Source organism: Photobacterium sp. 1_MG-2023 (assembly GCF_030547945.1).
Taxonomy (GTDB): domain Bacteria; phylum Pseudomonadota; class Gammaproteobacteria; order Enterobacterales; family Vibrionaceae; genus Photobacterium.
Genome location: NZ_JAUORR010000018.1, coordinates 1 through 92,621, shown reverse-complemented (window position 1 = coordinate 92,621; position 92,621 = coordinate 1). Strand labels below are relative to the sequence as shown.

Here is a 92,621-nt window from a genome sequence, read left to right as displayed (position 1 = left end):
GAGCGGTAGTTCAGTTGGTTAGAATACCGGCCTGTCACGCCGGGGGTCGCGGGTTCGAGTCCCGTCCGCTCCGCCACTTCTTAGAAGCCCCAGTCGAAAGACTGGGGCTTTTTTCATATCAGAATTTCTGAAAAGAGCTACCCACTTGGTAGCGCAGGAAGAATCAAGGCTGACAAAGCCGCCTGCGCATTGAACGAAGGCGTGTCTTGCGATGCTCACGTACTCCAGTACGCTGCGCGTCTCAGTTCGATATCTGCATCGCATCACGCAAGATGACCGAAACAAAGCAGTGAAACGTAAGACTTTGTTGAAACGTTATTTTCCTGGGAAATGCAGGAATTTTCGATGTGAACGAGGCATTCAAAAGATCAACGAAGGAGCACATCAAGTATGTGACTGAGTGAAGAATGCAGAATAACGACGAACACATTGAAAAGAACCAGTTTCGGAGCGGTAGTTCAGTTGGTTAGAATACCGGCCTGTCACGCAAGGGGGCGCGGGTTCGAGTCCCGATCGTGTGCGACCTCAGCCGTCCGCCACTTCTTAGAAGCCTCAGACTAGGCGTCCCCGTCGAAAGATTGGGGCTTTTTTCATATCAGGACTTCTGAAAAGTACTGCGCATTGTAGCCGTGGGCTGGCATACGGCTCATCGATATCTTGTTGAATATTACTTCAACTGCTTGCTGTATCTGAGAAATACTGGACTGGGTATATCCGCCGAAAGGTCCATGTAAGCGTTGAAAAAGGACCGCAGAGTGGCTGCTCAGGTGCTTTCCTCCGCTCTTGATACAGCCTACCGAGTTGAAGACTACCAGACGCCTGAAGATAGATATTCGAAGATTGAGCTTGCTTCGTGGCTTATTGAGTCGTTGATGGTTGTGATGTAGGGGAACGATCAGAGGTTTCAAAATGCTCAGATGTTAGGAGGAAGCAGGCTAGGCCGTTCATGTTGGTTCCTTCATGTGATTACCCAGATAAGAAGTGAATTTACAGAGTTCGGGGGACAACATGCCACCAATCTTTGCTTTTCTATTGCTAGCTCCCCAGCAGAAAACGATTGAAGTCAGAAGTGGTTCATTTCTCCTGACTTTTGAAGTATCCGAATCTCGGAAAGAGACCGACTGACGTGAACCTGTGTTCTATACAATGTAATCGGCATCAGCGCTGTCATGAGTGACAATGAAATGTTTATTGAGTAACTCAATCAAGCTGGTTTTGTATTCGTCATGGCGTTGGTTGCCGAGCAGTTGCGCGATTTCCTGGCCGACAGGGGAAAGGCGATAATAAAGCAGGCTGAGACCGTACTTGGTTGGCTGCAGCTGGTATTGACTGCCCTGATAATAGAAGTGAAGTGCCAGGTCCCGTTGAAGCTGGCCGGACTCCAATTCAGTATTCAGGATCAATCCTAATTCCATCAACTCTAACAGATGTGAGTACGGAAGACTGAAGTAGCCAAGGTTGAGCTTGTCGATAGAAGGCTGTTTTAGCTGGCGAAATAGGCCAGTTTTGAATTTAACCCCAGTGAGTAGCTTTTTACTGTTATCTTGCCCGAAATGGCAACTCAGCATACAGGCACGGCGAAAAAGCTGTGCATCTCGCTGGGTCATTTGCTTGAGCGTGGTCATGGCCTTTAAAGAGATGGAGCCCGGAGAAATGACTTCCTGGCGCAGAATACGGCTCCAGAGTTTTTGCATGGGAGGGCTGTATATATCTTGTGTGATGGCAATGAAGTGATGCATCCAGTCTGGATCCGGTTCCCCGGCAGTTTCATCTAGGCAACTCTCGTACCCTAGTTTAAAGATGCGTTCCAGATTTTGCTGCTGGCGTTGCAGTTGTTTTTGCTGTCGGTTTTCGGTTCGTTCCTGAAGCGTTTTGTCATGATCGTCATCGATCTGGGCACCAACGGCATGGTGACGAGCGAGAGACTGAATGCGAAAACGGCTGCTTTTGACCGTGTTTTTAGTGCTGCTCTTTTTTTCAGTGGCCGACACGACCTCTACAGGTTGTGGATTGACCTGACTTTCAGTGCCCATTTGAATATCACTCCAAGCTACGATACCTATCGTTTTTACATTCGATTGGAATCTTTAGCAAGAGGCGTGACTTTTCTGTTAATTAATGGTTAAATTTGTTAATCGCCCGGTGTGATGAAGCTGTGCTATCAAGGAGGGGTTGATGACGAAAAAGTTTACAAAGCGTATTACAGATATTTTGTTGCTGCTTGGTTATGTGGTGATTCTGGCTTACCTTGCGTCCCATGTGTAAAGTAAGCCAGTCATTACTTTAGTTAGCCTGCATCGTCGTATTCTTCAATTTCTGTACCCAGAAGCATGTAGCCTGTTTCGGCCAAATCATGCTCAACTGTCTGCACCTTCAATTTTCCAACAACATAGACAACATCCCAGAGTTGCTGTACAGGAGCGCCTTTCGGAAACTTCACGTAAACAATCTGATTGGGTGGCGGTGGCGGTACATGAATACAAGCCCCGAAGTAAGGAACCAGCAAAAACTCGGTGATTGTGTTTTCATCTCCTTCTAAAGGAATGACGAAGCCGGGTATTTTCACTTCACTGCCGTCCAGCTCTGGACGAATCGATCCTATGCGCTTTTGCAAAGCGACCTGATTGCCTTCATGATTCATGAAAGGCATCCCTTGTTGATTGTATTGCTGGCGCTCTTTTTCCGGGATCAGATCAATCCAGTCCAGCGTTAGTGTTTCTTTTGCGCTGGCTACGAAGGGCAGCCAGCAACACAGCAGAATGAGAATAATCTTCATCATTTTTCCTTAAATTCGAATCGTCATACCATCGGCGAGAGATAGCCTGTACGCACGTAGTGCCGGGATCAGACTGGTGAACATCCCGGCAATTAAAATCATCCCCATCAGCATCCATTCATAAGCACTGGGGGCCTGAACTGGCAGATAGAGCCCAAATGTATCCAACAGCCAATTGTGACTCAGAAATAGGCCACCATAAAGTGTGAGCATCCCCACCAGAATGCCTGCCAGAGTGAGTGCAGTGGTTTCAACAAAGAGAAGACCTGCGATCCACCCCGGGCGCGCGCCAGTTGCGCGCAAAATTGCCATTTCTCTGCGCCTTTCATTCAGGCTGGTCAATAGGCTGGATAACATGCCCAGCAAGCCGGCAATCACAACAAACACTGAGACGACCATCAGTGCCTGTTCTGCCACAGACATCATACCCCATAGTTCATGCAGAGCGACTCCGGGCATGATGGCGCTTAATGGCTCATCAGGATAGGTGTTGATGTAACGCTGTAAGGCAAAGGTCTGAATTTTTGAATTCAAACCCAGCAGTGCGGCGGTGATCTGTTTGGGCGCAAAGGTTTGCTGACTCAGGTGCGTCGCATCTGGGGTGTGTCCTAGATTGGCACCGGATTCCCAGCCCACATGAATGGCTTCAATGGCCGCTAAGGAGACATGAACACTGCGATCCACTGGGGTACCCGTTGGGGCCAGAATACCTGTGATGGTAAAGGGCAGATTATCGTGGCGGGTGAAGCGCTTATCACTGATGCCATGAGCAATAATGATTTGATCGCCAAGTTGATACCCGAGCTTTCGGGCGACTTCTGCACCGATCACTGTTTCGAACAGGGACTGAAAGCTTTTTCCTTGTTTGAAGGCCAGATGCTGCTTTTGACCATACTGGTAATGCCGGAAGTAATCTTCATTGGTGCCAATGACCCGAAACCCACGGTGTGAATCTCCGAGAGAGATTGGGATCGCCCATTGAACCGATTTGTGTGCCTTTAAGGCCTGGAAACTCTGCCAATCAATGTTATTGGTGGCATTGCCGATGCGAAAAACGGAGTACAGCAGCAGATTGACCTGACCAGAGCGGGCACCCACGATGAGATCGGTTCCGGAAATCGTGTGTGCGAAACTGGCTTTGGCTTGCGTCCGTACTTTTTCAACGCCCAGCAGCAACGTTGTTGAAATCGCGATGGTCAGCACTGTCAGGATGGCTGTGGTTTTTCTGTTCCGCAGGCTTTGCCAGGCGAGCATAATCAAAGCTTTCATCCATCCTCTCCCTGCCTGTGGTTGAGTTCTTGAAGGTTCAGAATGCGATCAAATCCTTGAGTCAGGGTTGGATCATGACTGACGAAAAGCAGGCTGGCTCCGGCCTGTTCACATTCGTCCATCAGCAAATGGATAAAATGATTACGATTGTCGTGATCCAGCGCAGAGGTGGGTTCATCCGCGATCAGTAAAGCCGGACGGCCAATCAGAGCCCGTGCGGCTGCGACTCGCTGTTGCTGCCCGATACTGAGCTGAGTCACCTGACGGGACAGGCAGGAATCGGGCAACTGTAGTGACTTGAGAAGCCGCTTTGCTTCTTGTTCGGGAGCGGTTGTTTTCTGCTTTCGGAGCGGTGAAAAGTGGCAGGGCAGCAGTACATTGTCTATCACGGAAAGGTAAGGCAGCAGATTGAACTGCTGAAAGATATAGCCAATGTGGTCGGCCCGGCGTCGATCCCGTTGAGATGCAGATAAAGAGCTGAATGATTCACCTAACAGCCGGATATCCCCTTGTATGGGCTGGTGAATACCAGCCATCAGACTGAGTAAGGTCGATTTTCCACTGCCGCTTGGTCCTTGCAGGAAGACCTTTTCGCCCTGAGACAAGGAGAATGATGTGATGCTGATGAGGTCATCGGACTGATCCGGCCAGCGAAAACGGACCTGATCGAGTTGCATGATTGTCATGGTGCTCCCCAAAAAAGGGAGCCGAGCTCCCTTGTGTGTGCAGATTCTGGCTTAGAAACGAAATTCTGCCTGACTGGCAGTCAGCGTTGCTGCTTGCTGGCCTTTGTCAGTGATGGCTTGTAATTGAATTTTCTCTGTAGCCGGGAAATGAGAGAACCATTTCAGCGTTAGTGTGTTGAGCTTGTCGATGTTATCGCAGTGATAGGTGTACTGGAGACTGAATTCGCCGTGTTCAGCATGCTCATGTTGATCGTGGTCGTCATGGTCATGGTGCTCATGCGCGTGCTTATCATGATCGTGGTCGTCATGGTCATGGTGCTCATGCGCGTGATGATCATGATCGTGTTCATCATGATCGCTGTGCGCTTCATGCTCATGGTTTTCAGTGTGTTCTGAAAGAGTATGTGAAACCTGGTGTTCATGGAGCTGACAGCCCGCTGCGGTATTCAGAATGAGCAGATTTGCAGGGTGATTTAGTTTCAGAATGGCATCTTTCAGCACTTTTTGTTCTGCATCTGTCTCTGGTGGATGCTCAAATCCGATAACATCTGCAGCGGGTGCGGTGATCTCAAGGAGCAGATCGTCGCCATCCTGCGCCATATTCAGTTCAACTTGTCCATGAACGTGTGCTTCATGTTGGGTATAGGCCCAGGCCGGGGCGGCGCAGGTTGCAGCAGAAACCAGCAGCCAGGTGGCAGCGCGGAAATGTTGAGTTGGCATGTGTAACTCCCAAAAAAATAAAAATGTGAAGAAATAGAGGGTGATTATAGGGAGAACTCGGGTGGATCCCGGGCAGCCGAACGTGCGATGAGCCAGTCGGAAAACCGTTGAACAACGTGAAATACTTCGATGGAAGCTGTGTTGAATAATGGCAGGTTCAATCGGGCCGGAGGTACATCGCCGGAAACAATATGATGGCAGGGACAGTCTTGCTCTGCATGGTGCGGCTGAGTCAGTGCATCGAGTGTGTGAAGCACCTGAAGGGGGGATGCCAGAATGAACAGGCTGAAGACCAAGGTCAGAAGCCTTGTTTGCCATCTCTGGTTGAGCGGGTTACGCACCTTCAATCCCTGCCTCAGAAAAATAAAGGATGTAATGATATATCATTACATCCTTTCCGGGAAGCCCGATTGATTAAAGCAGAGCCTGAATTTTTGACATGGCTTGCTGGATTTCGCTCTGATTCAGTTGCCCGTCTTTGACAAAAACCACTTTGCCGGACTGATCCAGCACGATGATTGCAGAGCTTTCTTCTTTCAGTTCCCAGCGAGAACGTACTTGTCCTTTGGCATCAAGCACGATGGAAGACCAGGCAAATTCTTTTTTGCTGTCTTCTGCAGAGGATTTCACAAAGCCCCCCGTGCCCCAGATGGCATCATCCTGGTTAATGATGGTGGTGGTCTGGTACTGATCCTGAGGCAAGTTGGCCGCTTTGATCGCTTCAATCAAGGATGCATTGAGCTCTTTGGCTGAACTGCGTCCGGCAATGGCCTGGATCACGCGGACCTTACCGGTCAGCTGGCTGCTTTGCCAGGTCTGATACACGATATTGTCTCCTTGCAGGATCAACTCACCTTTATCGGACACGCTGGTGCTCGGCAGCGGTTGTCCAAGGGTCAGGTTATGGGCGCTGGTCTGAAAAGCCATGGCGGGTAAAAGGGTACAGAGTGCAATCAAAGATGACTTCATGTTCATTCGTTTTTTCCTTCTTGAGGGTTGTGCTGACTTATCATAGTTGAGTTTTTATTCACTGGTAGAACCAGTTCATTAACCTTGAAGTGAATCACTGTTTTCCCCGGTCTGATGAAGGATTTGTGATTTCTTGAAAATTGGATACGCAACCTGAACTTTTTTGTCCTACAGTTGGGCGTTGTTAAGGAAGCGCTTGCACAAGTTGAAGCAAAATAATGATGGCAAGCCTTTTGCATATTATTGACAACGAGAAAGCAACTTTCCTGTCTACTAAGGGTCAGAGGTTCAGTGAGTTGAGGGATATTATGCTGAAAATCTTTAAACAATATCGTCCGAACCAGATTGCACGTTATGTGAAGAACTACTTCCGTGGCCGCTTGTTCATCGTGGGTATCGGCGCATTTGAATTTGATGGCGGGCGATTGCTGCCGCCAGTGACACAGGATATCAAGGCACTGAATGTCTTATCTGAGGTCAATAAAGAAATCCAACTGATGACGGCGGCCAGTTACAGCTTTTAACAGGGCTACCATCAGAAAAGGCGCCAGCATAGGAATCATGCTGGCGCGATTGGGTGGTCTACTGTGGCGGCAGACACACGCCAGTGCCCCCTAAGCCGCAATATCCCTGAGGATTTTTTTCCAGATACTGCTGGTGATAATCTTCAGCAAAATAGAATGCCGGAGCGGGTTGAATGTCTGTCGTAATCACAGCGGTACGCTGATCGGCACGCATTGCAGACTGATACCTTTCTTTGCTGTTTTCTGCCAGTCCCTGCTGTGCATCGCTGGTGGTATAGATGACTGAACGGTATTGCGTTCCGATGTCATTCCCTTGTCGCATGCCCTGTGTTGGATCATGATTTTCCCAAAATTGGGCAAGCAATTGTTCCACAGAGATCTGAGCAGGGTCGAAGACAACCCGTACAACTTCAGTGTGGCCGGTTTGACCGGAACACACTTCCTGGTATGTCGGATTCGGTGTAAATCCACCACTGTAACCGACGGCGGTATTGATGACACCGGGCTGACGCCAGAGGAGACGCTCGGCGCCCCAGAAACATCCCATTCCCAGAATGACTTCTTCCATACCAGCCGGCACCGGAGCGTTCAGTGGCTGGCCGAAAATGGCATGCGGTTCGGATGGAATGAATTGCGCAGAACGACCCGGTAAAGCCGACTCTGCAGTGATCATCTGCTGTTTATCCATGGTGCAGTTTTCCTAATGTCTCGTCGAATAAGGCAAAAAGTAGAGGATTCACGGCTGACAATCAATAGAGATACAGCCTGTATATCAATAACAGACCGGCTTTTTGAAAAGATCTTCTTTTGCGGTCAAAAGGTTGGCAGTTTGCCCGGCAGTTGTCAGAATAAAGTATGCGCGCTATCTAATAAGACTCAATCAGTGAAGAACATAAAAGAATGATGAAATTGTTTCGGCGCTGTTTCTGGACAGTTGCTGTTTTTGTGGTACCAGTGCCCGTTTGGGCTGAGATGGACATTCAAATCAACGGATTGAGTGGCAGTTTGAAGAAAAACGTCAACATCTACGTTGCTGCCATTCCAAAAAGTGATTACAGCACTTCGCTGCGGTTCAGAAATCAGCTGGAAACGGAAATGCGCACCGCGCTGAAAGCGCTGGGGCGATATCAGCCTGTATTTACCTATAGTGTCGAAGAAGACGGCGATGACAGTACATTGACCGTGAATGTCGACGCCGGTCCGAAGACAAAAATTGCCCGCAGCGATATCCGGATTACGGGCGCTGCTGAAGACGATCTGGATTTCTTTGTGCTGAAGCGCGACAGCGACTTAGAGCTCGGCCGGACCCTGAATCATGGGAAGTATGATGCTTTTAAGTCGTCGCTGGAAAGCCTGGCACTGCGAAAAGGCTACTTTGATGCCGAGATGAAAGTCAGTCGCCTGGAGGTGGCTCCGGGCCGGAATGAGGCGTTCATTGAGATCGCGTTTGATTCCGGAAAACGTTACAAATACGGTGAGATTGATATTCAGGGCAGCCAGATTATTGACCGTAAAGTTCGTTCACTCTCTCCTTTTGAAGAAGGGGATTACTATTTGGTGTCTGAAGTGGGCGAGTATAACCAGCGTTTATCGCAGGTGGGTTGGTTCTCCTCAATCTTTGTCGGCGGTGATGTGGATGATCTGCAGGATGAAATTGTTCCTATTCGCGTCAATCTCAGGCCTGAAGTGAAAAATAAAATTGAAACCGGTATCGGCTACTCGACCGATGTCGGCCTGCGTCTGAAATTCAACTGGCGCAAACCCTGGATTAACAGTGCAGGTCATAGCCTGGATGTCCGGACAGAAATTTCAACGGTTCAACCCAAAGTCGAAGCCATCTATAAGATCCCGCTTGAGAATGTTCTGGAAGATTATTATCAGATCCTGGGCGCTATCCGGTATGTGGATAATCACAGCACCACCAGTACCGAGTACCATTTCGGGGTGGAGCGGCACTGGAATCTGGATGATGCCTGGGATGGTGTCGCCTCGGTTCGTTTACTTTATGAAGACTACAGCCAGGGGGCCTTTGAAGAAGGTTCTACTTTTATGGTGATTCCGGGGATTGGCGTAGACCGGACCCGATTGCGGGGCGGCAGCTGGCCAACCTGGGGCGATAAGCAGTTGCTGAAACTGGAATACTCCGATCCTGCGCTGGGATCAGATACCCGGCTGGCGAAATTGCGCGGGCGTAGTGCCTGGATTCGCTCCTATGGCGAGAATCATCGCGGTCTGGCCCGTCTGGATGCCGGGGCGGTCTGGGCTGAACGACTGGAAGATATTCCTCCCTCCATGCGTTTTTTCATCGGTGGGGACAACAGCCTGCGTGGATACAGCTATGAGTCGATCTCGCCACGTGACAGCGAAGGCCAGCAGGTGGGGGGCGAGTATATGCTTGCGTCCAGTCTGGAGTACCAGTATCGGCTGACCGGGAACTGGTGGGGGGCTGTGTTCTACGATTACGGCTCTTCCTGGAACGATACCCCGGACTGGCAGGCGGGTTCAGGCGTCGGGATTCGTTGGGCATCCCCTGTCGGGCCGATCCGGCTGGATTTCGCCTGGGGGCTCGACAAACCGGACGATCGTTTCCAACTCCACTTTGTTCTGGGGCCTGAATTATGATTTGGCTGAAAAGACTGGCCGTGGGCTTGCTGACTTTGCTGCTGCTACTGACACTGTTGTTGTGGGCATTCCTTTACTCGCATGCAGGGGTTCAGATTGTGTTATGGGGAGCGCAAAAGTTTGTGCCTGCGTTGTCGGTAAAAGACAGCTCCGGCGCATTATTGAAAGGCTTCACACTCAGCGGTGTCCGGTACAAAGATGATCTGATGTCGCTGAGTTCAGAGGCGGTGACCCTGAATATCAATGACGATTGCTTACCCGTGCCGGCTTTATGTATCCGGGAACTGAGTCTGAATGGTCTGAAATTCACCATGGCAGAGCTCCCGCCGCCATCAGAAGAGGAAGAAACGCCCTCCGAGCCGCTGACAGAAATTGCTCTGCCCATACCTGTCAGTCTGGACCGGCTGACGCTCAATGATATTGATCTTAATATTTTGGGCAATCAGGTGCGCTGGAAACGCTTCAGCTCTGCAGCAACCATGACCGGCAGTCATCTCACACTCAAGCCCACCGACTGGGAAGAGATTGTGCTGAATCTGGCCCCTCCGGCAGAACAGGAGATTCAGGAGCAGACGCAGGAACAGGCCGAAGATGTTGCAGAGGCTTATACGGAGAACAAACGTGAAGCCATCGTGCTCCCGGAAGTGGTGCTGCCACTGAAAGTGACGGTAGAGCGTTTTACTGTCAAAGATTTTCTGCTGGAAGGTAAAACACCGCAACAGGTGAACCAGCTGGAGCTGGTGGCCGAAGCGCAGGACAGTCAGGTGACACTGACCCGTTTGTGGCTGGATGTTCCTCAAGCCAGTCTGGATGCATCAGGTGAGGTAACGCTGAAAGGTGAGTACCCGCTCACTCTGAAGGCGAAGTCTGACATCGCGATGGCGCCTGTTCAGGGCCATCACCTGGCGCTGGATGCCAAGGGAACACTGGCACATCTGGGGCTGGATCTGGCTTTGACCGGGCGTCTGGATGCGGCACTTCAGGGCAAACTGTCCCCGCTCGACCCGGATTTACCTTTCGATTTCAAGTTAGTTAGTGAACACTTACAGTGGCCGCTGACGGATAAACCGGACTTTGTCGCCAAATCAACGGCCATCAACGCAAAAGGCAGTTTAGACGGCTTCAGCTTCGAGGCGCGCACGAAAGCCGATGGTGAGCCGATGCCAGCAGTGGATGCAAACCTGAAAGGGAAAGGCTCCCTGACGGATGTCAGCCTGGATGTATTCACACTCAATACCCTTGGCGGTCAGATCTCGGGCAATGCAAAAGCCGACTGGGCCAAATTAGTGAACTGGCAGGGAGAATTAAATCTGACTGATATTCAGCCGGGTTTGCAGTGGCCGGAAGCGGAAGGGCGGCTCAGTGGCCGGGTTCGCACGACCGGCGGCCTGACATCGCAGGGGGGATGGTCTGTGCAGGTGCCAGAGCTGAATATTGATGGTGAAGTGATTGGCCAGCCGTTTAACCTGACAGGCCAGGTGGATGCCGAGGATCGCACGGGTCAGGGGGCGCTGACGCTGGTCACGCAGGGGCTATCCTTGTCACATGGTCCGAATTCGCTGACAGCGAACGGCAGCCTGAAAGAAACCTGGGATCTGTCTGCCATCATCAAAGCGCCGAATCTGGCCCAGTCTGTGCCTGGACTGCGTGGCCGGGTGAATGGTGATCTGAAGCTGAGCGGCAAAATGGCCGAGCCGACCGTAGCAGTGAATCTGACCGGGCAGGCGTTAGGTTGGGCGGATCTGGCACAGCTCAAAAGTCTGAGCCTGAAAGGGCAGATCACGCCGCTGCCTGCGCTGAATGCAGACATCCGACTGATTGCCGAAGAAGGTAAGTATCAGGATGCAGCAACGCTGAAAAAGCTGGATCTGACTTTTCAGGGGACGGAGGCCAGCCACGCCCTTCGCCTGAACCTGAATGGGGAGCCGGTCAGTACAGCACTGACGGTCCGCGGCAGTCTCGACAGAGCACAAGGCTGGCAGGGGATCTTGCAGCAAGGCGAGCTGGAAACACCGATCGGGCCGTGGCGAATCAATCAGCCAACAGCCATTGCTTACAGCTTCAGTAAGCAAAGCGTTTCGGTTGCAGCTCATTGCTGGCGGCAGCAGGATGCAGCGGTTTGTCTCAGCCAGCCGCTCGATGCCGGCGCGAGTGGGCAGGCGGCGCTGGCGATCAATCAGTTTGGTTTTTCGATCCTGCAGCCTTTTCTGCCGCCGGAGCTGAAACTGGATGGGGAGTTAAATGCCACCGTGAATGCGGGCTGGTCACCGAATCAGCCGCCAGTGCTTCAAGCGCAGATTCGTTTACCTTCGGGCAGTGTGAAGCAGCAGGATGCGGCAGATACACCCGCGATGACGCTGGGGTGGGATCAGATCACACTGAATGCGGAGATGCGCAATGATATGCTCAATGCCGACTGGCTGGTGGCCGTGACAGACAATGGCGATTTATCGGGTCAGGCCCGGATTTCTCAGCTGAGTGGTGAGCAGCAAATCAATGCCAATGTAAAACTGGATGCTTTCCGGCTGGATTTCCTGCAGCCGCTGGTGGCGGATTATGACACCTTTGCCGGTCAGGTGGATACGAATCTGACGCTCTCCGGACCGGTGATGCAGCCTCGGGTGCAGGGGATATTGAAAGTCTCTCAGCTCAAAGCCATTGGGCGTAAAGTGCCTCTGGATCTGGAGCGGGGAGAAATTGTGGCGAACTTTAGCGGGTACACGGCTCAGTTACGAGGCGAACTGGATACACCAGACGGACAATTGCTCCTGCAAGGGGATGCAAATTGGGCTGACCTGGCGAACTGGAGCACGAATTTGCGGGTGAACGGACGAGAACTTGAGGTGAACGTTCCTCCGATGCTCGCGATGAAAGTCTCCCCGGATCTGCAAATCAGTGCAGCACCGCAACAGGCTGAAATCACCGGGACCGTCGCGATTCCGTGGGGGCGAATCACGGTGGATCGTTTACCTGAGTCGGCAGTACAGGTGTCTGATGATGAAATTCTGCTGACGGATGATCTCAAACCGATTGAAACCGAAGCGAAAGTGCCATTTGCCATCAAAACTGATGTCATGGTCCGGATTGGTCCTGATGTCCGCCTGTCGGCTTTCGGTCTGGATGCCGGACTGTCGGGGAATCTGAAGGTGAACCAGAAAGATAAAGCGCCGCTGGTTTACGGGGAAATCCGGGTTGATGACGGCACCTACCGTGCTTTCGGTCAGGAACTGGTGATCCGGAAAGGGGAAATTACCTTTAATGGTCCGGCGGATCAGCCTTATCTGTCTGTGGAAGCGATTCGGAATCCGAACAATATTGAAGATGATGTGACTGCCGGGATCCGGGTGACGGGACCAGCGGACGAGCCTCGGGTGGATATTTTCTCAAGTCCGGCGATGCCACAGCAAAATGCCCTGTCCTATGTACTGCGCGGCCGGGATCTGGACAGTGAGTCGCCTGAAGGCGGCGGTGCGATGACGACGGCGCTGATCAGTATGGGACTTGCGCGCAGCAGCCAGATGGTGGGGAGTGTCGGGGAAGCCTTCGGCGTGCAGGATCTGACGTTGGATACCGCCGGTGCCGGGGATGATTCTCAGGTCACCATCAGTGGATATGTCTATCCCGGGTTGCAGGTGAAATATGGCGTGGGTATCTTTAACCCAATCGGTGAGTTTACGATTCGCTATAAACTGATGAAGGATCTGTATCTGGAAGCGGTGTCCGGCCTCGATAGTGCCGTGGATTTACTCTACCAGTTCGAATTTAACTAAGAGGAAGTTGCTCAGGTGCACACACTGGTTTTTGTATATGGCAGTTTGCGGCGCGATCAGTCGAATCATCACTGGATGAAGGGGGCGATCTTTCGCGGGGCGTGCCGTTTGCCTGGGTTTGCGATCTATGATCTGGGCCCCTATCCGGCGGCTCTCAGGCAAGTGGCAACTGAGACCAGTGTGTTGGGTGAAGTCTTTGCCGTGGAAGCTGAGACATTCCGGGCACTGGACATTTTGGAAGGGCTTGGAGAGGAATATTGCCGGGAGCAGGTGATGACCCCATATGGAGAAGCCTGGATTTATCTGTACCTGCAGCCATTGGGACAGGCACTACGGATCCCGGAGGGAGACTGGGTACGCTGGCGAGACCGTGCGCCAGCACCTTCTGGTCACTGTCGCTGAGAAACAAAAACGCTCCCTCGGGAGCGTTTTTTAGGGGTCTTCATTCACGAAGCAGGATTATACCAATCGCAGTAAATCATTGGTCATCCTAGCTTGTTCAAATGCCCGATAACTGCGTTAGATTTTTTAATTGTAGAATAACTACTTATCTAAAAAATCCGCCTTGTTCTCAAACATTTTTCCGACGCTATTTCTGATCACTGACTTACTTTGATAGGTATTATTTTTCCTGAGCGCGTTTGAAAGATTCCAGAATTTCAGCTTTCGCAGCTTCAACGTCTGCCCAACCGTCAACTTTCACCCACTTACCGGATTCCAGCTCTTTGTAACGCTCGAAGAAGTGTGTGATCTGAGATTTCAGCAGCTCAGGCAGATCGTTCACATCTTTGATGTGATCATATTCTTTGCTCAGTTTGCTGTGCGGAACAGCAACAACTTTTGCATCTTCACCAGATTCGTCAGTCATTTTCAGCACGCCAACAGGGCGGCAGCGAATCACTGAACCTGGCTGCAGCGGGTAAGGGGTCGGAACCAGAACGTCAACCGGGTCACCGTCCAGAGACAGGGTGTTGTTTACGTAACCGTAGTTGCATGGGTAGAACATTGGTGCAGACATGAAACGGTCTACAAACAGTGCGCCAGAGTCTTTATCAACTTCGTATTTGATTGGATCCGCGTTCGCAGGGATCTCGATGACAACGTAGATGTCTTCTGGCAGTTCTTTACCTGCAGGGACGTTGTTCAGGCTCATGATAGATTCCTTCATTGTTTCAGATGATTTTGTCGCCGGGAATTATAACGAGTCGCTGTAAAAAAAACAGCTTCAAAGACACAGACTGTCCAGATGGAGAGGCGAGAACGAGATGAAATGCCCGGCAGAAAGCCGGGCATTGGAAAGGTTATTCAGCGTCCGGAAATTCTTTCAGGAAGCTTTCCACTTTGCGAACCATTTTGGTGGAACCGACAAAGAAAGGCACGCGCTGGTGCAGTTCGGTCGGTTTCAGCGCCATAATACGGTTTACACCGTCTGAGGCTTCACCGCCCGCCTGTTCAATCAGGAAGGCCATTGGGTTGCATTCATACAGCAGGCGCAGCTTACCGTTTGGATGTGTGGCTGTGCTTGGGTACAGATAAATACCGCCTTTCAGCAGGTTACGGTGGAAATCTGCCACCAGTGAGCCGATATACCGTGAAGTATACGGACGGTCATCTTCCGGCACATTTTCCTGGCAGTACTTGATGTACTTTTTCACACCCTGAGGGAAACGGATATAGTTGCCTTCGTTGATCGAGTAAATACGGCCGTCTTCAGGGATGGTCATATTTTCGTGAGACAGGCAGAACACACCCAGAGACGGGTCATAGGTAAAGCCATGCACGCCGCGGCCCGTGGTGTACACCAGCATGGTTGAAGAACCATAAATGATGTAACCGGCAGCCACCTGCATGTCACCCGGCTGCAGGAAATCTTCCATGGTCGCCGGGCCGCCCACAGGGGAAACGCGACGGTAAATGGAGAAGATCGTGCCGACGGAAACGTTTACGTCAATGTTCGAAGAACCATCCAGTGGGTCCATTAAAACAACGTACTTCGCTTCACGGTTCAGTTCTTTGTTGAAGACAACCAGTTCATCTTCTTCTTCACTTGCGACACCACAGACCTGGCCTCGGGCTTCCAGTGCTGCTTTGAACTTATCATTGGCATAGACGTCCAGTTTTTTCTGGGCTTCACCCTGAACGTTTTCGCTGCCGACGTCGCCGGTAATATCAACCAGACCTGCTTTATTGATTTCACGGTTGACGATTTTGGCCGCCAGTTTAATGGAACCCAACAGGGAAGACAGTTCACCGCTGGCATGGGGGAAGTCGTGCTGATTCTCGACAATGAACTCGCCAAGGGTTCTAATATCGGACATATACAATCCTTGCATCGTGTTGTCATGGGGGTAGAAATGTTAGGTACAATGCCTCTTTTCGGACAATTGAACTGTACCCTCGGCCATTGGCCAGTTATTGTTTGACTGCAATTGTATATAAAGATCTTTTTTATGGTAACGAAGTAACACTGAAGCGTGGTCGTAACCTATTTTTTGTTTGTGAGCCGACAGTTATGCATATCCATATTCTCGGAATCTGCGGCACTTTTATGGGTGGAGCCGCCATGCTGGCGAAGCAGCTTGGCCATAAAGTGACCGGTAGTGATGCCAACGTTTATCCGCCGATGAGCACCATGCTTGAATCGCAAGGGATTGAAATTATTCAGGGTTATGACCCGAGCCAACTGGATCCTGCGCCCGATCTGGTGGTGATTGGGAACGCCATGAGCCGCGGTAACCCTTGTGTCGAATATGTCCTGAATAAAAATCTGCGTTATACCTCCGGGCCGCAGTGGTTGCAGGAATTTTTGTTACACGACCGTTGGGTGCTGGCGGTGGCCGGTACGCATGGTAAGACCACGACGGCCAGTATGCTGGCATGGATTCTGGAAGACTGCGGTTATCAGCCTGGATTTTTAGTGGGTGGCGTGCTCGGAAACTTCGGAATTTCCGCACGGTTAGGGGAAAGTTGCTTTTTCGTCGTGGAAGCGGACGAATACGATAGTGCTTTTTTCGATAAACGTTCTAAGTTTGTTCATTATCGACCACGAACGCTGATTATGAACAATCTGGAGTTCGATCACGCAGATATTTTTTCGGATCTGGCCGCGATACAGCGTCAGTTCCATCATTTAGTCCGGACTGTGCCGGGAGAAGGCAAGATTCTGACACCGAAAGGCGTGCCTGCGATTGATGAGACGCTGGCCATGGGGTGCTGGAGTGAGCTGGAATACAGTGGTGAAGATGGCCACTGGCAGGCACGCAAAGCCACCGCAGACGGCAGTGAATTTGAGGTGCTATTTGAAGGCAGGGTTGCCGGAACCGTCCGCTGGGATTTGGTGGGCGATCATAATGTCAGTAATGCCCTGATGGCGATAGCCGCCGCCCGGCATGTGGGCGTGACTCCGGATCTGGCCTGTGAAGCACTGGCCCGTTTCGTCAATACCAAACGGCGTTTAGAGTACAAAGGTGAGCAGGGCGGCGTGACGGTTTACGATGATTTCGCCCATCACCCGACCGCCGTGCAACTGACACTGGGCGGATTGCGCGCCAAAGTTGGTGATTCGCGCATTCTGGCGGTGCTGGAGCCGCGCTCGAACACGATGAAGCTGGGGGTTCATAAAGCGGATCTGGCCCCGGCTCTGGCGGCTGCGGATGAAGTCTTCCTGTTCCAGCCGGACACCATTCCCTGGTCGGTTCAGGAGATCGCTGATTTGTGCGTGCAACCGGCAGTGTGTGAAGCCGATTTGGATGCACTGGTCCAGCGTATTGTTGCTCAGACGCGTCCCGGAGATAACATTCTGGTGATGAGTAACGGCGGATTTGGCGGGATTCACGACAAACTGCTGACCGCACTGGGAGAAGCAAATGCAGGATAAACGCATCACGCTGGCATGGACCGGCGCATCCGGCGCACCTTATGGCCTACGCTTGCTGGAATGCTTGCTGGCGGCGGATTATCAGGTCTATCTGCTGATTTCTTCTGCGGCAAGAGTGGTGCTGGCAACTGAGCATGGTCTGAAGTTACCGGCTGGGCCGGAAGCGGCACAAGCCGCACTGGCGGAGCACCTGAACTATCACGGCGATCAGCTGGTGGTTTGCGGTAAGGAAGACTGGTTCTCTCCGGTGGCATCCGGTTCTGCTGCGCCAAAGAAGATGGTGGTCTGTCCGTGCTCTGCCGGGACACTGGCATCCGTTGCACACGGCATGTCCGACAACCTGCTGGAACGGGCTGCTGACGTGGTGCTGAAAGAACGCGGACAATTGCTGATGGTGGTTCGCGAAACGCCGTTTTCGTCATTGCACCTTGAAAATATGCTCAAGCTGTCGAATCTGGGAGCGACCATCATGCCAGCGGCGCCTGGTTTTTATCACCAGCCGACCTCCATTGACGATCTGGTTGATTTCATGGTGGCGCGGATCCTGGATCATCTGGGAGTCGAACAGGGACTGGTGCCTCGCTGGGGGTACGACCACCGCAACTAAGCGTTAGCAGCCGGGCGGTTTCAGGACCAGGATCTGACCCGGTGCATTTTCCACGACTTTTGCGGCAACCGATCCCAGCATCAGCTTATCGACTTTGGTGCGCTGGTGGCTGGGCATAATGATCAAATCTGCTTTGACCTGACGGGCATGATCAACAATTGTGCTCCAGGGTTTCCCTTCCGAAACAGTCTCGACATGCTGAACCCCCTCAGGAATATGGGTTGTAGCAAACTCCCTCAGTTTCAGCTGGGTATCCTGCATCATTTTCCGGGCTGCATCTTTGGGAAAATAACTGGAGACCATGGCCATGTGGATACCGGGCAGCACGTTCAGTAAATGAATGATCCCACCGGAACGCTGTGCATGCCAGACGGCCAGCGCGACCGCTTGATCACAAAATCCATTCTCATTGAGATCGACGGGTACTAGAATGTGTTGATACATAGGCGTTTTACCTTGTCAGAAACCCACAGGCGTTGCTGCCTGTGGGTGAGCATGCATATTCTGACTCAAGTTTAGCCCTGATTGGCGTTTTGCGGGGGGTCAACTTTGCGTTGCGAATCCAGATTGGCTTTGCGGCGTTGATTCCAGCCCAGCAATGCCAGTAAGGCCAGTGTCGGCACGAAGACCCACTCTTTCATCGGGCGGGCTGCTGGCAGGCTGACCGTCACAATCTCCCAGCCAAAATCGATCCCGGCTTGCTCCGCAGGACTGCCGAATTCGACCAGCTCCACGATCATTTTATCGCCATCCTGTTTCAGCATCAGGCCAGTGGACGCGATCTTCTCATTGGGATCGACGGCAGCCGCATCAAAGGGCAGCAGCACATGCTTGGTGACTTCATCACCCAGCAGATCCATGCCGGTTGCCTGGACTTCAAGTGGCTCACCCACAGCCAGTTTATCGGCGGCATCCACAATCAGAGTGCCTGGCATTTCATGCTTCGGCGGGTAAACCATATCCCACCAGAATCCCGGCCGGAACAGCGAGAAGGTGATCAACAGCAGCAGGATGGCTTCCCACCATTTCACTTTGGTGAACCACCATCCTTGAGTTGCAGACGAGAACGTCAGCATTGCGATCACGGCGGAGGCCACCGTCAGAAGCAGGTGCCACCAGGTATCAATATCCATCAGCAGTAACTGGGTATTGAAGATGAACATGAAAGGTAGGATTGCCGTGCGAATGTCATAAGTGAAGCCCTGAATACCGGTACGGATCGGGTCACTTTTCGCAATCGCAGCTGCAGCAAAGGCCGCCAGACCAACCGGCGGTGTATCGTCTGCCAGAATCCCGAAATAGAACACGAACAGATGCACTGCCAGCAACGGAATGATCAGGCCGTTTTCTGCACCCAGAGTGACAATAACCGGTGCCATCAGGGTGGAAACGACGATGTAGTTGGCTGTCGTGGGCAGGCCCATGCCCAGGATCAGACTGATGACTGCGGTGAACAGCAACATCAGCATGATGTTCCCGCCGGAGATGAACTCGACAAAATCCGTCATGACCAGGCCGATCCCGGTGAGTGTGACCACACCAACGATGATCCCGGCAGCAGCAGTCGCCACCCCAATGCCGATCATGTTGCGTCCACCAGTGACCAGACTTTCCAGCAGATCATGCCAGCCTTGTTTTCCAGCTTCTGCCAATGTCTGCTCTTTAGTGAACAGCGCCAGCAGCGGTCGCTGGGTCAGCAGAATAAAAATCATGAACATCGTAGCCCAGAATGCAGACAGGCCCGGAGAAAAACGTTCTACAGTCAGACACCAGACCAGCACCACGATGGGCAGCAGGAAATATAATCCGGATTTGACTGTCGGGCCGGGATCCGGCACTTCGGTCAGTTCCTGATCCGGATCCTCTAGTAAATGATCCTGATAATTGGCTGCAATCCGGATCAGGGCGACATAGGCGATCAGGATCGCCACTGCAATGATCGGTGTGGCCGCAGCGCCAAAGACATCCTTTGTCCAGCCAATGCCGTAATACACAATGGCACTGAGAACAATAAGCCCGACAATGGTGCCGGTGAAAGAAAGCAGTTTCTGCGCCAGTGTTGGCTGGTAATGTCTTGGCAAGCCCGTCATGCCCGCCTTGCAGGCTTCCAGATGTACAATATACAGCAGCGCAATATAGGAAATCAGTGCCGGTAAGATGGCGGCTTTGATGACCTCGACATACGAGACCCCGACGTACTCCACCATCAGGAAAGCCGCAGCCCCCATGATCGGCGGTGTGAGTTGTCCGTTTGTGGATGCTGCCACTTCGACGGCCCCGGCTTTATAGCCCGGGAAACCGACACGTTTCATCAGCGGAATTGTGAATGTGCCCGTCGTCACTACGTTGGCGATGGACGATCCCGACACCAGGCCAGATAAACCCGATGCGACGACCGCCGCTTTGGCGGGGCCGCCACGCATATGGCCCAGCAGGGAGAATGCCACTTTAATAAAGTAAGCTCCGGCCCCGGCCCGTTCCAGCATGGCACCGAAGAGTACAAACAGGAATACGAACGCAGTGGAGACCCCCAAGGCGACGCCGAAGACCCCTTCTGTGGTGAGCCACAGATGCGACATGGCTTTGTTCAGACTGGCACCTTTATGTGCGATGACATCCGGCATGTGTGGGCCGGCGAAGGTGTAGAGCAGGAATACGGAGGCCACCACCATCAGCGGCGGACCCAGTGCACGTCTTGTCGCTTCGAGCAGCAGAATCATCCCGGTCACCGCAACCACCACATCCATGGTGGTTGGTGCCCCGGCTCGGCCAGATAAGGCCTCATAGAATAAAAAGATGTACGCAGCCGAGAAGCTGGCCAGCAAAGCGATCACCCAATCCTGGAGTGGAATTTTGTCTCGGGGTGAATGTTTCAGTGCCGGAAATGCCGTGAAGGCAAGAAAGATGGCAAATGCCAGGTGAATGGAGCGTGCTTCAGTATCGTTAAAGATACCGATGTCAAAAATAAAAGGCAGCGGTGAGGCGTACCACAGCTGGAATAAGGACCAGCACAAAGCAACAGTCCACAGGATTCTGCCTTGTAAACCGTCGGGATTGCGAGCGCCGGTATCCGCCTGTGCCACCATGTCCTGGACATCGTTATGGTCGGTTTTTGTCATGCTACTTCCTATATGATCAGGAGCGATCCGGAGTTATATCATTGAGGCTTATTATGAATTCTAGACAGGGTTAGTCTAAAGGTGTGTTCGTTTTTGTGCTTCGTCAGACAAAAAGTGCACCGTAAAAACGGTGCACTTGACTGAAATCAGCACAAAGAGGCTTATTTGATCAGGCCGACTTCTTTGTAGTATTTCTCTGCACCCGGATGCAGTGGAATCGAAATACCGGCTTTCACCATGTCTTCTTTTTTCAGGTTCGCGAAGCTTGGGTGCAGACGCGTAAAGACGTGGAAGTTTTCGAACACGGCTTTCACGACAGCATACACAGCATCGTCAGAGACTTTGGTTGAAGATACCAGTGTCGCAGCAACACCAAAGCTGTTGACGTCGTTATCTGTACCGCGGTACATGCCACCCGGTACGGTCGATTTCGCGTAGTAAGGGTTGTCTGCAACTAATTTATCGATGGCAGCACCTGTCGCAGGAACCAGTTTAGCGTCACATGAAGTGGTAGCTTCTTTGATGGATCCGTTCGGGTGACCAACCACGTAAACAAAGGCGTCGATCTTGTTATCACACAGCGCCTGAGAACGCTCAGAACCTTTCAGTTCTGCAGCCAGTTTAAAGTCATCTTTGTTCCAGCCCATCGCATTCATCACGACTTCCATGGTCGCGCGGTCGCCTGAACCCGGGTTACCGATGTTCACGCGTTTGCCTTTCAGGTCGTCGAGATTGTTAATGCCTGCATCGGTGCGGGCGATGATGTTAAAGGGTTCTGTATGCAGCGAGAAAACAGCGCGCATCTCTTTATAAGGACCCATTTCTTTAAATTCGCTGGTGCCGTTGTAGCCGTGATATTGCCAGTCGGATTGCACCACACCGAAATCCAGTTCCCCGGCACGCATGGTGTTCACGTTGTAGACTGAGCCACCGGTTGATTCGACGGAACAGCGAATGCCGTTGGTTTTACGCTCGTTGTTCACGAGCTTACAGATTGCGCCGCCTGTCGGGTAATACACCCCGGTGACTGAGCCTGTACCAATGGTGATGAATTCTTCTGCGTGCGCCAATCCGGACGCCATGACGGTCGCAGATAATGCGCTGACTTTCAGCAGTTTTGAAAATGCCATTGTGATCCCTTCCTGTTGTGTTCATTCTTATCAGCTGTGAGCGGCAATCCGGCTCGCAATGCTTTAAACAAATCAAAGAGATAATAGCAAACGTTTTGGAGGAGTTTAAAACTTTGTAAATGCCTTTTTGTCAAAAAGTAATGAGATTGCGACATCAGACAGGTTCAGAAGAGCATAAATATCCACTCTTGTTTGAAATCCGGCGCGGGCAGAACGGGGAAAATGAGCAGGGAATGAATGTTTGCCCTCTCTATGGTTCAGAGAGGGCAGCGTGCAGACTCAGGGTTACTTGCTGTAATCAAACAGCGAGCAGACCGAATCGAACAGCTCTTCTGAAGTGGTGTTCAGGGTCGGGGTGATAAAAATCGTATCATCACCAGCAACCACACCCAAAATGCCTTCAGCGCGGCCCAATGAATCCAGCAGACGGGCAATGACCTGCGCCGCACCTGGTCCGGTGTGGATCACCACCATGGCATGGTTATAGCCAACCTCCATCACCAGCTCCTTCAGCGGGCTGCTGATTGTCGGTACCCCCAGTTCAACGGGCAGGCAGTAAACCATTTCCATTTTGGCGTTGCGGGTCCGCACAGCGCCAAATTTTGTCAGCATCCGTGACACTTTCGATTGGTTAATATTATCGAAACCCTGCGCTTTCAGGGCGTCAACGATCTCGCCTTGAGAGCTGAATTTTTCTTCCTTGAGTATGGCTTTGAAGGCTTTTATCAAGCGTTCTTGTTTATCAGAGCTACGCATAAGTAAATTTCATGTACAGGGAGAGGGGCCATATTTTGTCACAACCTCTTAGTCAGTAGCAAACAGTGTTCATTCAAAGTTGGGACTAAGTTACTGTTATGAGTTTAGTCGATTGCATAATTATTGAGTAAATCACTTTTTTTGCATGAAGTTTACTGAATGTGTTGAAAGGAAAATGTGATGCCTGCCTGCGTAACATCGCAAAGCTGAGGGGGTATGATTGTTTTTTTTCGGGGCTTCCTATACCGTCTTGGTGCCCGAGAAAATGAAAAATATCCGATTCAGGGTGACAACATTGGGCCTACACCTGATGTCAGTGCGAAGGGTCTGTCTGTTGAACCCTGGGGGCTTTGCGCTTTTGGGATGACGAAAGATCAAGAGCCCCTCATATCTATCGTAAAGGAGAACGAAAATGAAAGTTGCTGTTATTGGTGCGGCTGGCGGTATCGGCCAGGCTCTGGCTCTGCTGCTGAAAAATGAACTGCCTGCCGGCTCTGACCTGGCACTTTATGATATTGCCCCTGTGACCCCAGGTGTTGCGGCTGATCTGAGCCACATCCCAACGCCAGTTTCAATCAAAGGTTATGCCGGTGAAGATCCAACACCAGCACTGGAAGGTGCCGATGTGGTGCTGATTTCTGCAGGCGTGGCGCGTAAGCCAGGTATGGATCGTGCCGATCTGTTTAACGTCAATGCCGGTATTGTGAAATCTCTGGCCGAGAAAATTGCCGTTGTTTGTCCGAAAGCGTGTATCGGCATCATCACCAACCCGGTAAACACCACTGTTGCCATTGCCGCTGACGTCCTGAAGAAAGCAGGTGTTTACGACAAGAACAAACTGTTCGGTGTGACCACACTGGATATCATCCGTTCTGAAACTTTCGTGGCTGAACTGAAAGGTCTGAACCCGCGTGAAGTGAAGGTGCCGGTTATCGGCGGCCACTCTGGCGTGACGATTCTGCCGCTGCTGTCGCAGGTTGAAGGCGTGACGTTCACAGAAGATGAAGTGAAAGCGCTGACGCCACGAATTCAGAACGCGGGCACCGAAGTGGTTGAAGCGAAAGCGGGCGGCGGTTCTGCAACCCTGTCTATGGGTCAGGCGGCTTGCCGTTTTGGTCTGTCACTGGTTCGTGCTCTGCAGGGCGAGCAGAATGTGATTGAGTGTGCCTACGTTGAAGGTAACGGCAAACATGCCCGTTTCTTTGCACAGCCGGTACGTCTGGGTAAGAACGGTGCGGAAGAAGTGCTGGATTACGGCTCACTGAGTGCGTTTGAGCAAGAAGCACTGGACAGCATGCTGACAACGCTGAAAGGCGACATCGAGCTGGGCGAAACCTTCGCTGCGAAGTAAAACTGTCTTGCATGATCCGGTTGATCAACCGGTATCGATCAACCGGTATCGATCAACAAAGCGGCCTCAGGCCGCTTTGTTTGTTTCAGGCTCCGGAATTCATCCGGTTGGTCTCAGTAATAATCGTTACAGCCGCCATGCAATTGCGGCTCGTCTTTTAATTCACTGCACTGAATATGGATCCGTTTGTGATCCTTCAGGTTTTCAATCAGGGCGGTATCATGATCCGGATCGACTTCGATCACTTCTGCGATCCCTTGCGGGTATTCAACCCACATGCCCTGTTTCACATCTTTGGTTTGCATGCTGACCTCCGACAAAGAAGATAAACGGGTTTCCCTGCTCTGATAACTATAGTGCAGGCAAAAATATCGCGCGCGGAAGCAGAAATGAGTGTGGAAGCAAGTCGCGGCCTGAAGAACATCAGGCCGCAAAAAAGGGGCATGACAAAAAGGAATTACTTGGTGCGGTTCACCGACAGGTGCGCCAGCGCAATCAATGCGGCTTTGTAGTCGCTCTCAGGCAGCACAGAAAGGGCTGCAATGGCTTTTTCTGCTTCTTCCTCAGCACGTTGCTGAGTGTAGGCCAGAGAGCCGTGCTCTTCCATACAGGCGAGAATCGGTTGCAGTTTGTCCAGACCGTTGCCTCGCTCAATGGCTTCACGGATCATTGCAGCCTGAACCGCATTTCCGTGTTGCATGGCGTGCAAGAGAGGCAGGGTCGGTTTCCCTTCCGCCAGATCATCCCCAACGTTTTTGCCCATTTCTTCGCCGTCTGCACTGTAATCCAGCACATCGTCAATCAGCTGGAAAGCTGTACCCAGATACCGGCCGTATTCCTGCAGTGCCAGCTCGACAGATTCGGATGCATCCGACAGGATCGCCGCGACCTGAGTGGCGGCTTCGAACAAACGTGCAGTTTTGGAATAGATGACCTGCATGTAACTGGCTTCGGTGGTGTCCGGATCGTTACAGTTCATCAGTTGCTGGACTTCACCTTCTGCGATCACATTGGTCGCCTCGCTCATAATGTCGAGGATCCGCAAGGATCTCAGGCTGGTCATCATCTGGAAAGAGCGGGTATAGATATAATCACCAACCAGCACACTGGCGGCATTTCCGAAAGCGGCATTGGCGGTGGCTTTCCCGCGGCGCATGTCTGATTCGTCCACCACATCGTCATGGAGCAAGGTGGCGGTATGAATGAACTCAATAAACGCCGCTGCCGTGATGTGTTTTTCGCCTTGGTAGCCAAGTGCCCGGGCGGCCAGAATCGCGAGAATAGGACGCAGGCGTTTACCACCGCTGCTGACGATATAAAATCCCAGTTGGTTGATCAGGGCGACTTCTGAGGTCAGTTGTGCCTGAATCTTTGCGTCAACCGCCGCCATATCATCGGCGGTGAGTGCTTGGATAGTTTTGAAATCCATGATACATCCAGCAAAATTGTAAGCCGTATCGGCGCAATCAAAATAGAAAGATGCAGGCATACTACACTAAAACCTTCTCAGCTTCCTAACCTCCAGTCATGCAAATTGAATGACTTTTTCTGCTGAGCAGGTTTTCGCCATTTTTCTTTAGCCAACGGCTTGCCAAGCAGCGCGATTTCCAGTAATATTCGCGCCCTATTGATGACAAGATTAAGCGCATACCCATTGCCCAAATTTTGCCGTGGCAAGTGGCCTATGCGGATAAGCGGAGTAAGACATGTACGCTGTTTTTCAAAGTGGTGGTAAGCAACACCGAGTGAGCGAAGGCCAGACCTTACGCTTGGAAAAACTGGACGTTGAAACTGGTGCGAACGTTGAATTCGACAAAGTTCTGCTGGTTGCTAACGGTGAAGAAGTAACAGTTGGTGCACCATTCGTTGCGGGTGGTAAAGTGACTGCTGAAGTTGTGACACACGGTCGTGGCGATAAAGTAAAAATCGTTAAGTTCCGTCGTCGTAAGCATTCTCGTAAGCAAATGGGCCACCGTCAGTGGTTCACTGAAGTCAAAATCACTGGCATCAGCGCTTAAGAATTAGGAGAGTTTAGAGATGGCACACAAAAAAGCTGGCGGTTCTACTCGTAACGGCCGTGATTCAGAAAGTAAACGCCTAGGTGTTAAGCGTTTCGGTGGCGAATCTGTTCTGGCAGGTAACATCATCGTTCGTCAACGTGGTACTAAGTTCCACGCTGGTACTAACGTAGGTTTGGGTAAAGACCACACTCTGTTCGCTCTGACTGATGGCAAAGTGAAGTTCGAAGTGAAAGGTCCACAAAACCGTAAATTCGTTTCTATCGAATCTGCTGAATAAGTTCAGTTTCGTGAAGAACGTGAAAGCCCTGCCAATTGGCGGGGCTTTTTGTTATGGAGCAGGGTGGCCTCATCCTCGCTGCCAGTGGGCAATGCCTTGCCCTGAGAATTATTCCGATTGGTATTACAATAAAGACAGTCAGGCGGCGTATGCCCGTGACTGACGACGTGAGCGCCAGAGTGCGGAGAATAAGATGAAATTTGTAGATGAAGCGGTAATCCGGGTGGATGCAGGTGACGGCGGTAACGGTACTGTCAGCTTCCGTCGCGAAAAGTATGTCCCGAAAGGCGGCCCTGATGGCGGCGATGGTGGTGACGGCGGCGATGTGTATCTGCTGGCGGACGAGAACCTGAATACACTGATCGATTACCGTTTCGAACGTTTTCATGCGGCGGAGCGCGGTGAAAATGGCCGTGGCGGCAACTGTACCGGTAAGCGCGGGAACGACCGTGTTCTGTCTGTACCGGTGGGAACCCGAGCGGTGGATGAAGAGACCGGTGAGGTGATTGCCGACCTGACCAAACACGGCATGAAAATCATGGTGGCCAAAGGTGGTTTCCATGGTCTGGGCAACACCCGCTTTAAATCGTCCGTAAACCGGGCACCACGCCAGAAAACCATGGGCACCAAGGGTGAGATTCGTCATCTGCGCCTTGAGCTGCTGCTGTTGGCTGACGTAGGGATGCTGGGCTTGCCGAATGCGGGTAAATCGACCTTCATTCGTGCGGTTTCTGCAGCGAAGCCAAAAGTTGCGGATTATCCGTTTACCACACTGGTCCCAAGCCTGGGTGTGGTACGTGTGGATAGCGAGCGTAGCTTTGTGGTGGCCGACATTCCGGGCCTGATCGAAGGGGCTGCTGACGGTGCTGGTCTGGGGATCCGCTTCCTGAAGCACCTGGAGCGTTGCCGCGTGCTGCTGCACATGATCGATCTACTGCCGGCGGACGGCTCGGATCCGGTTGAGAATGCCTTTACGATCCTCAATGAGCTGGAGCAGTACAGCGAGAAGCTGGTGAACAAGCCGCGTTGGATCCTCTTTAACAAGGTGGATCTGCTGCCGGAAGAAGAAGCGCAGGAAAAGATCCAGGAAGTGCTGGAAGCGCTGGCATGGGAAGACAAGTATTTCTGTATCTCTGCCCTGAACCGGACCGGCATCAAGCCGCTGACTTATGAGCTGATGGATCTGATTGCTTCCATTCCTCAAATCGTCGAGGAAGAGGAAGAAGTCGAAGAGACCAAGAAAGTCGACTTCAAGTGGGATGACTACCACGAGCAGCAGCTGAAGAAAAATGCCAAGCAAGACGATGACGATGATGACGACGACTGGGATGACTGGAATGAAGACGACTATGATGTCGAAATCATTTACAAGCCATAACGGCCGTTGATCTGAAAACCGCTCTCAGGAGCGGTTTTTTTGTGCCCCATCAAATTGAATTTTCTCTGAGCAGCGATAATGCACAGCAAGCACGGAAGCAGAGGGAGTCAGGATGCAGCCAGTCACACTGAAAATGGAACGGGATATCGCCCGGATTGTCGCACAGGTCGGCCAGCGGTTATTACAGCATGGCGCGGAATCTGCGGTCGTGGTGGATGTCAGTCAACGTGTGGGGCTGGCACTGGGTGTGCACGAGGTCAATATTGCGCTGACCGCGAATGCCATTGTGGTGACCGTCCATGTTGAAGGGCATTGTCTGACGACCACACGCCGCTGCCGGGATCACGGGATCAATATGGCGGTGGTGATCCGGATCCACCACCTGTGCATCATGGCGGAAAAAGGGCTGCTGGATCCGGATAGCATGGCAAAACGTCTGGCGGCGATCCAGCCTCAGCGTTATCCGCCGCTGGGAGTGATTCTGATGATCGGTCTGTCCTGCGCCGCATTTTGCCTGCTGGCGGGGGGCGACTGGATCCTGGCGCTGATCACCTTGATTGCCGCCTCTGCTGCCATGGCCTTGCGACTCTGGATGGCGCATCATCACTTTAACCCACTGCTGACTTTTGCTGCTGCTGCGTTTGTGGCGACCGCGGTATCGGCATCTGCTCCTTTATTTGCGCTGGGGAATGAGCCCTTTCTGGCCATGGCCTCGTCCGTGCTGTTACTGGTGCCCGGTTTTCCACTGATTAATGCTGTGGCTGATATGGTATCCGGTTTTGTGAATCTGGGGATTTCCCGCTGGGTGATGGCCAGCTTACTGACGCTGTCGACCAGCCTCGGCATTGTTGCGGCAATGAATCTGCTGAACGTCTGGGGGTGGCTGTCATGACTGGACTGCAATGGCTTTTTGCACTGCCTGCAGATATGGTTCTGGCTGCGATTCCGGCCGTCGGGTTTGCCATGGTATTTAACGTGCCTGTGAGGGTATTGAAATACTGCGCCATGGCGGGGGCACTGGGTCACGGTTGCCGGTTCGTGCTGATGCACCACGGGATGCCGATTGAATGGGCGAGTTTCTTCGCAGCTTTGCTGGTGGGTACAACCGGTATCATCTGGTCGCGCAGATTGCTGGCACCGCCGCATGTGTTCACTGTGGCGGCGGTGATCCCCATGGTGCCCGGCGTTTATGCGTTTAAAACCATGATTGCCCTGGTGGATCTGAATCAGCATGGTTTCTCCCCCGAGATCTGGCAACGCATGGCGGAAAACGGGATCACTGCAGCCTTTACTGTGGCAGCCCTTGCAATTGGACTGGCAATGCCCGGCCTAATGTTTTATCGTCGCCGACCAGTGATTTAAAAGGAGTGAGACGCGTGAAAATCAGTATGGTCGCCGCGATGGCAAAGCACAGAGTGATTGGCAAAGATAACGCGATGCCCTGGCATTTACCGGCTGACTTCGCCTGGTTTAAAAAAGTGACGCTGGGGAAACCCATTGTGATGGGACGCAAAACGTTTGAGTCCATCGGTCGTCCTTTGCCGGGTCGTCATAATATCGTGATCACCCGCAACCCGGATTATCGTGCGGAAGGGGTAACGGTGGTGACTGATCTTCACGCTGCCCAAGTGGCGGCAGGCGCGGTTGAAGAGTTGATGATCATTGGCGGTGGCAGTGTGTATGCTGAATGCCTGCCGATGGCCGATGCGCTGTATCTGACGTTGATTGATTTGACGGTTGAGGGTGATACCTGTTTTCCAGATTGGGGGCAGGGCTGGAAGCAGGTTTACAGCGAGCACTATGCGGCAGACGAAAAAAACGCGCATGACATGGAATTTATCGTACTCGAGCGTGAGTAACCCTGCTGCATGCGATTTGGCCCGTGTGTGAACACGGGCCGATGTGAATTATCCGGCCATGGGGGCCAGCGCCAATGAAGCTCCCAGCAGCATCAGAATACTGCCGATGGTTCGGTTGATCATGCCCTGGCGACTGAGCATGGCGGTTCTGAGGGATGCCTGAGAAAAGAACATCGCCACCAGGCTGAACCAGACCCCATGTGCGCCCGCCATAAAGAGTCCATAAGCCAGCTGGACCCATACCGGGGTGTCCGGATTGACCATTTGCGTAAACGTGCTGAGCACAAAGAGGGTGGTTTTCGGATTGAGCGCATTGGTCATCAATCCCTGTCTGAATGCAGCAAAACCTGAAGGGTTCAGTGGCGTGTCTTCAGCGGCCGCTAAGTGGGTTCTGCTGCGCAGCGTACTGAACCCGATATAGATCAGATACACCGCCCCGAGATACTGGATGGCCGCAAACAAAACCGGGGAGGTGGCGATAAGGATACCGACCCCGAGCATGGTGTAGCCGACATGAATCAACACGCCGGCAGCGATACCCAGAGCGGCCAGCAATCCCGCTTTCCGGCCACACAGATAACTGCTCCGGGTGACCATGGCAAAATCAGCACCAGGGCTGATCACGGCCAGCACAGTAATCATGACAACGGCAAAAACTTCGGTCATTTCAGATTTCCTTTACAAATATTCAAGTTATTGTTCAGTTGATTTCGTCATATTGTTCTGTAAATTCTGTACATTGAATATTGATAACTTCTCAATGAATACTTGCGGAAAACTCAACGATCATGAAATTACCTTCACTCAATGCCCTGCGTGTCTTTGAAGCTGCTGCGCGGCATCAAAGTCTGGTGAAAGCTGCGGATGAATTGTGCGTGACGCAATCTGCAGTCAGCCGGCAGATGACACAGTTGGAAGGGACGCTGGGATTGCAATTGTTTGAGCGGAGAAACCGGGGCATTTTTCTGACGCCACAGGGCGAGCAGTTGCAGGCTGGTTGTCAGGAAATGTTTGATATTCTCAAGCAAACGCTGAAAGCGCTGAAAGCACCGGACACCCGGTCTCCATTAGTGGTTTCTTGCGAACCGACGATCATGATGAAGTGGCTGATCCCACGTCTGGCGGACTTCCAGTCCCGGCACCCAGAGATAGAGCTGCACCTGAGCGCATCCGGTGGGCCGATTGATTTCTTGCACAGCCAGGCCGATATTGCAATCCGCCGGGACGATTTCAGCTGGAGTCCGAACTATCACGCCGCCATCATTGCTCCTGAGCTCACCGGCCCGGTGATGCTGACTGAACAGTGGGAGCAGCGTGCATCCGACACCGAGCCGGTGACACGGCTGCATAGCCAAACCCGGCCCAGTGCCTGGCAGGTTTGGCAGCAGCGCTCACATCAGATTGTCCCTGTCCGGGATGAGATCTGGTTTGAACATTTCTACATTATGCTTGAGGCGGTCTACGCCGGCAGCGGCTGTGGTCTGGGGTCAGTTTACATGGTGGGCAGTGATATCAAAAACCGACAGTTGGCCGCCCCGTTCGGATTTACGCCGGACGGCTCGTCTTATTGTCTGCTCTCACCGAATGCGATCGAGGGCGATGAGCGGGTTGTGGCTTTGCTGGACTGGCTGCGTCGGGCTTTTCAGGAAACGGCAGCGGGTGTGATGGCTTCATTGCCCGCTCGCCCTTAGTGGTCAACTGAGTTGGTGAGTCGGGTCTGTTCAAAACGTTGCTGGTCTTCCCAGCGCAGCATGGTGAGCTGATGGCCCCAGACACAGCCGGTGTCCAGTCCGATCGCCTTGTCATCCTGATAGCCCATCAGTGAGGCCCAGTGACCGAAAATAATGGTTTTACCCAGCGGTTGTGTGCGGGGAAACTGAAACCAGGGCAGCAGGTGATCTGTGCCTGGCTCGCCCGGAGGCAGTTTGCAATGCATCTCCAGCCGACCATCGGGATACAGGTAGCGCATCCGGGTTAGCGCATTGATGGTGAAGCGCAATCTGTCCAGCCCGGGCAGCGCAGGATCCCACAGGTCAGGTTCATTGCCGTACATATTGCTCAGCAGCCATTGCTGGTGCTCGCTTTGCAGCATGGCTTCGACATCGCGCGCGCAGCGTCGGGCATCGTCGAGCTGCCATTGCGGGGGGATACCGGCATGGACCATGACAACCGGGTGTGTGGGATGTTCGGCCAGCAGAGGCTGGCGGCTGAGCCAGTCAAGCAATGCATCGCTGTCGCTGGCTTGCAAAATCTGATCAATCTGATCTTTTTGCTTGGCTTTGCCGATGCCTCGGGCCACAGCCAGTAAGTGCAAATCGTGATTACCCAGCACGCTGGTGGCACTGCTGCCCAGCGATTTCACCAGACGCAGGGTCGAGAGAGAATCCGGCCCGCGGGCGACGAGATCGCCCGCCAGCCAGAGCTCATCTTCTTTTTCGCTGAACCCGACGTGCGCCAGTAAGGCGCACAGTTCACGGTAACAGCCCTGAATATCACCGACCAGATAAGTCGCCATGCATGCCCTGTGATTAATGCAGAATATTGGGAATTGCGAGGCGGAAAGGTAAGATTTCTGCCTGAAACTCGTTGCCATCTTCGTCGATCATGACGTAATGGCCTTCCATCACTCCCAGTGGGGTTTCGATGATGGTCCCGCTGGTATAGGTATATTCATCGTTGGCAGCAATGGTGGGCTGCTCACCGACGACCCCTTCACCTTCTACGACCAGTTTCTTGCCATTGGCATCTGTGATCAGCCAGCGACGACGCAGTAATTGCGCATTGCCCTGGCCCAGATTGCAGATAGTAATGGTGTAAGAAAAGACGTAGCGATCTTGTTCTGGTTCCGACTGGTCATCAATATAGTGAGTGATGACGCGGCATTTGATGGTTGGATTTGATTTCTTGTTCACCTTGCAGCTTCCTTTCGAAACGACTTTACCCTATTGCAAAAAGGCCGGACATGGGGTCCGGCACACGCTGTTTAGTGGGTTGGGTTGGCATCCAGCCAGTTCGCCATGGCCACAAACTGTTCCAGAGTCAGGTTTTCCGGACGAGCGCCCGGATTGATCCCCAGATGTTCCAGCGTTTCTGCATCCATCAGAGACTTATAGCAGTTCCGGATGGTTTTACGGCGCTGGTTAAATCCTTCGCGCGTCACGCGATCCAGCCATTTCAGGTTAGTACACGGATGCGGCAAGGTCTCATATGGTGTTAACCGAACCACGGCAGAATCGACTTTGGGGGCTGGTTTAAACGCACTTGGCGGCACTTCCAGTACCGGCATGACTCTGCAATAGTACTGAGCCATCACGGTCAGACGACCATAAGCTTTGCTGCCCGGACCTGCGGCCAAACGGTTCACCACTTCTTTTTGCAGCATGAAGTGCATGTCTTCTACATGTTCATGGAAAGTGAACAGGTGGAACATCAGCGGTGTGGAAACGTTGTAAGGCAGGTTTCCGAAAATCCGCAGCTTGTTGTTTTCTTTGATCAACTGCGTGAAGTCGAAGCGCATAGCATCGCCTTCATGAATCGTTAGCTTGCTGGCCAGAACCGGATGGTGGCGCAGACGCTCAGCCAGATCACGGTCAAGCTCGACCACGGTAAATTTATCGACCTGTTTGCCAACAGGCTCAGTCAGAGCACCCAGGCCCGGACCGATTTCTACCAGATTCTGGCCTGGTTTCGGATTAATCGCGGCGACGATGTTGTCGATGATGTACTCGTCGTGCAAGAAGTTCTGGCCAAAGCGCTTACGGGCGCGGTGGCCCAGATGGACCTGATCACTGCTCATTGTTGTTTGTCTACCATTTCGATGGCGTGGGTCAGCGCTGTCCTGAGGCTCCCAGTATCCGCCTGTCCGGTACCTGCGAGTTCCAGTGCAGTACCATGATCTACTGAAGTTCTGATAAAAGGCAGCCCCAGCGTAATGTTGACGGCATTGCCAAAACCTTTGAATTTCAGGACAGGTAAGCCCTGATCGTGGTACATCGCCAGTACTGCATCAGCTTCGGCCAGGTACTTGCCCTGGAAAATTGTATCGGCTGGCAACGGGCCAACCAGATGCATGCCGTCCTCTTCTCTGAGGACATTGAGTGCCGGGGTGATCACATCGATCTCTTCCCGGCCCAGGTGACCGTCTTCCCCGGCATGGGGATTCAGACCACAGACGTAAATTTTCGGCGTCTTGATGCCGAATTTGCTTTTCAGATCTGCGTGCAAGACACGAAGGACCTGATGAATTCTGTCCTGGGTGATGGCCTTGGCCACATACGCCAGTGGGATATGCGTGGTGACCAGCGCCACCCGTAATCCTTCGGTTGCCAGCATCATCACAACCTGATTCGATTGCGCCTGCTGGGCAAAAAATTCGGTGTGGCCACTGAAGGACACACCTGCCTGATTGATAATGCCTTTGTGTACCGGTCCGGTGACCAGCGCTGCAAATTCGCCATCCATATTGCCTTCGGCGGCACGGCGCAATGTTTCCAGCACGTAGTGGCCATTGCGTTCGTTCAGCTGGCCCGGTACAACCGGCGCATCCAGCGGGCGATCGGCGACGAGCAGGGTGCCCGGCCGGTGCGGCACAGCCGGACGGCTGGCATCATAACGGATGACTTCCAGTGGGACATCCAACGCGGCTGCACGTTCTGCCATGAGCTCGGCACTGGCACAAACGACCAGCTCGTGCGGCCAGACTTCCTGTGCCAGCGTCACCACGAGATCCGGGCCTATTCCCGCCGGTTCCCCCGGCGTGACGGCAATACGTTTAACCTTGTTCATCATCATATCCTGGTTGTTCAATATAGGCGCCGGCCCGCAATTCCTGCAGCCACGCCTGAGCTTCTTCATTAAACTTCCGGCTGAAGAGGATCCGGTAGGCACGGTTTTTTACCGCGGCATCGGTGCGATCCACCTGACGGCGATCCAGCACTTCAACAATATGCCAGCCGTGGACCGTCTTAAACGGTTCACTGAGGGTGCCTTCCGGCAGGGATTCGACCTGCGCTTTGAATTCAGGGACATAAATGTCAGGGGTTTGCCAGCCCAGGTCACCGCCATTGACGGCAGAACCCGGATCAGCACTCAGTGCCTGTGCGGCATCGGCAAAATTGCGACGACCGGCCAGGACATCCTGGCGAACCTGCTCCAGCTCTTTTTTCGCTCCTTCATCACTGAGGATGACGGAGGTTTTCAGCAGGATGTGGCGGGCTTTCACTTCCGTGACGGAGATAGTCTCCAGACCCTTCACATCATTGATTTTGAGAATGTGGTAACCCACACCACTGCGGAATGGCCCTATGATAGCACCTTTCCCCTGCCCATGGATCTGATCGGCGAAAATCGTCGGCATTTCTTCCGGGCTCATCCAGCCCCAGGCTCCACCCTGCAAGGCTTTCGGGCCGTTGGAGGCGCTGTAAGCCAGATTGGCAAAATCAGTACCCGGTTGATTGAGCTGGGTGACCAGATCGCGGGCTTTGCCTTCTGCGCGCTGACGGTCAGTCTGACTGGCGCCTTCGTCCAGACGGATCAGAATATGGCTGACATTGTACTGCACCCCTTCCTGTTGCTGCTGGTTCAGCTGCGTCGCGAGGTTGTCGACTTCCTGTGGCAGTATATTGATCCGGCGGCGAACCATGATGGTGCGGGCTTCACTGGCGGTCAGATCCCGGCGGATCTGCTCGCGAAACATAGGATAGCTGATGCCATTGCTGGCCAGTTCCTGCTGTAGCTGTGCCAGAGACATATTTCGCTCAGCGGCGATCTGAGCGATCGCCTGATCCAGACGGTTATCATCAATGCGGATCCCGAACTGTTCTGCCTGCTGTAGCTGCAGGGTTTCCATGATGAGCTTTTCCATCACCTGATTGATCAGAACACTGTCATCCGGCAATGACTGGCCCTGCTGGGCGGCATTGAGATGGACGGTTTTCAGCATGGCATCCACATCGCTTTGCAGAATCACGCTTTCGTTCACAATGGTGACGACTTTATCCAGAGGCTGAATGGCCGCCAGAGAGCTGGTGGTCAGGCCTAACAGGGACAGGCCAACAAGAAAAGACTTCCACATTTTCATATCCGTATCCAGGCGCATCATGCGCAGTTGGTGAGGACGGGCCATGGCCCGTCCTGTTTAGTTATTCAGGTAGAATGGACGACCATAACCGATGGCATTGCCACTGGCGCTGGAAGCGCCGACCGCCGGTGCGCCAGCCAGACCCAGCAGCGAGAACGAGATACTGAAGTTCTGCTCGTACTCAACCGGTTGTGTGTTCACATTGCTGCGCGCCACCATGTATTCGTTGTAACCCAGCGTAATCATCCAGCAGTCCGAGCGGTAGTTGAGGGAGATCTGTCCTTCCACCATCTGATTTTCCGTGAGGTCATGGTAGTAATCCCCCCGGATGCTCAGACCCGCATGGATCGGGAAACCGGTCGAGAAGCCGACCTGAGAAATCCCTTCCTGTGTGTAATTATCGATCTGATTATTATCCGGCAGACTCTGCTGAATATACTCTTTCGAGACATAGCGATAGTTGAGCTGGCTAAACAGGCCGCCTTCCCGGTATTCCATCGCCGCGTTGGCAAACTGCATGTCTTTTTCGCTGGCGTCATACTGCAGACTGCCATGGAAGAATAACCAGTCGTTATAGTTGAAGTCTGACTCAAAGGCGGATGCCGAATAGTTCGGTTGGGATTCGCCTTCTTCCTGCAGATTACGACCGGAATCATTGAGATAAAAGATCTGACCAAATGACAGGTTGAAACGCTCTTTTAAATCGTTGTCGAAGAACCGGGTACTGGCCCCGACGGTAAACTGGTTGGCTGCGGCAATCCGGTCCACGCTGGAATAGCGGCGTTCGCGGAACAGGCCATAGTAATCGGTCTGCAAAATCGTGGTGTCATAAGCGCCGTAAATATCGCTCTGATCGACATCTTTCACATACAGATACTGAAGTTGTGGCTCCAGGCTCTGGGTGTAGTCGCTGCCAAACAGATCGGTATCCCGCTCAAAGTACAGGCCGGTCAGCATGCGCAGGCTGGGCACGGTTCGGGTCGCGGTTTCATCCAGATCTTCCAGGCCGACTACGGTTGGGTCGAATTCCTGATTGTAATAGGTGTACATCAGCTTGGCTTCTGTGGTCATCGACCACCACGGTGTCGCATAGGGAAGCGTCAGCGACGGCTCCAGGTGAACCCGGTCTGCCGATGGCTTACTCGGATCATCATTTTCAAAGCGGCTGATATGGCTCAGCAAACCAAAGTCCAGACCATAACCCAGCTCTGGCTCGTAGTAGTTGAATTCAAGCTGCGGCATCAGGCGATAGTTGGAAGAGACCCCGGGTGTCAGCGGCTGGAAGTTCCGGACCCGCAGGGTTGAATCCCAATTGTAATCCCGGTAGGAGACTTCGCCGGTTTGCAGCAGGTTGTTGTCTTCACGACGGCCGATGTCAGAATCAACATCCGAGAAATAGGTTACGTCGCTGACTTTGCTGTAATCAACATGGAAAATCCAGTTCTCATCATAAGTACCGCTGTGGGACCAGTTGAAGGCCCAGCGCGGATCGTTGTCGCTGGCTGCACTGTCGTCTGGCAGATATTCGCCTTTCAGGCCGCCCTGACCAAATTCGGTCAGATAGCGGAAATGGCTTTTGAGCTGCACCCCGCGGTTACTCATGTACTTCGGTGTCAGGGTCAGATCGTAATTTGGCGCGATGTTCCAGTAGAACGGGGTTTCCAGTTCGAAACCATCGCGGGAGCCGTAGCTGACGGTCGGATACAGAAAGCCGGTCAGGCGCTCATCGCCGACAGGCACCCGCAGGTAAGGCATGTAAAATACCGGCACATCGAGGACTTCGAAGCGGGCGTTGTACAAATCGGCAAACGGTGAATCGGCTTCGCGCTCAATACTGGTGGCGGTGAATTGCCAGCTTTTGTCGCCGGGCGGACAGGTGGTATAGGTGCCGTTCCGCAACCGGTAGTAGGTCATGCCTTCTTTTTCGATTTTGGTCGCTTCACCACGGCCGGCTTCGCAGGTCAGGCTGTAGACGGCGTTGTTGATCTCGGCATCATCGGTATCCAGGTTGTTGTGCATGTTATCGGCATACACTTCGATGGTGCCATCATGGAAGTAAACATTGCCTTCGGCGCTGACGGTATTCTTGCGCTGGTTCATGGTGGCAATATCGGCGGCAACCGTGCGGTTGGATTGTCGAATCACGACATCGCCGGAGTATGTGACGCTCTCTCCGCTTGATGCTTCGGCCTGATCGGCGGAGATACGGATTGGGGCGTTGTTCGGGTCCCCTTCGCTGGGATCCGGTGTCAGGCACATGCCTCGAACCAGAGCCAGTTCATCCTCGGCCGTCGGGCTGGTTTCCTTCTCAATGAGGGCATCATTGGCGAATGCTGACGGGCCATATAAAGCAATGCTGATCATGGTCGCCAATAAACTGCGGGAAGTGAAAGACATTGAGATTTAAATTCCTGTGTTCATGATATAGCGCAAAGTGACCCAACGGGGGTTGAACTATTTTGTCCGGGCCACGACGCAACCAGACAAAAACTCAACAACCTCAGGTATCCGGCCCGAGCCAGAAGTCCCCAGATAAAGGTTGCTATGATAAAGCAATTTCTGCTCCACAGCATCACAATGGATGGGTGACAGGTCTGTGACCGGATAAAATCATTATTATTTTTTCTGCTATGATGCCGCGAGACATTTGTCAGACTGAGGCTGCCTTTATGGCTAGAGATCATGTCGACAGTCCACTCTTTTCATAAGATTAGACGGCATTCGCGGGCACAATTTAGCAAATTACCAGAGAGTATAACATGCAGGTGTTGGGCAAGATTCTAGGTGCATTTTTTGGTTTCCTCCTTGGTGGACCTATTGGTTTGTTATTAGGCATCTTTTTAGGCCATAAGTTCGATCAGGCCCGTCGCAATGCTAATCAGGACGGTGGCTTTGGGCGTTTTTCAGGCGGGCAGACGGATCATCAGTCCCGTCAGGCCGAGTTCTTTCATGCCGGATTTTCGGTCATGGGCCATATGGCGAAAGCCAAAGGCCGGGTGACGCAGGAAGAGATCCGCGTGGCCAGCGCCATCATGGACAGAATGCAGCTGCATGGTGAAGCCCGCCGTCTGGCACAGGATGCATTCCGCGAGGGGAAAGCGGAAGATTTTCCATTGCAGGATGTGCTGGGCCGGGTTCGGCACAGTACACAGGGGCGCCTGGATTTGCTGCAATTCTTCCTGGAGCTGCAAATACAGGCAGCTTTTGCAGATGGCAGCCTGCATCCGAAAGAACGCCAATTGCTCTTTGTGATTGGCCGGGGACTGGGATTTTCCGATCAGCAACTGGAACGACGTCTGCACATGCAGGAGGCGGCGTTTCGTTTTCAGCAGGGCGGTGGTTTCTACCGCCAGCAATCCCAGCAGCAGGGTGGGCCTCGTCAGGCACCCCGCCGGGATCAACTGGCTGATGCCTACGAATTACTGGGCGTTGCACAGGACGCCAGTGCGAAAGACCTGAAACGATCTTACCGCAAACTGATGAACGAACATCACCCGGACAAGCTGGCGGCCAAAGGTCTGCCGCCGGAGATGATGGAGCTGGCCAAACAGAAAGCCCAGGAACTGACGGCTGCTTATGAGCTGATCAAAAAAGAAAAGGGCTACAAATAAACCGCGTCTCAGACGCGGTTGCGTGGTTTACCTGCGACAAAGGCTTCCAGGTTCTCTATCAGCTGGTTTGCCAGTGCCTGAATGGCTGAATCAGCGCCCCAGGCCACATGGGGTGTGAGTAACAGGTTGGGCAGATCAGCGTTGGCCAGTAACGGGTTTGAATTGTCTGCGGGTTCAGCGGTAAACACATCCACACCGGCGCCGCCCAACGGGCCGGTTTTGAGCGCTGCCACTAAGTCTGCTTCATGAACTAATCCGCCCCGGCCTGTATTGATCAGCAGGCTGCCGGGTTTCATCTGGGCCAGTTCCGTGGCCGCAATCAAATTTGTCGTCGCCTCTGTGAGCGGACAGTGCAGGGTGATCGCATCGGCAGTCTGAAGCACCTGCTCAAACGGCAGATAGCCATCACGGCAGACGGCTGCGCCTTTGCGTTCTGCAAAGATCACCCTGATACCCAGTGCGGAAGCCAGTGTTCCGACCGCCTGTCCCAGACTGCCACTGCCGATAATGCCCAGCGTACTGCCTGCCACATCACCAATCGGGTGAGTGAAGAAGCAGAACAGTTTCTTGTCCTGCCAGACGCCCGCCTGAATATCCTGATGATAGGCAAAGAGATTTCTTTTCAGAGCGAACAGCATGGCGATGACATGCTCGGGTACTGAGCCAGTGGCATAACCCCGGATGTTACTGACGACGATGCCATGCGCGCGACAATAATCTAAATCCACATTATTAGTACCGGTTGCGGCGATCGCCACCATTTTCAACTGGGGCAATTGACGCAAAATACCGGCATCCAGTACCACTTTATTGGTGACTGCGATATGGGCGTCCTTGAGTCGTGTAACGACCTGATCCGGCGTGGTTGCGGGGTAATCCTGCCACTGGTGTTCAAAGGCAGGACGGGGGAGTTGGATCTGGCTGGGAATGGTATCCCGATCCAGAAAAACAATGTGTTGCATCACGCTGACTCCTTGCTGCATGCGATCTGTTTTCGGTCAGAAGACAGACAGTAAACACCAGCCTCGGCATGGCTGCAAGCCGGGAAACAGAGCGACACGCTGGCCGCTCTGCTGAAGGGGAGCACTTAAAGCATGAGCAGGAAAATCACAGCCAGTGCGGACATGAAGGCGGCGAACCCATAGCAGATCACTTTGCCAGCCAGACCGGTGTGAAATTTCAGATCGTGCAACCCGTGGTGAACCCGGTGCATGGCATGCCACATGGGTAACGCCAGCGTCAGAAACAGAAAACCGGCGCCGACCCAACGGGTGGCAAAGGCCAGCACGCGATCATAACTGAAATGTTCGGCATCAATGATCCCCAACGGCATCAGAAGACCCAGCACCAGAATGGTGACCGGGGTGACCATGGCAAACCAGGTGCCCCCGGCACCAAACAGGCCCCACCAGATGGGTTCTTCTGAGCGTTTTGGATTGAGATCGACCGGATGAGATGTCTTCACGTTTCGCTCCTTATACGAACCACAGTACAACCAGAGAAATCACAGCGGTGGCTGTCCACTGCGCGCCAATGACCCATTTTTTATCCAGTACTTTGCCCCCAAGGCGGATGGGCATCACTTGCGGCATCATCTTGAAGAAGGTGAAGGCATGCAGCAGACTGCCCGCCAGCGTGACGAGATTGATGGCGATAATCACCGGATGGGACATCAGCGCCAGCCAGCCTTGCCAGGCCGCCGGCCCCCGGACCAGCGCACCAAGGCCGCAGGCCAGCAAGACGGTAAAGCACACCAGCGGCACAACGGTCGCCTCACGCAGCATATAGAAACGGTAGAACGGGTGATGCAGCCACCAGTCCCGTTCCATCGGGCGGATATAGGGTTTGCGATGACTCATGTTCAGACCTCCACGGAGTTGCGTGAGCCGTCCGGCTTGAGCATGGCAATCACGAAGTCCTTGGCGGATTCGATTTTGCCCTGATTGACGGCTGCCGCCGGATCGACATGTTTCGGACAGACTTCGGAGCAGTAGCCGACAAAAGTACAGCCCCAGGCACCGTTTTCGCTATTGATCAGCTTCATACGTTCAGCGTTGCCAAAATCCCGGTTGTCCAGGTTATAACGATGCGCCAGAGTCAGCGCTGCCGGGCCGATGAAGGCCGGGTTCAGGCCAAACTGTGGGCAGGCGGCATAGCACAGGCCGCAGTTGATACAGCCGGCAAACTGTTTGTAGAGGTCCATCTGCGCCGGAGTTTGCAGGTTGGTGCCGTCTTCCGGCTGACGAGGGTTCCCGATGAGGTAGGGCTTGATGGCTTCCAGGCGTTCAATGAAGGGCGTCATGTCGACCACCAGATCTTTTTCAATCGGGAAATTCGCCAGTGGCTCAATGGTGACGCCGTCCGGATAATCCCGCAGAAAACATTTACAGGCCAGTTTCGGCACGCCATTGACCATGACGCCGCAGGAGCCACAGATCGCCATCCGGCAGGAGCAGCGGTAGCTCAGGTCTTTATCCAGATAGTCTTTGACATAGTTGAGGGCATCCAGCACCGACATGGTGGCATCGAAAGGCACCTCATAAGACTGGAAATGAGGCGTGTCATCCTGCTCCGGTTGATAGCGCAGAATGTTCACCGTTTGAATTCCGGTCGCTGACATCAGTGGTGCTCCTCTGATTGAGACGCCTGCACGGCGGCGGCATGCTCGGCAGCTTCGCCGTACAGTCGTGCTTTTGGCTGGGATTTGGTAATCGTGACCTCGCTGTAATCAATGCGGGGTGCACCGTCAGGATGAAAGAAAGCCAGCGAATGTTTGAGGAAGTGGGTGTCATCCCGCTCCGTACAACCTTCATCCAGTCGCTGGTGGGCCCCGCGGGATTCGCGGCGCTGGAGCGCGGAATGCACCATGGCTTCGGCCACATCCAGGCTGTAACCGATCTCCAGAGCATAGAGCAGATCGGTGTTGAAGACTTTGCCTTGATCCTGAATCCGGATCCGTGTGTAGCGATCTTTCAGCTTGGCCAGTGTGTCGATGGTCTGCTGCATGAGATCGGCCTGACGGTAGATACCGCAGCCGGCTTCCATCGCCAGCCCCATTTCCTTGCGGATTTCTGCCCAGTTTTCATCCCCTTCCTGAGCCATCAGCGACTGGATCCGGGCATCGGCCGCCTTGATCTGTTGCGTGATGGCCGCATCATGCCAGCCCGTAAATTCCCCGGCCCGTTTCACGGCCTGTTCTCCGGCAACCCGCCCGAACACGACAAACTCAGCCAGAGAATTGGACCCTAACCGATTGGCACCGTGCAGGCCGATGGAAGCACATTCCCCGACAGCAAACAGACCAGTAATGCGGGTTTCACAGCGAGCGTCGGTTTCAATGCCCCCCATGGTGTAGTGCACCGTCGGACGGATCGGAATGGGCTCACTGGCCGGGTCGACATTCACATAGGCTTTCGCCAGTTCACAGATAAACGGCAGCCGCTCGTTGAGATAGTCTTCGCCCAGATGACGCAGATCCAGATGCACCACATCGCCCAGCGGATGATCAATCGTGTTGCCCTTTTGCTGTTCGTGCCAGAAGGCCTGTGAGACTTTGTCGCGCGGGCCGAGCTCCATATATTTATTTTTTGGCTGGCCGACCGGCGTTTCCGGTCCCATGCCATAGTCCTGAAGATAACGGTAACCGTGTCTGTTGACGATGATGCCGCCTTCGCCACGGCAGCCTTCGGTCATCAGAATACCGGTGCCGGGTAGTCCGGTCGGGTGATACTGCACGAATTCCATATCCCGCAGTGGCACGCCGTGGCGATAAGCCATCGCCATGCCGTCGCCGGTGACGATGCCACCATTGGTATTGCAGTGATATACCCGGCCAGCGCCTCCGGTCGCCAGTACCACGGCTTTGGCCTTGATGGCGATCAATTCGCCTTCCGACATGTGAATGGCGATCAGGCCCTGCGCTTTGCCGTCGTCAACCAGCAAATCCAGTACAAAGAACTCGTCGAACCGCTTGATCTGAGGGTATTTCATCGAGGTCTGGAACAGGGTATGCAGCATGTGAAAGCCGGTTTTATCGGCGGCAAACCAGGTCCGTTCGACTTTCATGCCGCCGAACCGGCGGACGTTCACCTCGCCGTTGTCTTTCCGGCTCCAGGGGCAGCCCCAGAGTTCCATCTGAATCATTTCGCGGGTGGCGTGATTGACAAAGTATTCCACAACATCCTGTTCGCACAGCCAGTCGCCACCACTCACGGTATCGTGGAAGTGGTTGTCCAGGCTGTCTTCTTCCTTGATCACTGCAGCAGAGCCTCCTTCTGCGGCAACCGTGTGGGAGCGCATCGGATAGACTTTGGAAATCAGGGCGATCTCCAGTTCAGGGTTCGCTTCAGCAGCGGCAATGGCGGTGCGTAATCCGGCGCCGCCAGCACCGATGACGGCGATATCAGTGGTCAGGACTTGCACGGTGATCCTCCTGTAGGGCCTGCGGGGTGTGCGGGCATTCCTCGTGATTCGGCTCTTGCGGGAACCGGGATGACACGAGTGTAGAAGAGGCGTATCCGGTAAATATTGATGTATTCGGGCTTTTATGCCGATTTCAGACCTGAGCCATCAGGCGAAGGTCATCGTGCGACGGAGTTAACGTTTCAGAGGGAGAGTGGAAGAGGGACAGAAGACAGAGTCACTTCGCGAATGAGAGTGACTCCGATCCGGTCTCAGAGGCTGCGCTCAGGCGCGTCCGGGAAAAAGTCACAGGGGGCGAACAGATGACGCGGTTCATGGGTGTACGGATGGAAAAAGCTCAGCTCAGCCGCATGCAGTTGCAGGCGTGGGGCCATTGCTTTGGCTGCTTCGTGCGCATAAAACCCGTCTCCCAGAATCGGATGACCCAGCGCGAGCATGTGGACCCGCAACTGATGGGAGCGGCCCGTCACCGGACGCAACCGGACCAGACTGCTCTGTCCGTTGCTTTCCAGCACCTCATAGTGAGTGACCGAGGGTTTGCCGTCTTCAAAACAGACCTTCTGCATCGGCCGGTTCGGCCAGTCGCAGATAAGCGGCAGATCAACGGTGCCTTGCTGAGGTTCCGGTGTACCCCAGACCCGCGCGTAATACACTTTTTCGGTCTGGCGATCGCGAAACTGGGCTTTCAGATGACGTTCTGCATCTTTGTTGAGTGACAGTATGATCAGCCCGGATGTTGCCATGTCCAGCCGATGGACAATCTGTGCCTTGGGATATTCGGCCAGCACCCGGTTCATCACACTGTCGGCATGCGCCGGATCCCGTCCCGGATTGGACAGCAGGCCGGAAGGCTTATTGACAGCAATAATATCGCGGTCGACATACAGGACGTCGAGCCAGGGATCCGTTGGCGGGTGATAGGCCAGTGGCGGTAAGGGATTCATGCTCAGTTTTCTCAGGTTGAACGCAGAAGCGGCGGGCGCGATAGTATCACAGGGCAGCCGGGAGATCCCACTGCCCTGTGAGGTGGTCAGACGGGCTGCGATCAGTTGTGGCTGACCGCAATCAGACGCAGCGAGTCCAGCTGGATCTGAGCTTTGCTGATGTAACCGGTCAGGTCCTGAATCTGGCTTTGCAGCAGTTCCAGCTCATCGTCACGGATGTTCGGATTCACAGATTTCAGCGCCTGCAGTCGGGCCAGCTCTGCACCCAGCGTGCTCTCCATGTCCTGCTGAGCGGCCTGTCGGACCTTGTCCAGCTCGCTTTCCACCATCTGATCACCGGCAGCAATCAGAGCATGAATTTCTTTCTGGACCGAGTTCACCAGCTTGCTGCCCAGGTGACGGTTCACCGGGCTCAGTTGACGGTTGAAACCTTCAAAGGCAACCTGAGCGGACAGGTTGTTCCCTTTGCCATCCAGCAGGATGCGGATCGGCGTGTGCGGCAGGAAGCGGCCAATGCCGGACTGCTTCGGTGCCTGAGCATCCACCACGTAAACCAGTTCCAGCAGCAGGGTTCCTGCCGGAAGCGCTTTGTTTTTCAGCAGAGAAACGGCTGTGGTGCCGACGCCTTCGGACAGCAGCAGATCGATGCCGCCTTGAATCATCGGGTGCTCCCAGCTGATGAAATGCATGTCTTCCCGGGACAGCGCAGTTTCGCGGTCAAACGTAATGGTGCAGCCGTCGTGGGGCAGTCCCGGATAGCTGGAGACCATCATGTGTTCCGAAGGTGTGATCACCAGGGCGTTTTCTCCGCGGTCATCCTGGTTCAGGCCGACGGTATCAAACAGGCCCAGCGCGAAGGTGACCAGATTGGTATCCCCGTCTTTGGACGCAATGTTTTCTGCCAGCGCCCGGGCTGCATCACCGCCGTTGGAATGGATTTCCAGCAACCGGTCACGGCCCTGTTCCATCTTGCTGCGCAGTTCAGAATGCAGGCGGGCACTGTCGGTGATCAGTTCATCCAGCGCTTCCGGACTGTGATTCTCACTTGCCAGCAGGCTGAACAACTGCGGCTGAACAGCTTCGTAAACAGCACGGCCCGTCGGACAGGTTTCTTCGAACGCGTTCAAACCTTCGTTGTACCAGTGTGCCAGCAGGGCCTGCGAGGTGCCTTGCAGATGCGGGACGTGAATTTCGATATCCCGCTGCTGACCGATCCGGTCCAGACGGCCAATCCGCTGCTCCAGCAGATCCGGGTTGTTTGGCAGATCGAACATCACCAGCTGGTTGGCAAACTGGAAGTTGCGGCCTTCTGATCCGATTTCAGAACACAGCAGCACCTGCGCGCCGTCTTCGATTTGTGCAAAATAGGCGGCCGCTTTGTCCCGTTCCAGAATCGACATGCCTTCGTGGAACACCGTGGCGCGGATGCCTTCTTTTTCACGCAGCGCCTGTTCCAGATTCAGCGCCGTTTGTGCGCGGGAACAGATCACCAGTACTTTTTCGTTGCGGTTGGCTTTGAGGAAGTCCAGCAGCCAGCTCACGCGCGGATCGAAGTTCCACCAGGTCGCGGCGCTGCCTTCAAATTCCTGATAGATATCTTCTGGATAGAGCAGTTTCAGGACTTTTTCTTCTTCGCTGACTTTGCCCATCATCATCCCGGCTACACGCATCGCCGTGCTGTACTGGCTTGGCATGGCCAGCGGATACAGGTTCAGATGGCGCGCAGGGAAACCCTGAACCGCAGAACGGGTATTTCGGAACAGCACACGACCGGTACCGTGACGGTCCATCAGGCTGTCGATCAGCTCCTGTCGGGCCGCGGCCTGCTCGTTTGCTTCGCTGTCGCCGGTCAGTGTGTCCAGCAGCGGTGCAATATCTTGTTCCGGCAGCAGGCGGATCAGGGTGTCACGGGCAGCGTCATCCAAGTGTTTTCCGGCCAGCAGCTCAGACACGGCATCAGCCACGGGGGCGTACTGACGTTCTTCTTCCAGAAAGGCGTCGTAGTCGTAGAAACGATCCGGGTCGAGCAGGCGCAGGCGGGCAAAGTGGCTCTGATGGCCCAGCTGATCCGGGGTTGCGGTCAGCAGCAGGCAGCCCGGCGTGGTTTCGGCCAGTGCTTCGACGACCTGATACTCGCGGCTCGGTTTGTCTTCATCCCACACCAGATGGTGCGCTTCATCAACGACCAGCAAATCCCATTCGGCTTCCAGCGCCTGATCAAAACGGCGCTTGCTTTTGCGCAGGAAATCCAGAGAACACAGCACATACTGGGCTGTATCAAAGGGGTTGGCGGCATCAGCAATGGCTTCCACACAGCGTTCTTCGTCAAAGATAGAGAAGTGCAGGTTGAATCGGCGCATCATCTCGACCAGCCACTGGTGCTGCAAAGTTTCCGGGACCAGGATCAGAATGCGTTCCGCACGGCCGGACAGCACCTGCTGATGGATGATCATCCCGGCTTCAATGGTTTTCCCCAGGCCAACTTCATCGGCCAGCAGCACACGCGGTGCAAAACGGCGACCCACTTCATGGGCAATGAACAGCTGATGCGGGATCAGACCGGCACGCATCCCGCACAGGCCCCGCAACGGACTTTTATGCTGTTCATGCTGATTTGTCAGGGCACGGTAACGCAGGGCGAAGCGATCCATCCGGTCAATCTGACCGGCAAAGAGTTTGTCCTGAGGTTTGTTAAAGCGAATCTGATTGCTCAGGAAGATCTCGCGCAGTGCTACGTTTTCTTCCCCGGTGTCCGAGCGGGTTCCGAAATAGGTCAGCACCCCTTGCTGCTCTTCCACTTGCTCGACCTTGAGCGACCAGCCTTCCTGACTTTCAGCCAGATCGCCGGTGTTGAACATGACGCGGGTAACCGGTGCATCATGGCGCGCATAAACGCGATTCTCTTCGCTTGCTGCAAACATCAGGGTAACGGTACGCGCATCAAGCGCGACCACGGTTCCTAACCCTAAATCACTTTCCGTGTCACTGATCCAGCGTTGACCCAAAGCAAATGGCATAGTGGAGAAAACCTTCTAAATATTTGAAATTTTGGAGAATGTTTATCCGGCGGCGGTATTGTTATCGACTACACTGAAATTAAGTGTAAGCCAGAAATGGCGCCGGAAAAAAGGGGGCTAATGGTACTGCATGATGGGAGCCAGGTCACGGGCTAAGTGATGGGCTGAGACAGTGAGAAAATTGTCACAATATTTTCATTTTTTGCGGTCATTAATGAAAAGCGGGTTTACGCTTAATAATGATAGCCGATGGCAATGGCTATCTCAGATGAACAAGGAGACGTCTATGGACGATGCCGCTAGGAAAGTCTTTGTACTTGATACCAACATCCTGTTACATGAACCCCTCGCCATCTACTCCTTCAAAGAGCACGACGTAGTCATACCGATGACAGTTCTGGAAGAACTGGACCGAATCAAAGACAGCAAACGGGATGTTGCCCGTGATGCCCGGGTTGCCATCCGAGCATTGGAAGCCATCTTTCACGATGCGACACCAGAGCAAATCTCTGCCGGGATCCCACTGCCGACCGAAGGTGACCACAAAGGACGTATCGCCATTTTCGCGGATTACGAAATTCACGAAACGGTCCATGCCTTTGCGGATAAAGCCGGTGACAACCGGATCCTCAATGGGGTGCTCTACCTGCAAAACCATTATGCGCCACGGAAAGTGGTGCTGATCACCAAAGACATCAACATGCGGTTGCGTGCCAAAGGCGCCGGGGTGCTGTATGTCGATGACTATCGTTCCGACCAGCTGATTGACGATGTCAGTCTGCTGACCAAAGGGTTCCACCGTTATCCGGGCAGCTTCTGGGAACGCGTGGGGGAATGTCACTCGGAAAAGCGTGGCCGTTCTACAATCCATACGCTGCCACAGGAACTGTTTGATACACCATTCGTGAATCAGTATCTGATTGATGAAGATACCGATTTTGCTGCGCGGATTCAGGATCTGGACGGTGAAAACGTCACCCTGAAAGATCTGGGACACGAGCGGCTGATGCACCGTCAGGCCTGGGGGATTCATCCGAAGAATATCTATCAGGGCATGGCGATGGATGCTTTGCTCGATCCGGACATTGATCTGGTGATCCTGACCGGTCCTGCGGGTTGCGGTAAAACGATTCTGGCGATGGCTGCCGCGCTGGAACAGGTGATCGAAAAAGGCATGTACGACAAGATCATTGTCACCCGGAATACGCCGGACATTGCCGAGTCCATCGGTTTCCTGCCGGGGACGGAAGAAGAGAAAATGATGCCCTGGCTGGCTGCCGTGACAGACACCATGGAGGCACTGCATAAGCACGATGTCTGCACGGACGGTTCGATGAAATATATCTTCGAGAAAGCCAATATTCAGTTTAAATCCATCAACTTCATGCGCGGCCGCTCGATCCAGAATGCCTTTGTGTTGCTGGATGAGTGTCAGAACCTGACCGCGTCGCAAATCAAGACCATCATCACCCGTTGTGGTGAAGGCACCAAGCTGATCTGTTCCGGGAACCTGGCGCAGATCGACTCCACTTACCTGTCGCCTGTCACATCAGGCCTAACCTATATCGTCGAGCGATTTAAAAATTTCGAGGGCAGCGCCAATATTTATCTCAATGGCGTGGTTCGCAGTCGTCTGGCAGAATTTGCCGAAGAGAATCTGTAACACCAGAACGGGACTCAGCGTCCCAGATACTGCTTCAATCTTTCATTCGATGCCTCACCCAGCACCTGCCGGGTGGGGCCACACACCTCAATCCGCCCCTCATCGACAAAAGCACAGTGATCGGCAATTTTGACGGCATCCTCCGGACTGTGGGTGATCATCAGCACGGTGATCCCATCTTCTCTGGCCAGACTGGCGACCTGAGTCAGCATGTCCTGCCGCAGCGCCGGATCCAGCGCAGAAAAAGGTTCATCCAGCAGCAGCAGCGGCCGGTGGCGCACCAGACAACGTGCCAGCGCCACCCGTTGTTTCTGGCCGCCGGACAGTTGTTCCGGCAGGCGGGTCAGGTACTGAGCAATGCCCACCCGCTCCGCGGCAGCTGTCACCTGTGCTTTGTCTGTCGGGCTGAGCTTTAACCCCGGATGGATCCCCAACGCAATGTTATCGAACACACTCAGGTGCGGGAACAGGTTGTGATCCTGAAACAGGATCGACAAAGGACGATCCGCAGGCGACTGCTGGTGGATTGGCTGGCCGTTGATGTGCAGCGTGCCGCTGTCGGGTTTCAGAAACCCCGCGATCATCGCCAGCAGTGTACTTTTTCCGGCACCGCTCGGGCCGATCACCGCCAGAATCTCGCCCTGGCTGACTTCGAGATCAAAGCACAGGGTCATGGGTTCCTGATTGCCGTGGCGATAGCAATGGCTGAGTTGGGAGAGAGACAGCATCGGAGACATTCTGATTAATCCGTAGAAGAGGTGGTCGCGGCTCGTGAAAGCAGCAGGTTTTCGACCAGGGTGAAAATCCCCAGACTGAGCAGAAGCAGCAGCAGGGCAGCCACGGCTGCCGCATCCATCTGATAGCTGTCCATCAGCTGGAACAGATACAGCGGCAGGGTCTGAAAGTCCTGGCTGCCGAAAAGAGCAATCGCGCCGAGATCACCCAGTGATAACACAAAGCTGATCGCCATGGCCTGAGCAACCGGCTTGCGCAGTGCCCGCCATTCGACCAGATATAACCGCGACAGCCCGCGCATGCCCAGACTCTGACACAGCGGATTGTACTGCTGGGCCAGATGCAGCATGGGCTGGCTGAGGGTTTTGATCACATAGGGCAGGGCCATCAGCGCATTGACGGCGACCACCACCCAGAAAGCCGAGGCGAAGACATCGGTGAATTCGCGCAGCAGCAGAAACAGCCCGGTACTGATCACCAGTCCCGGCGTCACCAGAATAATGGTGCCGATCAGTTCCAGTCCGTCGGCAGACCAGCGGTAGCGCTGCAAGCGCCAGAAGCGGCTGGCACAGAGAATCGCAATGCCGCTGACCAGGGCCAGCACACACGCCAGTGCTGCGATCTGCAACGAGTGAGTCACGGCCTGCCACAGTGCGGGGGTTGCCAGCAATTGCGGTAACTGGCTGTTCAGACCGGCCCCCAGGACGGCCAGCATCGGTGGCAGCACCAGCAGCAGCACCAGACCAATCCACAGGGAGTCCCAGATGCGGGCCGCCCGGCTGTCGAGATAATTCGGGTGGCCTTGCTGAACCCGGCCACTCAGGGTTGCCAGCGGTCGGGCAAAGCGCTGGCTGAAGAGAACCAGTGCGCAGCACAGCAGCATTTGCCACAGCGCCAGCATAGCCCCGGCAGCCAGATCGAAGTCGTAGCGCAACGCCTGATAAATGGCCAGTTCGATGGTGGTTGCTTTCGGACCGCCCCCCAGCGACATAATCACCGCGAAACTGGTGAAGCACAGCATAAAGACCAGCCCTGCCACCTGCGGCAACTGCTGGCGCAACCGGGGCCAGGCAACCAGCCGGAACAGCGGCCAGCCTTTCATTCCCAGATGCGCAGCAAGCTGATGCTGCTCCGCCGGAATGCCTTCCAGACTTTGCAGGAGTAACCGGCAGGCCAGCGGCAGATTCAGAAAGACGTGCGCCAGCAAAATCCCGTTCAGACCATAAATACTGAACGGGAGTTTCATCTCCAGCCCGGCCAATCCTTGTGCCAGCAGGCCGCTGTTGCCGTAAATCGCCAGCAAGCCAAATACAGCCACCAGTACCGGCAGCACCACGGTCATCGCGAACAGTCGCAATAGCAGGGACCGGCCCGGAAACCGCCGCCGCGACAGGGCATAAGCCACTGGGATGGCAGGGATGAGGCTCAGCAGAGTCGAGAGCAGTGCTTGTTTGAAGCTGAACGCGGTGACATGGCGCAGATAGGGATCCTGCCAGAGGGCCAGTGGGTGTAATTCCGTGGCTTGTCCGAGCAGGGCGCTGAGCGCCCCGCCGACGAGAAGCAGAATCAGCCCGGCACTCATCACGCCGGGCAGGCTGGAACGGGAGAGTAACAAGAGAAAACCTATACGATTACTGTGTCAGTGCGGTTTGCCATTCGCGGACCCAGGCTTTGCGTTCTTTGGCGACTTCATCTGCGCTGAACTCCAGTGCTTTGGCCGGACGCGTCAGCGTGCTGAAACCTTCCGGCAGGGCTTCATCGGTCACCGGATACATCCAGTTGCCTGTCGGGATCACGGACTGGAATCCAGGCGTCAGAATAAAGTTCAGGAACTGATCGGCCAGCGCGTTGTTTTGGGTGTTTTTCAGCTTGGCTGCGACTTCAACCTGCATATAGTGTCCTTCGCTGAAATTGGCAGCTTTATACTTGCCTTCATTCTCGGCAATCAGATGATACGCCGGTGAAGTGGTATACGAGAGCACCAGATCCGTCTCACCATTGAGGAACATGTTATAGGCCTCAGACCAGCCTTTGGTGACGGTGACGGTTTTCTTCGCCAGTTGTTGCCAGGCTTGGGTCGCCTGATCACCATAAACGGATTTCACCCACAGCATCAGACCCTGACCCGGCGTAGAGGTGCGTGGATCCTGATAAATCAGGTTCAGATCGTCGCGTGTCACCAGCTCTTTCAGGCTGCTGGGGGGATTTTTCAGTTTTTCGCTGTCGTAGATGAAGGCGAAATAACCGTAATCAAAAGGGACAAAGGTATCGTCTTTCCAGCCACCCGGAATGGTCACGGCTGAAGTATCTGTGGTGCTGGTGGCCAGCAGACCGGTTTTCTTAGCCTCGGTCATCAGGTTGTTGTCCAGACCCAGCAGAACATCTGCTTTGGTCCCTTTGCCTTCCAGGCGAACTCGGTTGAGGATGGAGACGCCATCATCCAGCGCGACAAACTGCAGGTCGCAACCACATTCTTTTTCGAATGCTTTTTCAATGGCCGGTCCTGGTCCCCAGTCGGCAGTAAACGAACTGTAGGTATACACGGTTAAGGTGGGTTGTGCGGCGGCCGCTGAAGTTGCCGCAACCATGAAAGGTAAAGCTGTAATGAGGTGTTTCACAAAGCGCTCCTGAGTCCTGACGGGCAGGGAATTCCAATTTCTTCAAGAAGGCGCGGCGTCGAGTGAGCGGTGTGTCCCGGAAAGGCCCGGCAAGATGCAAAGCGGTGCTTTCCGTTTCTCAATTCCTACGCCAGCATGACCTGGTTCAGGTTCGATGGGTCCCGTGTATTCTCCTGTGACGGGTGAACAACACGATCTCAGTCGGATGACTCCCCATGAGAACGGCTCTCATTGTAAACGGGGCTGCGCACCTTTGCCAGCCACAATGCTGCGTCTGGCCAAAGCTTTGACCCAAGGTCAGACAAAGTATCTTGCGGGATCAGCGAGCTTCGTTGAGCCGCCAGTCGTAGTCATAGACGGGTTTGTTCAGGGTGACGGGCTGTTCACGATACTGGTTCAGGTGCTGCTGTAAGTCTGGCAGGGCGCCGAAGTCAGACTGATACCAGTCATAAATCGAGGATAATCGGACTTTGCCGCCGGATTCCTGAACACCTTTAGGGCTGTTGATGAAGCGCGTGGCAGCGGCTTCGAGCTGCGCGTTGAGATTGCTGGCGTTCATTGCTTCCGGTTGCAGATCCGGACACCCCAGACTGGCACAGTTCACAACATAATGAATGCGTTTGTCCTGCCAGATCGGCCGCAGAATTCTGTGTTCGATATCGTTCAGCGACAGTTGCTTCCCATCAATGGTGATCAGCTTTTCATCCCAGGGACCGAAGCTGAGAAATCCGCCCAGTTTGGTGATTGAACTGATCGGATAGTTGTCCAGAATCACCTTCACCGTCAGTGCGTTGTAGAGGTTGACCCAGTAAGCAAACTGCTCATTTCGGTTCAGCTGGCGTGGATCTTGCGCCGTCAGGGTGTCCAGATAATCGTTCAGCACGACTTTATCGGCTGTTGTCACGGCGGCATAACGGAAACGGGTTTGCTGCGGTGCCACAACCAGATAATGATCCAGCAGGTGTTGCCATGCGGCATGATCAACTGTCGTTGTACTCCGGGTTTGAGTGGCTTGCCAGAATGGCCAGAGATCAGCCTTGGGGGCGGCGAAAGCCGGGAAACTCAGGCTGAGAAAACTCAGTAAGAGGAATGTGGGAACAGATAGCTTGCGAAGAAGCATGGGAACACCTATGTCTGTGAGCGATACCCAACAGACCGTGATGCGCACGGATTCTTTCTGATATCTGGGGGTAAAAAAACACCCTGCCGAAGCAGGGTGCCAGAGTCAATCAGAAAGATGGGCGATCAGGCCAGAAATGCCGGGATCTTGCTTTCATAATCTGCGATTTTATCTTCGTGCTGCAATGTCAGCCCGATGTTGTCCAGACCGTTCAGCAGGCAGTGGCGGCGGAACGCGTCGATTTCAAACGAATACGATTTGCCATTGGCGGTGACCGTCATGGTTTCCAGATCGACTGTGATCTCCGCGCCTTCATTGGCTTCGACATACTGGAACAGTTCATCGACTTCAGCTTCGGTCAGGCGAACCGGGACCATCTGGTTGTTGATCGAGTTGCCGTAGAAAATGTCGGCAAAGCTCGGCGCGATCATGACTTTAATCCCGTAATCTGCCAGCGACCACGGGGCGTGCTCACGAGAGGACCCGCAGCCGAAGTTTTCACGGGCCAGCAAAATGCTTGCCCCCTGATAACGCGGGTCGTTCAGCACGAATTCCGGATTCGGCTGCTCACCGGCATCGTCCAGAAATCGCCAGTCATGAAACAAATGTTTACCAAACCCAATCCGGTTTACTTTCTGTAAAAACTGTTTCGGAATGATGGCGTCGGTGTCGACGTTTGCGGCATCCAGCGGCACCACCAGTCCGGTATGTTGTTTGATTCCTGCCATGGTTTTCTTCCTTCTCTGTTAGGCGGTGGCGACGGTTTTTGGATCCAGCTCGCGGATATCCACGAAGTGACCTGCACAGGCGGCAGCAGCTGCCATGGCTGGGCTGACCAGATGAGTCCGGCCATCACGGCCCTGACGACCTTCAAAGTTCCGGTTACTGGTGGACGCGCAGCGCTCCCCGGGACCCAAGCGGTCGTTGTTCATGGCCAGACACATGGAGCAACCCGGCAGACGCCATTCAAAACCGGCTTCGATGAAGATTTTATCCAACCCTTCTTTTTCCGCCTGCGCTTTCACCTGTTCAGAACCCGGGACGACCAGCGCCTGAACATTGGCTGCAACTTTGCGCCCTTTCGCGACGGCGGCCGCGGCCCGCATATCTTCGATGCGAGAGTTGGTACAGGAACCAATGAAAACTTTATCAACCGGAAAATCAGCCAGCTTTTTCCCGGCTTCCAGACCCATATATGCCAGCGCTTTGGATGCAGAAGCACGCTCGACCGGATCGCTGAAGCTTTCCGGTGCCGGAATCGGTGCATCGACAGCAATCACTTGTCCCGGGTTGGTGCCCCAGGTGACTTGAGGTTTGATGCTTTGTGCATCCAGCGTCACCACTTTGTCGAACTGGGCATCCGGATCTGATTTCAGGGTTTGCCAGTAGGCCACGGCGGCGTCGAAATCGGCACCGGTCGGGGCAAATTTGCGGTCCTTGATGTAATCAAAGGTAGTTTGATCCGGCGCGATCAGACCCGCTTTGGCACCCAGCTCAATCGCCATGTTACAGACTGTCATCCGGCCTTCCATCGTCAGATCAGTGATGGCTTCACCACAGAATTCGACCACATAGCCGGTACCGCCGGCTGCCGTGGTTTCGCCAATGATGGCCAGAATAATGTCTTTTGCCGTGATCCCCGGAGCGACCTGGCCTTTGACCTCAATTTTCATGGTTTTGGCGCGGGCTTGTTTCAGGGTCTGAGTGGCCAGCACATGTTCCACTTCTGAGGTGCCGATGCCGAATGCCAGCGATCCGAATGCACCGTGGGTGGCGGTATGAGAGTCACCGCAGACAATGGTCATGCCCGGCAACGTGATCCCCAGTTCAGGCCCCATCACGTGGACGATGCCCTGATATTTGTGGTTCAGATCGTACAGAGTGACGCCGAATTCTTCGCAGTTTTTTGCCAGAGTTTCCATCTGGATCCGTGCCATTTCGCCGGACGCTTTGATGTCTTTGGTTTGGGTGGACACGTTGTGATCCATGGTGGCAAAGGTCTTGCCGGTCTGGCGGACTTTGCGGCCTTTTTCACGCAGGCCGTCAAACGCCTGTGGTGAGGTAACTTCATGGACCAGATGACGATCGATATACAGGATCGGGTTTTCACCTTCAGCGGCCACAACCACGTGGGCATCATAAACTTTTTCGTATAGCGTTTTGGCTGATGTTGTTGTGTTTGACATTGCTCGTTTGCTCCTCGTGGTTCAGCTTACGCCTGACGGATATAGGCTGCGATCTTGTCGCCCATGGCATCGGTCGACAGGGCCGGACGGCTGCCCGCCAGATCTGCCGTCAGTTCCCCGGCCTCCAGTGCCTGAGAGACGGCTTGCTCAATGGCGCGTGCCGCTTCTTCTTCACCCAGGCTGTAGCGCAGCATTAGCGCCGCCGACAGAATCTGTGCCACCGGATTGGCGATGTTTTTACCTGCGATATCCGGGGCAGAACCACCGGCAGGTTCGTACATACCGAATTTGTCCTGATTCAGACTGGCAGAAGGCAGCATGCCCATGGAACCGGTGATCATGGCGCATTCGTCTGAAATAATGTCGCCGAAAATATTGGAGCACAGCATCACATCGAACTGGGACGGATCTTTGATCAGCTGCATGGTCGCGTTGTCGATGTACATATGGCTCAGTTCGACATCCGGGTAATCTTTGGCGATCTGCTCGACCACTTCGCGCCATAAAATGGAGCTTTGCAGCACATTGGCTTTGTCGATAGAGCAGACTTTTTTGCGACGCAGGCGGGCAGACTCAAACGCGATGCGGGCAATGCGTTCAATCTCGTAGCGGTGATAGACTTCGGTGTCGAAGGCTTTTTCCATCGCCCCTTCGCCTTCCCGGCCTTTTGGCTGACCGAAATAAATGCCGCCCGTCAGCTCACGGACGACCACGATATCAAAGCCGCGCTCAGAAATGTCGGCACGTAAGGGCGAGAAAGTTTCCAGGCCGCTGTGGATCTGGGCCGGACGCAGGTTACAGAACAGCTGGAAATGTTTGCGCAGTGGCAGCAGTGCTCCGCGTTCCGGCTGGTCATTGGCTGGCAGGTGTTCCCACTTCGGGCCGCCAACCGAGCCGAACAGCACGGCATCGGCGGCTTCACAGCCTTTCAGGGTATGCGCTGGCAGCGGGGAACCGTGATTGTCGATGGCAATGCCACCGACATCAAATTCTTCACGGGCCAGTGTGAAACCGAACTTTTCCTCGATCGCGTTCAGGACTTTGTGCGCCTGTTGCATCACTTCCGGGCCAATCCCGTCGCCGGGTAACACAGCAATTTGATAGCTTTGACCTGCCATGGTTATACAGTCTCCATTTTAGCTTTTTGTTTAATTTCTTCGATTTGTTCGGCGCGGTGGATGCTGTTGATCACATGCAGCAACGCCTGACCAGAGGCTTCCACAATGTCGGTTGCCAGACCGGTGCCGTGATATTTACGGCCTTTATAGTTGGCAATGATATCGGCCTGACCCAGACCGTCTTCCCCTTCACCCTTGGCCGTCAGTTCGAATTTCTCCAGCACGATCTCATAGCTGGTTAAACGGTAAATACACTGGTACAGCGCATCAACCGGGCCGTTTCCGACCGCCGCTTCGCATTTTTCTTCTTCACCGCACTGCAGCTTGATACTGGTGGTGGCCACGACGCTGCCAGACTGGACGCTCAAGTAGTTCAGCTTGTAGAAATCGTCTTCTTCGCGCAGGTTGGCGAAGTACATCAGGGCTTCCAGATCGTAATCAAATACCTGACCCTTGCGGTCGGCCAGTTTCAGGAAGTCGGCGTACAGGGTGTCCAGATTGTAGTCGCCTTCGGTGTAGCCCATGGTGTCCATGTGGCTCTTCACGGCAGCACGGCCGGAGCGGCTGGTCAGATTCAGCGCCTGATTTTTCAGACCGATCGACTCAGGCGTCATGATTTCGTAGGTGTTTTTGTTCTTCAGCATGCCATCCTGATGAATTCCGGAGGAATGGCTGAAAGCATTGGCACCGACAATGGCTTTGTTGGACTGAATCGGCATGTTGCATAACTGGCTGACCAGACGGCTGGTGCGGGAAATTTCTTCATGCTTGATTTGGGTGCTGACGCCCAGGAATTCGGCGCGGGTTTTGATGATCATGGCGATCTCTTCCAGCGCACAGTTACCCGCGCGTTCACCAATGCCGTTGATGGTGCCTTCAATCTGGCGGGCACCGGCCTGGACGGCTGACATGGAGTTGGCGACCGACATGCCCAGATCGTCGTGGCAGTGAACAGAAATCACGGCTTTATCAATGTTCGGCACCCGATTAAACAGCTGGGTGATAATCCCGCCAAACTCGTTGGGCAGGGTATAGCCCACGGTATCCGGGATGTTGACTGTGGTGGCACCGGCTTTGATCGCGGCTTCAACCATGCGGCACAGGTTATCAATCGGGGTCCGGCCTGCATCTTCACAGGAAAATTCCACATCATCCGTGTACTGACGGGCACGTTTGACGGCGGCCACACCCATTTCGATAACATCATCGTAGCTACGGCGCAGTTTGTCCTGAACATGAATGGTGGAGGTGGAGATGAAGGTATGAATTCGGAAGGCTTCGGCAACTTTTAACGATTCGGCGGCGACATCAATGTCGTTCGCGACGGCACGGGACAAGGCACAGATACGGCTGTTCTTGATGTGCCGGGCAATGGTCTGCACCGATTCAAAATCGCCCGGCGAAGAGACCGGGAAGCCTGCTTCGATCACATCCACGCCCAGACGCTCCAGCGCGTATGCAATTTGCAGTTTTTCTTTCACCGTTAAACTGGCGGATAACGCTTGTTCGCCGTCACGTAACGTGGTGTCGAAGATGATGACCTGATCGTTGTTCATGATTGCTTCCTTTTCTGGCCTGCCTGTCTTTGATTATGGCTTGGTCGCGTCCTGTTCGCCGGGCCTTTGATACGAAAAACCCGCGCCAGGCGCGGGTTTGTCTGAAACTTTAGCGGTGAATTTCACCCATCAGCTACCCACGCGACGATTCACGAGAAGGAGTAGGCTGAGAAGGAGGGTGATTTGTGTTTGCATTTTAAGTATCCGCTGTGTTGTTGACCAAAGGAATATCAGATTGTGCAGACAAGCGTCAAGCCTTTCTTGAATCTTTATTCATTCAAGGGTCTGGACCGATGAGTTTCAAGCGGTGTTTTCGGTCTGAAATTGGGGGGGGGCGAGCCACACCTCAGGCCATTGTCATTATCCTTCCTCAAAATCGTCACCCGGATGTCATATCTGCTTCCTAATGTGATGACATAGGTTCAAAGGAGAATTGTGCGATGACAGTGACTGTATTGGCACCCATTCAGCGTTTTGATTATGCCTTTTCCAGTGTGTGCTTGTGTCACCGCTTCAATCAGCCGGTCGCAACGCTCAGCCGTCTGGTGTCCCGGTCCGGTGACGGGCCGTTGTATGTGATATTCGGCTTGCTGGCATGGGCGTTTGACCGCCAGCAGGGCGGGCTGGTTCTGGCCATTGGCCTGCTGGCTTTTTTGCTGGAATTGCCCATCTACCTGTTGCTGAAAAATACCTTCAAACGCAACCGCCCGGCACAGTTGCCCAGTTTTATCAAACCTTCTGACAAATACAGCTTGCCATCCGGCCATACAGCGGCGGCTTTTCTGATGGCCTCCCTGATATCCACGTTTTACCCGGCAGCGGCCTGGCTGGTCTGGCCCTGGGCTATCCTTATCGGATTCTCCCGCGTGCTGCTGGGGGTGCATTTTATTACGGACATTGTGGCTGGCGCTTTGCTGGGCATGATGTGTTTTGATGTCGTCAAGGGGGCGATATGAGGATACTTTACGGCGTTCAGGGGACGGGCAATGGCCACATCTCCCGGGCGCGGGAAATGGCCCGGGCGTTTACACAACTGGGTGTCAGTGTTGATTTTCACTTCTCTGGCCGATCGGCCGATCACTATTTTGATATGGATTGTTTTGGGGATTACCGTACCTCGACCGGCCTGACTTTTGTCACGGAGCAGGGCAAGGTCAATCAGTGGAAAACCTTTCGCGAGAATTCACTGAGGGATGTCTGGCGCGAAGTGAAGTCTCTGGATCTCAGTGGATATGATCTGGTGCTGAATGATTTTGAGCCGGTTTCAGCCTGGGCCGCAAGGCGTCAGGGGGTCCGGTCACTGGGACTGAGCCACCAGAGTGCATTTTTATTTGATGTGCCCAAAGCGGGGGAAGGCTGGCTGGATCGTAAATTGATCCGCTACTTCGCGCCAACCGATCAGCAGTTGGGGCTGCACTGGTATCACTTCGGCGCTCCCATTCTGCCGCCCATCGTGCCTCAGCCGCAGGCACCGCAGAAGACAGATGGTTCAGTGCTGGTTTATCTGCCTTTCGAAGATTTACAGCAGGTGCTGGCCCTGCTGAACCGGTTTTCCGAGTTCAGTTTCTATTGCTATCACCCGTCGGTAAAAACGGATTATCAGCAAGAGAACGTCAATGTTCGTGCTCTGAGCCGAAGCAGTTTTCACCAGCGGCTGGCCATGTGCGATGGCGTGATTGCCAATGGTGGTTTCGAGCTGCCATCTGAGGCGATTGCGCTGGGGAAAAAACTGCTGCTGAAACCGCTGCAGGGGCAATATGAACAGATGAGTAATGTGGCGACGCTGGAACTGATGGGTCTGGCCGCCGGCATGCATGCGCTGGATACCGCGGCCTTACGAAACTGGCTGGCCAGTCATTCACCGGGTCAGGTCGTCTGGCCGGATGTCGCTCTGGCTGTGGCCGAGTGGCTGTTGGCCGGTGAGCCTCAGTCGCCGGAAGCCTTGTGCCAGTCCTTGTGGGCTCCCATCAGCTTTCCTGAACCTGTGCTGGAAACGATCAGAGATCTGGATATGAATGCCCGATCATCCGGGTTGAAATCATTAATCACTAGCACTTATTGATCCTGCCTCTGTGCCTGACTGTTCTGTGGAGTCAGGCCCCTTATTTTCTGTAACTCATTGATTTATATGTTTACTAATGCTGTTTTATATCCTTTTATATGTTTTTAGAAGGGGTTTATCTGCTTGTTTTCCTTTGGACAATCGTTCAATATTAGTTTTTTTCATACCCTTAGGGCCAGGTTGATGTCTTCTACGGTATTGGTGTCATCAATCTTTTCAATGATACTGAATATCCCCAGTTTTCTAATGGGTATGTTAGGGCATATCGCCCTTTGACGCTGGGAGCTCGGCTCTCTGAATGATTCGAAGAAGAGGTCAGAAATGGCGCGTAGAGGAATGTCTTTCCAAGCAGCAGAAAATATCTCCATGGGTTCAAGTCTGCGGAATATTGATTTAAACCTGCTGACAGTTTTTGATGCGGTGATGCAAGAACAGAACATCACACGCGCAGCACATAATCTGGGAATGTCTCAGCCAGCGGTGAGTAATGCCGTTGCCCGGTTGAAGACGACATTCGACGATGAGTTGTTTGTCCGCCATGGACGGGGGATCCAGCCAACGGTTCGGGCCAAGCAATTATTTGGACCGATCAGACAGGCGTTGCAGTTAGTTAAAAATGAACTCCCTTCGGCCACTTTCCTGCCGGAAACATCAAACCGGATGTTCCGACTGGCGGTGTGCAGTCCATTGGATATGCGGTTTGCGCCAAATATCCTGCGTCAGTTGAGTCAGGTCGCGCCCAAAGCACAGGTGGCTCTGGAAGCGGGCATTGACAGTGATGCAGCCGAAAAGCTGCGGTATCAGGATCTGGATTTTGTGATTGATTACCTGCGATTTGACGAACCGGGTTTTTCATCCACCGAAATCTTTAAAGACGAGCTGGTGGTGGTTGCGGCGGGTAATCATCCGCGGATTCAGGGCAACCTCAGTGCAGATGTGTTTGCGGAAGAAAAACACGCCTCTCTCAAACCTGTGCCGGGTGCACGCGGTTTTGCGGAAGCCGTTTATGCGCAATCGCCCAACTGTCAGGTGGCTTATCAGGGCAGCAGTCTGAGTAACATGATGTATGTGGTCGGTCAGTCTGATCTGATTGCTGTGATGCCGAAATGGCTGGCTGAATCGATGGTAGAGAACCTGTCTTTACAGCTGCTGACACTGCCTTTTGAAGGGAAAACGATCAGCGGTTATCTGAGCTGGCATGATTCGTCGCAAAAAGACAAAGGTCATCAGTGGCTGCGTGAGCAGGTGCTGGCGATTTGTGAAGCAGAGATTTGTGAAAATCAATAGGGGGGTGATCCCGCCCCCGCTGACCTGCAGAAATCGGCTATTTTCTCTCTGCCTTTCAGGGATGAAAACGGCCGTTTCTTTTTTCTGCTCCCCCCGATTTTCTCCTGATTTTGCAAGCAGATAGGGGTGTCAGAATTTCCACGTAAAGCCCGGAAGTGTGAGCGCCACCCGGCATTCTGTTGCAAAGGCTGTGCGCTTTGGTTGCCTTTTTTCGCTCCTTCAGTAGACTTGCCGCTTCTTCAGCGCACATCTGTACGCTCATTACATGGCAGAGCAGTTTATGTCACAACTCAAGTATCACATTGTCCATCGCATTCAACAGCAAATTGCCCGTTTGGGCGAACAAACCGCGCTTCGCTATTCACAGGACGGCAAGTGGCAGGATCTCAGCTGGCAGTCGCTGGGCGATCAGGTACGTCAGCTGGCTCTGGCCATGCTGGCTCAGGGGATTGATGTACAGGACAAAGTCGGGATTTTTGCACCCAACATGGTGCGCTGGACCATCGCCGATCTGGCCTCGCTGTTTTTGCGGGGGGTCACGGTGCCGATTTATCCCACCAGTACGCCACAGCAGGCGGGTTATATCATCAACAATGCGGATATAAAAATTCTGTTTGTCGGCCAGCCCGCCCAGCTGGATGCGGCGCTTGAAGTTGCCGATGAAAGTCCGCAACTGGCGCACATTGTACTGCTGGAGGGCAACTGCGATGCTGTGGAAGATGCACGGGTTTGCAGTTACGCGCAATTTTTGGCCCAGGCAGCGCAGGCGGATGAATCCGAACTGGCGCAGCGTTTGGCCGACTGCCGGATGGATGATCTGCTGACCCTGATTTACACCTCGGGCACCACGGGCACGCCTAAAGGGGTGATGCTGGATTACGCCAACTTCGCCGCGCAGCTTGAAGGCCATGATCAGCGTCTGGCGCTGGCAGAAGGGGATACCTCCCTTTGTTTCCTGCCGTTATCACATGTGTTTGAGCGGGCCTGGACGTTTTACGTGTTACACCGCGGCGGCGTGAATTGCTATCTGACCGACACCAACGCCGTGCGTGAGGCGCTGGTCGAAGTGCGGCCTAATGTGATGTCTGCCGTGCCCAGAGTGTACGAGAAAATTTATGGCGCGGTGCATACCAAGGTAGCGAAAGCCCCGATTCACCGCCGGGCGCTGTTTCACAGCGCGATTGCGATCGGAAACCGTATGGCGAAGTGCCGTCAGCAGCAGCAACGTCCTTCAGCCTTGCTGAAACTGGCCCACCGGGTCGCCGATCAACTCGTTTTGTCGAAACTGCGCGATGTGCTCGGCGGGCAGATCAAATTCATGCCGTGCGGCGGGGCTAAACTGGATGCAGGCATCGGTCGTTTTTTCCATGCAATCGGCATCAATGTGAAGCTGGGTTACGGCATGACGGAAACCACCGCGACGGTGTCCTGCTGGGATGATACAGCTTTCAATGCCGACTCCATCGGGACTCTGATGCCGGGCGCGGAAGTGAAAATTGGCGAGAACAATGAAATTCTGGTGCGTGGTCCCATGGTGATGCGGGGATATTACAAGCTGCCGGAAGAGACGGCCGCGAACTTCACTCAGGATGGCTTCCTCAAAACCGGGGATGCCGGTGAATTTGATGCACAGGGGAATCTGTATATCACCGACCGCATCAAAGAGCTGATGAAAACCTCAGGCGGTAAATATATCGCGCCTCAGGTCATTGAAGGCGCCATCGGGAAAGACAATCTGATTGAGCAGATCGCCGTAGTCGCAGATACCAGAAAATTTGTCTCTGCACTGGTGGTTCCTTGTTTTGAAACGCTGGAAAATCACGCCCGTGAGCTGAATATTCAGTACCGGAACCGCTTGGAGCTTCTGAAAAACAGTCAGATGCTGGCGTTTGTAGAGAAGCGGATTGCGGAGCTGCAAAAAGACTTGGCCAAGTTTGAGCAGGTGAAGAAATTTACCCTGCTGCCCAAAGCGTTTTCGATGGATGAAGGTGAGCTGACCCCAACCCAGAAATTGCGCCGGAAGGTGATTCTGGAGCGTTACCACAAACAAATCGAAGACATGTATACCGAGAGTCAGCGCAAAGAGCCACCACAACACTAACCCCTTCCTTTTTCGGACAGTGGCCGTCTTGGTCACTGTCTGATTCCCTATTTTTCTGTCACTTTTACAAGATTTTTTACTGATTCACTGTCCCAAATGAAGGTTTTCTTCGTGAGATATGTGGATCTGTTGGGTTCATTTTAGTCCATTCCACTATTGATATGCTTGTTGTTGGCGAATCATAGGGTGATTTCGCTTCCGTACAGAAAATAACCACGAAGTGCCTGTGGGGAATAGACGTCAGCGGTGTAAACAGGCTATTTTGGCTGTGGGTACTACGGATGGGAACATCCACCGTAGCCGCATAGTACGAAAAACACTGGATTTCTTTAGGCTAAAGATAAGCCCTAACTATGTTATACCCGTCTGTATCGCTGAGTTTTGCTGGTCCTGTTCTCCCTGCTGCAGCCGGTCTGGCTGCGAATCTTCGGACAGACCCGTTCGGTCATCTGACGTAACCCGGTATGACTGTCACCTTGCTGCTCCGGCAGGGAAAGACGGCCCCAACTCGTCATGGATGTCCGGCAAAGCGGAATCAGAGCCACGGATACAGGCGCAGGTATACGCGACCTGGAGGCAAGAATATGGAAATGTTGTCCGGCGCTGACATGATCGTTCGCTCGATGATCGATCAAGGCGTGAAACATATCTTCGGTTACCCTGGCGGTTCTGTTCTGGATATTTACGATGCGCTGCATGAAAAGAGCGACATCGAGCACGTGCTGGTGCGCCATGAGCAGGCAGCCGTTCACATGGCAGATGGTTACGCACGTGCCACCGGCGAAGTCGGCGTAGTACTGGTGACCTCGGGTCCCGGTGCGACCAACGCCATCACCGGTATTGCAACGGCGTACATGGATTCAATTCCAATGGTGGTCCTGTCCGGTCAGGTGATGAGCGATCTGATTGGCAACGATGCCTTTCAGGAGTGCGACATGGTGGGGATCTCCCGTCCGGTCGTGAAACACAGCTTCCTGGTACAGCGCACCGAAGATATCCCCACAATTATCAAAAAAGCATTCTACATTGCTGCCAGTGGCCGTCCCGGTCCGGTGGTGGTTGATATTCCGAAAGACATGCTGAACCCGGCGAAAACATATCCCTACAAGTACCCGGAAGCCATCAGTATGCGTTCCTATAACCCGACACTGCAGGGGCATAAAGGCCAGATCAAGCGCGGGGTGAAAGCCTTGCTGTCTGCGAAGAAACCTGTGCTTTATGTCGGTGGCGGCGCCATTATGTCGGGCTGTGAAGCACAGATCCTGAAACTGGCAGAAAGCCTCAAAATTCCTGTGGTCAGCACCCTGATGGGGCTGGGCGCTTTCCCCGGCACACACCGCAACAGTGTCGGCATGCTGGGGATGCACGGCACTTACGAAGCCAATATGACGATGCACAACTCCGATCTGATCTTCGGGATTGGTGTGCGCTTTGATGACCGGACCACCAATAATCTGGAAAAATACTGTCCGGATGCCACGGTCATGCATATCGATATCGATCCATCTTCGATTTCCAAAACCGTGAAAGCTGATATCCCGATTGTCGGCTCGGCCGATGCTGTGCTGAACAGCATGCTGAAGCTGATTGAAGAGCAGCAGGACACCAATGATCAGGCCGCCATGGATGAATGGTGGAGCGAGATCGAATCCTGGCGTGCCCGTAAATGCCTGAGCTATAAAACGGATCAAGAGCGGATCAAGCCACAACAGGTGATTGAATTACTGCACAAACTGACCAACGGTGACGCCTATGTCGCCTCCGATGTCGGTCAACACCAGATGTTTGCCGCATTGTATTACCCGTTTGATAAACCACGCCGCTGGCTGAATTCCGGCGGTCTGGGCACCATGGGTTTTGGTTTGCCAGCTGCGATGGGCGCTAAATTTGCCCTGCCGGATGCAGAAGTTTTGTGTGTCACGGGGGACGGCAGTATCCAAATGAACATTCAGGAGCTGTCGACCGCGTTGCAGTACGATATCCCGGTTAAAATTATTAACCTGAACAACCGTTTCCTGGGCATGGTGAAACAATGGCAGGATATGATTTATCAGGGACGCCACTCTCACTCTTACATGGACTCTGTGCCAGATTTTGCTGCAATTGCAGAAGCTTATGGCCATGTCGGGATCCGAGTTTCAGATCCGGCGAAGCTGGAAAGTGAGCTGGCGCGCGCTTTAGCGATGAAAGATAAGTTAGTCTTTGTTGATATCAGCGTGGATGAAACAGAGCACGTTTACCCAATGTTGATCCGTGGCGGATCCATGAGTGAAATGTGGCTGAGTAAAACGGAGAGAACCTAATGCGCAGAATTGTATCAGTATTATTAGAAAATGAACCCGGTGCACTTTCACGCGTGGTGGGGTTGTTCTCCCAGCGTGGTTACAACATTGAATCGCTGACGGTCGCTCCAACAGATGATCCGACCCTGTCTCGTCTGAATATCACCACCAGCGTAGAAGATGCCGCGCTGGAGCAGATCGAGAAACATCTGCACAAACTGATCGATATTCTGAAAGTCAGCAATGTCACGGATTCCGAGCATGTTGAGCGGGAGCTGATGCTGGTGAAAGTGAAAGCCAGTGGTTACGCGCGTGCCGAAGTGAAGCGCACTTCTGATATTTTCCGTGGCCAGATTGTGGATGTCACCAGCCAGATTTATACCGTTCAGCTGGCCGGCACCAGTGAAAAGCTGGATGCTTTCCTGGATGCGGTGAGCGAATCGACTGAGATTATTGAAGTTGCCCGCAGCGGTGTCGTCGGGATTGCCCGTGGTGAACGGGCTTTAAAAGCCTGACCTGAATCGTTTACCTTTCTATGAACGCCCGTCCGGCTCTGCCGGCGGGTTTTTTTATGCCTGAAATTCGGGTCTGCTGGCCGTTCCAAACGAGATTAGACTAAAGTCTAATAGGTGAGCTGAATCAGACTTGAGTCTTCCCTGAATATGGATTTTTTCAGCTCCGGCAAGGTTTCAAGATATTCGACGAAAGTTGAACTGTCTGCTGAAGCGGAGGCGTGAATTCATGCTGAATACCGTGTTAGTCCGGTGCACAGTGTTGCTGGTGTGTTATCTCGGCTTTCATGCCAGTGCCATCTATTTTCTTTTGGCGGTGTTGCTGCTGAACACTCATCATAAGGAATTCTTTGGCTGGTGACTGTCGGATAAAACACGCGATGCAGCCCATAAAAAAACGGGAGCCGAAGCTCCCGTTTTCTGTTTGGATACTGTTGTCGCTTACAGGACGTGAACCGAAGCTGTGTTGGTGGTACCCGATGGGACCAGCGCACCGGAAACCATCACGACGATGTCGCCTTTGCTGCCCAGACCGGATTCGATCGCCAGAGCTTTACCACGCGCATAGAACGCATCGGTGCTTTCAATCGCTTCGACAACCACAGGAGTCACGCCTTTGGTCAGGCACAGCTGAGCCGCAGTTTTCGGGTTGGTGGTTACCGCCAGAATGTTTGCTGTCGGGAAGTATTTCCGTACTGAACGGGCAGATTTACCTGCTTCAGTTGCGACCACGATCAGCGGCGCATTCAGCTTCTCAGAAGTGTCCACTGCACCTTTACATACTGCTTCGGTGATACGCAGGCGAGGGCTGTCCAGACGAGCGCTCAGAGAAGCACGCATCGCTGCATCAGTGCGGTCACAGATCTGTGCCATGATGGTCACAGCTTCAATTGGGTATTTACCCTTCGCAGATTCACCAGACAGCATCACGGCGTCAGTGCCGTCCATGATGGCGTTGGCAACGTCGCCAGCTTCTGCACGGGTCGGACGCGGGTTCTTGATCATGGAATCCAGCATCTGCGTTGCAGTGATAACGACTTTACGGGCACGGTTACATTTCTCGATCATCATCTTCTGCGCGAAGATCACTTCTTCAACCGGGATTTCTACACCCAGATCACCACGGGCAACCATGATGCCGTCAGATGCTTCCAGAATGGCGTCAAAGTTGTCGACACCTTCCTGGTTTTCAATTTTAGAGATGATCTGGATCTTCTCGCCGCCGTTTGCATTCAGCAGTTCGCGGATTTCCTGAACGTCTTCTGCTTTACGGATGAAAGATGCTGCAACAAAATCAACGCCTTGCTCACAACCAAATTTCAGGTCCGCTTTGTCTTTTTCCGCCAGCGCTGGCAGGTTCACAGAAACGCCTGGCAGGTTAACGCCTTTGTTTTCGCCCAGATCACCGTTGTTCAGCACGCGGCATTTGACTTCGGTGTCTGTGGTAGCCAGCACTTCCATTTCGATCAGACCATCGTCGACCAGAATGGTGTTGCCGACAGTCAGATCGTTTGCAAAACCCGGGTAAGTCACGGCGACACGGTCTTTATTACCGACCACTGTGGTATCCGTGGTGAAGGTAAATTCCTGACCTGCAGTCAGGGTCACGTCTGCACCGCCTTCCAGCTTGATTGTCCGGATTTCAGGACCTTTGGTGTCCAGCAGAATCGCAACAGGCTTGCCGGATTGTGCCATGACTTCACGAACGTTCTGGATACGCTGGCCGTGCTCAGCGAAGTCGCCGTGCGAGAAGTTCAGACGCATGACGTTCATGCCTGCATTCACCAGTTTGGTCAGCATTTCAACCGATTCTGTCTTAGGACCAATCGTGCAGACGATTTTGGTTTTTTTCATCGAGAGTATTCTCCGGAGAACTTGAAGGAAACTTTAGGCGCTTTATACCGCAAAAGATGATGTTTATGATGTTGAATCATAGCTACAAAACGAGATCATGATCGTGTTTTGATGAACAATGTCCTCACGGTATTCGTCAGCCATACAAATTTGTTGGGCAACATTACTTGCTTTATGAAAACAGTTGCTTTGCTTTCATAAAGCAGGTGATATGAATGCGCGATCCGGCTGAATCGTCAGCATCTGGGAGATGGAGATTCGCTGCCAGTGCCACAAAGTGGCTGATGAAACAAGGTCGTAAGTATAGCAGAGTTTCTTTCCCTTTCCAGCGTGTGAGATGGCTCAACCTTTTGTACAGCACAGAGTTCCATCATTCTGATTCTCCTGAGAAAGCCTTTTCCGGTAAGGCATTTCATCTGTTATCAGAATGATTGGCTCGTGTTGCCAGTCATAAAAAGTTTTTTATCAAATAACCGATTTTGTTGAAAACAGGTTCCCGTTTGATGACAGGCGACCAATTTTGCCTGTTTCTTTCGGTTTCAGCCCTGTTCCCGCGCAAAAATATGTCGAAAAGTGCAGGCTTCTGTACACCAATGGTTGAATATTATTTCTCTATATTGATAATCATTATCATTAGGATTCTCATTTATTTAGTTGTTTGTTAATAAGTAGCAGGAGCGCCAGACGATGACAGCGGCAGACCAGACGAATATGAAGCAGGTGGGTCAACTCTATCAGCAACATCAAAGCTGGTTATCGGTCTTTATTCAGCGTCGTTTGGGTTGTCCTGAGACCTCGGCCGATCTGGTTCACGATACTTATCTCCGGCTGCTCAACCGTGGCCGTTTACCAGAACCCGGCGAATCCCGGCGGTATCTGACCCATATTGCCAAGGGGCTGGTGATCGATCTCTATCGTCGTCGCCGTGTGGAAGCGGCTTATCTGGAATATATGCAACAGCAGCCACAAGAGTTTGGCGTCTCGCCCGAAGCACGTTTGCAAATGGTTGAAGCCCTGATTGAGGTGGATCGCTTATTACGTCACTTGCCAGACAAAGTGCGTCAGGCACTGCTGATGCGTCAGATCGACAACATGAGCTATAAGCAAATTGCCGCTGAACTGGGCGTTTCTGTGTCCTCCGTGGAGAAATATATCGCGAAAGCGTTGCAGGCCTGTTTACTCGCCAGCATGGAGACAAGCTTTTGACACCACATCGTCTCTCGGGGGAAGTCATTCGTCAGGCATCCAGCTGGATGGCGCGGCTGTGGGCGGATGATGTGAGTGAGGCTGATAAAAAGGCGTTTGATGCCTGGCGCTTGGATCATCCCGATAATGAATCGGCCTGGCAGCAGTTGAACCAACTTCAGACACAATTTTCCGCTTTACCCCAGCACGCTGCCAGTCGTCGGATCCTGATGACCCGCCGTGGACTCAGCCGACGCCGTTTGCTTTCAGTCATTGCTGGGGTTGGCTTGCTAACGGGCGGTTGGACGCTTGACGGCCAGCAGTCCCTGCCGCCCGGGCACCGATACGCAACGGCAGTGGGTGAAATCCGGTCACTGACGCTGAACGATGGCACGGCGCTGGTGCTGAATACGGACACCGAAATTTATGTGGATATCACACCGCAGGCCCGCCAGCTCACGTTGACGCAGGGGGAAGTGATGGTCACCACCGGACATCACCAGACACCGTTTCATTTCAGCAGTGCTCAGGGACAGGTGACGCCGCTCGGCACCCGGTACACGGTTCGCCAGTTGGATGACAGTACGGTCGTCAAAGTCCAGGAAGGTCAGGTCCGGCTGGCACCGCGCGAATCTGCGCAAGCGCTGGTGCTCGCAGCCGGAGAGTGGGCGGATTTTTCGGCGACCGCTGTCGGTGCCGTTCAACCCTTGCCGCAGTATGACGCCAGTTGGGTCTCGCGTCGGCTGGTGGCGCAACAGATGCCACTGACAGTGCTGTTGGATGAACTCTCCCGCTATCGTCAGGGGATGCTGAGCATCGATCCCGCACTGGCCAGCCTGTCCGTGACCGGTGTGTTTGATCTGAATCAGATCGACCAGGTGCTTCGGCAACTGGAACAAATCCTGCCGATTCAGGTGCGCTTCTTTACCCGGTACTGGGTGTCTGTGGTTCCTGCACCAGCCGCTTAATTTTGTGAACACTGTAGCGAAATTGTCATCTGTGCACCGCTGGGTTTACGGGTTTCTCCCGCGCGTGCGGTGTACGAAGGCAAGAACAAAAAATTTGAGAAGGAAATCACAGTGCATCACAAGGTTCAGCCCAATTTTATTGCGTTGCTGCTCAAGGCTCATTTGGGTCTGGCAGTGACCCTGTTTCCCGGCGTCGTTTTCGCCGAGTCCACAGAACAACAATATGATATTCCCGTTGGCGATCTCGACGCCGCATTGACGCAGTTTGCGTTGCAGTCAAATCTGACCCTGCATCTCGACGCCCGCTTATCGCAGGGGCTGCGAAGCGAGGGTCTGCATGGCAGCTTCACGCCGGATCATGCGCTTGAATTGCTGCTGGTCAGTACCGGACTGAATGCCACCCCGCAGACAGACGGCTCATATCAGATTGCTTCGAATGAAAACGCCATGACTCTGGATACCATCAGTGTCTCTTATGGGGAGTCCGGCGGGCTGACCCGTGATGAAGTGGGTGAGTTTGCGGTCTACGACGAAGACGTCTCGACGGTTTATTCCGGCAAAGATGAAATTGAGCGATACAAAGGCAAAGATGCCGCAGATATGTTCAAAGGGATGCTCAATGTATACAGCGGTGATGCCCGAAATGGTGGCGGGGTTGATCCCAGTATTCGCGGGGTTCAGGGACCGGGCCGGGTGCCATTGTCGATTGACGGAACCGAGCAGGATCTGACGGTCTGGCGCGGTTACCGCGGGGTGTCAAACCGGAACTATATCGATCCTAATCTGGTCGGCGGGATTCAGGTGCTCAAAGGCCCGTCACTCACACCGAATGTGCATTCATCGGTTGGTGGTGCTGTGGTGGTCAATACGATTTCTGCGTCAGATATTCTGAAGGAAGGCGAAACCTTTGGCGGTGAAATCGTGATGGAAGGCAGTAACAATGCCATCGCGCCCCGAGATCCTGTCTTGCTGACCGGGCAGGATTACCGCAATGTCCCCGGCTTTCCGCAGGATAATCCGGAGTATCCGTATGGCGACCCGTCGCTGTGGAAAGTGATGAGCAACGATAAGGAGCACAATCCGTTCGCCGGTGAAGATTATGCTTACCGGCTGGCGCTGGCGGCGAAAAAAGAGAATTATGAGTTACTCGCCGCCTATGCCTATCGCAATAAAGGGAATTATTTCAGCGGCACCCGGAATGCGGATTTTTACAATCATCCCAATGAGTCTGAATTTTTGATGACCCGGATTAACCCGCGTTCACTCGCCAGGCGTCAGAAACCTGGGTATGAAGTGCCCAATACCTCCAGTGAGCTGGAATCTTATCTGCTGAAAGCCAAGTTCAATCTGGCGGATCAACAAACGCTGGAATTTGGTGCCCGCTATACCGATGCCCGTTACGGGGAAATCATGGCCAGCCGTTCCGGCAACATCGGCAGCAATGGCGAAATGGCTCAGTGGCCGTTGAGCCATGTTGAATCTCAGGCTTACAATATCCGTTATGCCTGGCAGCCGGACAATCCCTATATCCACCTCACCTCGAACCTGTGGACCACTTATACCGTCAGTGATACCAACACCGCCGGTGGTTTTCCCAACTATGCCAATCGTGTCGATGTGGCAGAGCCGGAGCCAGGTGCAAGCTCTATCCTGCGCAACACAGCTGCGACCCATGCCAAAGACAGCCGGATCGGCTTCGATCTCAGTAATCAGATGTGGCTGACGGATACGCTGGGACTGACGCTGGCCGGGCGCTACCAGTACCACAAATTACGTTCCGATGATGAATACCGCGGCACTATTGATGGCTGGCGGCACTGGCCGCGGGAAGGCCGACGTCAGGAGTATGAAGGCCAGTTCAACTTTCAGTGGCAACCGGTCGATTTTCTGCGTTTCACCGCAGGTGCCAGTTACAAGAACTACTGGGCGATTGATGACTTTCTGTCGGATAGGATCGCGGCGGGCGACAGCCGTTTTACCCAAGAGCATTCTGCCGACAAAGGGATGTTGCTGGCTTATAAAACAGTGGAGAAATACACCCCGGAAGAGATTGAACAGAAAGTGGCTGGGGTGGCAAAGGAAATTGAGACCACGAATTTCGTCAACAGTATTTTCGGCAAGCCGCCACTGACGCCGGAAGAAGAGGCGGCAATGTATGCGGAAGCCCGGCAGCCCACTTATGAAGTCGAACACCAGGATAATGAATGGCTGCATGATGGCAAAGGGCGTTACAGCCGCAGTAATAACCCCTGTGTCATTGCCCGGCAGGAGAAAGACAACTACATCGAAGGCTCCTGCAGAAGTCATGGTGCGCCTGTGGCGGCGTACGACAAGCAAATCTCAGGTGGCAAAAAGAAAGGCAGTGCCTGGGTGCCGGCCCTGTCCGCCACTGTCATGTTCACCGATACCAGCCGGATGTATTACCGTTACACCGAAGCGGTTCGCTTCCCCAGCATGTTTGAAAGTACCTTGGGTTTTTCTGCCAATGAGAACCCGTACAGCGGTTTAAAGCCGGAGCATGCTTACAACCATGAAGTCGCCTTTGTTCAGAATTTTGACCAGGCCGATCTGAAACTGACCTATTTCCATCACCAGACCAAGGATGTGATTGAGCGCTCCGGCAACTTGCTGCGTTTTTATAACATTGATCAGCAAACGCTGGAGGGACTGGAGTTTCAGAGTCGTTATGACAACGGCGGCTTCTTCTCTGATCTCAGCCTCTCTTACATGCTCAACAATGAGGTCTGTGATGAGAGCCTGGCTATCCTGGCCGACTTTAACGGCTCCGTTGCTGATTGTGTCCATGCCGGGTTTGAAGGCGGCTATCTGACGGATCAGGCGATCCCGGAATATTCGGTCAACCTGAATATTGGCGGGCGTTTCTTCAATCGCCGGATGGAAACCGGTCTGCGCACGATCTATATCCCGGGCAGTAAAAATGAAGAAGAGCTGGCACGGGATGATGCGCTGACCTTTGATGCCTATGCCCAGTATCGCTTCAATGAGACGCTGGCACTGGAAGTGATCGGCACCAACCTCACAGATCTCTATTACATCGATCCTTTAGTGCGCTCCAGCGTGCCTGCCCCGGGGCGGACGGTGAAAGTGAAGCTGCAGGTCAATTTCTGATCATAAAAAATTGCGATTCCATTTACGGGTTTGGGCGTGTGGTTCGGTATAGCAAATGAAGGCAATCACATGTTGCCTTTCAGAGCCAACTCAAACTTCAATAAGGATATGTAAAAATGAAAAAAGTTGTTATGACGATTGCTGTACTTTCTGCCTGCATCAGCGGCGCTGCCCAAGCCAATTTTGTCGGAACTCAGAGTTACAACACCCATGTTGAGGTGGGTGAATCCAATGTCAACGGAGGGCCGCACGTCGCAGGCCGTGCCGGTATCGGTGCTGCTTCTCTGGGTTCGACGACGCAGAAAGTCGATTTTCAGGCCCTGAAAAATTACAGCAGCGTTCAGAACGGCGTCAATGTGCTGAGCGGCGGCCATTCCGGCATGGGCCAGTTCAACTTTGCCAAAGTGGGGGCCGGTGATGTGTGGTTCGGTGAGTGGGCCAGCGATATCAGCAGCGATACCGATCGGACGGTTTATTATGTCGGCGATACCACGGGCACCACACTGCCGACCAGCGGCACAGCAACTTATGCGGTGAAAGGGGTGAATAAGTTCTCCGGCAGCAACGATCTGAACGGTACCTTTACGGCGAATTTCACCAGCAATACCCTGAGCGGATCGATTGCCAACAGCCAGTATACCCTGGGTGTGAACGCGTCAATCAACAGTGCCACCGCTGCCTTTAACGGCACAGCCACAGTGGGCCCTGTCAGTGGTATCGCCAAAGGTCATTTCTTCGGCAACAATGCTGCAGCGCTGGCCGGTATCGCACAGTTTTCCGGCAATGCCAAAGCGCTGGATACTGCCTTTGGCGGCACCAAGCAGTGATCATCAGATGACGGGTCGCTTCCGATCCGACTGAGCGCAACAGGAGCAGTATGCACTGCTCCTGTTTTTTTGTTGTATCGCCATCAGGTTTTAGCATGTTGATGATGTATCCGGGTCGTCTGCGGTCCTGCGCCGCTCTGGCCATTCTCTATTTTTTATTTTTTACGCCGATTGCCCACGCCGATCAGGACACCAACCTGCGTCTGGAGCAGAGCACAGCTTTGCAGGCCAGAGAAAAAGAACAACGCCTGCTGGAGGCTGAACAGGCCAGGGAAGATGCCGAAGCACTGGTGATCGACGGGCAGGTGTATCAGGTGGATGACAATCTCAATGCGCTGGGTCAGGCGATTTATCTGTCGCTCAAAGCCCGGCGATGGATCGCGGCCCGTGGCTTTCTGACCCGCTATCTGGCGCTGCCCGGTCATGACATGATGCTGGTGCACTATGCCCGGGGTGCGCTGGCGCGAGCCGACGGGGATCTGGTGCAGGCAGAGCAGTCTTACCGGGCGCTTTTGCAGCAACAGTCGGATTTTCTGCCGGGTCAGCTCGAACTGGCGCGGGTGTTGTTCGAAAATCATAAAAACCGGGATGCGCTGAAGCTGTTTGAGCAGATCCGGGCCTCGCTGCCGATCCAAGATCCCAAAGCACAAGGTGTACTCAACACCGTCGACGCTTTTACGCAGGCGCTGGTTTACCGGGATAGCTGGCAGGGGGCTGTTTCCTTCGGACCCGGTTACAACAATAACCTGAACCTTTCTTCAGAAAGTTACACCTGCTTACTGCTGATGCCGAACGGTGAATGTCTGGTGGAGCGCAAAACCCCGACAGCCGAATCGGCATACGGCACCACGTTTGAAGCCAGCCTCAACAAACGTATTTCTCTGAGTGGCCATCATGGCATCAGTTTTCTGGGACTGGCCTATGGCGATAATTACATTCACAACAGCCAGTACAACGAGTATACCCTGCTGACTTATCTGGGTTATAGCTATTACACGGCGGATTACCAGTGGCTGGCAGCACCGTTGTTTGAATACCGGACACAGGGAAATGACGCTTTGTATCAGGCCTGGGGCGGCAAGTTGAGCGGGCTGTACCTCTATTCGGCAGCCACGGCTTTTAAGCTGGAGGCTGAAGCGAAAGATCTGCGATTTTTGCCCGACGGTCTGGATTTTCAGTCGGGCTGGCAGTACGCCGGTTATGCCACGTTCTGGCATCAGTTCCCCGGCCAATGGCTGTTGTTTGGCGGGCTGGACTGGACGGACAAACGCACCGATGAAGCGGTGTACGCCTATCAGATGGCTGGTGTCCGTCTCGGTGTTCAGCGCGCTTGGGCGATGGGGATTGAGACCTCACTTTTCACCTCGTTCCGCCAGCGGGAATATCAGGCTTACAGTCCATTGCTGGCAGCAACGCGAAAGGATGATGAGCAGAGTTACACTCTGGAAACCCGTTTGACCGGGCTGAGTTTCTGGGACCTGACGCCGATTCTGACATTGGCGCACAGCCGGGTGCACAGCAATGTGAACTGGTTGTACAGCTACGAGCAAAGCGAGGTGAGCCTCAAAATCGAAAAGCGTTTCTGACCCCATCCACCCCATGCTGAAAAAAATTCGTGATTGGATTACGGATTTGGTGTGCTCGTTCGGTATCTCTCATAGGAGCGTTTTTCCGGGCGTGTTTTGTCACGTCTGATGAACTGGAAAAAATCAGAGTGGAAAGGGATATGAATCAGAGATTTGGATGGATCGCAGGACCGATGCGTCTCCGGATAGCCGTGATGATTTTCGCGGGCATGGTGTGGTCTTGTCAGAGTGTTGCACAGGCGGAAACCGTGCCGACTGCTGCACAGAGCTCAGATACTGCGGGGCCAGTATCTGAGGAAGCCCGGACGTTGGATGCGCCTGCGGACCTGCCGGGGAGCGAAGCGGCGCTATCAGAAAAGCAATCACCACAAAGGATACCGTCAGAAGCCGTGCAGCCTGACATGGCCCATCCGGCACAGACCCATGCGGACATGGATTTGTCTCCCATGGGGATGTATCAGGCAGCGGACTGGGTGGTGAAATCTGTGATGATTCTGTTGCTGGTGGCGTCTGTGCTGACCTGGGCGATGGGCGTTGCGAAGCAGTTACAGATTGTCACGGCGAACCGCCATGCGCGCCGGATCCTGCGGACGCTGGTTGCTGCAGACACGCTGGAAGCCGGGGCGGACCACACGCAAACCGGCAAAGGGATGGGCATGGCGCTGCTCCATGCCGCCCGGCATGAACTGGTCTTGTCTGGTCACGGGGCGGCCAGTGATCATGGGATTAAGGAACGGGTTCAGGCCCGGCTGGATCGGGTGCAGGCTTCGGCCGGACGCCAGATGAATCAGGGAACGGGGATCCTGGCGACCGTCGGTTCCGTGGCCCCGTTTGTCGGACTCTTTGGCACGGTGTGGGGCATCATGAATGCGTTTATCGGGATTGCCGAGACCAAAACCACCAATCTGGCTGTGGTTGCCCCCGGGATTGCCGAAGCCTTACTGGCGACGGCCATTGGCTTAGTGGCCGCGATCCCGGCTGTGGTGATTTACAACCATTTCACCCGTGTCATTCAGGGTTATAAAGCGCTGCTGGCGGATATTTCCGTCGCCATTCTGGTGCTGATCAGCCGGGATCTGGATCGCCAATCTTCCGCGGATGTACAGACGGCTGCACCGCAGCCGATGCAGAAAGCGGGGTGAATGATGGCGTTTCAAACCCCGCAAGACAGCGACGAGCTGGTTGAAAACCATGACATTAATGTCACCCCATTCATTGATGTCATGCTGGTGTTGCTGATTATTTTCATGGTGGCGGCGCCGTTGTCGACCGTGAGTGTACCGGTGGATCTGCCCAGCGCGGCCGCAGCGCCGCAACCCATGCCAGACAAACCTTTTTACCTGACCATTCAGAAAGATATGACGCTGACCCTGGGCGAGGAGACAACCGTCCCCTTGGCTGCACTGGCGGATGCGATGGCCGCGACGCTGCCGGACAAGCAACAGCGTATTTATCTGCGCGCGGATCAGTCGCTGACTTACGCGCAGCTGATGCAGGTCATGAATGCCCTCGGGCAGGCCGGATATCTCCACATTGCGCTGATTGGCCTTGAACAACTGAAAGGACAGACTTCATGAGTGATCTGGCCGGATACGACAGCGGTCAGTCCAGAGGGGACGCCAGCCGTCGATGGGTGCTGACGGGCATTGCTGCCAGCCTGTTGCTCCATGGCGGTGCGATGGCAGTGTACGGGTGGAAACCTTCTGTTTCTGTGTCACCAGCGGCACCGGCTGCTGCGCCTGTGGTGGTGTCGCTGGTGATGCCACTGGCCTCGCCAGAAGAGGATGCGAGTGAATTGCCGCCTGCGAAGCAGAAATCACAGCAGACACCTGCAAAGCCGGTTGAAATGGCATCACAGCCGGACGCGCCGCACAGCAAACCCGTTGCCAAATCCCCCCGTCAGGACCCTGTCGCGTTGCCTGTTGCAGCATCGGCATCACCGTTTCGTGCGCAAGCGGAGCCGACAGACACGGCTCTGGCCAATCCCACCGAGAAATCTGTTCAGGAATCTGTTCAGGAAACTGTTCAGGAACCTGTTCAGGAAACTGTTCAGGAAGCGCATGACTCCAAGCCGCCGGAAAAATTAACCGGGCAAACTCAGGTGGCATCCTTGAAACAGCAAGTGAAGCCGGTTCCTGAACCGTTACCGGAAACGATGCAAGACCCAGTGCCAGAATCAGCGGCGAGTGCAAAGATGGCTTCTGCTGCGCAGGCCGCCAGTGCGCCGAAAGGTGTGAAAGCGCCAGAAAAGGCCGAGACAATTGCCGCGCCCATGCAAGGCCAACTGAATCCGCAGGGGGCGCAGCAAAAGCTGACCTGGCAACGTTTGTTGCATGCGCATCTGGAGCAACATAAACAATTTCCCCGTCAGGCCAGGCGATTTGGCCGTCAGGGCGTCCCGGTCGTGGCTTTCACGATGGATCGGCAGGGTCATGTGCTGTCGGTGACACTGGTGAAATCCAGCGGAACCCGTGTGTTAGATAATGAAGCGCAGGCCATGGTACGCAGGGCAGAGCCACTGCCGCTGCCACCGGACAGTCTGGCAGGAGAGCGCCTGACTCTGACCGTCCCGGTGAGTTTCCGGCGTCCGGGCTAATTCGTCCAAGAGCATATACATTCAGGCGTGGCTGGCGCCCAACCCCTTACAGCCAGCTGCTCTCGCAGTAAACGAGGTGTGCTTTCGGCTCCGCCGGGAGGGCAACAGCATTGCCCTGTAAAGCCAGCTGGTATTGTTGCTGGCGCTGCGAGTCTTCAGGCTGCCATTGCTCGGGAAAGTCGGCCTGAAACTGGGCCAGCGTGGTTAGCGCCCGCTCGGGATGCCCCAGTTCATACTGGGCCCGCGCCGTGTAAATGGCTTCCAGCCGTGTGATTGGTCGGCTGGTTCCTACTGCGAGGGCCGCGGCATAATCCCCCTGTTCTAAATGAATACGCATTCTACTGTAGCGGACATAGCTCTGGGTCAGCGGCAGATTGAGTTCTTTCGCCATGCGTCCAGCCCGTTCCAGATGTTGTATCGCCAGTGCTGTCTGGTGCTGATCGGTCGCGATCCAGCCCTGAAATAAGGCAATATTGGCCTGTAACAGGGGGGAAACGCCTTCTTTTTTCAACAGTGCCGTAAATGCCTGATCCGCCCGCACCAGATGATGCGACTGCTGCGGATGTTTCCCCAACCATTGCAAATCGAGCCCCTGATCCATGGCTGCAAAGGCCAGGTAAAATTCACTGTCGAGGAACAACCGCTGCGCGCCAAGCTGTTCCGCCAGAGTTCTGGCTTCTGCAAAATAACCTTCAGCCGCCTCGCCCTGATGGGTCTGCATCAGATAAAACCCCTGATAGATCAACGCGAGGGCGAGCTCATATGGCTGGCCGAGTTCACGATACAGGGCAATCGCATCACTGAGGGACGATTCACGGATGGGCGGCTCGATCTGATCATTCTGGGCAATTGCCAGCAAGGTGGCCGCCTGTCGCGGCCGATCATTGAGCTGGCGGTAAAAATTCAGTGCCTTGAATAGGCGCACCTGATTGGCTGCCAAATCATTGCCGGGGCTTCTTTCCAGACCCACACTGGCCGGGCGACCCAGATAAAATTGCTGATCGGCATCCTGTCGCAGCGCCTGTCCGGTGCCCAGCAGGGCAATCAGCTGTTCGGTCAAACGCTGGTGGCGATGCCAGTCCATCTCATTCCATGCCATCTGAGCCTGTAACTGATACGCCTGAATCAGCAGTTGCGACGCATTGGCCTGCGTTGCGGCCCGGACGGCTTCGGCGGCCAGCGCAGCAGCGTCCGGCGCGCCACGGCGGTAACTCAGCTCACCGAGCCAGTAATGCTGTGCGGCAGACAGGGCCGGGTCTTTGTGGCGCTGCGTGTCTGGCAGAGACTCCAGCCGATGTGATGCCTGTTGCCATTGGCCCAGCAGCACCTCCGTGCCTGCCAGTTGGATCTGCGTCCACAGATTATCCGGTTCCAGAATGTGGGCCGCTTCAAAATATTTCCGGGCTGCCTGTGCGCCTTGAGTCTGTAGCAATGAGCGCCCCTGTGCCAGCGTTTGCACCGCGATGGCCGGGGAGGACTGCGGTTTCTCCTGAGGCTGGCCGGGCTGGAGCAGTCGCTGGAGCTGGTGGCTGACCGAATGCATGGCCGCGGCCAGCTGCGGATAGGTCATGCTGCCCTGCTGCGTCCGGCCATCGGCATAAATGACCTGAAAGGTCAGCAATTGCTGTTGATTGTGCAACCGGACACTTGAAAACAGGGCGGCTTCATAACCCCGTTGCCGGAGCAGTGTCCGGATCTGTGCCGGCAGGGCTGGCCAGCTCAGTTCCGCATCCAAGAGCCAGGCTTTGGCGAGTGCCGGCGGGATCACTGTGAGGGTATTGCGCTGATTGAGCTGTACCGACAGCATGTCGGCCAGCCCGAGCTGCACCCAGTCGAATTCCGCTTTTCCGGTGTCATTGATCATCGGAAAGACCACCAGCCCGGTATTGTGCCGGGCGGTTTCCTGCTGCGCGTCAGGTGCGGGCAAAGGCCAGGGATGGTGAACCAGCCAGAAACCGGCGACGAACAGCAGCGCAGCAACAAGGCCTGAAAGCAGGAGCGGTCTGGCAAAGCGTCGGGGGGGCGTGACAGGCGGCGTCGGCTGTTTTTCTGCGGGCGGTCGCGCGGGTGGTTGCGTGACTGGCTCCTGTGGCTCCAGCGCATGAACCGGGCAGATCCACTGATAGCCCCGCTGCGGAAAAGTGCGGATAAAGTGCGGATTCTGGGCATTGTCGCCCAGCGCTTTTCTGAGTTCACGAATGCTTTGTGTCAGGGAGTTTTCCCGGTATTCACTGTGATCCCACAGTGCCTCCAGCAGGGTGTCTTTGGCGAGCACCTGATCCGGATGGGTCAGTAAATACGTCAGGAGCAGGGACACTTTATGGCGCAGATAGGTTTCGGTCTGACCCGTCGGCGTCTGGTGAAGCAGTTGGCCGGTGTCGGCGTCAAACGTAAATGCAGCAAACTGATAGCTGGCCATAAAGTGTCCGGTTGCGTCTGAAATTCTGAAGCTTCATTGTACGGACAACCCGTCTGAAATCAATCAGATAAAGCGATTAAGCTTGGGTTTTAACTCGTTGATTTCAGATGCTTTATCTTGATTTGATGTCGATTTTACCGCCATTTTAGGTCGATTTGAGAACGCATTTTCAATTGTCCGATATAACGGTTGCATCTTTCACGACAACGGATGTGACCTTTGATGGAAACTGCAATTCAGGCTGCGCTTTTTAGCCAGCAATTCGGGCTGTGGATTGTTGGCGCAGTCTTCCTGGCGGGGCTGTTGACCAGCCTGACTCCCTGTGTGTACCCCATGTTGCCGATCACTGTTTCTGTGGTCGGCAGTCAGGCCCGTGGCCGCAGACAGTCCTTTTTACTCTCCCTCAGTTATGTGGTGGGTCTGGCGGTGGTGTATGCCCTGCTGGGCGTACTGGCGGCGACCACAGGCCAATTGTTTGGCGTGGTGGCTACGCATCCGCTCACGCTGCTGCTGATGGGCGCATTCTGCTTTGCGATGGCGGCCTGGATGCTGGGGTGGCTTCGCTTGCCCGGTCTGTCGCTCAACCTGCCCCTGCCGCGGCTGGTTCGTCATCCGGTGCTCGGTACGTTTCTGGCCGGTGCCTGTTCGGGGCTGGTGATGGCGCCCTGTACCTCGCCGGTTCTGGGCATGCTGCTGATGTACGTGGCGTCTGCCGGAAATGCGTACTGGGCTGCTTTGCTGATGTTTGTGTTCGCGCTGGGCATGAGTGCCCTGCTGGTGCTGGCGGGCACCTTCAGCGGATTACTGACCTCACTGCCACGATCCGGTCAGTGGATGAATCGGGTGAAAGGGCTGATGGCTCTGATCATGGCCGGGGCCGGAACCTTCTTTTTCTTTCAGCTCATATCAATGGAGATCATATGAAAACTTCTGTTTTGTTTCACAAAGGCTGGCAAGCCATGGTCATGGCTTTGGCATTGTCGCTGCCTGCCGTGCAAGCCGCAGAGACGGCGCAAACGGCACCCTTGTTTACGGCAACAACGGTGTCGGGGCAGGCATTTAACCTGGCGGATTATCTGGGCAAGCAGCCGGTATATCTCAAATTCTGGGCGACCTGGTGCAGCTTCTGCAAGGCGGAGATGCCGCATCTGAATGCCATTGACGAGCGGTTTGGCGACAAGATCAAGGTGATTTCGGTCAATGTGGGCTTCAATGATTCGGTGGCCCATATTCAGCAGTTTTTTCATCAGGAAGGGTATGAGATTTCCACCATTTTTGATGCCAATGGGGTGATTACCCAGAAGTATCAGGTCGTGGGCACACCGCACCATATTCTGATCGATAAGGACGGCAACATTGCCTACCGCACTTTTCTGGCGACGGATCAGCTGGATCAGATCATTGAGCAATGGGCTCAGCAGTGAAGTGTTCTACGAATGGAAATGAGAGGATGAACGCATGAAACGAGTCAATTTTTTATACACTTTCTCTGTGCTGGCGTGCCTGCTGAACCCGGCCGTTGCTCAGGCTGAATCGAGTGTGGCTTTGCTGGAACAGCAGCAAACGATCGCGGGCAAGCCGATCGCGCTGTCTGATCAGACCCGGACTCATCTGGTGTTTCTGGATATCTGGACCAGTTATGCCGGTGAGGGGGCAGAAACCTTTGTCGCTCAGTTACCGGCATCATTCCGGCAATCCACTCAGCAGATCTGGATCCAGCCGGAGTTTAATGTGACGCGCGCGCAACTGCAGGAATTTCAGAGTTATTACCCGCAAGTCGCACCGCTGGTGCTGGATCCTCAGCAAACGCTGCTCAAGCAGTTCGGCTTCTGGCAAACCCCGGCACATGTGCTGATTGAGCACGGCAAAGTGGTGTTTTCGGGCGGGAATGAGGCCTTGCTGGCTTATCTGAACCCAGAAAAAAAGGCTGAAGCGCCCCCGAAACGGGATGCAGAAACCGATGCCTGGAAAGTCGTCCGGCCACCAGCGGAATCTGAAAGTATGACGCGTCAGCCAGCGAAAAAGCCTGCACCATATGTGGTGCCGCAGGTCGGTGCTGAGGCGCCCCGGTTTGAGCGCCAGACCCTCTCTGATCAGACGGTGTCGCTGAAGGAATTATTGCAACAGAGCAAAGGCAAGCAACCCGTCTCTCTGGTCTTTGTGGATGCCCTGTGCCCGATGCCGCACTTCCCCGGATGTGAGGCAAAACTGGCGGCCTGGCAGGATCAGGTGGCCACGGATCCTTCCCGTCAGTGGGTGGGCGTGATCAGTGGCTATTATATTGATGCTGGGATTGCCGCGGGTTTTGCGGAAAAATTTGGTCTGACGGCGCCGCTGATCTTTGATACGGACAATGCGCTGTACAAAGCCTATGGCGTCCATGCCACGCCGTATCAGATTGATGTCGGGCCGCAAGGCCGGATCCAGTATCGCGGCGATCAGCTGCGCTGATACCGGTGGGATTGTTCGTTATAGCTGGCGATGAAACAGCGTGGCCAAACGGGCAATCAGCGGGTCGATGGCATCGGACGCCACATTGCCAAAGCCGAGCACCGCACCTTGCCAGTCTCTGGTGCGGTGTGCCGGGTGCTCGTAGTCACTCATGGGTCGCAGCACGATCCCGGCGGCTTCTGCCTGCTGCGCCCAGTCATCTTCACTGATCCCGCCCTGCCACCTGAGCGTGATGTGCAGTCCGGCTGGCTGGCTGATCACGTCAACCTGATCCCCGAAAAAGCGGCTGATGGCATCCAGCATCAAGCGGTGTTTGTCTTTGTAAAGCCGACGCATTTTGCGGATATGGCGCAGCAAATCGCCTTCCTGAATAAAATCGGCCAGTGCGGCCTGCGTGTGTGCTTGGGTGTCGCCGGTCAGCGCATCTTTGATCATCAGACACCGCTCAACCAGCGATTCCGGCACCACCAGATAGCCCAGCCGCAGGCTGTTGAACATGACCTTGCTGAACGAGCCGACATAGAGGATCTGATCATCACAGCCCATCTGACCGGCCAGCCCCTGCAGACTGGTATAAGGCCGGTGGGCAAACTGAAATTCGCTGTCGTAGTCATCTTCGATGATCCAGTGTTTACCCTGAACTGCCCAGTCAATCAGCTTCAGCCGCTGCTCTGTGTTCAGGGTTGTGCCCATCGGGTATTGATTACTGGGGGTGAGATAGAGCGCCTCAGCCTCACTGTTCAGGACGGAGTGAACGTCCAGCCCCTGATATGGTTCTATGCTGAGCGCTTGTAACTGATAACCTTGCCAATCGATGATCTTGCGCATCTGCTTATAGCCGGGCTGCTCCATCAGGATTCGGTCATCCCGCCTGAGTGTTGCCAGCAGTGCCAGTGACAGCGCCTGCTGCGCTCCGGCAGTAATAATGATCCGGTCGGGATTGCAGTGCACCGATCGACTGGTCGCCAGATAATCCGACAGCGCCTGACGCAGCACAGCTAACCCCTGAAGATCCTGATTTCCCATCAGAGACTGCCGACCAGCGTGGCGCTGCAACAAGCTTTGCCATTTGGCTGCGGGAAAGGCGGCCAGATCCGGCACACCGGGTGCAAAAGGGGCGTTCAGAGCCAAGGCTTGCGCGGCGGCTGGCGGCTTGCGGTCGGCCCGCGGCGGTTGCGCCGTCAGATAGTGTTCCGGCAGATCAACCGACACGTAAAACCCCGAGCCCACCCGGCTTTCGATGTAGCCCTCGGCGACCAGTTGTTCATAGGCCGCCGTGACAGTATTGCGGCTCAGGGATAACTCATCAGCCAGTTTGCGCGTTGACGGCAATTTCCCGCCCATTGGCCACAAACTGCCGACAATTTTGTCGCGGATCGCGTGAAAGAGCCGCTCCTGGTGCGTACCCGAACCGCCAGTGAGCGACAGATCGCCGGTTTCTATCAGTGTTGGAGACAACAAAGCCAAGTTCAGTCCACCTCTTTATGCCCATTGATGATCAGAGTTTGACCTCTTGGCGCCATATTACGACATATCAAAACACATAAATGAAGCCAACACCGATTTCCGCTTCGTAATTATTTCGGGAGATTGGGCTGTCGCTCACGTCACTCCCATAGACTTCATAAAGCGCCTCACCGAAGACCTGCCAGTTCTCGTTCAAGTAATTCCGGTAGTTCACATTCACACCCGTTGATCTGTACCCGCTATCCACATCGGTTTCCGGAAGGCCTGAATTGATGGATTGCTGTGTGTTGATACCAAAGTCCCGGTTGGCGAGCTTACCATCGTGGAAAGTGACCACAGCGCCTAATTCCCAGCCAGTACCGTTAGGCTGGCAAGCCAGACAAGTGCCTGCGCCGAAAATCCCGAGGGTACCAATTTCTCCTGTTAATACGCGACCATCTAAAAAGTAACGCCAGTCTTCTGCAAGGGCATAGCGCGTTTCCAGCAGCAATGTGCCCCCAGAATCCGATTCGCCTAACCCATCCAGCCGGCCATCTTCTGAATCACCTTCTTCACGGCCTTCCTCGTAACCTAAAGCCGTTTGAACCAACCAGTTATCCTTCACCAAAGTTCGCCAGCCAATGGCCAGACCGGACCAGTAAAAAAGATGGTCGCCAGTTCGCCACTGCACTCCCACAGCCGGCTCGACCTCAAGCTCAAACTCGTCTGAGCCCTCATAAGCCGACTCATATTCAATGCTGAGCCCAAGCCCAACCCCCCAACCATCACCATCTGTAAAATCGTCGAGTGAGGGAAGCGGAGCGAGAGGAGTTCTTGTTTCTGCCGCATTGACCGAACCAAAACAGGATAGCGCGCCAAGCAATGCGACAACTTGAAGGGGGATTTTTTTCATAGTGTCTTGTCCTGTAAAGCCGATGGCGTTGATACGACGAACATTTCGCTCTGATAGGAAGATAGCTCAGTTTGCGCCATGCAGCATGACTCGTCCTTGTGACGTGACCATATTCTGAAGATTTTCACAGGTCTAACTGGTCCAGTCATTTTGATAAAACTGGCTCTGAAAATCATACCGGTTTGCCGGTACATTTGCAGAATCATGTGAGACGCAATGACAGCAGGGACAGTGATGCTATCGACAAGTAAGAGAACAGAAATCAAAAAAGGGGCCCACAAGGCGGTGTTCGAACAGGAAAAACTGTATCAGATCATTGATGAATGCCTGGTGGCGCATGTGGCGATTCAGGAAGCGCAAGGGCCTGTGGTGATCCCGATGCTGGCGTGGCGGGTGGGGGATTTTGTTTATATTCACGGCGCCAACAACAGCCGTTTGCTGCGCACACTCAAGCAGGCGGCGCAAACCTGTTTAACCTTTACGCTGTTCGATGGCTGGGTGCTGGCGCGGTCGGCGTTCAATCACAGTGCGCATTACCGTTCGGCTGTGGTGTTCGGCCAGTTTGAGGTGATAGAGGACAAGGCTGAAAAAGATCAGGTGCTGAACCATTTTGTCGAGCAGATTGCCCCCGGAAGAACGCAGGCTATCCGGCTGAGCAACCCAAAAGAGCTGGCGGCGACCACTGTACTGCGGATGCCGCTGAATGAAGCTTCGGTGAAAATCAGCAATAAAGAGGTGGGCGACGATCCGGCTGATCTGGATTTGCCGGTGTGGGCCGGATTTATTCCGTACCGGACTGTGGTTGGCCCGCTGAAGGCCACGGCGGGCTTACACGCGTCGATCCCGACACCCGACTACAGTGCCGCTTACGGAGCACGCTGGGAAAACTAAGGGAAGGCGCCCTCTCAGTGAGAGGGCGGCTTTGATTACTCTTTTGCCTGCTGCTGCTCGTCGTTTTCTTCTTCTTCCATGTTCCACGGCAGGATGCCGGGCGAGACGTGCAGAAAATGCAGGTAGTTTTCAAACTGATCCAGAATGTCGGAAATAATATCCTGCTGTTCATAGCCGTAAACATCATAAGCCCGGCCGCCGCGGCGCAGGAAGACTTCTGCCCGGTAATAATGCTCCGGATCTTCCGGATCATGATCGGTTTCCGGGAAGGCAAAATCAGGCAGCAGGTAGCCTCTCAGTCTGACTTCGTACAGAAATTCCAGCTTCCCTTCCTGATACACCTCAAACTTGGCCCGGCCTTGCTCGTCATCATAAATGACTTCGGCCACCCAGCCTTGCTGCTCAAGCTCCTGCTCTACTTTCTGCATGCTTGGGTAGACTGTCTTCTGAATAAAACCGGAGACTTCTTCGCGTCCGGGGAAGTCGACAATGTTGGCCAGACGTTTTTTCCAGTAGCCCGGTCCGGTTTTTCCGCCGCTCTGGCGCGATCGGGATTGCACGTGCTGCTCCAGACTCTGACTGTGATGGCTTTCAATCACCAGTGCCCGCCACATGCCGACGGCCGCGATCAGCATGATGATGGCGAAGGGCAGGGCACTGACAATGGACGCCGTTTGCAGGGCACTGAGGCCACCGGCCAGCAAGAGCACAGCCGCGACCAGCCCTTCCATGGATGCCCAGAAGACCCGTTGCCACGCGGGGGTATGGGCAACGCCGCCGGAAGCCAGCGAGTCGATCACCAGTGAACCGGAGTCTGACGAGGTCACAAAGAAGGTGATGATCAGCAGAACGGTAATAAAGGAAACGATCGAGGTCAGGGGTAACTGTTCCAGTAACTTGAACAGTGCAATCGCCTGATCGTTCTGCACTTCCTCAATCAGCTGGGTGTAGCCCTCGACCATGATCATATGGAGCGCGGTATCGCCGAATACAGAGAACCACAGGAAAGTGAAGATAGTCGGCACCACCATCACCCCGACCACAAACTGGCGGATGGTGCGGCCGCGGCTGATTTTCGCCACGAAGAGCCCGACAAAAGGGGCCCAGGCTATGGTCCAGCCGAAGATAAACAGGGTCCAGTTCCCAATCCAGTCGCTGGCCGTATACGCCTGAAGGTTAAAGGTCCGTTCGACAATATTGCTCAGGTAACTGCCGGTATTCTGCATGAAAGTATTGAGAATGAAGACGGTTGGCCCGACGGCGAACACAAACAGCATGAGCGATATTGCCAGCACCATATTCAGGATCGACAGACGCTTGACCCCTTTATCCATCCCGGCAACCACAGAGAATATTGCCAGTGCGGTGATCACCACAATCGCAATGATTTGCACTGTGGTATTGACCGGTATCGACGGCCAGAGGTAATTGAGCCCGGCATTGATCTGCGCCACCGAAAGCCCCAGTGTGGTGGCAATCCCGAACAGGGTGCCCAGGATGGCAAAGATATCCACGGTATGGCCAATCGGGCCGTGGATTTTTTCGCCGATGAGCGGATACAGGGTCGAGCGCATGGATAACGGCAGGCCGTGACGAAAGGCGAAATAGGCCAGCGTCAGCCCGACCAGGCCGTAAATGGCCCAGATGTGAAATCCCCAGTGGAAAAACGCAATCTGCATCGCCTGCCGGGCGGCATCCACTGTCATGGCCGGGCCATCAGGCGGCGAGGCATAGTGTAGCACAGGTTCGGCCACGCCAAAGAACAGCAGGGCGATCCCGTAACCTGCGGAAAACAGCATGGCGAACCAGGCCGGAAAACTGTACTCCGGCTCGGCGTGGTCGGGCCCGAGTTTGATTTCTCCCCATTTGGTCAGCGCCACTGTGACGATAAAAAACAGAAAGATCGCGACCGATAACATATAGAACCAGCCGAAACTCTGGGTCACGTAGCTCAGGGTTTCTGAGAAAACTTTCCCGGCGAGAGTCGGGTTACTGATGGTGCCGATGACCATCAGTAAAATGACGGCCACGGCGGGAATGAAAACAGGGATCAGGATTGTTGAATGGCGCTGCGGTTTTTCTTCTGTCGGGGTTTCTGCTGACATAGTTTCACTCCACGATTCAAACCTTGTCCCCAAGTATGGCATACGTGACGGTTTGCATCTGAGTGATGCTAAAGGCACAAGTGTCGTCTGGCACTTGTGCGGAATCTTACGGCCGGTTCACCAGATGAAAGCCCGGGCTTTGGCGGTGCTGTTCCAGTTTTTCCTTTCCTCATCCGTTCGATGCCCTTGTCCCTGATTTAACTCATTCGTCAAAACATCCGCCTTATTCATGAGCGTTTCGTTTATTTTGGCTGCTGAGAGAAGGTCGAATGCAAGACAATAACATGGCAAATAATGAATTTCTTTGGTCGAAAATCAGAAGCTTACTGGGCGTGACGATCGCGACCATCGGCTGCTTTTTCTTCTGCATCCAGGCTTATCAGAATTTTGCTGCCTCTTTTCAATTTACGACGACCACGACGGCCTACACTTATGTCGCGATGTCGCTGGGTTCGGCATTGATTGCAATTCCTTTCTTCCTGTATGCCGTGAAATCACTGCTGTCATTTTTGGGAAAACGCTAGTCGCCGGACAAAATCTTCACATCATCGAAGCCAGTTCACTGTCTCAGATTGAACTGGCTTTTCTGCAATCTCTCCCTCTCATCTGACAGACATGCGTCCCTGCGGGCGTTCTGTCTTCACTTGTGATGACGTTTTGAAAATTCGAGACTTTGGTTGTGTTTCTACCATTGGGGCGCTGTGTCATGACCGGATTTTCCCCGGACCATACGGTGAATCCAGCGGTCGACTTTGGGGAGAACTAAATTCCCCAAAAGTATTTATTTCGGGGTAAATAGTCTCGAATGCGATGTAACACATGTTTTGAAAAATTTTGTTGTCGCTATTTTATGCACTTATCGAATTCCTTATCTACGCTTTTGATTGCTCGTTTCAAATGTTCACATTTTTGTCATAACGCTGTTTATTGGCGCATAAGAACACAACAAAAGATGGAAAGATGATATGAATAAAAAGCATTTGGCAATTGCAGTGGCAGCTGCATTCTATGGATCTCAGGCAGTCGCAGTCGAGTTGTACAATGAAGGGGACACCACCTTCTCCGTTGGTGGTCATGTTTCTGTCGGCTTAGGCGGTTCTGAGGAAGGTGAAACTGAAGTACAGCAAGTCTCTCCGCGCATCAACGTGAATGCGACGCAGGATATCGGGAATGGTTATACCGCAGATGCGAAAGGCGAATGGGCCCTGAATTATCTGGAAGGGGGCGAAGAAACCTTCACCACGCGTTTGGGTTACATTGGGGTCACGCATAATACTTACGGCCGCACTGTCGTTGGTACCCAATGGTCGCCATACTACGACGGCGCAGGCATTGCCGATTTGCCTATCGCCTTTGCGAACGATTTCCTGTACGACGATCAAGGCCCGCTGGGCACTGCCCGTGCCGAGCGGATGATCTCTTATTTCAATGCGCTCAACCTGAATGAAGCCGGTGAATTGATTTTTGGCTTGGGCTGGCAGGGAACGACGACCGGAGAAACCTGGAATGGCGTGGATACTGAATATGATGACCGTTTCCAGCTTCTGTTGCATTACGACATCATGGGCTTTGGTCTGAACTATGCGTTCAGCTCAGGTGATTTTCAAGCAGGCGCACTAGACGAAACGGCACAATCGAATATGTTCAGTGCCAATTACGGTGACTACGGTGATGGCTTGTACGTGGCGCTTGTGTATGCCATGAACGAATACATGAACCAGGGCCTGGAAGAATCGGTTGCGATTGAAGCGCTGCTGGCGTACGCACTTCCGAATAGTCTGAACCTGAGTGTGAACTACGAATCAGTTGAGGACGACAAGAATAACAACACCATTTTCAGTCAGTCGGCGCTGCAGGCGGAATATAACTTTACGTCAAGCTTCGTTGGATTTGCGGGTTATCAGTTTGATCTCGGCAACGATATCAATGTCCCTGAAGATGATAAGTGGATTTTCGGTATGCGTTACTACCTGTAACGTGTTCGGTAAACCCATCCAAGACAGCGCCGCGGGGAGACCTGCGGCGCTTTTTTTTGTCAGATCAAATGGCATCCAGAGGCCGTTTGTGATTGACTGCGCCACGATACGAAGCAACAGACTTGCTGACAGCCGCCCGGCCTTGGGACTTCTCTGCATCCCGGTACTTTTCTCAGCATGATACAGACCCCTTTTATGTGTCAGATGATTCTGAACGCGTGGCGTCTTGCTGAGGGAGAATATTGGTTTCTGGTCCTTCCTGCTGCTCTAATACCAATCGCAGTCAATCATTGGTCATCCTAGTTTGTTCAATGGTTCGATAACTGCGTTAGATTTTTTGATTGTAGAATCAGGACTTATCTTAAAAACCTGCCTTTTTTCAAACATTTCCCTGCGCTACTTTTGATCATTGACTTACTTTGATTGGTATCAATGATTGTTCTTGCGTATTGCACCGGCATAAAAAAACCCGACGATGACGTCGGGTTTCGTATTTTCAGAAGGTCTGACTTACGCCAGCAGCTCTTTCGCGGTGCTGACCACGTTTTCAGTGGTGAAGCCGAACAGCTTGAACAGTTCGCCAGCCGGTGCAGATTCACCGAAGCTGGTCATGCCGATGATGCGGCCGTCAAAACCAACGTACTTGTACCAGAAATCTGCGATACCCGCTTCAATGGCGATACGGGCAGTCACATCTGATGGCAGCACAGATTCGCGGTAAGCCGCGTCTTGCTTGTCGAATGCATCGGTTGATGGCATGGACACCACACGAACCTGCTTGCCCTCGGCACTCAGTTCAGCCGCTGCGTTCACCGCCAGTTCCACTTCAGAACCGGTGGCAATCAGGATCAGCTCAGGCTTGCCTGCGCAGTCTTTCAGGATGTAACCACCCTTGGCGATATCTGCAACCTGCGCGTCGTTACGTTCCTGCTGAGCCAGGTTCTGACGCGAGAAGATCAGCGCGGTTGGCGCATCTTTCCGCTCGATGGCCAGTTTCCAGGCCACGGCAGACTCAACCTGATCACAGGGACGCCAGGTGCTCATGTTCGGGGTCAGACGCAGCGAAGCCATTTGCTCAACTGGCTGGTGCGTTGGACCGTCTTCACCCAGACCGATGGAATCATGGGTGTACACCTGGATGTTCTGCACTTTCATCAGCGCAGCCATTCGCATCGCGTTCCGGGCATATTCCATGAACATCAGGAAAGTAGCGCCGTAAGGCACGAAACCGCCGTGCAGGGCGATACCGTT

The 92,621-nt window shown here is 53.8% G+C and carries 80 protein-coding genes and 1 riboswitch; of the genes, 36 read left to right on the top strand and 44 right to left on the bottom strand.

Annotated elements, in window-relative coordinates:
- Window positions 1-1,139: 1,139 nt before the first annotated feature.
- The 7 genes from Q4579_RS15690 to Q4579_RS15660 all read right to left on the bottom strand — a co-directional run bounded on the left by Q4579_RS15690 (window position 1,140) and on the right by Q4579_RS15660 (window position 6,420).
- On the bottom strand, window positions 1,140-2,033 hold the full coding sequence (locus Q4579_RS15690; protein ID WP_303565501.1) for a TIGR03899 family protein: 894 nt from the start codon (window positions 2,031-2,033) through the stop codon (window positions 1,140-1,142).
- A gap of 254 nt (window positions 2,034-2,287) precedes the next feature.
- Window positions 2,288-2,779: a DUF3299 domain-containing protein gene (locus Q4579_RS15685; protein WP_303565500.1), complete on the bottom strand. Its 492-nt coding sequence runs from the start codon at window positions 2,777-2,779 to the stop codon at window positions 2,288-2,290.
- Between the two features lie 6 nt (window positions 2,780-2,785).
- Window positions 2,786-4,045 (bottom strand): ABC transporter permease, encoded by a 1,260-nt coding sequence (locus Q4579_RS15680; protein ID WP_303565498.1) that lies wholly within the window; start codon window positions 4,043-4,045, stop codon window positions 2,786-2,788.
- On the bottom strand, window positions 4,042-4,731 hold the full coding sequence (locus tag Q4579_RS15675) for an ABC transporter ATP-binding protein (protein WP_303565496.1): 690 nt from the start codon (window positions 4,729-4,731) through the stop codon (window positions 4,042-4,044). The genes Q4579_RS15680 and Q4579_RS15675 overlap by 4 nt, the downstream gene beginning before the upstream one ends.
- 51 nt (window positions 4,732-4,782) lie before the next feature.
- Window positions 4,783-5,451, bottom strand: a complete 669-nt coding sequence (locus Q4579_RS15670; protein WP_303565494.1) for a DUF2796 domain-containing protein — start codon at window positions 5,449-5,451, stop codon at window positions 4,783-4,785.
- A 44-nt stretch (window positions 5,452-5,495) separates the two neighbouring features.
- Complete coding sequence (locus Q4579_RS15665; RefSeq protein WP_303565493.1) at window positions 5,496-5,792, bottom strand: hypothetical protein; 297 nt, start codon at window positions 5,790-5,792, stop codon at window positions 5,496-5,498.
- Window positions 5,793-5,865: 73 nt separating this feature from the next.
- Complete coding sequence (locus Q4579_RS15660; RefSeq protein WP_303565510.1) at window positions 5,866-6,420, bottom strand: YtfJ family protein; 555 nt, start codon at window positions 6,418-6,420, stop codon at window positions 5,866-5,868.
- Between the two features lie 308 nt (window positions 6,421-6,728).
- Between Q4579_RS15660 and Q4579_RS15655 the strand changes: the two genes are divergently transcribed.
- Complete coding sequence (locus tag Q4579_RS15655) at window positions 6,729-6,944, top strand: DUF1107 domain-containing protein (protein WP_211646975.1); 216 nt, start codon at window positions 6,729-6,731, stop codon at window positions 6,942-6,944.
- 58 nt (window positions 6,945-7,002) lie between these two features.
- Here Q4579_RS15655 and msrA read toward each other — a convergent pair whose 3' ends face one another.
- Entirely contained in the window at window positions 7,003-7,632 is a 630-nt protein-coding gene (msrA, locus tag Q4579_RS15650; protein ID WP_303565490.1) for a peptide-methionine (S)-S-oxide reductase MsrA, read from the bottom strand.
- Window positions 7,633-7,847: 215 nt separating this feature from the next.
- On the opposite strand from msrA, the gene Q4579_RS15645 reads away from it, so the two are divergent.
- The 3 genes from Q4579_RS15645 to Q4579_RS15635 are packed head-to-tail and all read left to right on the top strand — an operon-like array spanning window position 7,848 to window position 13,738.
- The gene (locus Q4579_RS15645) at window positions 7,848-9,566 is read left to right on the top strand and encodes an autotransporter assembly complex family protein (protein WP_303565508.1); all 1,719 of its coding nucleotides are present in this window, start codon (window positions 7,848-7,850) and stop codon (window positions 9,564-9,566) included.
- Entirely contained in the window at window positions 9,563-13,336 is a 3,774-nt protein-coding gene (locus Q4579_RS15640; protein ID WP_303565488.1) for a translocation/assembly module TamB domain-containing protein, read from the top strand. The genes Q4579_RS15645 and Q4579_RS15640 overlap by 4 nt, the downstream gene beginning before the upstream one ends.
- Window positions 13,337-13,351: 15 nt before the next feature.
- Window positions 13,352-13,738 (top strand): gamma-glutamylcyclotransferase, encoded by a 387-nt coding sequence (locus tag Q4579_RS15635; protein WP_303565486.1) that lies wholly within the window; start codon window positions 13,352-13,354, stop codon window positions 13,736-13,738.
- A gap of 220 nt (window positions 13,739-13,958) precedes the next feature.
- Here the strand turns inward: Q4579_RS15635 and ppa are convergent, their stop codons facing one another.
- Both ppa and fbp read right to left on the bottom strand, forming a co-directional pair.
- Window positions 13,959-14,489: an inorganic diphosphatase gene (gene ppa / locus Q4579_RS15630; RefSeq protein ID WP_211646978.1), complete on the bottom strand. Its 531-nt coding sequence runs from the start codon at window positions 14,487-14,489 to the stop codon at window positions 13,959-13,961.
- A 148-nt stretch (window positions 14,490-14,637) separates the two neighbouring features.
- Window positions 14,638-15,654, bottom strand: coding sequence for a class 1 fructose-bisphosphatase (fbp, locus tag Q4579_RS15625; RefSeq protein WP_211646979.1), 1,017 nt, complete (start codon window positions 15,652-15,654; stop codon window positions 14,638-14,640).
- Between the two features lie 194 nt (window positions 15,655-15,848).
- Between fbp and mpl the strand changes: the two genes are divergently transcribed.
- Together mpl and Q4579_RS15615 are read left to right on the top strand one after the other, a co-directional pair.
- Entirely contained in the window at window positions 15,849-17,213 is a 1,365-nt protein-coding gene (mpl, locus tag Q4579_RS15620) for a UDP-N-acetylmuramate:L-alanyl-gamma-D-glutamyl-meso-diaminopimelate ligase (protein ID WP_303565484.1), read from the top strand.
- Window positions 17,203-17,820: a flavin prenyltransferase UbiX gene (locus Q4579_RS15615; protein WP_303565483.1), complete on the top strand. Its 618-nt coding sequence runs from the start codon at window positions 17,203-17,205 to the stop codon at window positions 17,818-17,820. The genes mpl and Q4579_RS15615 overlap by 11 nt, the downstream gene beginning before the upstream one ends.
- Window positions 17,821-17,823: 3 nt before the next feature.
- Here the strand turns inward: Q4579_RS15615 and Q4579_RS15610 are convergent, their stop codons facing one another.
- From Q4579_RS15610 to argR, 4 genes are all read right to left on the bottom strand, one after another.
- Entirely contained in the window at window positions 17,824-18,264 is a 441-nt protein-coding gene (locus Q4579_RS15610) for a universal stress protein (protein WP_303565481.1), read from the bottom strand.
- 71 nt (window positions 18,265-18,335) lie between these two features.
- Window positions 18,336-20,939: a TRAP transporter permease gene (locus Q4579_RS15605; protein ID WP_303565480.1), complete on the bottom strand. Its 2,604-nt coding sequence runs from the start codon at window positions 20,937-20,939 to the stop codon at window positions 18,336-18,338.
- 161 nt (window positions 20,940-21,100) lie between these two features.
- A complete protein-coding gene (locus Q4579_RS15600; RefSeq protein ID WP_303565478.1) occupies window positions 21,101-22,069 on the bottom strand; it encodes a TAXI family TRAP transporter solute-binding subunit in 969 nt (322 codons plus the stop codon).
- A 285-nt stretch (window positions 22,070-22,354) separates the two neighbouring features.
- Complete coding sequence (gene argR, locus Q4579_RS15595) at window positions 22,355-22,825, bottom strand: transcriptional regulator ArgR (protein WP_211646985.1); 471 nt, start codon at window positions 22,823-22,825, stop codon at window positions 22,355-22,357.
- Window positions 22,826-23,237: 412 nt separating this feature from the next.
- Between argR and mdh the strand changes: the two genes are divergently transcribed.
- On the top strand, window positions 23,238-24,176 hold the full coding sequence (mdh, locus tag Q4579_RS15590) for a malate dehydrogenase (protein WP_303565477.1): 939 nt from the start codon (window positions 23,238-23,240) through the stop codon (window positions 24,174-24,176).
- 113 nt (window positions 24,177-24,289) lie between these two features.
- Here the strand turns inward: mdh and Q4579_RS15585 are convergent, their stop codons facing one another.
- Together Q4579_RS15585 and ispB are read right to left on the bottom strand one after the other, a co-directional pair.
- Window positions 24,290-24,481: a hypothetical protein gene (locus Q4579_RS15585; RefSeq protein WP_303565476.1), complete on the bottom strand. Its 192-nt coding sequence runs from the start codon at window positions 24,479-24,481 to the stop codon at window positions 24,290-24,292.
- Window positions 24,482-24,633: 152 nt separating this feature from the next.
- Complete coding sequence (gene ispB / locus Q4579_RS15580; protein WP_303565475.1) at window positions 24,634-25,605, bottom strand: octaprenyl diphosphate synthase; 972 nt, start codon at window positions 25,603-25,605, stop codon at window positions 24,634-24,636.
- Window positions 25,606-25,882: 277 nt separating this feature from the next.
- Here ispB and rplU point away from each other — a divergent pair, with 277 nt between their 5' ends.
- From rplU to folA, 6 genes are all read left to right on the top strand, one after another.
- Window positions 25,883-26,194 carry a 50S ribosomal protein L21 gene (gene rplU / locus Q4579_RS15575; protein WP_027251813.1) on the top strand — a complete coding sequence of 104 codons (312 nt, stop codon included), beginning with the start codon at window positions 25,883-25,885 and terminating at the stop codon, window positions 26,192-26,194.
- Window positions 26,195-26,213: 19 nt separating this feature from the next.
- Complete coding sequence (gene rpmA, locus Q4579_RS15570; RefSeq protein ID WP_211646988.1) at window positions 26,214-26,474, top strand: 50S ribosomal protein L27; 261 nt, start codon at window positions 26,214-26,216, stop codon at window positions 26,472-26,474.
- Between the two features lie 193 nt (window positions 26,475-26,667).
- Window positions 26,668-27,852 (top strand): Obg family GTPase CgtA, encoded by a 1,185-nt coding sequence (gene cgtA, locus Q4579_RS15565; protein ID WP_211646989.1) that lies wholly within the window; start codon window positions 26,668-26,670, stop codon window positions 27,850-27,852.
- Between the two features lie 112 nt (window positions 27,853-27,964).
- Window positions 27,965-28,744, top strand: a complete 780-nt coding sequence (locus Q4579_RS15560) for a threonine/serine exporter family protein (protein WP_303565474.1) — start codon at window positions 27,965-27,967, stop codon at window positions 28,742-28,744.
- Complete coding sequence (locus Q4579_RS15555) at window positions 28,741-29,214, top strand: threonine/serine exporter family protein (protein WP_303565473.1); 474 nt, start codon at window positions 28,741-28,743, stop codon at window positions 29,212-29,214. The genes Q4579_RS15560 and Q4579_RS15555 overlap by 4 nt, the downstream gene beginning before the upstream one ends.
- Window positions 29,215-29,228: 14 nt before the next feature.
- Window positions 29,229-29,711: a type 3 dihydrofolate reductase gene (folA, locus tag Q4579_RS15550; RefSeq protein ID WP_303565472.1), complete on the top strand. Its 483-nt coding sequence runs from the start codon at window positions 29,229-29,231 to the stop codon at window positions 29,709-29,711.
- Between the two features lie 48 nt (window positions 29,712-29,759).
- On the opposite strand, the gene Q4579_RS15545 is transcribed toward folA, so the two are convergent.
- The gene (locus Q4579_RS15545; RefSeq protein WP_303565470.1) at window positions 29,760-30,377 is read right to left on the bottom strand and encodes a LysE family transporter; all 618 of its coding nucleotides are present in this window, start codon (window positions 30,375-30,377) and stop codon (window positions 29,760-29,762) included.
- 122 nt (window positions 30,378-30,499) lie between these two features.
- Here Q4579_RS15545 and Q4579_RS15540 point away from each other — a divergent pair, with 122 nt between their 5' ends.
- Window positions 30,500-31,402, top strand: coding sequence for a LysR family transcriptional regulator (locus Q4579_RS15540; protein ID WP_303565468.1), 903 nt, complete (start codon window positions 30,500-30,502; stop codon window positions 31,400-31,402).
- Here the strand turns inward: Q4579_RS15540 and Q4579_RS15535 are convergent.
- The 6 genes from Q4579_RS15535 to lptD all read right to left on the bottom strand — a co-directional run bounded on the left by Q4579_RS15535 (window position 31,399) and on the right by lptD (window position 38,187).
- The gene (locus Q4579_RS15535) at window positions 31,399-32,226 is read right to left on the bottom strand and encodes a symmetrical bis(5'-nucleosyl)-tetraphosphatase (protein WP_303565467.1); all 828 of its coding nucleotides are present in this window, start codon (window positions 32,224-32,226) and stop codon (window positions 31,399-31,401) included. The two genes, Q4579_RS15540 and Q4579_RS15535, sit on opposite strands and share 4 nt — an antisense overlap.
- Before the next feature lie 13 nt (window positions 32,227-32,239).
- A complete protein-coding gene (gene apaG, locus Q4579_RS15530) occupies window positions 32,240-32,623 on the bottom strand; it encodes a Co2+/Mg2+ efflux protein ApaG (RefSeq protein ID WP_303565466.1) in 384 nt (127 codons plus the stop codon).
- Between the two features lie 71 nt (window positions 32,624-32,694).
- Window positions 32,695-33,507, bottom strand: coding sequence for a 16S rRNA (adenine(1518)-N(6)/adenine(1519)-N(6))-dimethyltransferase RsmA (gene rsmA, locus Q4579_RS15525; RefSeq protein WP_303565465.1), 813 nt, complete (start codon window positions 33,505-33,507; stop codon window positions 32,695-32,697).
- Window positions 33,504-34,496, bottom strand: a complete 993-nt coding sequence (pdxA, locus tag Q4579_RS15520; RefSeq protein WP_303565464.1) for a 4-hydroxythreonine-4-phosphate dehydrogenase PdxA — start codon at window positions 34,494-34,496, stop codon at window positions 33,504-33,506. Before pdxA ends, rsmA begins: the two co-directional genes overlap by 4 nt.
- Window positions 34,483-35,790, bottom strand: a complete 1,308-nt coding sequence (surA, locus tag Q4579_RS15515) for a peptidylprolyl isomerase SurA (protein WP_303565507.1) — start codon at window positions 35,788-35,790, stop codon at window positions 34,483-34,485. Before surA ends, pdxA begins: the two co-directional genes overlap by 14 nt.
- A gap of 57 nt (window positions 35,791-35,847) precedes the next feature.
- Entirely contained in the window at window positions 35,848-38,187 is a 2,340-nt protein-coding gene (gene lptD, locus Q4579_RS15510) for an LPS assembly protein LptD (RefSeq protein ID WP_303565463.1), read from the bottom strand.
- 362 nt (window positions 38,188-38,549) lie between these two features.
- On the opposite strand from lptD, the gene djlA reads away from it, so the two are divergent.
- Window positions 38,550-39,401, top strand: coding sequence for a co-chaperone DjlA (gene djlA, locus Q4579_RS15505; RefSeq protein WP_303565461.1), 852 nt, complete (start codon window positions 38,550-38,552; stop codon window positions 39,399-39,401).
- An 8-nt stretch (window positions 39,402-39,409) separates the two neighbouring features.
- On the opposite strand, the gene Q4579_RS15500 is transcribed toward djlA, so the two are convergent.
- The 7 genes from Q4579_RS15500 to rapA form a co-directional block, all read right to left on the bottom strand.
- A complete protein-coding gene (locus tag Q4579_RS15500) occupies window positions 39,410-40,363 on the bottom strand; it encodes a D-2-hydroxyacid dehydrogenase (RefSeq protein WP_303565460.1) in 954 nt (317 codons plus the stop codon).
- Between the two features lie 125 nt (window positions 40,364-40,488).
- On the bottom strand, window positions 40,489-40,866 hold the full coding sequence (gene frdD / locus Q4579_RS15495; RefSeq protein ID WP_303565459.1) for a fumarate reductase subunit FrdD: 378 nt from the start codon (window positions 40,864-40,866) through the stop codon (window positions 40,489-40,491).
- A gap of 10 nt (window positions 40,867-40,876) precedes the next feature.
- The gene (gene frdC, locus Q4579_RS15490) at window positions 40,877-41,260 is read right to left on the bottom strand and encodes a fumarate reductase subunit FrdC (RefSeq protein WP_303565457.1); all 384 of its coding nucleotides are present in this window, start codon (window positions 41,258-41,260) and stop codon (window positions 40,877-40,879) included.
- Window positions 41,261-41,262: 2 nt separating this feature from the next.
- A complete protein-coding gene (locus Q4579_RS15485; RefSeq protein WP_303565456.1) occupies window positions 41,263-42,021 on the bottom strand; it encodes a succinate dehydrogenase/fumarate reductase iron-sulfur subunit in 759 nt (252 codons plus the stop codon).
- On the bottom strand, window positions 42,021-43,823 hold the full coding sequence (frdA, locus tag Q4579_RS15480) for a fumarate reductase (quinol) flavoprotein subunit (protein WP_303565454.1): 1,803 nt from the start codon (window positions 43,821-43,823) through the stop codon (window positions 42,021-42,023). The genes Q4579_RS15485 and frdA overlap by 1 nt, the downstream gene beginning before the upstream one ends.
- A gap of 251 nt (window positions 43,824-44,074) precedes the next feature.
- Window positions 44,075-44,767 carry a bifunctional tRNA pseudouridine(32) synthase/23S rRNA pseudouridine(746) synthase RluA gene (gene rluA, locus Q4579_RS15475; RefSeq protein ID WP_303565452.1) on the bottom strand — a complete coding sequence of 231 codons (693 nt, stop codon included), beginning with the start codon at window positions 44,765-44,767 and terminating at the stop codon, window positions 44,075-44,077.
- A gap of 101 nt (window positions 44,768-44,868) precedes the next feature.
- Window positions 44,869-47,784 (bottom strand): RNA polymerase-associated protein RapA, encoded by a 2,916-nt coding sequence (gene rapA / locus Q4579_RS15470; protein WP_303565451.1) that lies wholly within the window; start codon window positions 47,782-47,784, stop codon window positions 44,869-44,871.
- Window positions 47,785-48,070: 286 nt separating this feature from the next.
- Here rapA and Q4579_RS15465 point away from each other — a divergent pair, with 286 nt between their 5' ends.
- On the top strand, window positions 48,071-49,447 hold the full coding sequence (locus tag Q4579_RS15465) for a PhoH family protein (protein ID WP_303565450.1): 1,377 nt from the start codon (window positions 48,071-48,073) through the stop codon (window positions 49,445-49,447).
- Between the two features lie 14 nt (window positions 49,448-49,461).
- Here Q4579_RS15465 and thiQ read toward each other — a convergent pair whose 3' ends face one another.
- From thiQ to leuA, 8 genes are all read right to left on the bottom strand, one after another.
- Window positions 49,462-50,175 (bottom strand): thiamine ABC transporter ATP-binding protein, encoded by a 714-nt coding sequence (thiQ, locus tag Q4579_RS15460; RefSeq protein WP_303565506.1) that lies wholly within the window; start codon window positions 50,173-50,175, stop codon window positions 49,462-49,464.
- 14 nt (window positions 50,176-50,189) lie between these two features.
- Window positions 50,190-51,776, bottom strand: a complete 1,587-nt coding sequence (thiP, locus tag Q4579_RS15455; RefSeq protein WP_303565505.1) for a thiamine/thiamine pyrophosphate ABC transporter permease ThiP — start codon at window positions 51,774-51,776, stop codon at window positions 50,190-50,192.
- 37 nt (window positions 51,777-51,813) lie between these two features.
- Entirely contained in the window at window positions 51,814-52,770 is a 957-nt protein-coding gene (gene thiB, locus Q4579_RS15450; protein WP_303565503.1) for a thiamine ABC transporter substrate binding subunit, read from the bottom strand.
- Window positions 52,771-52,904: 134 nt separating this feature from the next.
- Window positions 52,905-53,026: riboswitch (TPP riboswitch) on the bottom strand.
- A gap of 93 nt (window positions 53,027-53,119) precedes the next feature.
- Window positions 53,120-53,920, bottom strand: a complete 801-nt coding sequence (locus tag Q4579_RS15445; protein WP_303565448.1) for a DUF547 domain-containing protein — start codon at window positions 53,918-53,920, stop codon at window positions 53,120-53,122.
- Between the two features lie 125 nt (window positions 53,921-54,045).
- Window positions 54,046-54,648: a 3-isopropylmalate dehydratase small subunit gene (gene leuD, locus Q4579_RS15440; RefSeq protein WP_303565447.1), complete on the bottom strand. Its 603-nt coding sequence runs from the start codon at window positions 54,646-54,648 to the stop codon at window positions 54,046-54,048.
- A gap of 18 nt (window positions 54,649-54,666) precedes the next feature.
- A complete protein-coding gene (gene leuC, locus Q4579_RS15435; protein ID WP_303565446.1) occupies window positions 54,667-56,106 on the bottom strand; it encodes a 3-isopropylmalate dehydratase large subunit in 1,440 nt (479 codons plus the stop codon).
- 26 nt (window positions 56,107-56,132) lie between these two features.
- On the bottom strand, window positions 56,133-57,224 hold the full coding sequence (gene leuB / locus Q4579_RS15430; protein WP_303565445.1) for a 3-isopropylmalate dehydrogenase: 1,092 nt from the start codon (window positions 57,222-57,224) through the stop codon (window positions 56,133-56,135).
- Window positions 57,225-57,226: 2 nt separating this feature from the next.
- Window positions 57,227-58,780, bottom strand: a complete 1,554-nt coding sequence (leuA, locus tag Q4579_RS15425; RefSeq protein ID WP_303565444.1) for a 2-isopropylmalate synthase — start codon at window positions 58,778-58,780, stop codon at window positions 57,227-57,229.
- A 440-nt stretch (window positions 58,781-59,220) separates the two neighbouring features.
- Here leuA and Q4579_RS15420 point away from each other — a divergent pair, with 440 nt between their 5' ends.
- The 6 genes from Q4579_RS15420 to ilvN all read left to right on the top strand — a co-directional run bounded on the left by Q4579_RS15420 (window position 59,221) and on the right by ilvN (window position 67,027).
- Window positions 59,221-59,736, top strand: a complete 516-nt coding sequence (locus Q4579_RS15420) for a phosphatase PAP2 family protein (RefSeq protein ID WP_303565442.1) — start codon at window positions 59,221-59,223, stop codon at window positions 59,734-59,736.
- Window positions 59,733-60,842, top strand: a complete 1,110-nt coding sequence (locus Q4579_RS15415) for an MJ1255/VC2487 family glycosyltransferase (RefSeq protein ID WP_303565440.1) — start codon at window positions 59,733-59,735, stop codon at window positions 60,840-60,842. Before Q4579_RS15420 ends, Q4579_RS15415 begins: the two co-directional genes overlap by 4 nt.
- Before the next feature lie 321 nt (window positions 60,843-61,163).
- Window positions 61,164-62,129 carry a transcriptional regulator LeuO gene (gene leuO, locus Q4579_RS15410; RefSeq protein ID WP_303565439.1) on the top strand — a complete coding sequence of 322 codons (966 nt, stop codon included), beginning with the start codon at window positions 61,164-61,166 and terminating at the stop codon, window positions 62,127-62,129.
- Window positions 62,130-62,409: 280 nt separating this feature from the next.
- The gene (locus Q4579_RS15405) at window positions 62,410-64,230 is read left to right on the top strand and encodes a long-chain fatty acid--CoA ligase (RefSeq protein WP_303565438.1); all 1,821 of its coding nucleotides are present in this window, start codon (window positions 62,410-62,412) and stop codon (window positions 64,228-64,230) included.
- 584 nt (window positions 64,231-64,814) lie between these two features.
- Window positions 64,815-66,533 (top strand): acetolactate synthase 3 large subunit, encoded by a 1,719-nt coding sequence (locus Q4579_RS15400; protein WP_303565437.1) that lies wholly within the window; start codon window positions 64,815-64,817, stop codon window positions 66,531-66,533.
- Entirely contained in the window at window positions 66,533-67,027 is a 495-nt protein-coding gene (gene ilvN / locus Q4579_RS15395; RefSeq protein ID WP_303565436.1) for an acetolactate synthase small subunit, read from the top strand. Before Q4579_RS15400 ends, ilvN begins: the two co-directional genes overlap by 1 nt.
- Before the next feature lie 438 nt (window positions 67,028-67,465).
- On the opposite strand, the gene pykF is transcribed toward ilvN, so the two are convergent.
- On the bottom strand, window positions 67,466-68,878 hold the full coding sequence (gene pykF, locus Q4579_RS15390; protein ID WP_303565434.1) for a pyruvate kinase PykF: 1,413 nt from the start codon (window positions 68,876-68,878) through the stop codon (window positions 67,466-67,468).
- Between the two features lie 687 nt (window positions 68,879-69,565).
- On the opposite strand from pykF, the gene Q4579_RS15385 reads away from it, so the two are divergent.
- From Q4579_RS15385 to Q4579_RS15350, 8 genes are all read left to right on the top strand, one after another.
- Window positions 69,566-70,084, top strand: coding sequence for a sigma-70 family RNA polymerase sigma factor (locus Q4579_RS15385; protein WP_303565433.1), 519 nt, complete (start codon window positions 69,566-69,568; stop codon window positions 70,082-70,084).
- Window positions 70,081-71,031, top strand: coding sequence for a FecR domain-containing protein (locus Q4579_RS15380; protein WP_303565432.1), 951 nt, complete (start codon window positions 70,081-70,083; stop codon window positions 71,029-71,031). The genes Q4579_RS15385 and Q4579_RS15380 overlap by 4 nt, the downstream gene beginning before the upstream one ends.
- A gap of 111 nt (window positions 71,032-71,142) precedes the next feature.
- Window positions 71,143-74,160, top strand: coding sequence for a TonB-dependent receptor (locus Q4579_RS15375; protein WP_303565431.1), 3,018 nt, complete (start codon window positions 71,143-71,145; stop codon window positions 74,158-74,160).
- Window positions 74,161-74,276: 116 nt separating this feature from the next.
- Entirely contained in the window at window positions 74,277-74,987 is a 711-nt protein-coding gene (locus tag Q4579_RS15370) for a Slam-dependent surface lipoprotein (RefSeq protein ID WP_303565430.1), read from the top strand.
- A 95-nt stretch (window positions 74,988-75,082) separates the two neighbouring features.
- On the top strand, window positions 75,083-76,573 hold the full coding sequence (locus Q4579_RS15365; RefSeq protein WP_303565429.1) for a surface lipoprotein assembly modifier: 1,491 nt from the start codon (window positions 75,083-75,085) through the stop codon (window positions 76,571-76,573).
- Window positions 76,574-76,713: 140 nt separating this feature from the next.
- Window positions 76,714-77,715 (top strand): tonB-system energizer ExbB, encoded by a 1,002-nt coding sequence (exbB, locus tag Q4579_RS15360; protein ID WP_303565428.1) that lies wholly within the window; start codon window positions 76,714-76,716, stop codon window positions 77,713-77,715.
- Window positions 77,716-77,718: 3 nt separating this feature from the next.
- The gene (gene exbD, locus Q4579_RS15355) at window positions 77,719-78,150 is read left to right on the top strand and encodes a TonB system transport protein ExbD (protein WP_303565427.1); all 432 of its coding nucleotides are present in this window, start codon (window positions 77,719-77,721) and stop codon (window positions 78,148-78,150) included.
- Window positions 78,147-79,169: an energy transducer TonB gene (locus Q4579_RS15350; protein WP_303565425.1), complete on the top strand. Its 1,023-nt coding sequence runs from the start codon at window positions 78,147-78,149 to the stop codon at window positions 79,167-79,169. The genes exbD and Q4579_RS15350 overlap by 4 nt, the downstream gene beginning before the upstream one ends.
- A gap of 46 nt (window positions 79,170-79,215) precedes the next feature.
- Here Q4579_RS15350 and Q4579_RS15345 read toward each other — a convergent pair whose 3' ends face one another.
- Complete coding sequence (locus Q4579_RS15345; RefSeq protein WP_303565423.1) at window positions 79,216-81,588, bottom strand: winged helix-turn-helix domain-containing protein; 2,373 nt, start codon at window positions 81,586-81,588, stop codon at window positions 79,216-79,218.
- Window positions 81,589-81,810: 222 nt separating this feature from the next.
- On the opposite strand from Q4579_RS15345, the gene Q4579_RS15340 reads away from it, so the two are divergent.
- The 3 genes from Q4579_RS15340 to Q4579_RS15330 are packed head-to-tail and all read left to right on the top strand — an operon-like array spanning window position 81,811 to window position 84,039.
- Window positions 81,811-82,512: a cytochrome c biogenesis protein CcdA gene (locus tag Q4579_RS15340; RefSeq protein WP_303565421.1), complete on the top strand. Its 702-nt coding sequence runs from the start codon at window positions 81,811-81,813 to the stop codon at window positions 82,510-82,512.
- Window positions 82,509-83,012, top strand: coding sequence for a TlpA disulfide reductase family protein (locus tag Q4579_RS15335; protein WP_303565419.1), 504 nt, complete (start codon window positions 82,509-82,511; stop codon window positions 83,010-83,012). Before Q4579_RS15340 ends, Q4579_RS15335 begins: the two co-directional genes overlap by 4 nt.
- 34 nt (window positions 83,013-83,046) lie before the next feature.
- Window positions 83,047-84,039 (top strand): redoxin domain-containing protein, encoded by a 993-nt coding sequence (locus tag Q4579_RS15330; RefSeq protein WP_303565417.1) that lies wholly within the window; start codon window positions 83,047-83,049, stop codon window positions 84,037-84,039.
- Between the two features lie 18 nt (window positions 84,040-84,057).
- Here Q4579_RS15330 and Q4579_RS15325 read toward each other — a convergent pair whose 3' ends face one another.
- Window positions 84,058-85,485, bottom strand: coding sequence for a PLP-dependent aminotransferase family protein (locus tag Q4579_RS15325; protein WP_303565502.1), 1,428 nt, complete (start codon window positions 85,483-85,485; stop codon window positions 84,058-84,060).
- Between the two features lie 88 nt (window positions 85,486-85,573).
- The gene (locus Q4579_RS15320; RefSeq protein WP_303565415.1) at window positions 85,574-86,398 is read right to left on the bottom strand and encodes a MipA/OmpV family protein; all 825 of its coding nucleotides are present in this window, start codon (window positions 86,396-86,398) and stop codon (window positions 85,574-85,576) included.
- 234 nt (window positions 86,399-86,632) lie between these two features.
- Between Q4579_RS15320 and Q4579_RS15315 the strand changes: the two genes are divergently transcribed.
- On the top strand, window positions 86,633-87,289 hold the full coding sequence (locus Q4579_RS15315) for a pyridoxamine 5'-phosphate oxidase family protein (protein WP_303565413.1): 657 nt from the start codon (window positions 86,633-86,635) through the stop codon (window positions 87,287-87,289).
- A 35-nt stretch (window positions 87,290-87,324) separates the two neighbouring features.
- On the opposite strand, the gene Q4579_RS15310 is transcribed toward Q4579_RS15315, so the two are convergent.
- A complete protein-coding gene (locus Q4579_RS15310) occupies window positions 87,325-89,394 on the bottom strand; it encodes a BCCT family transporter (protein ID WP_303565411.1) in 2,070 nt (689 codons plus the stop codon).
- 269 nt (window positions 89,395-89,663) lie between these two features.
- Between Q4579_RS15310 and Q4579_RS15305 the strand changes: the two genes are divergently transcribed.
- Window positions 89,664-89,918 (top strand): hypothetical protein, encoded by a 255-nt coding sequence (locus Q4579_RS15305; RefSeq protein ID WP_211647038.1) that lies wholly within the window; start codon window positions 89,664-89,666, stop codon window positions 89,916-89,918.
- Window positions 89,919-90,359: 441 nt separating this feature from the next.
- Window positions 90,360-91,370 (top strand): porin, encoded by a 1,011-nt coding sequence (locus Q4579_RS15300; protein WP_303565409.1) that lies wholly within the window; start codon window positions 90,360-90,362, stop codon window positions 91,368-91,370.
- A gap of 510 nt (window positions 91,371-91,880) precedes the next feature.
- Here the strand turns inward: Q4579_RS15300 and Q4579_RS15295 are convergent.
- Window positions 91,881-92,621 (bottom strand): transketolase C-terminal domain-containing protein (locus Q4579_RS15295; RefSeq protein ID WP_303565407.1); only part of this gene is annotated, 741 nt, incomplete at its 5' end.

What these genes read in the sequence shown, in the direction of transcription:
- rpmA (WP_211646988.1), top strand. Translation starts at nt 26,214, where the DNA reads ATGGCACACAAAAAAGCTGGCGGTTCTACTCGTAACGGCCGTGATTCA.
- Q4579_RS15365 (WP_303565429.1), top strand. Translation starts at nt 75,083, where the DNA reads ATGTTGATGATGTATCCGGGTCGTCTGCGGTCCTGCGCCGCTCTGGCC.
- Q4579_RS15320 (WP_303565415.1), bottom strand. Translation starts at nt 86,398, where the DNA reads ATGAAAAAAATCCCCCTTCAAGTTGTCGCATTGCTTGGCGCGCTATCC.
- mpl (WP_303565484.1), top strand. Translation starts at nt 15,849, where the DNA reads ATGCATATCCATATTCTCGGAATCTGCGGCACTTTTATGGGTGGAGCC.
- lptD (WP_303565463.1), bottom strand. Translation starts at nt 38,187, where the DNA reads ATGTCTTTCACTTCCCGCAGTTTATTGGCGACCATGATCAGCATTGCT.
- rluA (WP_303565452.1), bottom strand. Translation starts at nt 44,767, where the DNA reads ATGAATCCCTTACCGCCACTGGCCTATCACCCGCCAACGGATCCCTGG.
- Q4579_RS15545 (WP_303565470.1), bottom strand. Translation starts at nt 30,377, where the DNA reads ATGACCGAAGTTTTTGCCGTTGTCATGATTACTGTGCTGGCCGTGATC.
- msrA (WP_303565490.1), bottom strand. Translation starts at nt 7,632, where the DNA reads ATGGATAAACAGCAGATGATCACTGCAGAGTCGGCTTTACCGGGTCGT.
- leuO (WP_303565439.1), top strand. Translation starts at nt 61,164, where the DNA reads ATGGCGCGTAGAGGAATGTCTTTCCAAGCAGCAGAAAATATCTCCATG.
- Q4579_RS15610 (WP_303565481.1), bottom strand. Translation starts at nt 18,264, where the DNA reads ATGTATCAACACATTCTAGTACCCGTCGATCTCAATGAGAATGGATTT.
- Q4579_RS15340 (WP_303565421.1), top strand. Translation starts at nt 81,811, where the DNA reads ATGGAAACTGCAATTCAGGCTGCGCTTTTTAGCCAGCAATTCGGGCTG.
- rsmA (WP_303565465.1), bottom strand. Translation starts at nt 33,507, where the DNA reads ATGAGCAGTGATCAGGTCCATCTGGGCCACCGCGCCCGTAAGCGCTTT.
- ppa (WP_211646978.1), bottom strand. Translation starts at nt 14,489, where the DNA reads ATGAGCCTGAACAACGTCCCTGCAGGTAAAGAACTGCCAGAAGACATC.
- Q4579_RS15585 (WP_303565476.1), bottom strand. Translation starts at nt 24,481, where the DNA reads ATGCAAACCAAAGATGTGAAACAGGGCATGTGGGTTGAATACCCGCAA.
- Q4579_RS15555 (WP_303565473.1), top strand. Translation starts at nt 28,741, where the DNA reads ATGACTGGACTGCAATGGCTTTTTGCACTGCCTGCAGATATGGTTCTG.
- pdxA (WP_303565464.1), bottom strand. Translation starts at nt 34,496, where the DNA reads ATGAACAAGGTTAAACGTATTGCCGTCACGCCGGGGGAACCGGCGGGA.
- thiQ (WP_303565506.1), bottom strand. Translation starts at nt 50,175, where the DNA reads ATGCTGTCTCTCTCCCAACTCAGCCATTGCTATCGCCACGGCAATCAG.
- exbD (WP_303565427.1), top strand. Translation starts at nt 77,719, where the DNA reads ATGGCGTTTCAAACCCCGCAAGACAGCGACGAGCTGGTTGAAAACCAT.
- Q4579_RS15335 (WP_303565419.1), top strand. Translation starts at nt 82,509, where the DNA reads ATGAAAACTTCTGTTTTGTTTCACAAAGGCTGGCAAGCCATGGTCATG.
- fbp (WP_211646979.1), bottom strand. Translation starts at nt 15,654, where the DNA reads ATGTCCGATATTAGAACCCTTGGCGAGTTCATTGTCGAGAATCAGCAC.
- djlA (WP_303565461.1), top strand. Translation starts at nt 38,550, where the DNA reads ATGCAGGTGTTGGGCAAGATTCTAGGTGCATTTTTTGGTTTCCTCCTT.
- Q4579_RS15445 (WP_303565448.1), bottom strand. Translation starts at nt 53,920, where the DNA reads ATGCTTCTTCGCAAGCTATCTGTTCCCACATTCCTCTTACTGAGTTTT.
- rplU (WP_027251813.1), top strand. Translation starts at nt 25,883, where the DNA reads ATGTACGCTGTTTTTCAAAGTGGTGGTAAGCAACACCGAGTGAGCGAA.
- Q4579_RS15645 (WP_303565508.1), top strand. Translation starts at nt 7,848, where the DNA reads ATGAAATTGTTTCGGCGCTGTTTCTGGACAGTTGCTGTTTTTGTGGTA.
- exbB (WP_303565428.1), top strand. Translation starts at nt 76,714, where the DNA reads ATGAATCAGAGATTTGGATGGATCGCAGGACCGATGCGTCTCCGGATA.
- ilvN (WP_303565436.1), top strand. Translation starts at nt 66,533, where the DNA reads ATGCGCAGAATTGTATCAGTATTATTAGAAAATGAACCCGGTGCACTT.
- Q4579_RS15300 (WP_303565409.1), top strand. Translation starts at nt 90,360, where the DNA reads ATGAATAAAAAGCATTTGGCAATTGCAGTGGCAGCTGCATTCTATGGA.
- Q4579_RS15670 (WP_303565494.1), bottom strand. Translation starts at nt 5,451, where the DNA reads ATGCCAACTCAACATTTCCGCGCTGCCACCTGGCTGCTGGTTTCTGCT.
- Q4579_RS15655 (WP_211646975.1), top strand. Translation starts at nt 6,729, where the DNA reads ATGCTGAAAATCTTTAAACAATATCGTCCGAACCAGATTGCACGTTAT.
- Q4579_RS15660 (WP_303565510.1), bottom strand. Translation starts at nt 6,420, where the DNA reads ATGAAGTCATCTTTGATTGCACTCTGTACCCTTTTACCCGCCATGGCT.
- Q4579_RS15345 (WP_303565423.1), bottom strand. Translation starts at nt 81,588, where the DNA reads ATGGCCAGCTATCAGTTTGCTGCATTTACGTTTGACGCCGACACCGGC.
- rapA (WP_303565451.1), bottom strand. Translation starts at nt 47,784, where the DNA reads ATGCCATTTGCTTTGGGTCAACGCTGGATCAGTGACACGGAAAGTGAT.
- Q4579_RS15310 (WP_303565411.1), bottom strand. Translation starts at nt 89,394, where the DNA reads ATGTCAGCAGAAACCCCGACAGAAGAAAAACCGCAGCGCCATTCAACA.
- Q4579_RS15485 (WP_303565456.1), bottom strand. Translation starts at nt 42,021, where the DNA reads ATGTCAGCGACCGGAATTCAAACGGTGAACATTCTGCGCTATCAACCG.
- Q4579_RS15465 (WP_303565450.1), top strand. Translation starts at nt 48,071, where the DNA reads ATGGACGATGCCGCTAGGAAAGTCTTTGTACTTGATACCAACATCCTG.
- Q4579_RS15560 (WP_303565474.1), top strand. Translation starts at nt 27,965, where the DNA reads ATGCAGCCAGTCACACTGAAAATGGAACGGGATATCGCCCGGATTGTC.
- Q4579_RS15305 (WP_211647038.1), top strand. Translation starts at nt 89,664, where the DNA reads ATGCAAGACAATAACATGGCAAATAATGAATTTCTTTGGTCGAAAATC.
- Q4579_RS15690 (WP_303565501.1), bottom strand. Translation starts at nt 2,033, where the DNA reads ATGGGCACTGAAAGTCAGGTCAATCCACAACCTGTAGAGGTCGTGTCG.
- Q4579_RS15600 (WP_303565478.1), bottom strand. Translation starts at nt 22,069, where the DNA reads ATGGCATTTTCAAAACTGCTGAAAGTCAGCGCATTATCTGCGACCGTC.
- leuD (WP_303565447.1), bottom strand. Translation starts at nt 54,648, where the DNA reads ATGGCAGGAATCAAACAACATACCGGACTGGTGGTGCCGCTGGATGCC.
- ispB (WP_303565475.1), bottom strand. Translation starts at nt 25,605, where the DNA reads ATGGATTTCAAAACTATCCAAGCACTCACCGCCGATGATATGGCGGCG.
- leuB (WP_303565445.1), bottom strand. Translation starts at nt 57,224, where the DNA reads ATGGCAGGTCAAAGCTATCAAATTGCTGTGTTACCCGGCGACGGGATT.
- Q4579_RS15680 (WP_303565498.1), bottom strand. Translation starts at nt 4,045, where the DNA reads ATGAAAGCTTTGATTATGCTCGCCTGGCAAAGCCTGCGGAACAGAAAA.
- cgtA (WP_211646989.1), top strand. Translation starts at nt 26,668, where the DNA reads ATGAAATTTGTAGATGAAGCGGTAATCCGGGTGGATGCAGGTGACGGC.
- Q4579_RS15330 (WP_303565417.1), top strand. Translation starts at nt 83,047, where the DNA reads ATGAAACGAGTCAATTTTTTATACACTTTCTCTGTGCTGGCGTGCCTG.
- Q4579_RS15535 (WP_303565467.1), bottom strand. Translation starts at nt 32,226, where the DNA reads ATGGCGACTTATCTGGTCGGTGATATTCAGGGCTGTTACCGTGAACTG.
- Q4579_RS15315 (WP_303565413.1), top strand. Translation starts at nt 86,633, where the DNA reads ATGCTATCGACAAGTAAGAGAACAGAAATCAAAAAAGGGGCCCACAAG.
- Q4579_RS15385 (WP_303565433.1), top strand. Translation starts at nt 69,566, where the DNA reads ATGACAGCGGCAGACCAGACGAATATGAAGCAGGTGGGTCAACTCTAT.
- Q4579_RS15500 (WP_303565460.1), bottom strand. Translation starts at nt 40,363, where the DNA reads ATGCAACACATTGTTTTTCTGGATCGGGATACCATTCCCAGCCAGATC.
- Q4579_RS15420 (WP_303565442.1), top strand. Translation starts at nt 59,221, where the DNA reads ATGACAGTGACTGTATTGGCACCCATTCAGCGTTTTGATTATGCCTTT.
- Q4579_RS15540 (WP_303565468.1), top strand. Translation starts at nt 30,500, where the DNA reads ATGAAATTACCTTCACTCAATGCCCTGCGTGTCTTTGAAGCTGCTGCG.
- leuC (WP_303565446.1), bottom strand. Translation starts at nt 56,106, where the DNA reads ATGTCAAACACAACAACATCAGCCAAAACGCTATACGAAAAAGTTTAT.
- Q4579_RS15640 (WP_303565488.1), top strand. Translation starts at nt 9,563, where the DNA reads ATGATTTGGCTGAAAAGACTGGCCGTGGGCTTGCTGACTTTGCTGCTG.
- Q4579_RS15370 (WP_303565430.1), top strand. Translation starts at nt 74,277, where the DNA reads ATGAAAAAAGTTGTTATGACGATTGCTGTACTTTCTGCCTGCATCAGC.
- Q4579_RS15605 (WP_303565480.1), bottom strand. Translation starts at nt 20,939, where the DNA reads ATGACAAAAACCGACCATAACGATGTCCAGGACATGGTGGCACAGGCG.
- leuA (WP_303565444.1), bottom strand. Translation starts at nt 58,780, where the DNA reads ATGAACAACGATCAGGTCATCATCTTCGACACCACGTTACGTGACGGC.
- Q4579_RS15615 (WP_303565483.1), top strand. Translation starts at nt 17,203, where the DNA reads ATGCAGGATAAACGCATCACGCTGGCATGGACCGGCGCATCCGGCGCA.
- surA (WP_303565507.1), bottom strand. Translation starts at nt 35,790, where the DNA reads ATGAAAATGTGGAAGTCTTTTCTTGTTGGCCTGTCCCTGTTAGGCCTG.
- mdh (WP_303565477.1), top strand. Translation starts at nt 23,238, where the DNA reads ATGAAAGTTGCTGTTATTGGTGCGGCTGGCGGTATCGGCCAGGCTCTG.
- Q4579_RS15685 (WP_303565500.1), bottom strand. Translation starts at nt 2,779, where the DNA reads ATGATGAAGATTATTCTCATTCTGCTGTGTTGCTGGCTGCCCTTCGTA.
- argR (WP_211646985.1), bottom strand. Translation starts at nt 22,825, where the DNA reads ATGCGTAGCTCTGATAAACAAGAACGCTTGATAAAAGCCTTCAAAGCC.
- Q4579_RS15400 (WP_303565437.1), top strand. Translation starts at nt 64,815, where the DNA reads ATGGAAATGTTGTCCGGCGCTGACATGATCGTTCGCTCGATGATCGAT.
- thiB (WP_303565503.1), bottom strand. Translation starts at nt 52,770, where the DNA reads ATGGTTGCGGCAACTTCAGCGGCCGCCGCACAACCCACCTTAACCGTG.
- Q4579_RS15415 (WP_303565440.1), top strand. Translation starts at nt 59,733, where the DNA reads ATGAGGATACTTTACGGCGTTCAGGGGACGGGCAATGGCCACATCTCC.
- frdC (WP_303565457.1), bottom strand. Translation starts at nt 41,260, where the DNA reads ATGAGTCATCGCAAACCCTATATCCGCCCGATGGAACGGGACTGGTGG.
- Q4579_RS15405 (WP_303565438.1), top strand. Translation starts at nt 62,410, where the DNA reads ATGTCACAACTCAAGTATCACATTGTCCATCGCATTCAACAGCAAATT.
- Q4579_RS15350 (WP_303565425.1), top strand. Translation starts at nt 78,147, where the DNA reads ATGAGTGATCTGGCCGGATACGACAGCGGTCAGTCCAGAGGGGACGCC.
- pykF (WP_303565434.1), bottom strand. Translation starts at nt 68,878, where the DNA reads ATGAAAAAAACCAAAATCGTCTGCACGATTGGTCCTAAGACAGAATCG.
- Q4579_RS15675 (WP_303565496.1), bottom strand. Translation starts at nt 4,731, where the DNA reads ATGACAATCATGCAACTCGATCAGGTCCGTTTTCGCTGGCCGGATCAG.